The organism is Arthrobacter sp. B055-34 (assembly GCF_059090425.1).
Map to the genome: position 1 here is coordinate 171,740 of NZ_JBNHFQ010000001.1, position 115,343 is coordinate 287,082.

The window sequence follows — 115,343 nt, forward strand, 5'->3', positions numbered from 1 at the left end:
TCGATTGCAGCATGGCACTCATCGCGTACCAGGTTTCGAACATCTCCCGCCCGTAGATGCCCTTGAGCGTGAGCATGTGCGTGACCACCTTGCCCCAGTTGATGGCGATGTCTTCGGCGGGCAGGCCCAGCAGCGCAATCCGCCCGCCGTGGGTCATGTTGTCGATCATTTCCCGCAGGGCGCTGGCCCGGCCGGACATCTCCAGCCCGATGTCGAAGCCCTCGGTCAGGCGCAGTTGCTCCTGGGCCTCGGCCATCCGTTCATGGCTGACGTCGACGGTCATGTCCGCGCCCATCCGCTTGGCCAGATCCAGCCGGGAAGCGGAGATGTCGGTAATGGCGATGTTGCGGGCACCTGCGTGGCGGGCAACGGCGATCGCCATCAGCCCGATCGGCCCGGCCCCGGTGATCAGCACGTCCTCGCCGACCAGCGGGAAGCTCAGGGCGGTGTGGACGGCGTTGCCGAACGGATCGAAGATGGCGCCGAGTTCAGGGGTGATGGACGGATCGCGGTGCACCCAGACGTTGGTTTCCGGAATCACCACGTACTCGGCGAAGGCCCCGTCCCGCTGGATCCCGACGCTGACGGTCCGGATGCACATCTGGCGCCGGCCGGCCCGGCAGTTGCGGCAGGTACCGCAGACAATGTGCCCCTCGCCGGAGACCCGGTCTGCGATCTGGACGTCCCGGACCAAGCTGCCCGTTTCGACCACCTCGCCGTAGAACTCATGCCCGGGGATCAGCGGCGTGGGAATGTTCTCCTGCGCCCACGGATCCCACGCCTGGATGTGCAGGTCAGTCCCGCAGATTCCGGTGGTCATCACTTTGATCTTGACGTCGCCCTCGCCGGTTCGCGGCTCGGGACGGTCAACGAGCTCGAAGCCGGCCTGTGGCCCGGACTTGAACAGCGCCTTCACTGATACTTCCTTCCGATTCGGATTGCCGCGGCCCGCGGGCGGACCGGGATCGCCGACCCCCTCACGTGACCGCGGTCACGCAATGAAACCACTCTACTTAAGCGGTAGGACAGTTGGGACATTGAATCCGGTCACGGTGATGATCGGCCGAAAACTAACGACGGCGGGTGGCGGCCGCCGTCGTTAGTTATCAACATGGGGCGGATGCTGCTAGTGATCGGGGCGTTTGGGCGATAACTTGTCAGCAAGACTGCAGAGAAGGTGAGGCCGCTGTGACCGAAGTGCTGGCGTATCGGGGTGTTCAGGTGCTGGGCGATGACCCGTATTCGGACGGGAATCTGGCGGATCCGTACCCGCTGTTCGAGCGGATGCGTGCGGCCGGGCCGGCGGTCTACCTGCAGAAGTACAACGTGCTTGCGTTCGCCCGCTACGAGGAATGCCGGGACATTCTGGCGGACCACCAGACGTTCATCAACGGTGCCGGGGTGGGGCCGAAGAACCTGCACAAGGAGCCGTCCTGGAAACCGCAGGGCATTCTGGATTCGGACCCGCCCGTCCACACCCAGCTGCGCAAGGCCATGGCCTCGGTCATCTCGCCCAAGGGAACACGTGCGTTGCGCGCCGGCTTCGAGGCCTTCGCCGCGCAGCTGCTGCCGCAACTGCTGGAGCGCGGGGAGATCGACGGCGTTCAGGACCTGGCGCAGGTCTACCCCCTCCGGGTTTTCGGCGACGCGGTGGGCATTCCGCGCGAGGGCCGGGCGGAGAACCTGATCAGCCAGGGCGCCATGAGTTTCAGCTACTTCGGCCCGGAGGACGAACGCCAGCAGCACTTCATCGAGCAGGGCGCCGGCACCTTCGAATGGGTCATGGAACACACCGCACGCGCCAAGCTGGCACCCGGCGGGCTCGGCGCACAGCTATGGGACCGCGCCGATGCCGGGGATATCAGTGCGGAAGCGGCGCCGCTGCTGGTCCGGGCGCTGCTCTCCGCGGGGCTGGACACCACCGTGATCGGACTCGGAAACGCGCTGAAGCTCCTTGCCGAGCATCCCCAAGAGTGGGCCAAGCTCCGGCAGAATCCGCGGCTGGTCAAGTTCGCCATCGACGAGGTGCTAAGGTTCGATTCGCCGTTCCAGTCCTTCTTCCGCACCACGGGCGCCGACACGGTGTTCCGTGGCATCCCGATTCCGGCCGGAACGAAGATTGTGCTCTTCCTCGGGTCAGCCAACCGGGATACGGCGCAGTTCGGGCCGGACGCCGGCGAGTTCCGGATCGAGCGCGACGCTGCCAGCATGATCGCTTTCGGCAATGGCATCCACCGCTGCGTCGGCCAGCCCATCACGAGGCTGGAAATGGAAGTGGTGCTCGGCTGGCTCGCCGAGCACGTCGAACGCCTGGAGCTAGCCGGCGAGCCCGTCCCCTACCTGCACAACACGCTCAAGGGTTGGGAATCCCTCCCGCTGCGGCTCATCCCGGCGTGAGTGAGCGGAGGCCCGGCGGGCTGGGTATCCCGGGCCATGGGAGACAGCGAACGACGGCGGCTCCCGGCTTGCGCTGCTGGGTAGACTGTGAGGCACGCCACTACTTCTCTTCCAGACCTGGTGGCTGATCTCAGCGAGCGGAGCAACGGTGCATTCCCACGTCCGATCGGCCTCCCGGCCTATCCAGCAGCAGGCTTACGCTGCCCACGAACTCCTTGACGACGCGGTCCGCAGGATGCCCCGCGCCGGCACAGCCACATTGTCCGGCTTACGGCAGGTAGTGCGCGAATCCTGGGAACGCTCCATGTCCTTGGTCCCGGATCCGGCCGACGCACTGGCACGCGTGGATCTGGTGGACGAGGAGCTGGAGGAGTACCGGCTGAGCCACCCGCTGGCGGCGATCATGCCCGTCATCCACCGACTCCTGGTGCTGCCCAGCCATGACACGGGAATGCTGGTGGCGGTCGGCGACGAGAACGGCCGGCTGCTCTGGGTGGACGGGGATGCCCGGCTGAAGCGCCAGGCCGAAAAAATGACCTTCATTGCCGGCGCCGACTGGTCCGAAGGAACCGTGGGGACCAGCGCCCCGGGCACCGCGCTGGCTCTGGGGCGCGGAGTGCAGATCTCCGGGGCCGAGCATTTCAGCCGCATTGTCCATCCGTGGAGCTGCACCGCCGTCCCGGTGCGCGATCCTGATTCGGGCGCCGTCCTCGGCGTCGTGGATATTACCGGCCGCGAAGAGGCGGTCGCCCCGCACACGCTCTCCCTAGTGCAGGCCACCGTGGCCGCGGCGGAGGCGCAGCTGCGCATCGAACGCCTGCAGCGGGGTCAGGCTCAGCCCGCGGCCAAACCGCTGCATAAGGCGCAGGATCCGGGCCGGACCTCGAGGCCCCGGCTCTACAGCAACACGCTGTCCATCACCGGCCGGGATCAGGGCCAGCTGAGCTTGGAGGGCCACACACTGAATTTGTCCCTGCGCCACACGGAGATCCTCACGCTGCTCGCCCTGCATCCGCGCGGCCTGACCGCGGACGCACTTGCCGACCTGCTCTATCCGGATGCCCAGAGCACCACGCTGCGGGCCGAGATGGTCCGGCTGCGCAAACTGATCGGCACGGCCAACCCGGAGGCGGTTCCACAGTCCCGGCCATACCGGCTGCCGCAGGAATTGATCCTCGACGCCAAACAGGTCCTCAATTACCTGCAGCGCGGTGCCCACCGCCTGGCCCTGAACATTTATCAGGGGGCGCTGCTGCCCAATTCGGAGGCGCCCGGCATCGTCCGCTTCCGCGAAGAGGTCAGCGCGAACCTTCGCGAGGCGGTACTCAGCGATGCCTCCGCGGAAACACTGCTGCGCTACCTGCAACTGCCGGAAGCAGAGTACGATGCCGAGGCCTGGCTCAGCGCCCTGCGCGTCCTCCCGGCGCGCTCGCCCAGGCGCACCGCCGTCGTCGCCCATCTTGAACGGCTCGAGGCTGAACTGCGCTGAGCCGTGGTAAGTTCCAGCGGTGGATAACGTCAGCCGCCCCTGGCCCGCGCTCTGGTCTCTGGTCATCGGGTTCTTCATGATCCTGGTGGATACCACGATTGTTTCGGTGGCCAACCCAGCGATCATGCGCGGCCTGCAGACCGACATCAACTCGGTCATCTGGGTAACCAGTGCCTACCTGCTGGCCTACGCCGTGCCGCTGCTGATCACGGGCCGGCTGGGCGACCGCTTCGGGCCGAAAAACCTGTACCTGACCGGGCTCGTGCTGTTCACGGCGACCTCGGCCTGGTGCGGTCTCGCCAACGACATCCAGATGCTGATCCTGGCGCGCGTCTTCCAAGGGCTGGGAGCGTCCATGATGACGCCGCAGACGATGTCCGTCATCACGCGGATCTTCCCGCCGGACCGCCGCGGGGCGGCGATGGGAATGTGGGGCGCGGTGGCCGGACTGGCCGCGCTGACCGGTCCTATCCTCGGCGGATTGCTGGTGGATTCGCTGGGCTGGGAGTGGATTTTCTTCGTCAACATCCCGGTGGGCCTGCTGGGCTTCCTAATGGCCTGGCGCTTTGTCCCTGCCCTGCCCACCCACTCGCACACCTTTGATCTCGCCGGTGTGCTGCTCAGCGCCGCCGGAATGTTCCTGCTCGTTTTCGGCATCCAGCAGGGCGAAACCTACCACTGGTCAACGATCGCCGGGCCGGTCACCGTTTGGAGCCTGATCCTCGCCGGAATTCTGGTCCTGGCCGGGTTCGTCGTGTGGCAGTCCCGCAACCGGAAGGAACCGCTGCTGCCGCTGAAGATTTTCCGGGACCGCAATTTCTCGCTGGCCAACGGCGGCATCACCACGGTCGGTTTCGCCGTCACCTGCATGTCCCTGCCATTGATCTTCTTCTTCCAGAGCGTCCGCGGCCTCACCCCCACCCAGTCGGCGCTCATGCTCGCGCCCACCGCCATCATCTCCGCTGTACTGGCACCGCTGGTCGGCCGAACCATCGACAGGGTCAATCCGAAATTCTTCGCCACGGCGGGGCTGGTGCTGATGGCCGGCGGCCTGGGCTGGTACGCCTTGCTCATGACACCGACGGCGGCGGTGGGCCTGCTCCTGCTGCCCGCCGCGGTGCTGGGGCTGGCCAATGCCTGCGTCTGGGGTCCGATGTCCACCACCGCCACGAGGAACCTGCGGCCGGCCGACGCCGGAGCCGGTTCCGGCGTTTACAACACCACCCGCCAGATCGGCGCGGTCCTGGGCAGCGCCTCCATCGCGGCCCTGATGCAGGCCCGGCTCGCCGAGGAACTGCCCCGCGGAGCGACTGTTTCCGGCGCACAGGCCGAGGCCGGCGCAGCGGTACTGCCGGACTTCCTGCATGCAGGATTTTCGACGGCGATGGCCCAGTCCCTGCTGCTGCCGGCGGCGGTGGCACTGGCCGGCGCCGTAGTGACACTCTTCTTCGCCCGGCCGCAGCCTGTCTCCGGCTGGGGAGAACCGGCGTCTGGAATGCCAGGCTCGGCGGAGGGACGCCAGGCCGGGACGCCGCGCCAGCCGCGGTAACAAACTCCGATTGCGGTAACAGGCTCCGGATGCTGTGGCCGCACCGGCCAGGCAACCGCCCCAATGCACCGTGCAACCTTGGTGCAACGTTGCGCCGCCTAGGCTGTGGTGCATGAGCGGGAGTCGACGATGACGCGCTCAAACCACGCTGAAGGAGTTAGCAATGACTGTTTACGCACAGCCGGGCCAGGATGGTTCGAAGGTCAGCTTCAAGCCGCGCTACGAGAACTGGATCGGCGGAGAATGGGTAGCCCCGGCCAAGGGCCAGTACTTCGAGAACATCTCCCCCGTGACCGGCAAACCCTTTTGTGAAATAGCCCGCGGCACCGCCGAAGACATCGAACTGGCCCTCGACGCCGCGCACAAAGCGGCCCCGGGCTGGGGCAAAGCGTCCGTGGCCGAGCGCGCCTCGGTGCTGAACCGGATTGCGGACCGGATCGAGGACAACCTGGAGATGCTCGCCGTCGCCGAGACCTGGGACAACGGCAAGGCCGTGCGCGAGACCCTCGCCGCCGACATCCCGCTGGCGGCGGACCACTTCCGCTACTTCGCCTCCGCCATCCGGGCGCAGGAAGGCCGACTCTCGCAGCTGGACGACGACACCACCGCCTACCACTACCACGAGCCGCTCGGCGTGGTCGGCCAGATCATCCCCTGGAACTTCCCGATCCTGATGGCCGTCTGGAAGCTGGCCCCCGCACTGGCGGCCGGAAACGCCGTCGTGCTTAAACCTGCGGAGCAGACCCCGGCGTCCATCCTGGTGCTGATGGAACTGATCGCCGATATCCTGCCCGCCGGCGTCGTCAACGTGGTCAACGGTTTCGGCGTCGAGGCCGGCAAGCCGCTGGCCTCCAGCCCGCGGATCCGCAAGATCGCGTTCACCGGCGAGACCACCACCGGCCGGCTGATCAGCCAGTACGCCAGCCAGAACCTGATCCCCGTGACGCTGGAGCTCGGCGGCAAGAGCCCGAACATTTTCTTCTCCGACGTCGCGGCCGAAAACGACGCGTTCTACGACAAGGCACTCGAAGGCTTCGCGCTCTTCGCCTTCAACCAGGGCGAAGTCTGCACTTGCCCCTCCCGCGCGCTGGTCCAAGGCTCCATCTACGACTCGTTCATGGCGGACGCGCTGGCCCGCACGGAGAAAATCATCCAGGGCAACCCGCTGGACACCACAACCCAGATCGGCGCACAGGCCTCCAACGACCAGCTGGAAAAGATCCTCTCCTACATGGACATCGGCAAGCAGGAAGGCGCCAAGATCCTCACCGGCGGCGAGCGGAACATCCTCGACGGCGACCTGGCCGAGGGCTACTACGTCAAGCCGACCATCTTCGAGGGCACCAACGACATGCGCGTCTTCCAGGAGGAGATCTTCGGTCCGGTAGTCTCCGTGACCCGGTTCAACGACTACTCCGAAGCGCTTCAGATCGCCAACGACACGCTCTACGGACTGGGCGCCGGCGTCTGGTCCCGCAACGGCAACGTGGCCTACCGCGCCGGCCGCGAGATCCAGGCCGGCCGGGTGTGGGTCAACAACTACCACGCCTACCCGGCCGGGGCAGCGTTCGGCGGCTACAAGTCCTCCGGCATCGGCCGCGAGAACCATGCCATGATGCTCGACCACTACCAGCAGACCAAGAACCTCCTGGTCAGCTACAACGAGAACAAGCTCGGTTTCTTCTAAACATGGCCGACCTCGTCAATCTCGACGCCGCGGTAGCGATACCCGGGGAAGACTTCTCCCGGGTAGCGCTGACACCGGCCGCGGTGGAACTGTTGCAGAAGTTGTGGGGGATCCACGGACCGCTGATGTTCCACCAGTCCGGCGGCTGCTGCGACGGCTCCTCGCCCATGTGCTATCCGGACGGCGAGTTCATCACCGCCGAAGCGGATGTGCTTATGGGGGTCTTCGAATTGCCCGAGTGCGGTTCGATTGACTTCTGGATGTCGCGGGAGCAGTTCGCCTACTGGCGGCACACCCACCTCACCGTTGATGTAGTCGACGGCCGCGGCAGCGGGTTCTCGGTGGAGGCTCCGGAAGGCAAACGGTTCCTGATCCGGTCTACCCTGATCGACGTCGCGAACTGAACCTTTTCCGACCCGGACGGCGGCTGTGCCTTGCGGCGCGGCCGCCGTCTGTGCGATTGGTGAAGGAGAGGTGCGGACTTTCGACGGGGGTCTTTCCACCGGTCGTTTTTGGTGCTTCCATGTTAGTTGGGGGTAGAGGAAACCTACCTGACGGAGCATGCTGTGGACGGCAAGTTGCGCGTGATTGTTCATTCAGCTGGCATGGTCCGGAAGGCAGTGGATAGACGTTTCACAGTCCGGGCATCCGGAACGGCCGCATCATGACCGGGTGGAGCGACGAAAACACCGCCGGTTCCGCCGGCGAGGGCGCTGTGACCCTCCTGCAGGGAACGTCCTTCTGCATTTCCTTTGCCAATGGGGACATGAACCCGGAACGGCCGCACGGATTCTTCTATCGCGACACGCGGTTCATTTCGGACTGGGCTTTGTCCGTCAACGGCCGGCCGGTCGAGCCGCTGGAAGCCATTCTTTACGACCCGTACCGCGCCGTTTTCATCGGCCGGGCAGAACGCACGGACGGGCTCGCCGACAGCAATCTACTGGTCGAGCGCCGTCGGAGCCTGAACCACGGGGTCCACGAGGAAGTGACAGTTTCCAACCACTCCCGGGAACCCGCGGCCTGCCAGGTCCAACTGACCGTAGGAGCGGATTTCGCCGACCTGTTCGAGGTGAAAGCGGGCTTGAAGGAGGTTGCCCACGCACAGCCGGCCGAGCGGCACACGGATAACCTGATCATCGAGTCCGAGGGTCTGCCGATCACCGCCAGGATCGTCGTGGCCGCGGAGGGCGCCGAGATCGCCGGGAACCGTATCAGTTACAGCGTCGTGATCCCCCCGCAGCAGAAATGGACTGGATCGTTCACGGCCCTGCCGGATATGGACCGGAGCCGTTCCCTGGAGGACCTCAATCCGCGCGTGCAGGTGCATTCGACCCTGCCCGAGGAACGGCTGATGGAATGGCGCAGAAACGTTCCGCTGGCCCGGATGGAAAACAAGGACTTCGAAAAGGTACTCGAACAGAGCCAGGCTGACCTTGGTTCGCTGCGCATTTTCGACCCAGATCATCCCGGCCGCGTGGTGGTGGCGGCTGGATCGCCGTGGTTCATGGCGCTCTTCGGGCGGGATTCGCTGCTGACATCCTTCATGACCCTGCCCCTTGATCCGTCACTGGCCCTCGGCACACTGCAGACCCTGGCCGAGCGGCAAGGCACTGAGGTGGACCCGCGCAGCGAGGAGCAGCCCGGAAAGATCCTCCACGAAGTCCGATTCGGAGCCAGCGCCGGACAGCTGCTCGGCGGCGACAACGCCTATTACGGATCTGTCGACGCGACGCCGCTGTTCGTCACGCTGGCCGGCGAGCTGACCCGCTGGGGCTTCTGGCCCGAAGTCGAAGGGTCCCTCCTGCCCGCGGTCGACAAGGCCCTGGATTGGATCACGCAGTACGGCGACATCGACGGCGACGGGTTCGTAGAGTACGCGAGGGCCACCGACAAGGGCCTGCTGAACCAGGGTTGGAAAGACTCCTGGGACGGGGTCAATTTCGCCGATGGAAGACTGGCCTCGCCCCCGATCGCTTTGTGCGAAGTTCAGGGCTACGTTTATGCGGCCTACATCAGCCGGGCACTGATGGCGCAGAGTGCCGGTGACGATGAGCTGGCGGCCCACTGGGGATCCCGGGCGGCCGACCTGAAAAGGGCATTCAACGAGCGGTACTGGCTTGAGGACCGCGGCTACTTCGCCATCGCCCTGGACCACGACAAGCGCCCGGTGGACTCCTGCGCTTCCAACATGGGGCACTGCTTGTGGAGCGGAATCGTGGATAACGACAAGGCGCCGCTGGTGGCGCGGCGCCTGATGTCCCCCGATATGTTCTGCGGCTGGGGTGTGCGAACGTTGGCCTCGGATATGGGTGCCTACAACCCGGCCAGCTACCATAACGGGTCAGTCTGGCCGCATGACAACGCCCTCATCGCCGGCGGACTGATGCGCTACGGCTTCATTGACGAGGCCAAGCGGATTGCCCTGGCCTTGTTTAACGCGGCGACACAGTTCGGCGGGCGGCTGCCGGAACTGTTCTGCGGGCTGGACCGGGAATCGTATCCGGTGCCTGTTGCCTATCCAACATCCTGTTCACCGCAGGCCTGGGCCGCGGCAGCGCCAGTACATCTCATGCGGATGCTGCTGAGGTTCGATCCGTGCATGACGCACAACGGACTTTGGCTGGCACCGCAGATTCCGGCCGAGCTGGGAGCACTCCGCGTCACCAATCTGCCGCTGGCAGGCGCACGCATTTCCGTAACCGTGGCGGACGGACAGACCCAGGTGGACGGCATTCCGGAATCCATCGAGCTGCACCGGAAACCGCGCAAGCCGCTGGCAGATCTGCTGGAAGTCTACGCAAGCAACACCGGAAACTAGCGCAGGAGCACCATATGCGCATCGGAATTGTCGCCCCACCTTGGATCGCTGTCCCGCCATGCGGCTACGGGGGCATCGAGGCCGTCATCGATTCCTTGGCCCGGGAGTTCATGACCGCCGGCCACGAGGTCAGGCTGGTGGCCGCCGAAGACAGCGACTGCCCGGTACCGAAAGTGTGCGGACTGCCCTCGCGGCAGATCAGCACTTTAGGGGCCGCCGTGGACGAACTGACCCATGTGGTCCTGGCCCATGAGGCGTTGGACGGCGTCGACATCATCCATGACCATACGCTCGCCGGACCTTTGTCGCGCCACCGGCCGCCGGGTGTCCCGCTGGTCACCACCGCCCACGGCCCCCTGACGGGAGCGTTCCGCACTGTCTACCGCGCCATCGGGGTCCATACCCCGCTGATCGCTATCTCCCGGCATCAGGCGGTCTCTGCTCCTGAGGTTTCGGTCCGCCAGGTCATCCACCATGGCATCGACGCGTCAACGGTTCCGCTGGGCGACGGCGACGGCGGCTATGCCTGTTTCCTGGGAAGGATGCATCCGGACAAAGGTCCTCTGCAGGCGATCGAGATAGCCCGCGAAGCCGGTGTCCCGCTGCGCATTGCCGCACGGGTGATGGAAAACGAAGAGCGCGACTTTTTCGACGCCGCCATCAGGCCCCAGCTAAAGCCGCCCATCGAATTCCTGGGCGAGCTGACGGCTCCGGAGAAGTATGAACTGCTGGGTGGTTCGATCGCCCTGCTGAACCCCATCCAATGGCCCGAGCCCTTCGGCATGGTCATGATCGAAGCCATGGCCACGGGTACGCCGGTCATCGCCACGCTGCGCGGCTCTGCCCCGGAAATCATCGAGGACGGAGTGACCGGCTTCCTGCGCCGCGGAAACCACCAGCTCGCCGTCGCACTTCAGCAGGCAGGCACCTTGGACAGGAACCGGTGCCGCCGGGTCACCGAGACTTACTTCAGCGCCGCGCGCATGGCCGAGGAACATCTGCGGTTCTTCACCGACATCGTCGCCCAAGGCGCCCGCCGCCGCGCCGGCAGTCCGATTGTAGTCGCCTGAGGCTGCCTCGTGCGGGATCAGCCGTCGAGCACCTGTGCCAGCACGTCGTGACCCAGCTGCCGGAAGGCCTGGTTGTCATCGGAATGCGCCAGCAGCGCCGTCGCCATGACCAGCGCCCAGCCGCGGCCCCGCTCCCAAGTCGCGGTGCCGATCTCGCGGCGGGCGTCAAGGTGCTCCCTGAAGATCCGCCGGCCCTCCGTGTCGAAGACCAGCCAGGCCGCGGCCAGATCCGTGGCGGGATCCCCGGCGGTCAGATCGCTGAAGTCGATCACCGCTGCCAGCATCCCGCCCTGCGTGACGAGGTTGGCCGGATGCAGGTCCCCGTGCAGCCACAGTGCGGGACCTTGCCAGGGTGGCAGCGCGGCGAGGGTGCTCCAGAGCCTCTCCGCCTCGCGTGCCCGCGGAACCAGACCGCTGGCCAGCCGCCGCCGGACATGTTCGTCCCGCATGCGCAGGGGCACCCCGCGGACGGGGTTGACGGGGGCGTCACCGAGAGCGGGCTGCTGGAAGCCGTCCACGAACCCAGCCAGTTCGGCCGCCCAGGCCCGCCGGGCGGAAAAGGGGCGCGCGGCCGCCGTCGTACCGTGAATCCACGGGGTGACGGACCAAGGCCAGGGGAACAACGACGACGGCGTTCCGCAGCGCACCGGGGTCGGTGTGAGCATGGCCACGCCGCGGGTCAGCTGGGGCAGCCACCGCTGTTCGTGCTCGATCAGGTGCGCGGCCGCCTCGCGCCGGGGCAGTCTCACCGCCAGCGTGCCGCCGAGGCGGAAGATGGTGTTGTCCCAGCCGTTGGCGGCCAGGCGCAGGGGCAGCCCGGCCAGGTCGGGGAACTGCTCGGTGAGCAGGCGCCGGACCAGCGGCTCGGTCACGTCGATGTCCGCGGCGGGCATGAGGGCCATTGGACCATTTTCCATCCAATGAGCAGATAACGCCCTTTCCGGGGTGTCGGAAGGGCGTTATCTGCTCACCCGATCGGGTGAGGGAAAAGGGGAAGGGGAAGCGGGTCGGCTAGCCTTGGACGCCGAGGCGTTCGAAGATCAGCTCGCGCACGCGGCCGGCGTCGGCCTGGCCGCGGGTGGCCTTCATGACGCCGCCAACAATCGCGCCGGCTGCCTGCACCTTACCGCCGCGGATCTTCTCCGCGACATCCGGCTGGGCGGCCAGGGCGGCGTCGATCGCCTCGAGCAGCGGGCCGTCGTCGGACACCACGGCCAGGCCGCGCTTCTCGATGACCTCGTCCGGGGTGCCCTCGCCGGCGAGGACGCCATCGAGCACCTGGCGGGAAAGCTTGTCGTTGATCTTGCCGGCCTGGACCAGCTTGTCCAGTTCCACGATCAGCTCGGGCGTGACGCCGACGTCCACCGGATCCACTTCGGCTTCCTTGGCGCGGCGCGAGACCTCGCCCATCCACCACTTGCGGGCGACGGCGGCGGAGGCACCGGCGGCGATGGTCTCTTCGATGGCATCCATGACGCCGGCGTTGACCACGTCGCGGAACTCCGCGTCCGAGTAGCCCCAGTCCGTCTTCAGGCGCTTGCGGCGCTCGGCCGGCGGCTCGGGCAGCTGGGCGCGCAGTTCCTCGATCCACTCCTCGGTGGTCACCACCGGCAGCAGATCCGGCTCCGGGAAGTACCGGTAGTCATCGGCGTCCGATTTGGGCCGGCCCGAAGTGGTGGAGCGGGTGTCCTCGTGCCAGTGGCGGGTCTCCTGGACAACCTTCTCACCGGAGTCCAGCACCGCAGCGTGGCGCTGGATCTCGAAGCGAACGGCACGTTCGACGGCGCGCAGCGAGTTCACGTTCTTGGTCTCCGAACGCGTGCCGAACTTTTCCTGCCCATACGGGCGGAGGGAGACGTTGGCGTCGCAGCGCACATTGCCGCGTTCCATCTTGGCGTCGGAAACGCCCAGGTTCTTGACAATCTCGCGGATGGCGGCCACGTAGGCCTTGGCCAGTTCGGGGGCCCGGGAACCGGCACCCTCGATCGGCTTGGTCACGATTTCCACCAGCGGCACGCCAGCGCGGTTGTAGTCCACCAGGGAGAAGTCCGCACCCTGGATGCGTCCGGTGGCGCCGCCCATGTGGGTCAGCTTGCCAGCGTCCTCCTCCATGTGGGCGCGCTCGATCTCCACGGTGAAGACGGTGCCGTCTTCGAGTTCGATGTCGATGGAACCGTCGAAGGCGATCGGGTCCTCGTACTGCGAGGTCTGGAAGTTCTTGGGCGTGTCCGGGTAGAAGTACTGCTTCCGGGCAAAGGTGCAGGACGGGGCGATCTTGCAGCCCAAGGCCAGGCCGATCTTGATGGAGGACTCCACGGCAGCCTTGTTGACCGCGGGCAGCACGCCGGGCAGGCCCAGGTCCACCGGGGTGACGGCAGTGTTGGGCTCATCGCCGAACACGTTGGGCGCCGAGGAGAACATCTTGGTCTTGGTGTTGAGCTCCACGTGGACCTCGAAACCGAGCACCGGATCGTACTTCTCCATGGCCTCTTCGAAGGACAGGATCTCTTCCGTGACAGCAGACATTATTTGGCTCCTGAAGTGGTTTCGGCGCCGCTGAACTGGCGAAGGTCGGGGGCCTGGGACAGCAGCGGGCCGCCCCACTTTTCCTCAAGCAAGGTTTCCAGCACGTGGCCGGCGCGGTACAGGCGGGCGTCCTCGCGGGCGGGGGCCAGGAACTGGATGCCCGCCGGCAGGCCGTCGGCCAGGCCGCCCGGAATGGAGATGCCCGGGATGCCGGCCAGGTTGGCCGGAATGGTGGCAACGTCGTTCAGGTACATGGCCAGCGGATCGTTCAGCTTCTCCCCCAGCTTGAACGCCGGGACCGGGGAGGTCGGAGAGATCAGCACGTCGGCCTGCGCGAACGCTGCGTCGAAGTCCCGCTGGATCAAGGTGCGGACCTTCTGCGCCGAACCGTAGTAGGCATCGTAATAGCCCGCGGACAGCGCGTAGGTGCCCAGGATGATGCGGCGCTTGACCTCGTCGCCGAAGCCAGCGGCACGCGTGGCGCCCATGACGCGCTCGATGGTGAGCGGGCTCTCCGCCGGCAGTACCCGGTGGCCGAACCGGACGCCGTCGTACTTTGCCAGGTTGGAGGAAGCCTCCGAGGGCATGATCAGGTAGTACGCGCCCAGGGCGTACTTGAAGTTGGGGCAGGAGACCTCGACGATCTCGGCGCCGGCTTCGCGCAGCAGCTCCAGCGACTCGTGGAAGCGTGCCAGCACGCCCTCGTCGTAGCCTTCGCCTTGCAGTTCCTTGATGACGCCGATCTTCATGCCGGCAACGTTTCCGGTCTTCGCGGCCTCGACCAGCGAGCCCACCGGATCGGTCAGCGAGGTGGAGTCATGCGGGTCGTGGCCGCCGATGACCTCGTGCAGCAGCGCTGAGTCCAGCACCGTGCGCGAGACCGGGCCGATCTGGTCCAGCGAGGAGGCCATGGCGATGGCACCGTAGCGGGAAACCCCACCGTAGGTCGGCTTCACGCCCACCGAACCGGTGACCGCGGCCGGCTGGCGAATGGAGCCGCCCGTGTCCGTGCCCAGCGCCAGCGGGGCCTCGAACGCGGCGACGGCGGCAGCGGAGCCACCGCCGGAACCGCCGGGAATGCGGCTCAGGTCCCACGGGTTGCGCGTGGGGCCGTAGGCGGAGTGCTCGGTGGAGGAGCCCATCGCGAACTCGTCCAGGTTGGTCTTGCCCAGCATTGGCATCCGGGCCGCGCGGATCTTCTTGATGACCGTGGCATCGTACGGGCTCATCCAGCCCTCGAGCATCTTTGAGCCGGCCGTGGTGGGCTGGCCGACGGTGACGATCAGGTCCTTGATGGCAATGGGCACACCGGCCAGCGCCGGCAGGTCCTCGCCGGCGGCACGGGCCTTGTCCACGTCCGCGGCAACGGCCAGCGCTTCCTCGGTGTTCACGTGCAGGAAGGCGTTGATGTTGCCGTCAACCTCGGCGATGCGGTCCAGATGCGCCTGGGTGACCTCCACGGAGGTAACTTCCTTGGCGGCCAGCATTTCCGCCAGCCGGGCAGCGCTGTGTCGGGTCAGTTCACTCATGTCTTTACTCCTCGTCCAGAATGGCGGGGACCTTGAAGCGGCCGTCGGCCGAATCCGGTGCACCGGAGAGCGCTTGCTCCTGGGTCAGGGTCTCGCCGACAACGTCCTCGCGGAACACATTGGCCAGCGGGATGGGGTGCGAAGTGGCGGGCACATCGGGCCCAGCCGCTTCCTGGACGGATTTGATCGAGTCAACGATGACGTCGAGTTCGCCGGCCATCTTGTCCAGCTCTCCTGCGGTCATCTCAATGTGGGCCAGCCGCGCCAGATGCGCCACGGCCTCACGATTGATCTCAGACATGAGTCTCCTACGCGAATGGATTGGGTTTTCTAGAACAGTCTACTTCTTGGCCCGGCGCTCAGGATTCCAGTGTCTTGACGAACACGAACAGCCCGATATCCTCATGCTTCCAGTCCCGCTCGCGGATCCGCTCGAAGCCCAGCGATTCGTACAGCCGGTGCGCGTTCGTCATATTTTCGATACTGGTGAGGCTGACCGAGTGGATGCCCTCCACCGTGCGGGCGTAATTGACAATGGCCTCCACCATGGCCCGGCCGATCCCGGCGCGCTGGATCGCCGGATCCACCGCCAGCATGCGGAACTCCAGCTCCCCGGCACGCGCAATATCGGAGTACTCCTGCCCCTCGAAGCTCAGCGCCACCGAGCCGGCGACCTTGCCGTCCAGCTCGGCGACCCAGACGACGGCGTGCCGGGCGCGGTGGGCAACATCACCGAGCATCTCCAGGTAGCCGTCGCCCTCGGCAATGTGCCCGCCGTGGACGTAGGCCTCCCGCGTGATCCGGGCAACGTCGTCGTAATCGGCTTCGGTGGCCGGGCGGATGGTAATGCTCATCAGGTAATGCAGTCCTCAGGGGTCAATTGGAAGTACGACGGCGGCGGCCGCCTATCAATTCTGCCTCACCACTGGCGGTGGCCGGCTACCGGCGTGGTTCAGGCCACTGTGCCCGCGGGGCCAGCTGCGGCGCAATGCGTTGTTCGAGCGCGGCGATGGCTTCCTCCGGCAGTGCGAGCAGGCCGTCCAGCTCCTTGCGCGCCCGCAGGTAGGCCAGCTGGCGCTCGGCTCCCGTGGCCGCCTCGTCGACGGCGAGCGTCAGCAGCCTTCTGGCGGTATTGAGCCGCTGGCGTTCGGGGCCGCTGAAGTGCTGGTCCTTGATCCGCCGGGCCTCGCGTTCGGCGATCTCGAAAGCCAGCTCGAAGGCGCGGACGGCGTCGCGGTATTCCAGCAGCCGCGCGTCGGTGGTAATTTCGGCGGCGCTGCCGGGCCGCAACGCGTCGGCCACGCGTTTGGCGCGCAGGAAGTCCACGGTCAGGGGTTCGCGTACGTCGGACATCATCGGGTAGTCGATCAGTTTGGCGACATCCAGCTCGTACTCCAGCCAGCGGGCGTTGACCCGGTCATGGTCTGCCATCAGGGCTTCGATGTCGCTGACGCGCTGCGCCTCCCAAGCCTTGGCCTGCCGGCGCCGCTCCATTTCCGCACGCGCTTCCGCCTGCCGGCGTTCGGCTTTCCTGCGGTGGCGCTTCCTGCTGTGGGAAAACTTTTGGCCGGCGCCGGAAAAGACGGCGAATCCAACCCAGATCAGCCACCAGGGGAAGCCATCGGCGAAGAGCTCATTCACGGTCGCTCACCCTTCCATCGTGCCATCCGGCTTCCGCGCGCTCAATGGCCGGGCGGCTGCGATGTGTTCGCGGCCGGACAGTGGCCGCCCGCTGCGACCGTCCTATCAGCGGGCGCGGCGGTAGGCGCTGCCGTCCCGCTCCCGGTCCAGGTAGCCGTAGTCCACCAGGGCACGCCGGAGCAGAGGCACGTCATCGGTAAAAGCCGCGAGCTTCGCATTCAGCTGCTTCTCCGTCAGCGTCGCATCGGGGCCGATGATCTGCGGGATCAGGAACTCGAACAGCTTCAGGCGGTCCGTCGCCCGCTTGGGCAGCCCCTCGATCCGGCCCGCGAGGAGGAAGCGTTCCGCGCCTTCGGGCTCGGCACGGCGGGCACCGGCAAGCGCTGCCTTGAAGGCCTGCTCGTTCACCACGAGCCGTCCGTCGTCGTCGTTCAGCAACGAGGAATCCAGCAGCTTTTTCCGTTCCTTGGCCGATAGCTCAGGCTGCTGGCCCAGGACGAAGGCGGCATAGAGCTCGCGCAGCCTGGAACTGGCCAGCGCCGCCAAGATGGCCTGCCAGCTCACTGGCTGATCCTGCTGCCTCTCGCCCTCCATGCGGCTCCTCCTTACGGCTCAGTCCGCGTGTTGCTTCAGTCTGCGCCGGCACCTTCCGGACCGGATTCGGCTGCGCCGGTTTCTGCCGTGCCGACCATAGCCTTATCCGGCCCGTTTTCCAGCAGTTTGACGAAGCCTTCCTCGTCCAGCACGTGCAGGCCCAGCTGCTCGGCCTTGTCCAGCTTGGACCCGGCGCTCTCCCCCGCGACTACGTAGTCCGTCTTCTTCGACACGGAGCCGGAGGCCTTGCCGCCGCGGCTGATGATGGCTTCCTTGGCTTCGTCCCGGCTGAAGTTTTCCAGCGAGCCGGTCACCACGATGGTCAGCCCCTCCAGCGTGCGGGGCTTACTCTCGTCCACCTCGTCTGCCATCCGCACGCCCGCCGCGGCCCAGGTGTCCACGATTTCGCGGTGCCAGTCGACCTCGAACCACTCGATGAGGGCGCGGGCGATGATCGGTCCCACGCCGTCAACGTCTGCGAGCTGCTCTTCCGATGCCGCACGGATAGCCTCCATGGACCCGAACGCCGACGCCAGCGCGCGCGAGGCAGTGGGCCCGACGTGCCGGATGGACAAGGCCACGAGGACCCGCCACAGCGGCTGGCCCTTGGCCTTTTCCAGCTCGGTGAAAAGCTTGCGCGTATTGGCGCTCGGCTCCGAGGGTTTCTTGGGGGTCCCCTTCGTGTAGAAGTAGGGCACCAGTTCGATCTCGCCGGTGGCCACGCCCTTGGACTTCTTCTCGCGGGCAATCTTCACGTCCGCGAGCATCTCCGGGGTGAGGTCGAAGACGTTGGCCTCGGTGGTCAGCGGCGGCTGCGCCGGTTCGGCCGGCTGGGTGAGGGCGATCGCGGCTTCCCAGCCGAGCGCCTCGATATCGAACGCGCCGCGCCCGGCCAAATGGAACACCCGTTCACGCAGCTGTGAGGGGCAGGACCGCGCGTTGGGGCAGCGGATGTCGACGTCGCCTTCTTTGGCCGGCGCCAGTGGAGTGCCGCAGGACGGGCATTCGGTGGGCATCACGAATTCGCGTTCGGAGCCGTCCCGCAGCGCCACCACGGGTCCGACGATTTCCGGAATCACGTCCCCGGCCTTGCGCAGCACCACGGTGTCCCCGATCAGCACGCCCTTGGCCTTCACCACGTCCTGGTTGTGCAGGGTGGCCATCTCGACGGTGGAGCCGGCCACCTTCACCGGCTCCATCACACCGTACGGCGTGACCCGGCCGGTGCGGCCCACGTTGACCTGGATGTCCAGCAGCTTGGTGTGCACTTCCTCCGGCGGGTACTTGTAGGCCACCGCCCAGCGCGGCACCCGCGAGGTGTGGCCAAGGCCGCGCTGCAGCCCGAAATCGTCGACCTTGATGACAATGCCGTCGATCTCGTGCAGCAGGTCATGCCGATGGTCGCCGAAGTGCTGGATGAACTCCAGCACCTCCTCGTAGCTGTCCAGCACCTTGAAGTAGGGGCTGGTGGGCAGGCCCCACTCCTTCAGCAGCGCGTAGGTCTCCGACTGGCTGCCCGCGGACAGGCCCTCTCGGGCGCCGATGCCGTGGACAAACATGCTCAGCGGCCGTTGCGCGGTCAGGGCTGGATCCTTCTGCCGCAGGGATCCCGCGGCGGCATTGCGAGGATTGGCGAAGGGTGCCTTGCCGGTCTCCACCATCTTCTCGTTCAGCTCCAGGAACGCCTTGGAGGGGATGAAGACCTCGCCCCGGATCTCCACTTCGGCCGGCAGGTTCTTGCCCTTGAGCCGGCGCGGGATGTCCTTGAGGGTCAGCGCGTTGTGGGTGATGTCCTCACCGGTGTGGCCATCGCCGCGGGTGGCGGCCCGGACCAGTTCGCCGTCGCGGTAGAGCAGGTTGACGGCCAGGCCGTCGATCTTGACTTCGGTCAACCACTTCAGGTCCTGCGCGCGGCCGAGTTTTTCCACCGACGAGGACGCCCGACTGACCCACACCTGAAGCTCATCGAGGGAGAACACGTCCTCCAGCGAGTACATCCGCTGCAGGTGCTGCACCGGAGTGAAGGCCGCGGACACTTCACCGCCGACTTCCTGCGTGGGCGAATCGTTGGCCACCATCTCCGGGTGCAGCGCTTCGATTTCCTCCAGCCGCCGGTAGAGCCGATCGAACTCGGCGTCGGAGACCAGCGGGGCGTCCTCGTTGTAGTACGCGTAGCGGTAGCGCCGGACGTCCTCGGTCAGCTGCTCGTACTCGTCCCGGAGGGCGTCACTGGGGATTTCATTGGCCTGCACTTCCACTTTGCTCACGGAACTATCTTGCCCTAAAGCACGGCCCGTGGCCGGGATCCGCCACGACAAGCGGGTCAGTCTTCGGGATCCCGCTGGGTCTCCAGCAGCGGCAGGTCCGCCGCGGTCACCAGATGCGAGGTGACCGCGTGTTCCACCAGCCGTGCGCGCCGGTTGGTGGCCAGCTTTCCGCCGCCGCCCCGGAGCCCGGCCACGCCCACCCGGTCCAGCTTGTCGCACACGTTGTCCAGCTTGCGGTTGAACTTGGTCATCGGCCAGCCCAGCCGTGCGGCAGCCTGCGAGGAGGAGGGGATGGAGCTCAGGCCGGTGCCGTCGCGCTTAAGCATGGGCTCGGCCAGGGCCAGGATGAGTGCCTTCTGCGAATCCGTGAAGATCACCGGACCGATGGTCGTCTCCCCCACCGCGTCGTGGTCCCGGGCTTCCTGCCGGAAGGACGGTGTTTTGACGTGCACCGAGAGCTCATAGGTGGTCGGTCCGGCCGTAAAGACCACGTTGGTCTGGCTGAAGACCATGGGAATCCGCGCCCCGGGCGCCAGCCAGGCCTGCATGCCCCCGCTGGTGTCCGCGATCGTCGCCGAGATCATCGAGCCGACATTGGCCAGCCACCAGATGTTCTCGTAGCGGCAGATCTCCAGGAACTTCCGGTGCAGGTACGGATTGTCGTCGATTTCCAGGTCGCCTTCGCGGCCGATCCTGAATACGTCGTCGTCCCCGGCGTCGTACCATTCACCGCAGAACTCGATGCTGACTTCGGCCACTGCTGGTCCCCCTTTTGGTCGCTCGTGTTTGATCGTGCAACGTTTAACAGCCGCTGAGCCGGCAGTGGGCACGATGTTGTTTGCTTCTAGGTTAGTCGGCGCAGCCTCGGACCGGGTCCGATGACTTTCCGTTGGCCCGCAGCACCACCACCTCGATGCACGTCCGGTCCTTCTCGGCCAGCGGGATGCTCACGCCGGAATCCGGCGTCCGCTGCGGCTCACCCTTGCCCAGCGCGGTCACCGGCGTCCAGATGAACAGGTCGCCGTCGCGCTTGTCGGGATTGGTCCAGGAGAAGACAGCCTCGTCCCCGTCCACTTTGCCCGCCAGTTCTTCCGGCGGCACCACATTGCCGGACAGGCCCTCAATGGCGTTGGCCGGCGGCTGGCTGACCGGCGGCTGCGATTCGGCCGCTTCCGGTTCCGGCGCAGTGACCACCAGCACGGCTGCCACGGCCAGGACAACCACCGCGGCGGCTCCGCCGATAATTCCGACCAGATTCTTCCGGCGCCGAGGTACGACGGCGGTGTCCCCGCCTTCGTCGTGAGCGTCACCAAAGCCGACGGTGGGCTGGGTGGCGGCTCCGCCGTCGTACGTAGTATTTTCCACGCCCGCCGGCGGCGATGGAACCCAGCCTCCGGCCTGGCCGCCGTGGCTCATACCGCCGGTCTTCTCGGTTTCGCGGCGAGATGGCCGCAGAACCGTACGGTCATCCGGGTTGTTGGTGCGCTCGGGGAAGCGTGGGCGGAAAACCGTGGGCGAGTTGGTCGTCGCGTCCGGATCGATCGAGACCACCTGGCGCACCCGGGTGGCTTCCCCGCCGTCGTCCTGCGACAGTTCGTCCCCCGGGTGGGTTTCCTCCAGCACTTCGAAGGGTGTGACCGAAAGGTTCAGCTCCGCCTGGATCCGCTGCAGCGCCAGCGCGAAGGCGTGGGCCGTCGGGAACCTTGAGGACGGAGGCTTGGCCATCGCCGTGGCGAGAGCCTGCTCAAGGGATTCGGGCACGTCGGCACGGCGCAACGGCGGGACCGGTGACGTGGCGATCCGGTTCATCAGTTCGCGCTGCGAGTTGTCCCCGCCAGGCCGGACGAAGGGCGAGCGGCCGGCCAACAGGGTGTAGAGCGTGGCGCCGAGAGCCCAGATATCGGTCTTGACGCCGTCGGCACCCTCGCCCTGGAACGCTTCGGGCGGGGACCACGGGATGGACATGCCGGCGTCGTCGTCAATGCTGTCCGTGGTGCCGGAGATGCCGAAGTCGGTCAGCGCGGGCCGGTTGTAGTCCGTGACCAGGATGTTGGCCGGCTTGATGTCCCGGTGCACAATCCCGGCGCGGTGCGCGGTTTCCACCGCTGAGGCCACCTGGATGCCGAGCGAGAGCACTTCATCTACACCGAGCGGGCTGCTGCGGTAGCGCACTTCCAGGCTCGGGCGCGAGCAGTACTCCATGGCCAGGTAGGAATGGCCGTCCCCCGTGATGTCCGCCTCGTAAATGGTCACGATGAACGGATGGGTGGACAGCTGCGCCATCAGGTTCGCCTCGGACTCGAAGCGGCGGCGCGCGCCTTGGGTCTTCAAGTCAGCAACGAGGACCTTGACGGCGACCTTGCGCTTGGGCCGGTCCTGTTCGTACAAATAGACGTCGGAGAAGCCACCGGACCCGAGCAAGCTGACGTACCGGTAGCCCTCGATCGCGGGCGGCGGTGCGGGCGGACGCTTGGAACTCACGGCAGGTCCTCGAACCGCAGCGAGATGCCGTCGCCCAGGTCCGCGATGTCGCCGTCGAGCAGGATCATCGATTCGCCATGTCCCAGCCGTCGCGGCGGCTGGCCTTCGCGGATCAGCATGGTGCCGTTGGTCGCTTTCAGATCGCACAGCATGACGTGCCAGCCTTCCAGCCGCACCTCCAGATGTGAACGCGAAATGTCACCGCTGACGCTGCGCACCTGAACCAGGCGCGGCATGCCGTTGCCCTGCACGCGCGAGGCGGACGGCTGGCGTCCGACGATCACCGGGCGATCAAGCTCGATGACTTCCCCGGTGGAGAGCCGCATCCTGCCCAGGTTGGGGCGCTGCACCTGGCTGGCATCGTCGGCCAGTCCGGCCGCGCAGATACTGCAGTTGGAACTCGTGGGCGGGTTGGCATGCCCCTGCGGGCAGACGCGGGCCAGCACCATCGGGCCGGTGGCCGGCCGCTGTGCCGGATCCGGAACGGGAGCGGTTTTGGGCGCCCTCGGGAGGTCGCGGCGCAGCAGGGTCTGCCCGTCATGGTCGCCCTCGGGCGCTTCGGCTGTTCGGTCCACCGGCTGCACCGGGCGCAGATCCCGGGCAGCCTCAGCTGCAGCCGATTCCGCCGCCCGTGCCCGCGCGGAAGCCGACGGCGTCAGCCACGGCACGGAATCGATCAGGCTTGCCGGCGCGGACCGCTGGGCCGGGGCAGGCTGCTGTGCCGGGGCGGCCGGAGACGGGGCCGGACTCGCAGGCACCTTGTTCTCTGGGGACGGGATGGCCATCGACGGCGGCAGGTTGGCGCGCTGGGCCTTGGTATGGACGACCGTGTCATCGAGGTCTTCCGCCTCGTCCAGGGCATCAGGATCGTAGATCCCGGTGACTTCGATGCCCTCCGGGACATTGAGTTCCTCGTGCATCGACGCGCGTTCGGCAGGTCCAGCCGTTTCGGACCGGTCAGAGGCAGGTGGGTCAGCAGGTCCAAGCTGCCCTACAAGTTCCGGCTTGAGCTCTCCAACAGCAGCGCCCATAGGCTCCGGCCCGGGTTGCTGCACAGGCTCCGGCTCGGCCTTGGGCTCGGGCGCTTCATCCGTGCCTGGCGCAGCGGCAACTGGGCCTGCCGCTGGTTCAGCCGGGCTAGCTGTTGTGTCCTCGCCGACGCGGATGCCGCCCAGTTGGACGATGCCTTCGGCCAGCGGAAGCCAGCGGCCCCCGCCGTCGCGCCCGTCATTGATCACCAGGTCAAACAGCTCCTGGGCAGGAAGCAGCCGCTCGGTCCAGGTGGTCACGCCCGCGCCGGAGAGTTCGGCCGATGTCCCCACGCCGTCGCTGTTCAGGATCACGTCGCCGCGCAGGATCGCGTGCAGCTTGTCCTGGAAGGACACGATGGCGAACTGCGGTATCGAAGCCAAGTCCATGCCATAACCGCTCACCACGGAGCCGAGCACGGACTCCGGTGCGGGCTGCGTGCCGAGTACGTCCCACACGGCCATGACTACATCTTCGCGGGCGCTCTGTTCCAGCAGCACGATGGTGCCACCGCGGACCAGCCCGAGCCAGGGGCCCGGGCAATAGGTAATTGCTGCCATCAGATCTGCCCCTGCTGTCCCGCCGGCCCGGATCCGCCGGGCTCCAGCCGCGGCAACGTATCGGTCTCTTCGTCCTCGGTACGCGGCGCAGTAGCTGCCTGCGCGGCGTCCTGCGCCACGTCGGCCGCATCGACGACGATCGCGGTGATGTTGTCGCGGCCGCCCGAGCACAGCGCGGCTTGGATCAGCGCCTGGACAGCATCCTGCGGACGGACCGTGGAGCTGAGGATGGCGTGGATGTGCTCGTCGCTGACTTCTGAGGTGAGGCCGTCGGAACAAATCAGCATGCGGTCTCCGGCCTCGACCGGAAGCATCCAGAAGTCCGGTTCGGAATCGTCGCCGGTGCCCAGGGCGCGTGTCACCACGTGCCGGCGCGGATGGACCAGCGCTTCCTGCGCGGTGATCCGGCCGGCCTCCAGCAGTTCCTGGACTTCCGAGTGGTCAACGCTGATCTGCTCCAACATGCCCTGGTTCAGCCGGTAGGTCCGCGAATCGCCCACGTTGAACACCAGCCAGTACGGCACGCCGCGTTCCTCAACCAGCGCCGCGCCGGTGACCGTGGTGCCGGCGCGCGAGCCAGCAGCGGCCCGGATCCGCCGGTCGGCATCCGCAATGAGCTGCTGCAACTCGGCAGCACCCAGCTCGTGGCTGCGGACGTACTCCGTCATCGTCTCCACACAGATCCGGCTAGCCACTTCGCCGGCCTCGTGGCCGCCCATGCCGTCGGCCACGGCAAACAGCGGCGATGCGGTGGTGAAGGAGTCCTCGTTCAGCTCACGCCGCAATCCGCGGTCCGTGCCCGATCCGACTGTGAGCCTGATGTTCTCGATATGGCTCGGTTTGTCCTGGGTCATGCGTGACCAATGACGAAGCTTCGGTCGCCGAATTCCACGGTTGCTCCTGACTTGGCCGCTACCGGAGCACCGGGGACAAGCTGCTGGCGCACGCCGTCCGATCCGGTCACGGCGGTGCCATTGGTTGAATTGCGGTCATTGACCCAGACGGCGCCGCCCTCGATGCGCAGTTCCAGATGGGTCTTGGAAACGGAGCGGTCCAGATCGGCGAAGTCGATAAGCTGCTCCACTTCTTCGCCTGCCGCGGCGGCCGGGTTCCGGCCGATCAGCGCGCTGGATCCGAGGGCGACCTCGCGGCCGTCGTCGAAGCGGATCTTGATGCCAGCCGGTTCCTGCCCGGCACCGGCTGCGTCCGCGGGGGCTGGTGCGGCGTCGCGGACGCGGGTGTAGGCGAACTCGTCATCGACGTGCGACGGCGTTGCTTGAGTGGGTGCGGAGCGTCCAGATACGTCCGGGGCGGCTGGTGCCGGGGTGTCGGGCGCGGCCGAAGTATGAGCCGGCGCGGCCAGCCCATCTGCGGTGGCGCGGGCGGGTGCGTTACCGGCGGGCGTGTTGCCAGCGGGGGTGCTGACTGCGGGAGTGCCGCTGAAGCCCGGGATGCCGGAGATGATGCCGCCCGAACGGGCAGCATTGTCGTCGAAGGGCGGCCACTGCGGGCTCGGCTCGGAACCGGGACCGCCGGCGGGTGCACCGCCGTTGCCGGACGGCTCTCCCATCAGGCCGCCGCTGTGAGCGCCGGTCGAGGCGCCGGCGCTGGCTGCCCCGGCATAACTTGCCTGCGGAACGCCCGCCGGCCCGCCGTTCGGCGTGAAGGTGCTGTGGCCGTAAAGACCCCCGGTGGTCAGCGGGTCGCGGCCGGCGTTCACATCCAGGGCCAGGGTCTTGGCGACTTTGTCGTGCCAGCCCTGCCGCTGGTGGTTCGCGTCCCAGAGGTTGGAAATGACCACGATGACCGCACCGACAACCGGGACCAGTCCGCCGACGGCGATGATCAGGCCGCGGATGAAGATGGCCGCCCAGCCGGGGGCGTTGCCGTCCTCATTAGAGGTCCGCAGCCCGAGCAAAACGTTGCCCGGGGTCTTTCCCGTCCGCGCTTCCCAGCCCCACTTCCAGATGCCGTAGGCCAGGGCCAGCAGCGAGGTGATGCCCAGCCAGAGGAACAGGCCGGCGGCGGCGGAGGCCGCGGCCTCTTCAGTGCCGGCACCGGCTGCACCCAGCAGCCCGACTATGCCCACGCCGTAGCCGATGCCCACCAGCACGGCGGGAGGGAGTTTGTCGATCAGCCACGCGCCGACCCGCTTGCCAGCTGAAGCGCTGACGAGGTTCAGTCTTGCTGCCACGTATGGCTCACTCCCTTGTGTTGTTCCTCGGTCGGTGACTCTACTTTACGGTTTGTGCTCTCGGCGGTGCCAAAGGACCGGCCGGACACGCCCTTGCCGAGCTTTTGTGACAGCCGGAAGCGTGCCTCGGCCACCAGCGAGCGGGGCGAGAACCGCGCCCGCTGGCGCTTCCAGAAGCCCACCGACGAGCCGATTTCGTCCAGCGATTTCTCCACCATGTCCCAGTACTCGCGCACCTGCACCTCGGTGGGCTCGACGCCGCCGAACACGGCAGCGTCCGCCCGGTGCGCCAACGCCGTCGTCGTGCCGGAGGCCGCGGGGAAAGCGTCCGCCAGCTCGCTGGCATGCTCGCGCCGGGTGGCCTTGGCATTGGCGCTGGCGCCCATGTCCGTGGCCAGCGACATGACCTCGCTCCAGCCGCCGCTGACGCGGGTGCTGGGCAGGCCTTCGGCGGCGCGGCGCTTGCGGCGGCGCAGCTTCAGCCAGGCGATCAGCAGCAGCGGGATCAGCAGGATGGCCAGCGGAATCATGGCCACGCCGATGGCAGTCACCAGCCAGCCCCACTGCTCCCAGAAGCCCTTCTCGTTCTGCTCGGCGTCCTGCGGTTCCGGCGCGGAGTCCGGCGGCAGCTCGGCCGGTTCCTGCGGTGGTGGCGGCGGCTGGAGCACCTGTGGCTTCGGTGTCGACTTCGGCTGCTGCTGCGGCGGGGTCGGCTCGTTGTCCTTGTCCGGTGTCGGGTCGAAGGCCACCCAGCCGGCGTTCGTGAACGCGATCTCCACCCAGGCGTGGACGTCCTTGCCCTTGATCTCCACCGGTTGTCCGGCGGTGCGCTCGATGCTGGGATCCGGGTAGAAACCCATCACCACGCGGGCGGGCATGCCCAGATGGCGGGCCATCAGCGCCATCGCCACCGCGTACTGCTCGTCGTCGCCAATCATCTGCTCGGCGTCCAGCAGCGCGGTCATCCGGCTGGCGCTGTGCCCGGAGAGGCTGCGCGCCTCGTCCTCCTTGCCATTGGAGAAGAAGCCGTTCTCGTGCAGGCTCCGCTCCAGCTGGCGGACCTGCTCGATCGGCACGGTTTCATCCCCCACCAGTTCGTTGGCCTTGGTCCCGGTGATGTTGGGCACCTGCTCTGGTTCGGGCAGGTTCAGCGGCGCGAAATCGTACTGGGCCAGCTGCCCGTCCTCGGGCTTGGCCGGAAACGACACGTTGACCGAGTAGTTGTCGCCGGGCCGGATGTACCGGGTGGAGAGGGCGGTTTCGGAGTCTTCGTTGTAGTAGAGGGATCCGGCCACCTCGTCGGCCCGCGGCCCGTCCATCGCCACGCCGTTGAGCTGTCCCCCGGCGGGCAGCCACACGCCGTTGTAGTCGGCGATGTTGAACGTCATCTGCGCAGTGTTCGAGTTCGGGTTTCCGCCGTCGCCGTCCACGTTGCCCAGCGACTGCGCGTCGCCCACGGGTGCGTAGTTGCCGCCGCTTTGCGGATTCACGTTGTAGACCACGCCGTCGTACGTATCCAGCGCGGCCAGCCGCACCCGCTCCCCCGGCGGCAGGCCCTGCACCGTGAAGAGTGTGTCCTCGGACTTGTCCTTCACAAACTGGCGGAAGTCCATCAGCGGCGACGGGTAGTCGTACAGCTCCACCGGGGGAACAACGACGTCGCGCAGCACCTTGCGCTCACCACCTGCGGTCAGCGCGGGGCCGGCCAGCGCGGTAACCGCCGTCGCCAGCGCCAGCACTCCGGCGCCCAGCCCCAGCCGCCGGAGCACGCCGGTCCGGTGGGCGGCGGCGTCGGCGGCCTGCGGATTGGCGGAGACGTGGGCGGTGCTGTCGGTGCGGGAAATGTGCCGGCGCCAGGCCAGCCATGATACGGCCCCGGCCACCAGCAGCACGCCGCGCAGCAGCGGCAGCGTGGGCGCGTTGGTGCCAAACGCGATGCCCAGGATGAACATCGCCGTCACGGGCAGAATCGTCCAGTACGGAGTCTTGACCCGCCACGCCAGCGTGCCGGCCAGCAGCGCCGCCGCCAGCGAGCCCAGGAACGGGACCACCAGCATGCCGCCGTTGACACCCACCGGCGCGGCTACGGTGAGGATGTCCTTCCAGGCGAAGATGAAGCCGGTCAGGACGGTGCGCAGGGAGTCCAGCGAAGGTACGACGCCGGCAATCGCCTGGGTGGGCGCGGCAAAGGCGCTGCCGAGCAGCACATAGGTCAGCAGGCCGGCCGTCGCGGTGGCCAGCAGGCCCAGCCGGTACCAGGAGCAGGCCAGGGCCAGGCCAAGCCCGACCAGGACGCCGCCGAACCCGGCGACCAGATAACGCGGTTCGCCCGCGAAGACGTTGTGGAAGCCAAGCACACCCATCCCCAGCAGCAGGGTGAGCACGGCGGCATCAATGCCGAGGTGCTGCCAGGAACGCGGCAGCACCAGCCCGCGCTCCTGCCCGGGCAGCCCACGGTCGTGTGATGCGGCTCGTTCCCTCGTGGCGGAGGCCTGCTCACGGGGTGCAGCGGTCCGGTTCCGGCGAGAGGCGGCCTCTTCCCGTGGTGCAGTGGCCCGGCGGCGGCTGCGCCTGGGTTCGTTCCCGGGGCTGTCGGGGGCGCTCATGCGGCAGCCTTTCGCAGAATGATGGCCAGGTCGTCCAGGTTGCCCAGCGAGAGGACGGTCAGATCGCCGATGGAGGCTTTGCCCGCGTCCAGTCCGTGGGCGCAGCGGATGGCAAAGGCGCGGATGCCGGGCGGGACGGCAGCCGCGGCGCGGCGCAGCTGGGTGGCGGTGACATGTTCGCCGACCACCAGGAAGAAGACGGAGGCGTTCGGTACCGTGTCGGCCGCGGTCCGCGCAAGGTCGACCGCCGTCGCGCGTTGCGGCCGGCCTTCGATCCGGGTCATTTCGTCCAGCAGGTTGCGCCCGGTCTCGGTCCGCATCGGCCCCTGCTGCGTGAGCACCGAGAGGTTGCGCTGTTCCCGGATGGCCTGCAGGCCGATGGAGGCGGCTACGGAGATGGCGAGCTCTAAGTCATGCTCGCTGGGGTACTCCTCGGTGTTCGTGGAAACGGCGACGGCCAGATGGGCGCGGCGGGTTTCCTCGAACTGGCGGACCATCAGCTCGTTGGTGCGGGCGGTGGTCTTCCAGTGGATGTGCCGGCGGTCATCGCCCGGAACGTAGTCGCGCAGCGCGTGGAAGGACACATCCGCGCTGGAGAGGTCCTTGGTGGGCAGCCCTTCCAGGTCACGGATGAAACCGGAGGCAGAGCCGATCAGCGCGGTGGTCTTCGGGTGCACGAACAGATCGGTCGGCTCGGTCCACATCATCTGCCGGCGCAGCAGCCCCAGCGGATCCGCCCGCACAGAGCGTACCGGTCCGACGACAATGACCGCGCGGCGCTGGGTGGGGATGGTGAAGAGGTCCTCGTGCACCTGGCCGGGCTTCATCCGCGGCAGGTGGAACACCGCGGTGGAGGCGCCCACCGGCAGTTCCAGCGCGGCCGGCAGCAGGGGCTTGGGGTCGGTATTGGTGACTTCTACGCTGCCGATGGCGTGGTCCCCCACGGCCACACGGGTGCGGGCGAGATCCAGTTGCACGCCATAGGAGGAGCGCCCGAGCACAAAGCCGACGGCGATCAGCAGCAGCAGCACCGCCATCAGCCCGCCGGCCTTGGCTTCAGCCCAGCCGTAGGCGGCGCCGAGGCCAAACAACAGCACGGCCGTGCCCAGCACAATCCAGCCCAGCGGCGAGACGATGGAAACCGTCGGCTGGACGTATTTGGCGAGTACCGCCGTCGTTCTTTGCCAATGCGGCGCCAGGAACTCGCCGGCCAACGCCGCCGTTTCCCTGGCCAGCTTCAGCAGCGACGCCGGATGCAGTTTGCTGCTGCGTTCCGGTGTTGCCTTGCGCAGCAGGCGTTTGAGCCGGACGCCGCCGGCACCCGCTTTTGTGGTGGACATTAAACCGCGACGCTGCGCTGCTGCGGTGCGGCCACCTCGGCCAGCACGCGCTTGAGCACGGCCTCGGGGGTGGCGCCAGCGAATTCGGCCTCGGGGTCCATCACGAAACGGTGCGTCCAGACCACCGGGGCAAGTTCCTTGATGTCGTCCGGCAGCACATAGTTGCGGCCATGGACGGCGGCCCAGACCTTGGCCGCCCGGACCATCGCCAGTGCGCCGCGAACGGACACGCCCAGCCGGGTCTCGTCGGCCGTGCGGGTCGCGTCGCAAAGGTGCGAGACATACTCCAGCACCGCGGTATCGGTGTGGTTGGTGGTGGCCAGATCCGCCATGTCGGTCACGGCCGCGGTTGTGATGATCGGCTTCAGCGCCAGCGAACGGTCCCGCGTGGTGCTGCCGCCGAGCAGCTCCACCATGGAGGCCAGATCCGGGTAACCGATGGAGGTCTTGATCAGGAAGCGGTCCAGCTGGGCCTCGGGCAGGCGGTAGGTGCCGGCCTGCTCGATCGGGTTCTGCGTGGCGATGACCATGAACGGCCGGCCGGCCTCGTAGGTGACGCCGTCCACCGTCACGCGGGATTCCTCCATGACCTCCAGCAGCGCGGACTGGGTCTTGGGCGAGGCGCGGTTGATCTCGTCCGCCAGCACCACGTTCGCGAAGATCGGGCCCTTGTGGAACTCGAAGTTCTGCGTCTTCTGGTCATAAATGGTGATGCCGGTGACGTCCGAGGGCAGCAGGTCGGGCGTGAACTGGATGCGGGAGTTTGTGCCCTGCACAGTGGCCGCGAGCGAGCGGGCCAGCATGGTCTTGCCCGTGCCCGGCGCATCCTCAAGCAGCACGTGGCCTTCGGCGAGCATCGCGGTCAGGATCAGCTTGACCACGTGCGGCTTGCCCAGCACGGCTTGGCCGACGTTGCCGACCAGCTTCTCGAAGGTTCCGGCGAACCAATCGGCCTGCTCTGCTGTCATCGTCATGGGGATTGTGTCTTTCTCTTGTACAGGGCGGAAATAAATCGGTTGGGGCAATATGTGCGGAGCCGGCCGTCAGCCGCTCCAGTTGGAGAACTGAAAATCTCCCATTCCTTCCACGGACATGGTGATGGCACCTGGTTCGGGGGAATCGATTTTCGCGATGCATTTGGTCTGGACCCTGCCGCTATGGGCAAATCCTATCGGTGCGCGCCCGTAGTTCGGATCCAGGTTGGTGTCATTCGCCCGGCACCAGACGTCCCGGATGCCCCGGGGGAAATTCCGGTACTCAATGATGACGTAGTGCCAGCCGGAGGTCCCGTCGACATTCACCCTATCGCCGCGGTAGATCCCCGTGATCTCGGCCGGCGGGACAATCTGGGTCCGGCTGAAGCTCCTGCTGCCGTCGGACCGGCTCACGGTCACCGTGATGGTGTAGGACTTGTTGGCTTCCTCCGGGCTGGTCCAGCTGCCGGCGCCGGCGTTCACCGCCTGGCCGTTGACGGTGACCGAGGAGCCGGTGATCTGGCGGCCGTTGCCGTAGGCCTGCCAGTTGGTGTTCCAGGTAAACGTCACTTTCGGCCCGGCAGTGGACGCGGCCAGGTTGGAGGCATCGGTGATCGGACCGTAGGCGCTGGTGGCGTTGGAGCCCGGGCTGGCCGCCCCGGGGCCGCCGGCATTCAGTGCCCGGACCTTCCAGGTGTGATTCTGCCCGTTGGTCGGCGACGAGACGGTGGAACCCGGGCCGCCGAAGGCACGCCAGCCGCCGCCGTCGATCGCGTATTCGTAGCCGGTGATTGCGCTGCCGTTGTTGTACGGCGCGGCGAAATCCAGCTTGACCTGCTCGTTGGCCCCGGTGGCCGCCGCGGTCACGCCCTGCACCTGGTGCGGAACACCGTAAGGCACGACGGCGGCAGAGCGGCCGCTGCGCTCCCCCACGCCGGCCTTGTTGTGCGCGACGACGTCGAAGGTGTAGCTGCCGGCGGTTTTCAGCCCGGTCAGCGACACACCGGTGGTGCCGGCGGAGAGCCCGTTGCGGGTATCGGCCAGCGCGCCGTTCTCGAAGATCCGCAGGTCGTACGCTTCCACCGGAGCGCCGTTGGTGTTGGCCGGCGCGGTCCAGGCCACGTCGATCGAGCCCTCGTTCACCGCGCTGGTGGTCCGCGTGGCGGTGGGCGTCGACGGGGCGCCGGGGACGCCGGCGGGAATCTCCTCGGCGGAGTACGCGCCCCAGTCGGACGGTGTAGAGGCGCGGTTGTTCGCCTGCACCCGCACCTTATAGGCGGTGCCGTTGGCCAGCCCGTTCCAGACCAGCGAGTTCCCGCTGACGCCGTTCTTCTGCAGCTCGCCCACCGGCGGGGCCGGCGAGATCTCCAGGTTGAAGGACTCCACCGGCGAACCCTGCGACGCCGGCGTCTGCCAGGTCACGGTCAGCGCGCCGTCGCCGAAGACCAGTTGCGGCGCGGCCGGAGTTTCGGGTTTCACATCCGGACGGACGACGCCGGACGCCGGCGAAGCTTCGGAGGTCCCCACCGAATTGGTGGCCGTCACGGTGAAGTTGTACTCCTGGTTGTTGGTCAGGTTCTCCAGCGTGCAGGTGTTGGCCGCGCACTCCTGGCTGAAGCCGCCGCCGGAAACGGTGTAGGAAGTGATCCGTTCACCGTTGTCCGCGGGCACTTCCCAGGTCAGTACGGCGGTCCGGTTGCCCTCGCTGACCATGCGCGGAGTGCTCGGCGCGTCCGGCTTGCCCTTCACGGTCAGCGTGACGCGGCCTTCGGTCTCGCGGTCCGGGTCCTCGGTGGCGTCCTGGATCCGGTAGATCACGCCCATGGTGCCGACGAAGTCCTCGTTCGGGGTGATCGCCAGGGTGTCGCCGTTGACCACCACGCTGCCCTGCCCGCCGTCCTGCGGCTGGGCGCTGAGGATCTTCAGCGGCGTTTCGGGGAACGGGTTCGAGTCGTTCGCCAGCACCGGTACGGTCACGGTCTCGCCCTGGTGCGCGTCCGGCACCAGGTCATCCACCGCCACGGCGGGCGGCCGGTCGGTGGCCACCACGCTGATGGTCACGGTGGAGGAGACCGGATCGTGGTTGCCGTCGGTGACGCTGACGTTGACGGTGCCCTCGGCGCCCTTGGCCGCGTTGTTCTGCGCCCGGGCGGTGAGCACGCTGCCGTCGATGGACACGTCCACACCCTCGACGGAGCCTCCGGTCACCGCAAACTCCAGCGCGTCGGCGTCCTGCGGATCGGGGTCGCTCGCCGCCTCCCGCAGGTCCAGGGTCGCTGGCTCGCCGCCCTGCGCCACCTGCAGCGAATTGGCGCTTAAGGTGGGCGGCGCGTTCTGCTCCGGCAGCGGCAGCACCGTGATCGGCACGGTCAGGGTGGCCTTCAGCCCGTCCGGGTCATCCGGCCCGGAGCCGTCGGTGACCTCGAAGCTGACGGACGCGGCACCGGCGTAACCGTCGTTGGAGGTGAAGGTCAGGCCCGTGGCGCCGTCGATCCGCGCCGAACCGGCCACGGCGGCCACCTTGTCATCCTGGGTCAGGCGCGGAGTCCTGCCCTCGCGGACCGCCACGAGCTGCCCGATGTCCAGCGCCAGCGGCTCGCCGGAGCGGACCTCCAGCGGCTGCTGTTCCTTCAGCGCCGGCCGCTGGTCCCCGTTGCCGGGCACCACCACGAACGCGGTGGAGGTCAGCGAGTCCACGTCCTCGAGGGTGTAGGCAATGATCTGCGTGTCGGCCCGCACGGGCACGGTCAGGGTCCGGTCCTCGGCCAGGGCAGCGCCGCCGGCCGGGTCGTCGATGCTGATAGCCAGCCCGCCCAGGTCGCCGTCGGGGTCCTCGTCATTGTTCAGCAGCGGAACGCTGACCTGGTCCTTGCCGGTGGTTTCGGCCACCGCCACCCGGTCATCCCGCGCCACCGGCGGCAGCAGCGGCGCGTCGGGATCCACCTTCACGGTCAGCGTCCCGGTGGAGGTGCCGCCGCGGCCGTCGGTGATGGTATAGCGAACGACGGCGGTGCCTTCCGTTTCCGGGGCAGCAATCCGGAGGCGTCCCTCCCGCAGGCTCAGCTGGAGGTCCGCGTCCGAGCCGAGGCCGTCGGCAGCAAAGGCGATACGGTCGCCGTCGGGGTCCGAATCATTCTTGAGCACGTCCACCGACAGGTTGCGGCCGGGCCGCACGCTCGCCTCGTCATCGACGGCGTTGGGCGGCTGGTTGGCGTCCGAGGACGGGGCAATGCCGATGGAAATGGTCGCGGTGGAACGCGCACCGAGCCGGTCCTGGACCACATAGCTGATGGTGTCCGTGCCGGTGGAACCGCTGCCGGCAGTGTATTCGATGGCGGCGGCCTTGATCACCGCGGTGCCCAGCGTCGGCGCGCGTTCCAGGCCGGCCAGGCTGACCGAGTCGCCGTCGGGATCAATGCCGTCCAGCGGCACCGGAATGCTCACGGTCTTGCCCGCCAGCACGCGGGCGGTCAGGTTCTTCGGCACCGGGCGGGCATTGTTTGCGGTGTCCGTTTCGGTGATGCGGATCCGCACCTGCGCGCTGGCCACCTGGCCGTCCGGTCCGCTGATCCGGTAGACGGCGGTGACTGTTTTTCCACCGTTTGCCTCCGGTCCGGCCTTGAACCGCAGCTGGTTGCCGGAGATCGCGATGGTGCCGTCCGCCGCGGCGGGGGCTTCCACCAGTTCCGTGTCCAGCGTCAGGGCGGCGCCGTTGGGATGTTCGTCGTTCTCCAGCACCGGGATGTTGACAATGTCGCCGGCCCGGACCACCGCCTCGTCATTGTTGGCCCGCGGCGGCAGCAGCTTGGCCGGCGCGGGGACCGGGAAGATCGCCACCTCGCCGGTGGCGCTGCCGGAGCCGTTGGAGACGGTGTAGGTAATGGTCAGCGGCGAAGTCAGCCCGCGGGCATCGTTGACGCGCAGGATGGAGTGGTTGAGCACTGCCACGTCCACCGGGGCCCCGCGCGGCACGGAAACGGACTGGACCACCAGCACCCCGCCGGCCGGATCCGAGTCATTCGCCAGCACGTCCACCAACGATTCGCCCCGCGAGGGCAGCAGCACCACATCGCGTACCGCCGTGGGCACGCCGCTGCCCTGCTCGGCTTCGGTGACGTCCACCCGGATCAGCCCCGGGGAACTCGTGGGGCCGGTGGTGGCCAGGTACTCAAGATAGTAGGTGCCGGCGGCAGCGGAGCTGAAGGTGACCGTGCCGACGTCGTAATTCCCCTGCACGGCGGCATTGGGCACCTCGCCGACGCTGGCCAGCCGCATGGAGCCGCCGGTGGGGTCCGCATCGTTGCGCAACGGGAAGATGGTGGCTTCCTCGCCCACCGTGGTGCGCACATGGTCCGGATTGGTCACCGGGGCCAGCTCGCCGCGCGGTTCAACCTCCACCGTCACCTCGCCGGTGGCGCTGGTGCGGCCGTCGGAGACCGTGATGGTGACCTTCTTCTCGCCGTCGGAAGTCCCCACGTCCTGGTAGGTGAGCACGCCGTCCGGCCGGGTGCGGACGATGTCCCCCGGATCCTCCGCCACCGCGCCCATCAGCAGCAGGTCATCGCCGTCCGGATCCAGCCAGTCCGTGAGCACGTTCCGGCCCAGGCTCTGCCCGGATTCGACCGCCAGGATGGTCTCGCGCTTCTGTTCCGGCGCCGCGTTGGAACCTTCGGGCACCACGCGGAGCCTGACCTGGGCGGTGTCCGTGCCGCCGCGGCCGTCATTGACCTCATAATTGAACGACGACGAACCAGTAGCGTCCTCGGGCAGCACGATCTGCAGGCCGGTCCCCTGGTAGATCCGCTGGACGGTTCCGGTGGCGGGCTGGTCGCCGTTGATGGTGACGGTGAGCAGGTCGCCGTCCGGGTCCGAGTCATTGAAGAGCACCGGCAGCACGGTGGTGCGGCCGGCGCGGACGCCGAACTCATCGGCCACGGCGACCGGCGCCTGGTTTTCCTCCTGGCGCTCCGGCAGCCGGGTGGCCGCGGTGATGTCGGCGGATTCGGTGGTGTCGTCCTCGTCGTCGCCCTTCGGCGGGATCAGATCGCCCCAGTTGTTGACCAGCTGCAGGTTCTTGTTGACCAGCCAGACGTTGCCGGCGTTGACGTCGTTGAGCACCACCACGTCCCGGTTGGTCCGGAACACCAGCTCCGACTGGGCGGACAGGGACGGAATGGGCTGCGACAGGTCGAAGGCATCATCGGCGCAGTCGCGCAGGTAGCCGGCATCCCCCGTCCACGCGGCGTGGATGCAGCCGACCACCTGCACCGGCGCGATGGGCGGCGCGGGGTTTAGGATTTCGGTCAGCTGCGCCTCGCCGCCGTCCAGCGGCTGGGCGATCAGGCCGTTCGAGGTGGCGACGGCCACTCTTTTGCTGGCGTCGCCGGGTTGCTGCAGCCTGGCGTCCTGCGCATCCCCCAGCTCCACCGCCTTGCCGGACGGCAGGTATAGCGTGCCGCCGTCCGGCTCCAGCAGCACCGGTTCATCACCCACGGTGGTCAACTGCAGCCCGTCCGCGTCCTTGATGCCCGGCAGGTCCTGGGCGGAGACTTCCTCGAACATGCCGCCGCCCTCGGGGGCACGGTAACCGGTCAGCCTGCCGGCCTCCGGATCGGCCACATAGACCGTATCGCTGTTACTGACGACGGCAATGGCGCCCGGTGCGTCTTCGGCCAGCGGCTGCGTGGCTTCAGGAGTGAAGGAGTCCAGGCCGTTCGCGGCGACGGCCCACACCTGCCCGGAGGCCGGGTCGCTGACAGCGGCCACCTCGGTGCCCAGCGACAGCTTGGCCGAGCCGGGGAGCTGGTTTTCGGCGCCGTGGATCATTTCGGCCACGCTCACGGTGCTGACGGCATTCTGGTCCAGGTTCTGCAGCAGCACCGCGGCTGCTTCCTGCTGGACGTCGAAGCTGGCGCTGGCCGGCTTGAAGCCGCCGTCGAGCAATTGGGACTGGTAGTTCAGGTGGCCCACCAGGGACTGGGACTTATTCGTCACCCAGATGCCGCCGTCGTTGAGGTCCACGTCCGCAGTGTCCGTGCCCGGGTGCAGGAAGATGCCCGCGCCGACCACGGCGAGCGCCACGGAGAAGGCGGTGGCGGGCATGCCCCTGCGGCGGAAGACAGCATTGCGCGCCTTGCCGAAACCCTTGAAATTCACCGCTGAGAGACCTTTGAGAGACTGATTTTTACCCGGAACCGGGACCCGCGGCCCCCTTGCCGCCCCAGACAGTGTAAACCGCCTTGGTTAAACGGTGCCACGGGGAGAACTACCCATGGCAGCGCGGCGGTGGCTACCCGCCGGGCGCCGGACCGGTCCTGCCATGGACAATAACGCCATCCGAACAGACGTTGGTGACATCGCACACCCGGAATTCCAAGGTTGTGGAGTTATCCCAGCTGGTCTTGATCGTCTTGCTGCCTGCTCTCGGCGCAAGGTCTCCGGCGCGGTCCGGGTTCGGGTCATCCCAAGGGTAGGTGGTTGCGATGTGGCGCCATTCGATCCGGTCCGCGTCCTTCCCGTTGGCCACCGGAGTCTCCCAGGTGAACTTGACGTCCTGCGAGCCCTTCGGCGCATCGTGGCCCTGCACCCTGGGCGGCAGCGGTTTGCCGTAGGGCACCACGGAACCGGACGTGGCGCCGGCACCGCGCACGGCGGTGCCGCTGGCACTTGAGACGGCGCGAACCGTCACCGAAGTGGACACCCCGTTGGTAAAGCCCGCCAGCACCTCGGGCTGCCCGCTGCCGGAGAACGTGCCCGACTGCCCGGTCGACGCCGTCCAGCTGTAGCTGATCTCGCTGCGACGGGCACCGTTGAGCCCGGAATCTGCCACCGGAGTAAAGCTCGCCTGGACCTGCCCGCCGTCACCGGCCGTGTTGTGAGCCACCAGTTTGACCCCGGAAACAGCGCCCGGCGCGCCCGCTGCGCGCTTGGGCGGGGAGGTCGCGCTCGGCTCGCCCTGACCCACCTTGTTCAAGGCGGCAACGGCGAACGTATAGTCCTGGTCCGCATTGGCGACCGTCACTGTCTGGCTGGTGCCTGCTGTCTCCAGCTTCTGCTGCAGAGCACCGCCGCGGAACACGGAGAGCACATAGTGCTGGATCGGTGCGCCGTTGGAATCCGGCGCCCGCCAGGTGACTGTGAGCTGGGACTCGTTCCCGTAAGAAACAACGGCGGCCGACGGCGGCGCCGGCTGCCGCGGCAGACCCGCCGGGGTCTGGGGTGCGGACGGCTCGCTGAAGTCGGACGGCTCCGGCGCCTGGTTCACGGCCTGCACGGCCACTGTGTAGGCCTGCCCGTTCTGCAGGCCTTCCCAGACCAGGCTGGTCCCGGTCACCCCGGTCTTCGTGGGATTGCCCGTTGCCGGCGCCGGCGTGATGCGCACGTTGTAGCCTTCCACCGGCGAGCCGGAACTGGTGGCCGGCGCCCAGCTGACCGCCAGGCTGCCGTCACCGCTGACCAGTGCGGGCGGCTGGGGCTTGTCCGGCCGGGTGTCGGGACGCGCATCGGCCGACGACGGCGAAACCTCGGAGGTGCCGGCGTCGTTGGTTGCTTCCACGGTGAAGTTGTACACCACGTTGTTGGTGAGTCCGGTCAGCGTGCAGGTGGTGGCAGCGCATTCCTGCGCGAAGCCCGCGGCGCGGACGGTATAGCCGGTGATGGGCAGCCCGTTGTTGTTCGGCGGCGCCCAGCTGAGCACCACGGAGCTGTCCTCCACCGATTCCACCACCGGCTGGGCAGGGGTATCCGGCCTGCCGCGGACGGTGACCCGCAGCTGCCCGTCGACCTGCCGGTCCGCCTGGCCGGTCTTGTCGCCCACGGTGTAAGTCACCTGGAGCACACCGGTGAAATCGGCGCCCGGCGTAACACGGACGGCGTCCCCGGCGACCTCGGCCCGGCCCTCCCCCGTTGTCACACTCGCGCTGACCAGCCGCAGCGGGTCTGAGTCGAACGGGTTGGTGTCATTGGCGAGGACGTCCACAGTGACCGGCTCACCCTGAACCGCGTCGTCGCGGTTGTCCGGATTGGCCACGGCGAGCGGCCTCGTGGAGGATACGACATTCAGGAAAATCTGCGCCGTGGCCTGTTCGCCATCGGGATCGGTGACCGTTACCGCCAGAACCCCGGTTGAGCCGAGGGCGGCGTCATCCGTTGCCGCCGCTTCAAGCCTGCCGTCCGCGATCGAAGCGGTGAAGCCGGCCGGGACGGCGTCCGATAACGAGAAGTCCAGCCGGTCGACGTCGTCCTGGTTGGGGTCTTCGGCCAGCTCGCGCAGGTCCAGCGTCTGCATCTCCTCCCCCTGCGCAACGTTGAGCGCGCCGTTGCGCATGGCCGGCGGCTGGTTGCGGTTGGGATCGGCGAGGACATCGATCAGCACCGTCAGGGTGGACTTGAGCCCATCCGGATCATCCGGACCTGTCCCATCGGTGACCTCGAAGGTGACGGAACCGCGGCCGACGAAGTCCTGGTGCGCTGTATAGGTCAAGGTGGTGGGATCTGCCAGCAGCGGGCTGCCGTCCGTACCGATGGCACGCAACGAGTCCTCCTGCGTGATGACCGGCGTGCGGCCGGTGCGCACCCGGACAAGGTCGGCAACTTCCAGCGTCAGGCTTTGCCCGGCGGTGACTTCAAGCGGCGCCGTCTCTGCCAGCACCGGGAATTGGTCGCCCAGCCCTGGCACCCAGATCACGGCCGTGCCGCTGAGCGAATCCGCGTCCGTCACGGTGTAGGGAACCAGCTGCGGTGCCGCCGTGAGATTAACCCGCACTACGCCGTCGTTCATCACCGTGGCCGTGGCGCCGAACGCATCGACTTCCACATCCAGTGCGTCGGCCACGCCGTCCGGGTCCTCGTCATTCTCGAGTACCGGCACGTCGACGGCGGTCCGGCCCATGGCCTCCGCCGGTTCCACCCGGTCATCGCGGGCGATCGGCGACTGCAAGGGCGCGTCCGGATCGACCGTGACCGTGGCGGTTCCCAACGCCGTGCCGCCGCGGCCGTCTGCCACGCGGTAGCGGACGTTGTGCGCCCCGGCTTCCGCCGGCGTTTGCAGCCAGATGCGCTCCTGCCGGGCTTCAGCACCGAGCTGCGCGCCGTCGACGCCGTCCGGGGCCAGGGTGAGCCGGTCGCCGTCGGGATCTGTGTCGTTGGCCAGCACATCCAAAGCGGCCGCACGGCCCGGGCGCAATTCGAAGACGTCATCCACCGGCACGGGCGCGTGGTTGGTCTCGCCGGCGGGGGCAATGCCCACCCGCACCGTTGCGGTGTTGGTGGCACCCAACCGGTCCGTGACGGAGTAAGTAAAGGTGTCGGTTCCGCGGGCAACATCGGTGGCGACGTAGTCGATATAGTTGCTGCCCGGCAGCGCTGTGCCCTGGGTGGGCGCCTTGGTGATCCCGGTAAGGCTGACCGAATCCCCGTTCGGATCGATACCGTTCAGCGGCACCGGGATGCGCACCGTGCCGCCCGAAAGGACACGGGCCGTCAGGTGCCGCGGATTGGGCCGGTCATTTTTCTCCGCGTCCAGCGCCTCGATGTGGATCAGCACCTGGGCCGAGTCCCGCTGGCCCAGCGAGTCTTCCACTTCGTAAACCAGCGAGACGGTCCGGGCTTGCGCGCTGGCGATGAAGCGCAGCGAGTTCTCGGATACGAACAGCCGTCCGGCGGACTCGTCCACCGTCTCCACCAGTTCCGGCACGAGTTTGAGCCGGTCGCCGTTGGGATGGGTGTCGTTGGCCAGCACGTCAATGGTCACGATGTCGCCGACACGCACGCGGGCGGTGTCGCGATTAGCCTTCGGCGGCTCCGCCCGTTCAGGCGCAGGAACAGGAACGACGGCGATCTCCCCCACCGCACTTTGGCTGCCGTTGGAAATGGTGTAGCTCAGGGTGGTGGGTTCTGCGAGGCCCCGCAGGTCCTGGATACGGATGACCCCGTGCTCGAGCACGGCCACGGAGATCGCGTCGTTACCGGGCGCGGAGACGCCCTGGATGACCAGCACCCCGCCGCCGGGATCCGAATCGTTGGCCAGGGCGTCCGCGAGCACTTCCCCGTTGGCGGGCAGCAGTGCCGTATCCCGGGTGGCCACGGGTGCGCCCTCGCGGGCGCTGCCGAGGACGTCCACCCGGACCAGGCCGGTTGAACTCAGCGGACCGTTAGTCACGAGGTAGGTCGCGTAGTACCGCCCAACCGGGGCGGCTTTGAAAACGAAAGTATTGGAGGCGAAGTCCGGTTCGACTTCCCCTTGGCCCTCCACATCCACGCGGGCCAGCGAAAGCGTGCCGCCGCGCGGATCCAGATCATTCTCCAGCGGGCTGATACGCAGGTCCTGCCCTGCCACCACGGAGACGTGGTCCGCGTTGGCCACCGGAGCGAGCGAACCGGTGGGGCGGACGTCGATGGTCACCACGCCGTCGGTGGTGCTGCGCCCGTCCGAGACCGAAATCCGCACTTCCTTGCGGCCCGGTTCCTCGCCGGCGTCCTGGAATGTCAGCAGGCCGTCCCTGCGCACTGCCACCTGATTGTCACCGGGTGCCGAGCCCTCGTCCAGGTACAGATCATCGCCGTCCGGGTCCGTCCAGTCATTCAGCACGTTCTGGGTAATTGACTTGCCTTGTTCCAGCTGGATGACCGTCTTGCGCTTCTGCTGCGGGGCACCGTTTTCGTCGTCGCCGCGGATCCGCAGGGTGACGTCGGCATCGGCGGTACCGCCCCGGCCGTCGTCGGCCTGGTAACTGAAGGAGCGCGTGCCGGGCTCGGTATCCTCGGCGACTCTGATTTGCAGTCCGCCGCCGTTATAGATGCGCTGGACCTGGCCGATATCCGGCTGCTCACCGCGGACGGCGGAGGTCAGGACATCGCCGTCAGGATCCGAATCGTTGTCCAGCACCGGCAGCACGGTGGTCCGGCCCGGCCTAACGCCGAATTCATCGGCTACGGCCAAGGGCGGACGGTTAGCCTCGGTGCGGTCCGGCAGAGTGTTGTTGGTCGTAGTGTCCGCCGTCTCCTCTTCCTCGTCGGTCTCGTCCGGCGGCGGCAGCAGCTCTTCCCAGTTATCCACCAGCACCAGGTCATCCTTGACCAGCCAGACATTGCCGCTGACGGCATCGTTGAGGATGACGTTGTCCCGGTTGACGCGGAACACCGGCAACGAGGATTCGCCGAGTTCGGGCAGCTCCTGGTCAAGGTTGTGGGCCGGATCCTCACAGCTGCGCAGGTACTGCGCGTTCCCGATCCAGGCTGCATGGGTACAACCATCCAACTGGACCGGCGCGGCCGGCGTCCCGCCCTTGGCGGCGAGAACCGTGGGCTCATCCCCATCCAACGGGACTTTGACCAGGGCATCCGTGGTGGCGATCGCCGCGTAAGTACTGGCCCCACCGGACTGCTGGAGCTGCGCGCCCTGAAAAGCGGCCGCCTGTTCGCCCTGGAGAGTCGATGAATTACCCGCACCGACGTCAAGCTGCCGGCCGGCTCCGTTAAAGGCCAGTCCCCGTGCGGCGTCGAGGACCACCGCTTGGTCCCCCACGGCTGCCAGCTGCAGTTCATCCGCACCACGTAGCTGGGGAACTTCCGTGCTGTTCGTCCCGGTAGGCAGGTACTGTTCGTCCAGCTCCACCGTGGTCAGGATCCCGGACTCCGGCTCGGCTAACATGATGGTCTGATCCGGACCGGCAACCGCGGTGACTCCCGGGGAAGCGGTATGCACCGGCTCCAGTCCGTCCGGGGTAAACGTCGGCAGGGCTGCCGGGTCCATGGCCCAGACAAGTCCCTTCGCCGGATCGGTAACCACCAGCAGGTCATTGCTCAGGCTGGTATCGGCGCCATCGGGAATGGGGGTGCCGCCGACAAAGGCCATGGCGGCCGTATCCACCGTGCTCAGGCTGGACTGGTCAAAGTTTTCCAGCATGACGTCGCCCTCATGCTGAAGGATGTCGTACGAGGTGCTGTTGGCCAGGAAGCCGCCGTCGAGCGTACGGGATTGGTAATTGACATGGCCGACGAGGTTGGCACTCTGGTTCGTAACCCAGATCCCGCCGTCGTGCAGGTCAACGTCCGCTGTATCCGTGCCCGGGTGCAGGAAAATCCCGGCACCGATGACAGCCACCACAACGGAAAAGGCAGTAGCAGGGACAGCCCTATGACGCATTGAGGCAGGACGTTTCCTGCCAAACCCCTTGAACTTCACCGCGAGAGACCTTTGAGAGACTGATGTTTTGCCCGAGATCGGAACCCGCGGCCCCCTTGCCGCACCAAACAGTCTAGACCGGCTACTGGTTAAACGTAGGTTCGCGGATCTACCGTCCTTAAACATCCGAAGGAAAAGCACTCGAAAAAAGAAACTTCGCAAGAAATTTCTCCAATGCCGGTACTCGAGTGGATTATGCCTCTTGATTGTCAGAGGCAGGTGATGGACTCGAGTCATGGCAGCAGAAGAACTCTCACCGGATCCTGGATCCGCGGCCGACGGACACGCCTCCGGCGGGCGGCTTTCCATGCAGGAGGATGTTCCAGCCGTGGTGTGTGACGGCCGGCGGCCCCGGGATCGAGAACGTGAGGCCGTGGTCCGCCGCGAGGATGGCTGGAGCCATTGGCAGGGAACGCAGGAGAAGCTGCGGGAGAATGTTGCGTTTTGGATAAAGCGGCGCCGGGAAGAGGCACGCGAACGTTTCGCCGCCGGGTTGCCGCCGCGGAGCCCGGCGATGGCCAGGGACATGGACGAACTGCGCGCGAAGGCCAGGGCCATGGAGGAGCTGAGTGCCAAAGCCAGATACCCGGACCCGGCGCTGTCGGAGTACGGTCCGGATCCGCTGGCCGGACAGGACATCCCGCGGCCCACGGAAGAGCCTTTACTGTACGACGCCGAGGTGGGGTTCGATGACTTCGCTCCGTGGGACCGCGAACCCGAATGGGCGTGCCCGCCGCTGTTCGGGCCGGTACCGGTCTGCTGGGGACCTGCGGAGGAACTCGGCGATGTCCCTGCCGAACTGTTCACCGAAGATCACGAGGAGTATTACGCCCACCGCCTTAGCAGGATCGCCGCCGGCGGTCCTGACGAATGGTTCCGTCTCTTCGGAACCATCAACACATCAAGCACCGCCACCGCTGCCGGCGCTGTGGACGCCGCTACAGCCAGTGACGCCGCCAGTGATGCTTCGGCCTTGGCGGGGGTGGACGCGCTGGATTACCAAGCGGCGGTCGAGCATCTGGTAGCGGGCCGGCGACTGGTCGCTTGGGTTCAGGCCAGCATGGCGCGTCTGGCCACGCGCGTCGGCGACGCGGCGCTCGCCCAACTCCCGCCGCCGCGTACAGCGGCCGGCCCGGAGGTGACCGGCCCACTGCAGGATCTGGCTGATCAGTCCGCGGCCGAGGAACTCGCCTGCTTGTACCGGAAAACCGAACGGGAGGGCAGGCAAACCCTCGAGCAGGCGCGCGAGCTGTGTACACATTACCCGGGCACGCTGGCCGCTCTGACCGCGGGGGAAATGGACCTGGACCAAGCGACCGTCATCGTACGGCAGGGCGATACCCTGCCCGACGGACAGAAACCGGGATACGAACAGGCTCTGCTCGCCAAAGCCGGGAAGCAGACCACCGGGCAACTGCGCTATGCCGCGCAGAAAGAACGCGAATCCCGCGACCCGGACTCCCTGGCCAAACGTCATGCCCGGGCACTTAAGCGCCGCAACGTGTGTTTGGAACCGGATGACGACGGCATGGTCACCCTGCGCGCCCGAGTGTCCGCAGAGACCGGGCTGACCATCCTCAACCGGCTCACCGATGCTGCCCGCAATCTGCAGACCGAGGCAGAGACCCGCACCGTGGGTCAGCTGCGCGCCGATGTGTTCGCCGACTTGCTCCTGCATGCAGGCATGGACACCGGCCCTGCCGCCGGCATCCGCCCTGAAGTCGCCCTCACGGTGCCCGTTTTCACGCTTCTGGGACTGGAGGAAGAACCCGCCACGCTGGAAGGATATGGGCCGATCCCCGCGGACGTGGCAAGGCGGTTGTGCCAGGACGCGCCCTCGTTCCACCGGATCCTGACGCACCCGGAGACCGGGGCCGTGCTTTCCTACGGCAAAACCACCTACAAACCGCCAGCGGATCTGGCCCGCGCCGTCAGACACCGCGACCCTGTCTGTGCCGGACCAGGCTGCACCGCGCCCGCGAGAGACTGCGAGTTGGACCACACAATCGAGTACCACGGAAACGGCGGCCACGGGGAAACCGACTACATCAATCTCGGCCCGCTGTGTAAATCGCTGCACCGGCTCAAGTCCCACGCCGGTTGGAAAATAATTCAAACCGGTCCCGGCGAATTCACCACCACCACGCCCGGGAACCAGAAATACACCACCAGGCCAGGCGATTTCCGCGACACCAGTCCACCGGCATACCCCCATACGGTTTTGGATAATCTGCCCGATAACCACCGCCAACGGCTCCGCCCAAAACAAGCACCGCCGTGGGACGGCACCATCAAAAACGACCCACCTCCCTTCTGATCAGTCAGAAGAAGTTGAGGCGAGGACTGTCAACGAGCTATGAAGCTCGCTGCAAACGCGTTCGATCTCTTCTACCCGTTGTACGGAGGCATACCGGAGGGGCACTACTGCCCCTCCGGCTCAACTCTCAGTGATCGGGTTAGCACTTGCCCATGCCGGCCGGGGCACCGCCGTTGAGATGACGGCTTCCGTCTGCTTCACGCACATGGTCGCCGCGGATTAGCAGCCCGTTGTTGATCTCGCGGCTTCCGGATTGCTGGTAGTACCACCTGTTGCTGCCCGAGACGATGTAGCACGTAGCCGTGATCGAATCACCAGGGTAGCTCCAATGGTTCCCCTTGCAATCGCCGGGTCCGCCGTAGTTGTCGCCAAGGCTGTTGCGGTATTCCATGCAGGAACGTGTTTCCAATGTTGTGCCGTTTCCACCGACCGCGAGCTTCCAAGACGTCGGAGGCTTCGGCTTGGGCTTGCTGCCGCTGGTGGCAGAGGCCGAGGCCGTGGACCCGACATCGCCGCGCGAGTTTAGAGCCCGCACCTTGATCGTGTGATTCGAGTCATGGGCCACGTTAAGCGTGCGACTGCCGGAACGGACCGCGACGTTCTCCCAGCCCTTGCCGTCGATGTTGATCTGCAGCTTGTCCACGTCGTGGGTGGACGTGTTTGGCGGGCTCCAGCTGAGTGTGACCTGCGGATTGGTTGTCTCCCCGCTTTGGCCCTTGCCCGAGGCGGTGGGCTTGCCCGGCGCGCCGTACGGCTCGGCCGCACCGGATTTGGCGCTGGCGGGGCTGTTGTAGCTGGCGCCGTCGCTGTTGGCCACGGCCGTAACCTGGGCGGTGACGGCGGTGCCATTGGTGAAGCCGCCGACCTTCTGGCCGTTGGTGATGGCCATGGACCGGCCGTCGCTGAAGGTGGCCCGGTAGCTGACTTCGCCGGCGCGCGCGCCGTTTCGCTGGGCAGCGGTGAGTTCGTTGAAGGAGACTGTCACCGCCCGGCCGGCACCGCCGGTGTTGGCTTCCTTCAGTGACACCCCTGTGGGAGCCGCGGGGGCGCCCACGGCCCGGCGGGCGTTGGACTGCGGGCTGGCTTCGCCGTCGCCGGCTTTGTTCCGCGCAGTCACGGTGTAGGTGTAGTCGGTCTCCGAGTTCGGCGCGGATACGGTTTGCGAGGTCGCGTTGACCGGCGGGAACGTCCGCTGCAGGTCCCCGCCCTGGTACTCACGTACGGTGTAGTCGATGATTTCGCCGCCGTTGTTGCCCGGGGCGCCCCAGCTGACCTTCAGCTGGCTCTGCTCACCCACCGACTTCACCCGTTCGGTGCTCGGTGCCGCGGCGGCGGCCGGCGGTCCGGCCGGCACTTCCTTGGCGGAGTGGGGACTGAACTCGCTGGGCTCGGGCGCCTTGTTGTGCGCCTGGACCCGTACTTCATAGGCCTGACCGTTCTCCAGCCCTTCCCAGGTGTAGGCGGTACCGGTCAGGCCGGTCTTCTGCAGCTGGCCGCTCGGCGGGGCCGGCGAGATTTCCAGCGTGTAGCTCTCGATGGCGGAGCCCTCGTTGACCGGCGGTTCCCAGCTGATGTCCAGCGACTTGTCGCCGAACTTCAGCTGCGGGGCTGCGGGCGCTTCCGGCCGCACATCGGGGCGTGCGACGGCGGACTCCGCCGAGGCGTCCGACTCGCCGACGCTGTTCTCGGCGACCACGGTAAAGGTGTATTCGACGTCGTTGGTCAGACCGGTGAGCGTACAGGTGGTGGTCGGGCAGTCCTGGCTGAAGCCGCCCGTGCCCGTCACCCGGTAGTTGGTGATCGGATCGCCGTTGTCCGCGGGTGCTCCCCAGGACAGCACTACGGTCTGGTCGCGGACGGAATCCACCAGTGGCGTGGTTGGCGCCTCGGGCCTGCCCTTGACCACCAGCGAAATGTTGGCGCTGGCCTGCCGGGCACCTTCCTTGGTCTTGTCCTCCACGGTGTATTCGACGTTCATGGTCCCGGAGAAGTCCGCCCCGGGCGTGACCACAATGTTCTCGCCCTGCACCTGCGCGGTCCCGCCGTTGCCGGCTGTCGCCTTGACAATGTTCAGCGGCGTGTCCGGGAACGGATTGACGTCGTTTTCCAGTACCGGCACCGTGACCGGCTCGCCCTGCACCGCCTCCGGGATTTCGTCGTCGTTCGCCACCGGCAGCGGCCGGGTGGTCGCCGTCGCGGTCACGGTGACCCGGCTCATGACCTTGTCGGAGCGTCCGTCCGTCACGGAGACATTGACGACGCCGGTGGCGCCGGTCTCGATGTCGGCGTCGGCGGAGACGTTGAGGATGCCGCCGTCGAGGTTCACCGCGAAGCCTTCCGGCACGCCGCCCTCGAGCGCGAACTCAAGGTTCTCCAGGTCTTCGGGGTTAGGGTCGGTGACCAGCGGGGCGAGGTTGTAGGCCACGGCGTCTTCGCCCTTGGCCACGTCCACGTTGCCGGTGGTGAACTCCGGCGGGAAGTTGCGGTTCTCGTCCGGGATGACATTGGTCATGATGGTCAGCGTGGCTTTCAGGCCCTCGGGATCGTCGGGGCCGGAGCCGTCCGTCACTTCGAAGGTGATGGAGCCGCGGCCGGCGTAGTCGATGTCCGCCTGGTAGCTCAGCGTCTGCGGGTCCTGCACCCAGTCGTCATTGCTCGTGCCGATGGCGGAAACCTTGTCCACCACGGTGATGCGCGGGGTGCGGCTTTCGCGGACCTCCACCCGGTCCGCGAGGTCCAGGACCAGTTCCTGCCCGGCGGTGACGTCGACCGGTGTAGTGTCACGCAGCGTCGGGTACTGCTCGCCCAGCGCCGGCACCCAGATCACCGCGGTGGCCTGCAGGCCGTCGACGTCGCGCACGGTGTACGGAATCAGCTGCACGTTCTCGGTCAGTTCAACATTAACCTCGCCGCCCGCAGTGACGGACGCCGTCGGGTAGTCGCCGTTGAGCAGGATGTCCATGTCCTCGGCGACGCCGTCGGGATCCTCGTCGTTTTCCAGCACCGGAACGTCGACGGCGGTCTTGCCCTTGGTATCCGGAGGTTCCACCCGGTCGTCCCGCGCCACCGGCGCCAGCAGCGGCGCGTCCCGGCGCACTTCGGCCGTCACGGTGCCCATGGCGGAGCCGCCCCGGCCGTCGGCCACGGTGTAACGCACGTTGACCGTGCCCTCTTCCTCGGGCGTGGTGAACTGCACGCGGCCCTTGTTGGCGGCGGCATTCAGCGACGCAGGTTCGCCGGCGATATTGTCCGGGTCCAGCTGGATCGGGTCGCCGTCGGGGTCGGAATCATTCGCCAGCGCGTCCACGGCCACGGACTTGCCCGGCCGGATCACAATGCCGTCGTCCAGCGCGATCGGATTCTGGTTGGTCTCCTGCGCCGGGGCGATGCCCACCAGCACCGTCGCCGTGTTGGTGGCGCCGAGCCGGTCCTTGACCAGGTAGGTGAAGGTGTCTGTGCCGGCACCCTGTTCGCTGGCGGTGTAGTCGACGTAGTTGGGACCGGCGACGGCGGCGCCCTGCTGCGGCGCGCGGTCGATTCCCTGCAGGAACACGGAGTCCCCGTCCGGGTCGATCCCGTTGAGCGGGATGGGAATGCGCACCGTGGAGCCGGCGATCACGCGGGCCTCGAGGTTCTTCGGGGCCGGCTGGGAGTTGGACTCGTCGTCGCGCGGGATGATGTTGATCCGGATCTCCGCCGAATCCTTCTGCCCGGCCGAGTCCACCACCTCGTACACCGCGTACACGGTTTTGGCCGTGTCGCCGGCGATGAAGCGCACGGAGTTCTCCGCGGTGAAGATCTCCCCGTCGGCTTTGTCCACGGTCTCGGCCAGTGCCGGCACCAGGGTCAGTCCGTCATTGTTGGGATGGCTGTCGTTATGCAGCACGTCCACGGTCACCACATCGCCGGCGCGCACAGTGGCAGTGTCATTCTCGGCCTGCGGCGGCAGCAGCTTGTCCGGGCCCTGCACCGAAATGATGCTCACCTCGCCGGTGGCGGAGGCGAACCCGTTGGAGACCGTGTACTTGATGGTCGTCTGCTGGTTCAGGCCCTTCACATCGGTGACCCGCAGGATGTTGTGGTTGAGCACCTCCACGCTGACCTCGGAGGCGCCGGACTCCACGCCCTGGACCACCAGCACCCCGCCGGCCGGGTCATTGTCATTGGCCAGCACGTCCACCAGCACCTGGCCGTTCTGCGGCAGCAGCGCCACATCGCGCACCGCTACGGGCGCGCCGTCGCCTGCGGTAGCACCGACGTCCACCCGCACCAGTCCGGTGGAGCTGGCCGGGCCGTTGGTCACCAGGTACGTCAGGTAGTAGGCGCCCGGAGTTTCGGCGCTGAACTTGATGGTGTTCGCGTCGTAGTCCGGCACCGCGGTGGCATTGCCCACGGGTTCCACCTTGGCCAGGCGCAGCTGCCCGCCGTTGGGGTCCAGGTCGTTTTTCAGCGGCGAGATCTGGATTTCCTGGCCGACCGTGGTGAAGAAGTGGTCCGCGTTCGCCACCGGCGGCAGCGCCCCGGGCGGCCGCACGTCCACGATGACCGTGCCGCTGACCGTCTCGATCCCGTCCGAGACCTGGATCTTCACTTCCTTCTTGCCGTAGGTCTTGCCCACGTCCTGGAACGTCAGCAGCCCGTCCGGCCGGGTGCGCACCAGGTCACCGTCGGCGGTGTTTTCGGCGCTGACCAGGAACAGGTCGTCGCCGTCGGGGTCCATCCAGTCCGTGAGGATGTTCTGGCTGATTTCCCGGCCCTGTTCGAGCACAATGCTGGTCTTGCGCTTGGCCTGCGGCGGCTCGTTACTGCCCTCGGCCCGGACCGTGATGTTCACGGTGGCGGTGTCCGTGCCGCCGCGGCCGTCGTTGACCTCGTACTCGAAGCTGTGCCGGCCGGGCGACGCGCCGGCGTCGATGACAATCTGCAGGCCGGTCTTCTCGTAGATGCTCTGGACCGTGCCGACCGACGGCGGATTCCCGCTCAGCGCGGCGGTGAGCACGTCCCCGTCCGGATCCGAGTCATTGTCCAGGATTGTCAGCGTGGTGGTGCGCCCGGCGCGGACCCCGAAGTCATCGTCCTGCGCCACCGGCGGCCGGTTCTCCTCGGTCCGGTCCGGCAGCGTGTTGATCGGGTTCTCGTCCGCGGAGTCCTCGTCCTCTTCGTCGCTCTCCTGCTCCGGCGGAATCAGGTCACTCCAGTTATCCACCAGCTGCATGTTTTCGAGCACCAGCCAGACGTTGCCGGCGTTGACATCATTAAGTACGACGACGTCGCGGTTCACCCGGAACACCAGCGAGGCGTTGGAGCCGATGCCCTTGATCGGCTGGACGAGGTCGTCGGTCTCGTTGCCGCAGTCGCGGATGTAGTGGTTGGCGCCGGACCACGCGGCGTGCAGGCAGCCATTAAGCTGGACCGGCGCGGCGGGCGTGCCGGTGCCCTCGATGGGGGTGCGGGTGGCCTCGGAGCCGTCCAGCGGCTGCTTGATCAGGTCGGTCTCGGTGGCGATGGCGGCGAAGTCGCTGCCATCGCTGCTCTGCTGGAGCTTGGCCCCGTCCAGTCCGGGCAGTTCCACGCTGCGTCCGCCGGGCAGGAACACGGTTCCGGATTCGGCGTCGAGCACCACCACTTTGTCGCCAACGGCGGCGATCTGTGCGTCCCCCGTCTTGTCGAGGTGCTCCGCGGATTGCGTTTCGACCCGTTCGGGCACGCCTTCGTCGTTCACACGGTAGGTGTAGATTTCGTTGGCGTCCGGGTTGGCGACGAAGACCGTGTCATCCGGGGCAACCGTGGCCACGGATCCCTTGGCATCGGCGACCACGGGTTCGGCGGTTTCCTCGCTGAAGGAAGCCAGTTCGGCCGCCGGGCTGATGAAGACCTGGCCCTTGACCTTGTCCGTGATGGCAAGCAGGTCCTCGCCGAAACTGACGTCGGCGCTGCCGGGCAGCTGCTGCTCGGCCCCGCGGGACATCTCCGCTACATCGACCGGGCTCAGCATGGCCTGGTCCTGGTTTTCCATAAACACCGTGCCGGCGTTCTGCATCACGTCGAAGCCGGTGCTGTTGGCGAGGAATCCGCCGTCGAGCGTTTTGGAGGGGTAGTTGAGGTGGCCCACCATGTTGGCGCTGTTGTTGGTGACCCAGACGCCGCCGTCGTTCAGGTCGACGTCCGCCGTGGGGAAGCCTTCGTAGTAGAGGGCACCGCCGACCACCAGCGCGGTGGCAACCGAAAAAGTGGTGGTCGAAGCGACGGCTTTCCTGCGCCGGTTACGCCCAAACAATCTGCTGCCTTCGCAAAGTAGTTTCTTCCCCGTAATTGTCCAGCTATTTGTCCTGCGCGCAGGCGGCGGTGCCCGGGCGCGCCAAGGATCCTCATCTTCGGTTTTGTCCGTGTTTGACTATGGCAGGTTAACCGATTGAGGTAAACCTGCGCCGATGGGCACAACTACCCATCCGACGCGCGTGCCGCGCAGCCCGCTGGCGCTGTCAGTCCACGATCAGGCCGGTGCCCGTGCCGTGGGCCAGGGTCACCGGGTGGATCTCGCCGAAGCCGCGGATGGTGCGGACCTTCTGCGGCATCAGCACAAAGCGTTCGTCTCCGGCCAGCGTGGCCGCGGTGGTCGAATCCAGCAGCACTGTGCCCGGTTCCGCCAACGCGGTCAGCCGGGAGGCGAGGTTCACGGTGGGTCCGTAGATGTCCCCCAGCCGGGAGACGATGCCGCCCCAGACCATGCCCACCCGGGCGGAGGGCAGCAGCTCGTCCTCCGCCATCGTCTTGGCCAGGGCCAGAGAAATCTCCGCGCCGGCGTGCGGCGTGGATGCCAGGTAGAGCACTTCGTCGCCCACCGTCTTGACCAGCCGGCCGCCGCCCACGGAAATGATTTCGGCGCACTTGTTCTCGAACCGCTGCACCAGCTGGGCCAGCGTCTTCTCGTTCATCTGGCGGGACAGGCTGGTGTAGGAGACCAGGTCCGCAAACCCGACGGCGCGCAGCAGCGGCATCGAATCGTCGTCGTGCTCGCCGGCCGCCCCCAGGCCGGCCTCGGCCCGGACGGTCAGCCGCGCGACGGCCGCGTTGAGCTGGCGCCGGTACGAATACAGCAGCACCTTCTCCAGCGATTCGATCAGGTTGGGCAGTTCGGTGACGAGGCGTTTGCGGGCCTCGGAGTCGGTGATCCGCATCTGGTGGACCATTTCTTCCACCAGGGCCTCCACCTGCCAGACCACCATGCGGTCCGTCATCTGCCCAATGGAGCGGGTGATGGAGATGGCCGCTTCTTCGGTCAGCCGCTCGTCGCGGACCATGTCGATAATGGTGGTCAGCGCCTCCAGGTCAGCCTGCGTGAACGCCACGTCCTCGTCGCCGAGGTTGGCAAAACCCAGCGCGCGCCAGATCTTGCGCGCCGAGAGCAGGGACACCCCGGCCCCGGCAGCCACCTCGCGGCGGCGCATGGTCCGTTCGGAACCGAGCAGCCGCACCTCCAGGTCCCGGACCGCTTGCCGGTTCACCTTGTTCGGCTGCGGGTCCTCGCGCACATCCGCCTGGACCGCGCGGACCTCTTCCTTGGGCACGATCCTGGGCATGGACAGCGTCAGCGGCTCCGGTTCCCGTTGCTCGCTATTGCTGGTCATCGCCTTGCCAACCTTCCTCGCCGTATTCCATCTCCTGCAATCTTTCCATGTCTACGCCATCAAACATCGCAGTCCGCGGCAGATCCTCGATGGCCTTCACCACCAGTGAACGGAACCGGACCACCTCGGGCACGTCCGGCAGCACCGAAAAACGCCCGTAGCCCACGTCCGCCCGCAGCTGCCCGCTGCGCAGCATCCGCTGCAGCAGGCTCTGCTCGGTGGCCAGCCCGAAGATCGATGCCAGCAGCAGCTGGTGTTCGCGCCGCTTGCCCCAGCCCTGCCGGACAATCAGCCGCCGGTTGGTGAGCAGGTACCTGGTGCCCAACCAGCGCAGCAGCGGCAGCACCGACATTTTGCCCGCCAGCAGCACCGCCAGCAGCAGCCCGATCAGCAGCAGGGGCATGCGCCAGTCCGCCAGCCAGGCGGGCAGGTCTTCCCGGCTCAGCCAGCCGGCACCGAAACCGCCGGCGGCAAGCACCAGCAGGAACGCCACGGCAGGCCAGAACAGGCGCCGCGCCTGGGGACGGGTGATGACAATGACCCGCTCCCCCGGGTCCAGTTTCAGCCGCACCGCAGCTCCGGGACCGGGGTGGTTGATCGGGGCAAATCATGAACCTTCGTAGGGGCGCAGATGTACGACGTCGCCGGCGGACACTACATGTTCGGTGCCGTCCGCTTCACGCACCTTGAGCGCGCCGAAGCTGTCCAGCCCGAACGCCTCGCCGATGATCTCCCCGCCGTCCGGCAGCTCCGCACGCACCTGCTGGCCGAGCGTGACCATGACCTTCTGCAGCCGGGACAGCAGGCTGCTGCCGTCCTTCCACTGCGCCTTCGGGTCCCCGTTGACGTTGCAGAACTGGCGGTAGCGCTGGGCAAAAACCCGCAGGTAGGACATCAGCAGGATGGTGCGGTCCGTCGTCGCACCCTTTTCCAGCGCCACGGAGGTGGCCGTGGGAACGGGCAGATCTTCCTTGCCCAGGGTCACGTTCACGCCGCTGCCAATAACGACGGCGGGCGGGGTGCCGTCCGGGTAGCTCACCATCTGCGCGAGGATGCCCGAGATCTTCCGGCCGCTGACCAGCACGTCATTGGGCCACTTGACCTTGGCCTCCAGCTGCGCGTACTCGCCCAGCGCCTCTGCCAGGGACATGGCCGCCAGCAGCGAGAACCAGCCGTAGCTCTGCGTGGGCACGGGGTTCCCGGCGTGGTTGAACGGGCGCAGCAGCACGCTGACAATCACGGAGGAGCGCGGCGGGGCGGTCCACTGCCGGTCCAGCCGGCCGCGGCCCTGGGTCTGCTCTTCGGCCACCAGGACGCTCAGATCGGAGAAGCCCACTTTGTCTCCGCCGGCCTTGGTGGCCAGGTCGGAGTTCGTGGAGCCGGTAGACTCCACCAGTTCCAGCTTCCGGTAGGGTCCCAGCGGAGCACAGAGCGCATCGCTGAGTCCTTCGAAATCCAGCGCCGGTCGGTCAACGTCGGAGAAACTCTGGCTCATGAATCCATCCTACGCAGAGCGGCCCGTTTAGGCACCGGACGCGCGGGCGGCAAAATGTCTGCGCGCGAAATTGTAGGATTGCTACAGCTATTGACCCACCGGCACTTACTAGACTTGGTGAAACAGTGCCGCGGTCGGCAGACTTTTTGTACGAAACCTACTTAACGCCTTCCCGCGGGCACACTGAGACCGCCACCAGCATCGCCACCAGCAACGCCAAGCGCGCAGAATCCGGAGATTTCATGAGCCTCGAAACAGATCTTGATCTGTCGACCACTGCCGGCAAGATCGCGGAATTCCGCCGCCGCCAGGCCCAGGCCATGCAGCCCTCCGGCGCCGAAGCCGTCGAGAAGCAGCATGCGCGCGGCAAGCACACCGCCCGCGAGCGCATCGAACTGCTGGTGGACGAGGGTTCCTTTGTGGAGTTCGACGCGCTGGCCACGCACCGCTCCACCGCCTTCGGGATGGAGAAGAAGAAGCCGCTCGGCGACGGCGTGGTCAGCGGCTACGGCACGGTAGACGGCCGGCTGGTGGCGCTCTACAGCCAGGACTTCACCGTTTACGGCGGTTCGCTGAGCCAGGTCAACGGCGAAAAGATCGTCAAGGTGCAGGAGTTCGCGCTGCGCAACGGCTGCCCGGTTGTCGGGATTAACGACGGCGGCGGCGCCCGCATCCAGGAAGGCGTCGCCTCGCTGGCCATGTTCGCGGACATCTTCCGCAACAACGTGGCCGCTTCCGGCGTCGTTCCCCAGATCTCGCTGATCATGGGCCCGTGCGCCGGCGGTGCCGCATATTCCCCCGCACTGACGGACTTTGTGGTCATGGTGGACAAGACCTCGCACATGTTCATCACCGGCCCGGACGTCATCAAGACGGTCACCGGCGAGGAAGTGGACATGGAGACCCTCGGCGGCGCCCGGCAGCACAACGCCACCACTGGCACCGCCACCTACCTGGGCGCCGACGAAGCCGACGCCATCGAGTTCGTCCGGGAACTGCTGGACTTCCTGCCCTCGAACAACCTCACCGAAGCCCCGCTGCTGGACTTCGACGAGGTGCTCGAGACCACCGAGGCGGACCTTGAGCTGGACACGCTCATCCCGGACTCGGCTAACCAGCCGTACGACATGCGCACGGTCATCGAGCACGTAATGGACGACGGCCACTTCCTCGAGATGCAGTCCCTCTACGCGCCCAACGTCATCATCGGCTACGGCCGGGTGGAGGGGCACACTGTCGGCGTCGTCGCCAACCAGCCCATGCAGTTCGCCGGCACGCTGGACATCAACGCCTCGGAAAAGGCCGCCCGCTTTGTCCGGCACTGCGATGCGTTCAACATTCCCATCCTGACCCTGGTGGACGTCCCCGGCTTCCTGCCCGGCAAGGACCAGGAGTTCAACGGCATCATCCGCCGCGGCGCGAAGCTGCTCTACGCCTACGCTGAAGCCACCGTGCCCAAGCTGACCGTCATCACCCGCAAGGCCTACGGCGGCGCCTACATCGTCATGGGTTCGAAGAAGCTCGGCGCTGACCTGAACATCGCCTGGCCCACCGCCCAGATCGGCGTCATGGGTGCCCAGGGCGCGGTGAACATTCTCTACCGCCGGGACCTCGCCGCCGTGCAGGCCGAAGGCGGAGACGTTGAAGCCCGCCGCCAGGAGATCGTCACCCAGTACGAGGAAGAACTGCTCAATCCGTACCAGGCGGCCGAGCTCGGCTACCTGGACGCGGTGGTGGCGCCGTCCGACACTCGGCTGCAGATTGTCCGCGGCCTGCGCGCGCTGCGCGACAAGCGGGCCACCATGCCGCACAAGAAACACGGAAACATCCCGCTGTGACCACCGGCCACGCAAGGACACACATCCGTCCGGCGGGCACAGCCGCCGGCCATACCCGCTGGTCCAGCCCCGACCAGGCCGCCACGCGCTGGTCCGGAAATGAGGAACGCATGCACGCAGAAGCCGAGGCCCAGGCCGAGCAGGCCCCGTTGTTTACTGTTGCCAAGGGAAATCCCAGCGCCGAAGAACTCGCGGCGCTGACCGCCGTCGTTCTTGCGCTGCAGTCCTCCTCCACCGAGGACGAAACAGGCGGCAAACCGCGCCGCCGCGGCTCCCGCCGTCGTGAATTGCTGCGCCCGGTGGTTCAGCACGGCCCCGGTGCCTGGCGGCACACCTTCCGGTAAGGCCACAAAAAAGGAGACCGGCGCGGGCCGGCGCAGGAAGCTGCGCTAAGCCGACCGCCATAAGACAAAAAGGAGACCGCCAGCCCCCAACGCGCTGCCGGTCTCCAGTCTTTGTGCGGGACTTGGTCCTGTGGATCAGGCGGTGTGTACCGCCCGCACCGCTTCAGCCAGCGGCGTGCTGGGACGGCCGATCAGCTTCGCCAGATCCTCGCTTTCGGTGTCGAGGTCGCCTTCGGCCGTGTTGGCCTCAAGCGCGGTGAGGAAGCCTGCCATGCCCTCATCCAGGCCGGCGGCGAGCAGGCCCTGCTGGTACTCGTCCAGGGTGACGTTGCGGTAGCCGATGTTCCGGCCGGTCACCTCGGAGACGGCGGAGGCGAATTCGACCATGGTGAAGGGCGTGCCGCCGAGTTCGTAAACGGCGTTCTCGTGGCCCTCGCCGGTCAGTACAACAGCGGCTGCCTCGGCGAAGTCGGCCCGGGTGGCGGCGGCAATCCGGGCATCGCCGGCGGCGCCGATGACCGCGCCGGCCTGCAGGTACTGGCCCAGCTGCCCGGTGTAGTTCTCGATGTACCAGCCGTTGCGCAGCAGCGTAAACGGGATGCCGGATTCGCGGATCAGGGCCTCGGTGGCCTTGTGCTCCGGGGCCAGGGCCAGGTCGCTGGTATCCGCGCGCAGCACGCTGGTGTAAGCAATCCGCTTCACCCCGGCGGCCTTGGCAGCCTCCAGGACCTTGCCATGCTGCCGGATGCGCTGGCCGACCTCGCTGCCGGAGATAAACATGAGGGTGTCCACGCCTGCCAGTGCAGAAGCCAGGGTTTCGGGCTTGTCGTAGTCGCCCTCGCGGACCGTCACCCCGCGTTCCTGCAGGCCCGCGGCTTTCGCCGTATTGCGTACGACGGCGACAATTGCTGCCGCTTCGATCTCGCGTTCCAGCAGGGCATCGATGACGAGTGCGCCCAGTTCGCCTGTTGCTCCCGTTACTGCATACGTGGTCATGTTGCTCCTCGCGTTGATTACTTGCAACAGAAACTAATGTAGGTGGAATCATTTGAAGCGTCAAGTGAATTCCCGGTAGAGTTGTTCCATGACAGAGCCGAAGTGGTTGAATCCCGAGGAACGCCGAGCATGGCTGGCCGTTGCCTCGCTGATGTTCCGGCTTCCGGCCACGCTGGAGTCCCAGCTGCAGCGCGACGAGGACCTGACCGTCGCTGGCTACATGGTGCTGGCGATGCTTTCGGAATCCGCCACCCGCGAATGCCGGATGAGCAAACTGGCGGAGCTGACCAATACCTCGCAGTCCCGGCTTTCCCGGATTGTCGCCCGGCTGGAAAAGGACGGCTATGTCACCCGGGCCATGGACGCCAATGACCGCCGGGTGGTGCTGGCCCGCATCACCGAAGCCGGTGTGGCCAAAATAGCTGCCGCCGCGCCAGGCCATGTCGCCGCGGTCCGGGCCGCCGTCTTCGACCGCCTCGACGAAGAGCAAGTCCGCCAGCTGGCCGCGATCAGCAGGACGCTGCTCGGCGCCGACTTCCCGCATTTGCCGGAGTAACCTCCGCAGGACTAACGTCGGCCGCATGCAAGCATCGCTGGCAGGAAAGGTTGCGCTCGTCGCCGGAGGGACCAGGGGCGCGGGCCGGGGCATCGCCGTTCAGCTCGGTGCGGCCGGCGCCACCGTTTACGTCACCGGGCGGACCACCCGGGACCAGCCGTCCGAGATGAACCGTCCGGAAACCATCGAGGAGACCGCGCAACTGGTCGAGGAGGCCGGCGGCCACGGGATCGCGGTCAGAGTAGACCATCTCGTCCCTGACGAGGTGCGCGATCTGGTGGCCCGCATCGACGCCGAGCAGGGCGCCCTGCACATCCTCGTCAACGACATCTGGGGCGCCACCGTCATGGAGTGGGACAAATCCGTCTGGGAGTCCTCGCTGGATATTGGCCTGCACATGCTCCGGCTTGGCGTGGACACCCACGCCATCACCAGCCACTTCGCCCTGCCGCTGCTGATCCGGCAGCCGGGCGGACTGGCTATCGAAGTCACCGACGGTACGGACGAGTACAACGCGGAGAACTACCGCGCCTCGTTCTTCTACGATCTGGCCAAATCCGCGGTGAACCGGATGGCGTTCCTGCTGGCGCACGACCTAAAGCCGTACGGCGCCACGGCGCTCTCGCTGACCCCGGGCTGGCTGCGGTCCGAAGCGATGCTGGACGAATTCGGCGTGACCGAGGCGAACTGGCGCGATGCCACCGAGCGCATTCCGCACTTCGCCATTTCCGAGACCCCGGCCTACGTGGGCCGGGCCGTCGCGGCGCTTGCCCAGGATCCCGAGGTCTCCCGCTGGAACGGGAAGTCGCTCTCCAGCGGCGAGCTGGCCAAGGTCTACGGCTTCACGGACGTCGACGGCAGCCAGCCCGACGCCTGGCGGTACATGCGCGAGGTCCAGGATCCGGACAAACCAGCGGATACCACCGGCTACCGTTGAGCTGCCGTCACGCCCACGATTAACTACGGCGGATCGCCCACTTTCCCTCCGCCCCGCCGGTCAGCGCGGATCCATGACGGTGCCCAGGAAGAGCGGCAGCCCCGTGTCCGCGTGGATGATCTGGTAAAGGAACGGGCGGTTGAAGTCCAGCCTCACGTCCGGCTGCGGCGGGAGCGAGCCAGCCATAACATCCAGCTGCGTCACGGCAGCCGCCACCGTGCCCTTCTCTCCCACCGTGATGTTGGCCTGCTGCGTCGCGCCGCTGACCCGGGCCTCCGGCTGGATGGCGTGGAGGTCCGGCGCCTCGCCGAAAGTCTCCGCCAGGCCCAGGCCGCGCAGCACCGGGATCAGGTTCTGGGTGTACTCGTGCTCCCACTTCGGCAGCCCCAGCGACACCATCGCCGGATCCGCCGCAGCCATCGCCCGGTTCACTGCTGCCAGTCCTGCTTCATCCAGCACCGGCGAACCTTCGTCCGGCAGGACCAGACGCATCAGGAAGCCTTGGTTGTAGGGCAGGTCTATCCCCTGCCAGCCCTCGCTGCGGGCGTAGTCGGCGCGCAGCAGTTTCCCCATCAGCTCCGCCTGGACCACCTCCCCGTCCAGCAAGGTGAAGTCCTCGGTGTTGGTTGACGACGGCGAGAACGGATCCGCCCAAGCCGCCGCGAAGTACACCGCGTTCAGCAGGGTCAGCGTGTTGGCCTCGTCGTACCCGCCGGGCGCTTCCGTGATCCGGCCGCCGGTGTTGTGGTCCACCCAGGCGTCCAGCTTGTCCTTGGTGGCGGGATCCGCATAGTCCACCGGATAGACGCCCGAACCGTAGTGCTCCGCCAGCCGGGCCAGGTACTCCTCGCCGGTAGGCGTGCCCGCATCAACGAACACCCCGTTGGCCAGGTGCAGCAGCGGTGTGGCTGGAGGCTCGTCCTCGTCGACCGAGCCGGGATCGCCGTCGTGCTCCTGCCATGCCTTGAGCAGTGCGTTCATCGCCTCGTCCCGGTCCTCGGCAGGCAGGCCGAGCACCGCATCCATTTCCGCCGCCGTCGTGGTGCCGGCGCCGGTGCGCAGCATGGCGAGCGCGTAGAGCAGGCTCGCCGGGCTGGTGACCTGGTTCGACTCCGGCCTGCCGGCAAGCATGGCCGCGCCGAGTTTGAGCGTGGCGTCCTGCAGCGATGCCACGGCTTCCGGGTACTCCTGCAAGGCGACAGACTGCTGCTCCACCCCGTCCGCCGCCAGCAGTTCCGGCTCCGGCGCACTGCACCCGGCCAGCGTCAAAACCGGCACCAGCCCGAGCGCGGCGAGCACCGCCGTCGTTCTTCTGCGCACATCCCTGCACCGTCCTCTTGACATGCCGGCCGCGCCGCCGCGTCCGTCACGTTTACTGTTCCGGCCGCGCCGCTCCGCCGGCCGGCCCTGTACTTTCAACCTACGTTCACCCGCCGGCAAACAACAGACCCGCGCCGGGCACAATCCGGACACGGTAAGCCTGCGAAACCCACAGGCAGTGTCCGAGGGCAACCGATGGCAGGTAGGCTCGGCTTGTGACTAACCAGACATCTGAAACCACCCTGGATAACACGGCCGTGCGGAACCCCTCGGCGATCGACGCCGTGGCGGACTCTTTCACCGAGTCGCTGCTGGAGATGAATCCCTCGCTCGCAACGTCGCTGGGCATACCCGGCCACGAGACCGAATACCCGGATTACTCCCCCGCCGGTGCCGAGGCGCTGGCCGAATGCACCCGCGAGGCGCTGCGCCGGCTGGAGGATCTGGAGCCCACGGACGATGTGGACCGGGTGACCCTGGATGCGATGCGCGAGCGGCTGGGCCTGGAGCTGGAGATCCACGAGTCCGGCCTGGACCTGGCGGACCTGAACAACATCGCCTCGCCCTCGCAGGACATCCGCGCCATCTTCGACCTGATGCCCACGGCCACGGCCCAGGACTGGAACAACATCGCCGGCCGGATGGACAACGTGCCGGACGCCATCAGCGGCTACGCCAGCTCGCTCCGCGCAGCGAAGGAACTCGGGCTGGTGGCGGCCAAGCGCCAGATCCGTACCGTGATCGAGCAGGCCAGGGCGTACGCGGCGGAGGACGGCTTTTTCCATTCACTGGCCGCTTCCGCCCGGGTTGACGACGGCGACGCCCAGCAGAGCGGCGACGGGTCCATCGCGGCCAGTGATGACGACGGCGGGCTGCCCGAGGACCTGCGCAAGCGCTTGGCTGCCGGCGCCGAAGCCGCTTCCCGCGCCTACGCCTCGCTGGCTGCGTTCCTCGAAAACGAGCTGCTGCCGGAAGCGCCCGAAAAGGACGCCGTTGGCCGGGAACACTACTCACTGATGTCCCGCCGCTTCCTCGGCGCCACGATCGACCTGGAAGAGACCTACCAGTGGGGCGTCGAGGAACTGGACCGCATCATCGCCGAGCAGGAAGCCGTGGCCCAGCAGATCAAGCCCGGCGCTTCCATCGAAGAGGCGATGGCCGCGCTGGATGCGGACGAGTCCCGGCAACTGCGCGGCACGGACGCGCTGCAGGCCTGGATGCAGCAGCTCTCGGACCGTGCGGTGGCGGAACTGTCCGGGACGCACTTCGACATCTACGAACCGATGCGCCGGCTCGAATGCCGCATCGCGCCCACACAGGAAGGCGGCATCTACTACACCGGGCCGTCCGACGACTTCTCCCGCCCGGGCCGCATGTGGTGGTCCGTGCCCGAGGGCGAGGATTCGTTCACCACGTGGAAGGAAACGACCACCGTCTACCACGAGGGCGTGCCCGGCCACCACCTCCAAATTGCGACGGCGACCTACCGCCGCGAGCATCTGAACAACTGGCGCCGGAACATCTGCTGGGTGTCCGGCCACGGCGAAGGCTGGGCGCTCTACGCCGAGCGGCTGATGGAAGACCTGGGCTACCTGTCCGATCCGGGCGACAAGATGGGCATGCTGGACGCCCAGCGCATGCGCGCCGCCCGCGTGGTCTTCGACATCGGCGTCCACCTGGAACTAGAGGTGCCCGCGCGCTGGGGTTCGGGGACGTGGACGCCGGAGAAGGGCTACGAGTTCCTGAGGAAGAACATCGCCATCAGCGAGGGCCAACTCAAGTTCGAGTTCACCCGCTACCTGGGCTGGCCCGGACAAGCGCCCTCCTACAAGCTGGGCCAGCGGTTGTGGGAGCAGATCCGCGACGAGCGCCGCCGCAGCGAGGGCGCGTCCTTCGACATCAAACGGTTCCACAGCGAGGCCCTGAACCTGGGCTCGGTGGGACTGGATACCTTGCGCCGCGCACTGCTGGGCGACGGCACGGCCCCGTCCGAGGCCTAGGGCCGCATCGGTTTCAGCGAGATCGTCCTGCCGGGTACGGGCGACCTGTGCGAGGGACGATCTCGACGCTAAGGAACGATCTCGCTGTGCCCGCCGGCGATTTTCCTCACACGGGCGCCGGGAATAACTTCACAGAATCCACGCACCGGCGGGCCGTCACACCGAGGGTGACGGCCCGCCGTCGTACGTCGTTGTAATATTTCGCAACGCTGCCTTTTACTTGGTATACGCGCCATCTATGGTCTTCGAGTGACTACTGCTACCAGCCCCGAAAAACAGGCCCGGAGACTGCCCTCGTGGGCCACAGCCTTCGGCCCGCAGATCATCGCCGCGCTGATTGCCGGCCTCATCCTTGGTCTCGTTGCCAAGAACATGGGCGAGTCGGCCGCCGGCGAACCGAACTGGCTGACCGAGACGCTGACAACCATCGGCTCCAGCTACATCTCGCTGCTGAAGGCCGCCGTGGTGCCGCTGATTTTCACCGCCGTGGTCAGCTCCATCGCCAATCTTCGTGCGGTCTCCAATGCCGCCAAGCTGGCTTGGAACACGCTGCTCTGGTTCGCCATCACCGCGTTCATCGCCGTGGTGATCGGCATGGTCCTGGGCACCGTCATGCAACCCGGTGCCAGCGCTGCCGGCGAAGTGCCCGGCGAGTACACCGGGCGCACCGGTGACTGGTGGGCGTTCCTGACCGGCCTGTTCCCGGGCAACTTCCTGGGGCTGGAAGCCAGCACCAAGGTGGCCGAATCCGGCGAGATGACCACGAGCGTCAGCTTCAACGTGCTGCAGATCCTGGTCATCTCCATCGCCGTCGGCATCGCTGCCCTGAAGGTGGGCGCGCCCGCCGAGCCTTTCCTGAAGCTCAATGCCTCCGCGCTGGCCGTGATCCAGAAGGTGCTGTGGTGGATCATCCGCGTGGCCCCGATCGGCACCGTCGGCCTGATCGGCAAGGCCGTTGCCACGTACGGCTGGGACACCATGGGCTCGCTGGCCATGTTCACGCTGTCCATCTACGTGGGCCTGGCCCTGGTGGTCTTTGTGGTCTACCCGGTGCTGATCCGCGCCCATGGGTTGTCCGTCAAGCAGTGGTTCTCCGGCGCGTGGCCCGCCATCCAGCTGGCCTTCGTGTCGCGTTCCTCGATGGGCACTATGCCGCTGACCCAGCGCGTGACCGAGCGGAACCTCGGCGTGCCGCGGGCCTACGCGTCCTTCGCCGTGCCGCTGGGCTCGACGACCAAGATGGACGGCTGCGCCTCGATCTACCCGGCGATCGCCGCGATCTTCGTTGCCCAGTTCTTCGGCGTGCAGCTGGACTTCACGCACTACCTGCTGATCGCTTTGGTGGCCGTGCTCGGCTCGGCCGCGACCGCCGGGACCACCGGCGCCACCGTTATGCTGACCCTGACGCTGTCCACGCTGGGGCTGCCACTGGAAGGCATCGGCCTGCTGCTGGCCATCGACCCGATCCTGGACATGGGCCGCACCGCGGTCAACGTGGCCGGCCAGACCGTGGTCCCGACAATCGTCTCCAAGCGTCAGGGCATTCTGGACATGGACCTCTACAACGCGAAGCGCACCGGCGATCCGTTTACCGACGACGCCGCCGTGGACGCGGACGGGGTAGACCGGATTGAAACCGGCGCTGAGTCTGCCGGGGTTCCCGCCGGACGTCGTGAGGAAGATCTAGTCGACTCGAATCGCTGACCTGTTGCTCTAGGGACAGCAGTACAAGAAAACGCTCGGCCGGGAAGTGCCTCCGGCCGAGCGTTTTGCTGTTCAGGAACGGTGTATCCCCCAACGATCCACAGGTCCCGGAACGGTCCAGCCCCAACGGTGCACCGTTCCATTCCGCTGCCTTCGCCACTCTGCTGTGCCAGAGGTAGCCGGAAGAATCCCCGCGGAGATCATACGGTGAAGAGCGGCACGTTGATAAATCAACATTGGATATGTCGGTTTGTGTGCTACTTGCCGGGCGGCGGCCGAAGCTGCGGCGTTCTTCGCTGGCTGATGCCGGCCTTGCTGAAGCGGGCATTACGCTTAGGGACGTGACTGATTTGCGCCTGATTCTCGCCTCCGCCTCCCCCGCCCGCACCAAACTCCTCACCGACGCCGGCATCTCCCACAGCATTCTCGTGTCCGACGTGGACGAGGATGCTGTCACAGCGCACTACGGGCTGACAGACCCGCATGACACCGCCTTGCTGCTCGCCCGGGCCAAGGCTGAAGCTGTCGCCGGCCTGCCCGAGGCGGAGGGCGCGCTGGTCCTGGGCTGCGACTCCGTCTTCGAGCTCGACGGCGAACCACACGGCAAGCCGTACGAACCCGAGATTGCCCGCGAGCGCTGGCACCGGATGAGCGGCCGCCACGGTGTGCTGCACACCGGGCACTGGCTGGTGGACTGCAGGGATGTGCCCGCCGATGTCGACGAGGGCGGCTCCGGCACAGACAACGACGACGATGCAGGCAGCACCGTTGGATCAGGCGCCACCATTGGTGCGGTTGCCTCGGCCGGCGTATACTTCGCCCAGCTCAGCGATGCAGAGATCGATGCCTACATCGCCACCGGCGAGCCGCTTCAGGTCGCCGGTTCCTTCACCATCGACTCGCTGGGCGGGGCTTTCATCGAGCGCGTCGACGGCGACCCGCACGCCGTCGTCGGTCTTTCGGTTTCCACCCTCCGCCACCTGCTGGCAAGCGCCAACGTGCAGATCACGGACCTCTGGGGGCAATAAGGGCCGGCTGCCAACGGCACGACTCAGGCCCTGCGGCGTCCCCGCGGGAATCAGCTATCGTCCCGGCCGGCATCGTCCCGGCCCGCATCGTCCCGGCCGGGATTGTCCCGGCCGGGATCGTCCTCGCCCTGGCCGGAACCGGGACCTGTCCCAGACCCGCCGTTGTTCCCATCACCTTCGGATCCGCCGCGGTCAGCCGCATCGTCCCGGCCGGCCCCGTTGTCCTTTTGGTTGTCGCTGTGGTCCCCGTCTGGAAGCGCTTCGTCCGGCTGGCTGTCGCCGTCTCCCTGACCGCTGTCCGGCTCAGCCGGCACCGGCGAATTTTCAGAAGGCTCCGGAGCATCGACAGTGGGAGGTGGTACGGGCACCGGAGCTGGCGGAAGAGGACCCTGTTGCCCCTGGGTTGATTCCGTAGTCGCAACAGTGTTCGGCGCCTCCGGCGCAGCCGCTTCTGTTTCTGGTTTCGGCGGTTCCAAAGGAGGCGATGCAGCAGCCAGTTCCGCTGCGAGGTCCGCGCTGAGTTGCTCGATGGCAGCTTCGATACTCTGGTAGCGGGCAAAAGAGACATCGCCGGTCCCGGCTGCCTGCCTCAATTCCTCCGTCAGCTCGCCCAGGCCCTCAATCGCTTTCTCGTAATCCCCAGCTGCCGCGGCCGTCCGGACCTCGGCTGCGTGGATCTGCATTCTTTCGGCGGCTCCGGCAGCCAGCTGTGGCGGCGCAGTGCAGGCGCTGGTGAGCAGTATGACAGCAACTGCCGCAGCAGCTGGCATACGGCGAATACGTTGCGGCTTCTTCATGGGACAAGGTTCCGTTCGAGGTTGCGCATGTGCTCTTCGAGCTCTCCGGTCAGGGTCGGCGATGGTGTCGGGACAGACGTCTCGGCCTCTTGCGGACTGGAGGTCAGCGAAAGCGCAAAGACCGCAATGCCAGCTAGCACGAGGACTACCGCGATAGCCCAGGCGGGAAACTTGCGGGTGGGCCGTGACCGCAGAGGTCTTGCTGCCGGGGCAACCGGCATGGCTGCCGTACTGCTCCCCGGCTTCTCCGGCGCCTCCAGGCCGGGCTCCGGCTCCCACGCTGTGTTATCCAGGTTCGCCAGCGCGTCAGCTACTTCGGCGGCATCCGGCCGTGCTGCTGGATCCATCGCGGTCATCCTCGAGAGCAGGCGAACCCATCCGGGGCCGATCTCCGCTGGGATAACCGGTCCGCGCTGCAGGCGGGCCACGGCTGATTCCACCGGACTGCCGGGGAACTCGACGTAACCGGTCAGGCACTCCAACAGGACCAGTCCGAGGGAATAGATGTCGCTGGATGTTCCCAGTGCCCCGCCCTGGGCTTGCTCCGGGCTCAAGTAGGTAGCGGTTCCGACAGTCTGCCCGGTGGCCGTCAGCCGTGTTCCTTCAATGACACGGGCAATACCGAAATCCATGAGCTTGGCCCGGGCTTCGCCGGTGTCTTCATCGAACCCCAGCATGATGTTCGCCGGTTTGAGGTCGCGGTGGATCACTCCCCGAGCGTGGACATAGTCAAGTGCTGCCGCCAGTTGGTGGCCGATCTTTGCTACATCCCTGGACTCCAGCCTCCCCAGCCGAAGCCGGTTTCGCAGGTCCTTGCCTTGCGCAAGCTCCATCACCACAAAGGAGCGGGTCCCGTCCGAGGATGAATCTTCCCTCCCCGCATCGTAAACAGTCACCAGGCCCGGGTGGTTGAAGGTGGACAGCAGCTGTACCTCTGCCTCCTGCCGCCGCAGCTCCCCATCGTCGCTCACATCGGGGCGGAAAACCTTGACCGCAACGCATCGGCCCAGCACGTCATCCATGGCCTTATAGACCGCCGCGGATCCGCCCCGCCCGATCAGTTCCTGAAGCTTGTAACGGCCACCCAGGCTCACTGGCAGAGACTGCCCCAAATACACGTCCCCCAACTGACTTCCTTTGCTCCCAAGGGCACCGCTTTGGCGCGCTAGATTCTCCCTACGGGTTACCGACAGGTATACAGGAGGGGAACGGCCGGCGGTACCTAAAACAGCAAATAGGCTTTAAAGGATTATCGTCACAGTGGAATCGCGGCGTCGGGAGGGGAAGAAGCACCAGACCCTGCTCCTAGCATCGCCGTTTTGTAGAACACCTACAAAGAACCGCGCCCGCACACGCACATTTGACATGGTTATTGGGTGATACCCGCAAAACCGCGCTAGGCTCCTCAAGGATAGAAGGAGCTTTGAATGACCCAGCGCATCACCAAGGTACTGATCGCCAACCGTGGTGAAATTGCCGTCCGCGTAATCCGAGCCGCACGGGATGAAGGCCTCGCCTCCGTCGCCGTTTACGCAGAGCCTGACCGGGATGCGCTGCATGTCCGTCTGGCCGACGAGGCATACTCCCTGGGCGGCAGCACCGCCGCGGAGTCCTATCTGGCCATGGACAAACTGCTTGAAGTGGCCGCAGCCTCCGGTGCCGACGCCGTCCACCCCGGCTACGGCTTCCTCGCCGAAAACGCGGACTTCGCCCAGCGGGTCATCGATGCCGGGCTGATCTGGATTGGTCCCTCCCCCGATGCCATCGCCAAACTCGGCGACAAAGTCCAGGCCCGGCACATCGCCGAAAAGGTCGGCGCTCCCCTGGTTCCCGGCACTGCAGATCCCGTGCAGGGTGTGAACGAGGTCCTCGCCTTCGCGGACGCCTACGGTCTCCCGCTGGCCATCAAGGCTGCCTACGGCGGCGGCGGCCGCGGCATCAAAGTGGTCCGCGACCGGGACGAGATCCCCGAGGCCTTCGACTCCGCGGTCCGCGAGGCCACCGCCGCCTTCGGCCGCGGCGAGTGCTTCGTCGAACGCTTCCTGGATGCACCCCGGCATGTGGAAACCCAGTGCCTCGCGGATGCGCACGGCAACGTCGTCGTTATTTCCACCCGCGACTGCTCGCTGCAGCGCCGCAATCAGAAGCTCGTCGAGGAAGCCCCCGCTCCGTTCCTGAGCGCGGACCAGAACTACCGGCTTTACGAAGCGTCCAAGGCCATCATGCTCGAGGCCAAATACCAGGGCGCCGGAACCTGCGAATTCCTGGTCGGCCAGGACGGCACCATCTCCTTCCTGGAGGTCAACACGCGCCTGCAGGTGGAGCACCCCATTTCCGAGGAGGTCGCCGGCGTGGACCTGGTCCGCGAGCAATTCCGGCTGGCCAACGGGGAGGAACTGGGCTACGGCGATCCCGAAATCCGCGGGCACTCCTTCGAGTTCCGCATCAACGGCGAGGATGCCGGCCGCAACTTCATGCCCGCCCCGGGCACAGTGGAATCAATAAAGCTGCCCACCGGCCCTGGCGTCCGCGTGGACTCCGGCGTCGAAGCCGGCGAGGTGGTCGGCGGCAACTTCGACTCCCTCCTCGCGAAGCTCGTTGTCACCGGCGCCAGCCGCAACCAAGCCCTGCAGCGCGCCCGCCGCGCCCTGGCGGAGATGGAGATCGCCGGCATGCCGACGGTCCTGCCCTTCCACCGCGCCGTGACGGCGGATCCGGACTTCGCTCCGGCTAATCCGTTGGAGCCTTTCAAGGTCCACACCCGCTGGATCGAGACCGAGTTCGTGAACGAGATTCCCGCCTTCGATGCGGCGCCAACAACCACCGACGACGACGGCGAACGCCAGCGCGTAACCGTTGAGGTGGGCGGCAAACGGCTGGAAGTTGTGCTGCCCGCGGGCCTGAATACCTCCGGCGGCGGCGCCACCAAGTCCAACGGCAAGCCCAAGCGCGGCCGCGGGCGTTCCAGCGGCTCGGCCGGCGCGGCGGCCAGCGGGGATGACCTGTCCTCACCCATGCAAGGCACCATCGTGAAGGTGGCCGTCAGCGAAGGTGACACGGTCGCGGAAGGCGATCTCGTCGTCGTGCTTGAGGCCATGAAGATGGAGCAACCGCTGACAGCCCACAAGGCCGGCACCATCGCAAAACTGACGGCGAAGCCGGGCGCCACGGTCTCTGCCGGCGCCGTGCTGGCCGCCATCATCGACTAGGAGCGGCGCCGCTCCTCCCCAGCAGCTCCTGCCCAAGGTGCCCGGTTCCGTTGACGGACCGGGCACAGCTGGTTAAAGCACGCGCCCGACCACGCCCCATTCCCGACCAGCGGCGGCGATGGCAGACCCTAGCCGCGCAAAATTCCTTTGGCAAAAAGACAATACAATAAGCATGCTTTGTTGTACCGTGGGAATTGGTAAGGGACACTCCCCGGCAATCCCGTCGGGGGACCATTGATCACCGTAAGGAGAGAGCATCATGGGTTTTCTTGCTTTTCTTATTCTCGGACTAATTGCGGGCGCTATCGCCAAGCTGATCCTGCCGGGTGACCAAGGCGGCGGCTGGATCGCAACCCTAGTACTCGGCGTCGTCGGCGCCTTGCTGGGCGGCTGGATCGGCAGTGCCATCTTCGGTGTAGGGCTGGAAGAATTCTGGAGCATCCAGACCTGGCTCGTTGCCATCGCAGGCGCCCTCGTTGTACTGCTGATTTGGGGCTTCATCACCAAACGGAAGGCAGTCCACTAACGGACAACCGAATTCCTTACTGAAAAAAGGCCCGCGGTTCCTGCTGGAACCGCGGGCCTTTATGACGGGATCAGCTGCTCAGTCCCTCGTAATCCATGTCCTTGGTTTCCTTGGTCAGGAACAGGGAAATCAGCGTGACCACGGCCGCCCCACTGAGGTACATGCCCACCAGGAAGGTGCTGCCGTCGGCCGCCTGCCACAGCGCCACCGCGATGAACGGTGCCACGGAGGCGCCCAGGATCGAGGAGAAGTTGTAGGCCACGGCCGAGCCGGTGTACCGCACGTTGGTCGGGAACAGCTCCGGCAGCATAGCTCCCATGGGGCCGAAGGTCAGGCCCATCAGGGTGAAGCCGATGATCAGGTGCAGCATGGTGCCGGCGAAGCCGCCTCCGAAGAGCGGAACCCAGAGGAAGCCGAAGGCCACGATGCCGAGGGAGACCCAGATCAGCGTCTTCCGCCGGCCGAACTTTTCTGCCAGCGGCCCGGACACCATCGTGAAGATCCCGAAGAAGACGACGCCGATGATCAGCATCAGCAGGAAGTCGTTGCGGGCGTAACCCAGGCCGGCGGTGAACGCCGAGGGGTCGAAGTCCTTGCCGGCCGCGGCAGCGGCCGCGGCAGCGTCGTCCACCGACTTGGCCGCAGTGCCGTAGGACAGCGTGAAGGTGGTCATCAGGTAGAACAGCACGTAGGTGGCCAGCATGATGAAGGTACCCAGGATCAGCTGGCGCCAGCTGGACTTGAAGACGCGGCCGAGCGGCAGCTTGGTGACCTCGCCCTTGTCCACAACCTTCTGGAAGGCCGGAGTTTCCACCAGCTTCAGGCGGACGTAGAGGCCGATAATGACCATGACGGCGCTGCCCAGGAACGGAATGCGCCAGCCCCAGGACATGAACGCCTCATTGCTCAGGTTCAGGCTGAGGATCAGGAAGAGCGAGTTGGCAATGATGAAGCCGATCGGGGCACCCAGCTGCGGGAACGTGCCGTAGATGGCCCGCTTGTTCGCCGGGGCGTTCTCGGTGGCCAGCAGTGCGGCCCCGCTCCATTCGCCGCCAAGGGCCAGGCCCTGGGCAAAGCGCAGGACCACCAGCAGGGCCGGAGCCCAGAACGACCAGCCGGTGACCTGCGCGGTGGGCAGGCAGCCGATCAGGAAGGTCGCGATGCCCATGGTGAGCAGCGAGGCGACCAGCGTGCCCTTGCGGCCGAACTTGTCGCCGAAGTGCCCGAAAACAATGGACCCGAGCGGCCGCGCGATGAAGGCGACGCCGAAGACGGCGAACGAACTCAGCAGAGCGGTGGCGGCATCGGCGCCGGGGAAGAACAAGGCCGGGAAAACGAGCACGGCGGCCGTGGCGTAGACGTAGAAGTCGTAGAACTCAACGGACGTGCCAATGAGGCTGGCAACGATCACGCGGCCGCGGGAGTTGACCGGGGCCTTGGAGGCACCTGTTGAGGCTGGTGCTGCAGAAGACATGGTGTCGGCTTTCGATGAAAACGAATGATTACCGCCCGAAATTCTACGCCCCTTCGTCCAGCATCCGGACATCGTTCCAATATACGGACACCGCTGGACAGCCGGCACCAAATAACTTCGGTTTCCTGAGTCCAGCTGCGCGTCATACAGCCATGACTTGCTGCCGGAGCGTGTTTGGATATGGCCATGACTGCACAACGTACGACGCCGGCCATGTCGGGACCGCTGTTGGCTGTCCTTGCGCTGTTGGCCGCCGCCGCGCCGTTGTCCTCCGACATGTATCTGGCGTCGCTGCCCATGATCGCCAGCGATCTTGGCGTGCGTGCCTCGGGCGCCCAGCTCACGCTGACGGCCTTGCTGCTCGGCATCGCGCTCGGGCAGCTGGCGTTCGGCCCACTTTCGGACAGGTACGGGCGCATCCGGCCGCTCATGGTGGGCGTCGCCATCGCCGTCGTCGCTTGTATTGCCGCTGCGCTGGCCCAGGATATCTGGTTCCTGGTCGGGGCCCGCTTTGTCCAGGGTTTTGCCGCGGCGGCCGGAATCGTCATTGGTCGTGCCATCATTTCGGACCTCAACGCCGGTACCGGCGCGGCGCGGGCTTTCACCCTGCTGCTGACCATTTCCAGCCTGGCTCCGGTGCTGGCTCCCCTGCTGGGCAGCGTCCTGCTTGCCGCCGGCAGCTGGCGCAGCATCTTCTGGGTATTGGCAGGGATCTTCGCGGTGATGCTCGGCGGTGTCCTGCTGCTGGTCCGTGAAACCCATCCCCCGCATGCCCGTGACAAGGCCGCCCTGCTTGCCGCCGGGGACGTGGTCCGGCGGGCCTTCAAGGGAGGCTTGTTTCCGGCCTACGTACTCCAGTTCGCTTTCACCTTCGGCGTGATCATTTCCTATATTTCGGCCTCGTCCTTTGTCTACCAGAATCTGATGGGCTTCAGCCCCATCGGCTACGGCGCCGCCGCGGCCGTCAACGCGCTGGGGATGATGGCGAGCGGGCTGGCCTCGGTCCGGCTGATCCGCCGCTTCGCTGTGCGGCGCATTATCGCAGCGGCCCTGACGGCACAGCTGACCATGACCGCAGCTATCTTTGTCCTGGTCATGTCCGGCGCCGCAGTCATCTGGGCGGCTATTCCCATCTTCTTTGCCATCAGCTGCTCAGGTTTCCTGATGGGCAACACGACCAGCCTGGCCATCGGCACGGTCCGGCAGGCGGCGGGCCAAGGCTCAGCCGTGCTGGGCGCCTCCCAGTTCGTGCTGGGCGCATTGGTCACACCGCTGGCCGGCATCGGCGGAGGCTTCACAGCCGTTCCCATGGCCATGTTGATGCTCGGCTGCTGCCTCTGTGCCGGCGCACTGTTCCTCGTCTCCGGCCGGATCGAAGCTCGCCGGGCCGCGTGAGTACCGAGCCGGACCAGCGGCCTCCAGGCCCCGCCCGAGCCGGGAGTCAGGCGCCGCCCGGACCGGCGGCCCCTACGCCAGCATGGCGTAGGCAACCGCCGCCAGCACCAGCACGGCCAGCACCGCCACCACGGTATTGGCGATGTTCCTCTTCTTGGCGTCGCTCAAGCGGCGCCATTTCCTTCGTAGTCCCATTGGATCCCCACACCCGATGATTGGCAGTTGGCCCCATGCTAGTGCCTCGCCCTGGGAATAACAGGGGTCCGCTGGCGCCGACGGTCGGGACCGAATATTGTCCGAGCCGGCTGCCATGCTCGCGTTCGTGAATAAAGTGGATGTTGTGACAGCCAGGGAATACGCGAGGAACGACGGCGGACGCCCGGTTAAGCGCGGAACAGTCACCCGGGCGCCCTACCGCCGTGAGCCCTATGTGCGCGCACGCATTGGCGCCGGCGCCGATGACACCGTGGATGCGAAGGCCATTTCCTGGGACCGCAACACGGTGCAGCTCAAGTGGGTGGACGAAAACGGTTCCATGCGCACTCAGTGGGTTCCGGCGTCGGACGTTAGACGCATTACCCGGGACGAATCCGCATGGCGGGACCCGTATGACGACTACGGCTTTTACTACCCGGACGAGCAGTGACGCTCCACGCGCAGGCACCGTTTCCCACGCTGCGGTCCGGATACGGCAAAATGGATCGGGTGACGCAAACGCCCAGCTCCGCAGTGCCCGCCGCCAGCCCCGCTCTGAAGCCGGTTGATCCGGACCAGCTCAACGCCCGGATCCACGCCCAGATTGCCGAAGAACTCGGCGTCAAGCCCTGGCAGGTCAAGGCCGCCGTGGAGCTGCTCGACGGCGGCTCCACCGTGCCGTTCATCGCCCGGTACCGCAAGGAAGTCACCGGCACGCTCGATGATGCCCAGCTGCGTGACCTGGAAGAACGGCTGCGCTACCTCCGCGAACTCGAGGACCGCCGTCGTTCCGTGCTGGAAAGCATTGCGCAGCAGGGCAAACTGACCGCCGAGCTGGAGGCGAGCATCAAGGCCGCGGACACGAAGGCCCGGCTCGAAGACATCTACCTGCCGTTCAAGTCCAAGCGGCGGACCAAGGCGCAGATCGCCCGCGAGGCCGGGCTCGAGCCGCTGGCGGACGCCCTGCTGGCCAACCCTGGCCTTGAGCCTGAGGCTGAAGCAGCCGGTTACCTGAACTCCGAGCATGCCATCAACGACGCGGCCGAAGCGTTGGCAGGAGCGCGGTCCATCCTGGTGGAGCGGATCAGCCAGGACGCGGATCTGGTCACCGAACTGCGCGAGCGTCTCTGGAAGCAGGGGCTGGTCCGTGCGCAGGTGCGCGAAGGCATGGAGTCCGAGGGGCAGAAGTTCGCCGACTACTTCGACTTCGCGCAGGTCCCTTCGGGCCTGCCCTCGCACCGGGTCCTGGCGCTGCTGCGCGGCGAGAAGGAAGGCGTGCTGGACCTGAACATTGTCGAAGGCGACGCCTCGGACAAGGAAGAATTCGCTGCTGCGCGCGGCCGCTACGAAAACGCCGTGGCCTACAAACTCGGCGTCGCTGACCAAGGCCGGCCGGCCGATAAGTGGCTGATGCAGACGGCGCAGCTGGGCTGGCGCCGCATTCTGGTCAAACTCGCGATCGACTTGCGCGTGCGACTCTTTACCGACGCCGAGGACGAAGCCGTCCGGATCTTCGCGGCCAACCTGCGCGACGTGCTCCTGGCCGCCCCCGCCGGGAACCGCGCCACGCTCGGACTGGATCCGGGCCTGCGGACCGGCGTGAAGGTCGCCGTGGTTGATGGCACCGGCAAGGTGGTCGCCACGGACACCATCTACCCGCACGCGCCGGCCAAGAAGTGGGACGATGCGCTGGTCACCCTGGCCCGCTTGTCCGAAAAGCACAACGTGGACCTGGTGGCGATCGGCAACGGCACCGCCTCCCGCGAGACGGACAAGCTGGCCACCGAGCTGATCAAGCTGCTGGCACCGAAGCAGAAGATCCAGAAACTGGTGGTCTCCGAGGCAGGCGCCTCCATCTACTCGGCGTCCGCCCTGGCCTCGGCCGAGCTGCCGGAGCTGGATGTCTCGATCCGCGGTGCCGTGTCCATTGCCCGCCGGCTGCAGGATCCGCTGGCCGAACTGGTGAAGATCGATCCGAAGTCCATCGGCGTCGGCCAGTACCAACACGACATCACGGCCACCAAGCTGGAGCGTTCGCTGGATGCCGTGGTGGAGGACTGCGTGAACGCCGTCGGTGTGGACGTGAACACCGCTTCGCCGTCGCTGCTGGCCAGGGTGGCCGGCGTGGGCCCGCTGCTGAGCGAGAACATCGTGTCCTTCCGGAACGAGAACGGCCCGTTTGCCAAGCGCTCGGATCTGAAGAAGGTGCCGCGGCTGGGCGCCAAGGCGTTTGAGCAGTGCGCGGGCTTCCTGCGGATCACCGGCGGCGCCGAGCCGCTGGATTCCTCCAGCGTGCACCCCGAGGCCTACGGCGTTGCCCGCAAGATCCTTTCGGCCGCCGGCGCCGCAGCCGCCGATGTGCCGCGCGGCGTGGGTTCGCTGGCAACGCTGGACCCGCAGACCTTCGTGGACGACTCCTTCGGCCTGCCCACGGTGCGGGACATCATCGCCGAACTCGAGAAGCCCGGCCGTGACCCGCGGCCCACGTTCACCACGGCGTCCTTCTCCGAGGGCGTGGAGAAGATCTCCGATCTGGTACCGGGCATGATCCTGGAAGGTACCGTCACCAACGTGGCTGCCTTCGGCGCTTTCGTCGACGTCGGAGTGCACCAGGACGGGCTGGTCCACATTTCGGCCATGTCCAACAAGTTCATTTCGGACCCGCACGAAGTGGTCAAGTCCGGCCAGGTAGTCAAGGTCAAGGTGCTCGAGGCCGATCCGGACCGCAAGCGCATTTCGCTCACCCTGCGGCTGGACGATGAAGCGGGAGCCAAGCAGGGCGGACGCGCAGCGGCAGGCCGGGACGGCTCCGCGGACAAGGGTTCGCCGGGGAACGGCGGCCCAGGCAAGGGTGGCCGGCCCGTCCCGTCCCGTGACCGCGGGGAATCCAAGGGCAACCCTCGCTCCAGCGGCCGCCCCAACCCGCCGCGTGGCCGGGACAACCGCAAAGAACCGGCTCCGGGAAACACCGCGATGGCGGAAGCGCTGCGCCGTGCCGGTCTGGGCAAATAACGACGGCGGATTGCCTGGTCGACGGGTGGCCCGGTCGACGTCGGAGTTGCTAAGTATCGGCGGCAGGTTGGGCCGTTGCAGTCATTTTCCAACCTGCATGGGCTAGCCTCTGGGTAGGGCGATGGCTCCGCCGGCCTCAGCGGACGGGTGTCCATCGCGCACGCTGATCGAGGGAGTATCCGATGAAGCACCAGCCGGCCCTGCGCATCGTGGTGGGTCTTGCCGCCGTCGTACTCCTGATGTCCGGCTGCACGGCGAACGCCACCACGGACACCGCCACCCCGATCGGCAGCGCTGTGCACGGGTCTGCGCCCGCACCGAAGGCACCTGCGCCCGCCCAGGCCCCCGCCGCGGCTGAGACTCCCGCCGCGGTTGAGGCCCCCGCCCCGCCGTCGGCAAGCAGCACCGCATTGGCGCAGCCGATCCTCTCGCTTGGCCGGGAACGCAAGCTCACGCTGGCCGACGCGGATGTGGAACTGGCCTGTGACGGCGGCGGGAAAATCGAAGTGCTGGCCAACGGCATTACGCTGACGGTCACGGGCCATTGCCAGGAGATTGACATCCTGTCTTCCGGCACCACGGTGCGGGCCGAATCGGTCAATGAAATCGATGTCGACGGGCCGCGGAACAATGTCATGGTGGAGAAAGCTGCCGGGCTTCGGGCCGCGGGCAGCAACAACACACTGCACGCCGATGAGGTGGGCAAGATCGCCCTCGAGGGACAGGGCAATCAGGTCACGTTCGGCGCCGGCAATCCCCGGATCGACGACGAGGGCTCCGGCAACAGCGTCTCGGCGAAGTGAGTGCGTGCCCGGCGAGGTGACCGGAACCACCCGCGCCGCTCCCCCGATCCGCTCCCGGAACAGGCTAATCTGTCCCTGTGGTCAAGGTAAAAGGAAAGATTCAACCGGTGGAAATCAAGGAAATTGAAGCCGAAGGAGTTGACTATGCCGAGGCCAAAATCGCCCTGGAACACCAGGTTCCTGAAGGCTGGCGGCTGATCCAGGTCCTGACCGTCTAAGTTTCGGCCCGGCTCTTCTACTCCACCGCGTTGATGACGCGTTCGGCGATCGCCGCGTGGCCGGCGTCGTCCACGTGGACTCCGTCCGGCTGGATCATGTCGAGCGTGAACGCATCGGGATCCAGCAGGCTCACATACGTGGCATCAACATTCTCCGCCGCTTCCTGCACGGCCGCGTCGAGCGCAAAGACGGTCTGGTCCACGGCGCTTGGCGTGGACGGGCCGACGGCGATAATTTCGGCGTCGGGCAGATCCGCGCGCAGTTCCTCGTAGACGCTGGAAATCGCCTGGAGCGTGCCCTGCGGGTCGAACTGATAAGTGCTGAAATCGTTCTGCCCGCCGGAGACCACCACTACATCAGGATTGTCGGCGATAACGTCATCCAGCCGGCCCACGTAGCCCGGACCTTGGGCATTCGTGGCGTAGCCGGTGCCCGAAATCCCGTGGTTCATCTCTTCCCAGCCCAGCTCCAGTGCCACCAGCGTGCTCCAGCGGTTCCCCTGGCTGGAAGCGCCGATGCCCTCGGTATAGGAATCGCCCAGGAAGGCCGCGACGGGCGGCTCGGCTTCCTCGGTCTCCGTGGCTGTGGCGGACGGCGTGGGGCTGGCAGTGGTGGTTTCCGTTGGTGCTGACGACGGCGTGGCTTTCGCCGGCTGCGTTGTCCCGCCCACCGGTGTTGCGGGCGGCTTGGGCAGGAAGGCGTAGACAAATGCCGCCAGCGTGGCCAGCAGCAGGACCGCCAGTCCCACATTCTGCAACGTCTTGTTTTTGAGAATTGTGTTCCGCCCGTGCACCCGCCCCGCCCCTCTTCAGATGAATCACGCTTGCCGTCCGGACACAACCTTATCGGGAAGATCCGCGGCCGCTTGAACAGATGTCGGCGGGCCCGTCCGCGGCGGGTGCAGTTCCGGGACTACAGCCCCGAAACGGCAAGTTCCGCGTCTACAGGTGGACGTGCAGCCGGCGTGCGGCCTCGGAGATGGAGCCGGTCAGGGACGGGTAGACGGTAAACGTGTTGGCCACGTCATCCACATGCAGCTTCTGCGTCACGGCCAGCGCGATCGGGAAGATCAGCTCGGAGGCGCGCGGGGCCACCACAACGCCGCCGATCACGGTGCCCGAACCGCGGCGGGCAATGATCTTCACGAAGCCTTCCGTCACGTTCATCATCTTGGCCCGCGGGTTGGTGTTCAGCGACAGCTTGATCACATCCCCCTGGTACTTCCCGGCCGCGATGTCCTCTTCGGTCACGCCCACGGTGGCGATCTCCGGACTGGTGAAGATGTTGGAGGCAACCCGCTTGAGTTTCAGCGGCGTCACCGAATCGCCCAGCAGGTGCGCCACGGCGATGCGGCCCTGCATCGCCGCCACGGAAGCGAGGGCAAAGACGCCCGTGCAGTCACCGGCAGCGTAGATGTGCGAGGCCGTGGTGCGCGAGACGCCGTCGACCTTGATGTGGCCGCTTTCAGACAGCGCCACGCCGGCCTCTTCCAGACCGATGCCCGCGGTGTTCGGAATGCCGCCAACCGCCAGCAGGCAGTGCGACCCGTCCACGATCCGTCCGTCGTTCAGCGTGACCCGGACGCCGTCGTCGGTCCTTTCCACGGCGTTGGCACGGGATTTCGAGAGCACGGTCATCCCGCTGCGGGCGAAGACCTCTTCCAGCACCTCGGCGGCGTCCGCGTCCTCGCCGGGGAGCACACGGTCGCGCGAGGAGACCAACGTGACCTTGGTGCCGAGCATGCGGTAGGCGGAGGCGAACTCAGCGCCCGTGACGCCGGAGCCGACGACGATCAGGTGCTCCGGGATTTCGGTCAGGTTGTAGACCTGGGTCCAGTTGAAGATGCGTTCCCCGTCCGGCTTGGCCGAGGGCAGCTCGCGCGGAGTGGCACCGGTGGCGATCAGCACGGCATCCGCATCGATGGTCTCGGTACCGGTCTCGGTCTCGACCGTGATGGTGTTCGAATCGGCCAGTCGGCCGCTGCCGATGATGACCCTGACGCCGGCGCGTTCGAGCCCGCGGTGGATGTCCGAAGACTGGGTTTCGGCAAGCTTGAGCAGGCGCGAGTTGACGGTCTGCAGGTCGGCATAGGCGGCGCGGGAGCCCTCGTCGAAACGCACGCCCAGATCGTGGGCGCCGGCCACGCGGCGCATGGCATCCGCCGTCGCAATGAGGGTTTTGGAGGGCACAACGTCGGTGAGCACGGCCGAGCCGCCCATGCCCTTGCGCTCAATGACGGTCACCTTCGCCCCGAGTGAGTTGGCCACCATGGCGGCTTCGTATCCGCCCGGGCCGCCGCCCAGGATCACCAGACGGGGGGCGCTGAAATCAATTTGGTTCGTCACACTCGCCATTCTGTCGCACCTGCCCAAGCCACTCAACCTGATCGGGCCAGACGACGGCGGCATCGGGCGTGAGCTATGGAGCCTGCGGCGGGCAACGGGTAGGTTATCTGTGTGACTACTGATCCGTTTGAACTTGCCTCCGCGGCCGCCTCGTACATTGCCAAACAGACCGGCGTGCAGAATCACGACGTCGCGCTGGTGCTCGGTTCCGGCTGGGGTGGGGCCGCCGAACTGATCGGCGAGACCACCCACACGCTGGACGCCTGGTCGATTCCCGGCTTCTCCGCCCCGACCGTGGAGGGCCATGTGGGCACCATCCGGTCCGTGCTGACTCCGGACGGCAAGCGGGCCCTCGTGCTCGGCGCCCGGACCCATTTCTACGAGGGCAAAGGCGTGCGCGCGGTGGTCCACGGCGTGCGCACTGCAGCGGCAGCCGGCGCGAAAACACTGGTGTTGACCAACGGCTGCGGTGGCCTCAACTCGGATTGGAAGCCCGGTACCCCGGTCCTGATCAGCGACCACATCAACCTCACGGCCCGGTCGCCGCTTGAAGGTGCGACGTTCGTGGATCTGACGGATCTTTACTCTTCCCGCATCCGCGCGCTGGCCAAAGAGGTGGACCCGAGCCTGGACGAGGGCGTCTACGCGCAGTTCACCGGACCGCACTACGAGACGCCGGCGGAGGTACAGTACGCCAAACGGATCGGCGCGGACCTGGTAGGCATGTCCACGGCGCTGGAGGCCATCGCGGCCCGCCATGCCGGGATGGAGGTTTTCGGCATTTCCCTGGTCACCAACCTGGCCGCCGGCATCAGCCCGGTTCCGCTCAGCCACCAGGAAGTGATCGAAGCCGGGCAAGCCGCCGGAGCGCGTATCTCGCGCTTGCTGGCCGACATCATCGCCAAGCTCTAAGAGGACTAGGTAACTCCATTGACTGACTCCGAACAGGATCCGTTGGCTTCCCTCACCGCCGCCGCCGAAGCCTGGATGGCGCAGGATCCGGACCCGCAGACCGTGCAGGAACTCCGCGAACTCTTGGAGCGCACCCGCGAGGAAGGCCAGGCCGGATCCGCGGCCCGGCAGGAGCTGGCGGATAGTTTCAGCGGTCGGCTCGAATTCGGCACCGCCGGCCTGCGGGCGGCCCTTGGTCCCGGGCCGAACCGGATGAACCGGGTAGTGGTGCGGCATGCGGCCGCGGGGCTGGCGAGATTCCTGGTAGCCAAGGTGGGCACCCATGGCCGCCCACGCGCCGTCGTTGGTTATGACGCCCGGCGCAACTCGGACATTTTCGCGCAGGAGACCGCGGCCATCTTCACCGAGTCCGGCATCGAAACGTTCTTGCTGCCGTCGGCGCTTCCGACGCCGGTTCTCGCCTATGCCGTGCGTGCCCTCGAGTGCGACGGCGGGGTGATGGTTACCGCGAGCCACAATCCGCCGCAGGACAACGGCTACAAGGTGTACCTGGGCGGACGGGCGGTGGAGGAAAACGGCCGGGGCGCACAGATTGTGGCGCCGGCAGATGGGCAGATTGCTGCCGAGATTGCTGCGTTCGACGGGCTGGAGGGGATCGCACTGGCCGAAGGCGGCTGGACCGTGCTGCCGGCGTCGGGCGAACCCGATTCCATCGAGGACGCCTACGTGGACGCCATTACCGCACTGGCGGATCCGCGGCATTTCCCGTCGCGCCGGCTGAAGATCGTGCTGACGCCCATGCACGGCGTCGGCGGGAAGACCGCGCTGAATGTACTGCAGCGGGCCGGCTTTGAAGACGTCGCCCTGGTGGAGGCGCAGGCTGAGCCGGATCCGTTGTTCCCCACCGTGGCCTTTCCGAACCCGGAGGAACCCGGTGCGCTGGACCTGGCACTCGAACTCGCCGAGCGGATCGATGCGGACATCGTGCTGGCCAATGACCCGGATGCGGACCGCGCCGCCGTCGCTGTGAAGTGGCCCGAAACCGGCAAGTGGGGCATGCTCCGCGGCGACGATGTGGGCGCGCTCTTGGGCACGCACATGGCGGGCCGGCTCAGGGCGCAGGCCGACATGGATTCAGCCAACGACGCCGTTGACGCGGTCGCGGGGGGCGCTGGTTTCGCGGGCGACGTTACCCGTGGGGATGGTTCCGCAGGCACGCAGTCCGGACAGCCCGGAGCGACGGGCGGCGCTCTACCGGTGTTCGCCAACTCCATCGTGTCCTCGCGGCTGCTGGGCAAGATCGCCGAGCGGCACGGCATTGCGCACGTGCAGACGCTGACCGGCTTCAAGTGGATCTCGCGCGTGCCCGGCCTGTCTTACGGCTACGAGGAGGCGCTCGGTTACTGCGTGGCCCCGGAGCTGGTCAAGGACAAGGACGGCATATCCGCCGCCCTGCTGATTGCCGAGTATGCGGCCGATTCCATTGCCAAGGGCCGGGACGTCCGCGACGAACTCGACGAGCTCCATCTGGTGCATGGCATCCACGCGACCGACCAGCTCTCCGTCCGGGTGGGCAGCCTGGATCTGCTGGGCGCCATGATGCACCGGCTCCGCGAGAACCCGCCGTCGTCGTTCGGCGGTTCTCCGGTGGACTCAACGCTGGATCTTGCGGAAGGCAGCGCCGACCTGCCGCCGACCGATGGGCTGCAGTACCTGACCCGGGATGGTTCGCGGGTCATCATCCGGCCCAGCGGCACCGAACCGAAGCTCAAGTGCTACATCGAGGTGGTCCAGCCCGTGGACGGTGCCGATGAGCTGCCCGCGATGCACGATAAGGTCCGCGGCACGCTCGAGACGATCAAGGAAGACATCAGCGACGCCCTGGGGCTGTAGGCGTAGCTGCCCTTGAGGTGCCGGTCGCGAGATCGTTCCTCCCGGCGTCCACGTCTTCGTGCGAGGAACGATCTCGTGGCTAAGAGACGTTCTCGCGTTGACGTGGCCGGCCTCTGGACGAACTCAGCCGCGGGCAAACCTGTCCAGCACCAGGTTGACCAGCTCGGCGGGCGGCTCCCGATCCGCCACCAGCAGCGGTTCCGTGACGATGTCGGCTCCGCAGCCGGGGGCCAGCGAGGCGAAATACCCCGGGGCCAGCAGGTAGGTTGCCACCACCACGCGGGCGTTCCTGCCCGCGAAGCGCCGCTGGGCGATCCCTGCCCTGCCGGCGGAGACGGCTGCCTTGAGTTCGGGCTGTGCGGCGGAGATGTAGCCGGTGGCCACCTTCATGCCGAGGTACTTCCCCAGCATGCGTGCCATGGTTTCGCAATCGGCCACGGCCCGGGCATCGGTGGAGCCGGCCGCACCGAGGATGACGACGTCGCCGCGGCGCAGACCGGCTTCCTGCAACCGGCGGGCCAAGACCTTGACCAGCCGCTGGTCCGGGCCGAGGGCACGGGCCACCGAAGCGCCGTCGTGCTCCGCGGCGGCCTCGGCCAGGTCAACATGGACGTGGTAGCCAGCGGAAAGCAGCAGCGGCACGATCCGTGTTTGTCCACCAGATACGGCGCGCTCCGCCGCTCCGGCCTCCCGACGCAGCTCCTTCAGCCGGCCCAAAACGGTGGGGACGTTGGGCTGCTGCACGTCCACGAACGCCTCCGCCACGTTCAGGTCCGGCCGGCGCCTGGCCACGGCGCGGACCAGGTTGCCGATGGCTGTTTGCCCCGCGGGCGAACTGGTGCCGTGGGACGCCGCCACCAGCGAAGTCGCGGCGTGAACATTCACCATGCCGCCCCACGGTTCACAGATCAGATCGTCGGGCATCTTGGAATAATCGGGCGCCGGCAGCGGAATCCGCCTCGGCCGCCTGGGCATGAGTCGCGCGTTCAGCGTCGGTTCGGTCGCGGAGCCTCCAAAGCGCGTGCTGGTACGTGCGGCGGTGGCACTCATGCGGCGATTCCGACGGTGGTGCCGGCCGGCAGTCCAACGGTGACCATGCCATCGCACAGCCGGACGGGGTAGATGTGCAGGGACAAGACCGGATCGGTGAAGCACTCCCCCGTCGCCAAGTCGTACACCTCTTTATGCAGGGGTGACGCGAGCGTCCGGTGCCAGCCCTTGTTGCCGACGATGCCCCGGGCCATGACCTGGGCGCCCGTGGTCGGGTCGCGGTGGGAAACCGCGTAGACCTCGCTGGGGGAGACCTTGATCAGGGCCACCTGTTCGCCGTCGATCAGCGCAGCCTCGCCCCAGGCAACTTCCAGATCGGCAACCCGGCAAACGGTGTGCCAGTCGAGGGCGTCGGCGGCAGGGGCATCAAGGCGCATGTCGGAAGCAGGAACCATCTCGGGAGCAGTAAGTACGGTCATCATGAACCCCGTTCGGTGTTGGATCGGTTGTCGATGGCTACTACGCTACGAAGCCCGTGTTTCATTCGGCCCTCGGCCCTGTTTCGGCTTCGTAAAACGCTTCTCACGGCACCGGCACCCCACCTGTGATGCGCCGGCCCAGCCCGGCCGAACGGTCAATCCGAGCGCAACGCAACGCCCCTCCGTCGTATGTTTCGGGCAGATTTCAGATTCTTCACGCCCAACCCCGGAAATGGCCAGGGAAAAGTCAACTGCGGGAAACAGTAGGGAAATTAGGGCGCAACGGCGGGCTCCTAGGCTGGAACGCAACGCTCCGGGACCTGCGGTTCGCAACACTCAAGTAATCCGCGACTCTCAGGCCGGCGCCAGGAAACTGCACCCTAACCAGAGGTAGGCCCATGAACCAGTTGGAATCCACTGCATCGCGCCGGATTGTGGTCATCGGCGGCGGCCCCGCTGCGCACCGCTTCGTCGAGGCCATGTGCGCCCGGAACGCCGTAGCCGCCGGACGAACGGCCATCACCGTGCTGACCGAGGAAGTCTATCTGCCGTACGACCGCGTGGCGCTGAGTAAGGCGCTGACTGAGACGGACGTGAACCTCACACTGGGCGAAAAAGGACTCTGGGAGAACGACGGCGTCACCTTGGTTACCGGGGCACGTGCAGTGGATCTGGACCTCGCCGCCAAAGACGTCATCACGGAGGGCGGCGGCCGCTACCCGTACGACGAGCTGGTGCTGGCCACCGGATCCAACGCCGCCACCCTGCCCATCCCGGGCAGCGAGCACACCAGTGTCTACCGCACACTCGAGGATGTCCGGGGCATCAATCAACAGGTCGCCGAACTGACCGCGAAGCACGGCCGCACCATCAACGCGGTGACGATCGGCGGCGGGCTGCTGGGGCTGGAGGCCGCGGCCGGGCTGCAGAGCCTCGGCGCCCATCCGGTTATTATCGACGGCGGCAAGTGGCTGATGGGCACCCAGCTGGACGAGGGCGCGGGCCAGGCCATGGGCCGGCTCGTCGCCGAAAAGGGCCTGGAGGTTCACGGCGGCGTCTTCCCCAAAGCCGTCCTGGCCGAGCCGGACCCGGATGGCGAACCGGTAGTCACCGGCGTCGAAATGGCCGACGGACGGATCATCCCGGCGGACATGGTGGTGGTGTCCATCGGCGTCCGGCCACGCGACGAACTGGCGCGCACCATCAACAACCGTGCCAAGGCCGAAGCCGAGGCGGCTGCCAGCCGGGCCGCCGGCATGCCGGTGGAGCTGGGCGATGAGGACTTCGTCCCCGTCTTCCGAATGGGCGCCCGCGGCGGCATCGTGATCGACGAAACCTGCGCCACCGACGTCGAGAATATCTGGGCCGTGGGCGAGGTCGCCAACTTCGGCGGCCTGTGTGTAGGACTGGTGGCGCCGGCGAACTCCATGGCGGAGATCGTCGCGGACCGGCTGTCCGGCGGGCAGGCTACCTTCACGGGCTTCGATACGGCCACCAAGCTCAAGCTTTCCGGCGTGGATGTGGCCAGCTTCGGCGACGCGTTCGCCAAAACAGAGCACTCGCTGGAAATCGTCTATGCGGATCCGGCCCGTGGTGTCTATCAGAAGATCGTCACCACGGACGATGCCAAGACCCTGCTCGGCGGCATCTTCGTCGGCGACGCCGCCCCGTACCAGAGCCTGCGCCCGTTGCTCGGCCGTGAGCTGCCAGCCGAACCCGGGGCGTACCTCTCCGCTGCCGGCGGCGGGGACGCCCCGGACACCGATCTGCCGGACGATGCGATCCTGTGCTCGTGCAACAACGTGGCGGCCGGCTCCATCCGGGACGCGGTCAGCGGCTGCGGCGCCTGCGAGGGCCAGGATCCGGTGCAGGACCTCGGCGGGCTGAAGGCCTGCACCCGCGCCGGCACCCAATGCGGCTCGTGCGTCCCGATGCTCAAGAAGTTGCTCGAAACCGAACTGACCAAGAGCGGCATCACCGTTTCCAAGGCCCTGTGCGAGCACTTCTCCCTCTCCCGCGCGGAGCTCTTCGAAGCCGTACGCGCCTTAGAGCTGACCAGTGCCGAGGAGATCTTCCTACGCTTCGGCATCCCGGTGGAGCTGGAGCTCGAAGACGGCACCACGGCGGCCCGTACCCCGCTGGGCTGCGACATCTGCAAGCCGGCCATCGGCTCTATCCTCGCATCGCAGTTGACCGAGTACCCGCTCGACGACGGCCGCGGCACGCTGCAGGACACCAACGACCGCGCGCTGGCCAACATGCAGAAGAACGGCACCTACTCCGTGGTCCCGCGCATCCCGGGCGGCGAAATCACCCCCGAGAAGCTCGGCGTGATTGCCCGCGTGGCGGAGAAGTACGGACTCTACACCAAGATCACCGGTGCCCTGCGGATCGATATGTTCGGCGCCCGACTGGAGCAGCTGCCGGAGATCTGGAAGGAACTGGTGGAGGCCGGTTTCGAATCGGGCCAGGCGTACGGCAAAGCATTGCGCAATGTGAAGAGTTGTGTCGGCTCCACCTGGTGCCGTTTCGGGGTCCAGGACTCGGTGGCGATGGGCATCCGGATGGAGCTGCGCTACCGCGGGCTGCGTGCCCCGCACAAGTTCAAGATGGGTGTTTCCGGCTGCGCCCGGGAGTGCGCCGAGGCCCGGGGCAAGGACGTCGGCGTGATCGCCACGGCGGACGGTTGGAACCTGTATGTAGGCGGAAACGGCGGGGCCAACCCGGCCCACGCCCAGCTGCTGGCCAAGGATCTGGACGACGAAACCCTGGTCAAGTACATCGACCGCTACCTGATGTACTACATCCGCACGGCGGACCGGCTGCAGCGCACGGCCCGCTGGGTCGAAGACTTGGACGGCGGGATCGAACATGTCAAGGACGTCGTCATCAATGACGTCCTTGAGATCGCCGATGACCTCGAGGCAGCAATGGCACGTCACGTTGATAACTACGAGGATGAGTGGGCCGCTACGCTGAAAAACCCGGACCGGCTGCGGCGTTTTCGCTCGTTTGTGAACGCGCCGGATCAGCAGGATAACTCGATCGCCAACGTCAGCGAGCGCGGCATGATCCGCCCCGCAACGGAGGACGAACGTGCCGCTGCAGCCGCCGGCGAGGGCCCGGTGTTGCTCGGCTCCTCGATCCCTGTCCGCACCGCCCAGTAACCCTGTCCACGCCCGCCCCTGAAGGAGAAGCCTTATGTTCACGAATACGGATCTGACCGGCTACACGGTCCTCGTCACCGGCGCTCCCGAGGCTGCGCGGCGTGCCGTCCGCCGGTACCGTGCTGCCGGCGCGACCGTCCGCACCCTGTCCTCCCCTGCTGCGTACAAGCCGGAAATGCTCGACGGCGTAGCCCTGGTGGTGGCGATTGACGACGGCGACCCCCGCTGGTCGGCGTTGCCGGAAACCTGCCGCAGGCGGGGACTGCTGGTATCCCGGGAGGAACCCGCAGCACCCGGCGGCCAGGTCACCCTGGTCGGCGGCGGTCCCGGTGCCGAGGACCTGCTGACGGTGCGGGCACGGCAGGTACTGCAGGAGGCCGACGTCGTCTTCTTTGACCGGCTGGCCCCGCACCGGAACCTGGCCGAGTACGCACCGGGTGCCGAGCTGATCGACGTCGGCAAGCGCCCCGGGCACCACAAAGTCACGCAGGCCGAGATCGAACGGCTGATGATCCAGTCCGCGCAGGAGGGCAACAATGTGGTCCGGCTCAAGGGCGGGGACCCGTATGTCTTTGGCCGCGGCGGCGAGGAAGTCATCAGCTGCGCCAAGGCCGGCGTCCCGGTCAGCGTGGTCCCCGGTATCACCAGCGCCATCTCGGTCCCGGCCGCCGCCGGCATCCCGGTGACACACCGCGAAGTCAGCCACCTGTTCACCGTGGTTTCCGGGCACGCCCCGCTGACCAATGCCGAATACGAACACCTCGCCGGTCTCGGCGGGACCGTTGTGGTCCTGATGGGTGTCGGCACGCTCCCCCAGCTCACTGCCGGGCTGCGCCGCGCCGGGATGAAGGCGGACATGCCGGTGGCAATCGTCGAGAGAGGCTACAGCGACTCGCAGCGGACCACCGTCTCCACGCTGACCGGCGTCGTCACCGCCGCCGGTGCAGCCGGAGTGAAACCGCCCGCCATCCTGGTCATCGGCGAGGTAGTCCGGCTGGCCAACGGCTGCGAAAAGACCGCCGGCAAACTGGCCGAGCTCGCCGGCACACTGGGAGCATGATGAGCACCCCCGCCGCTGTCCCCGCTCCCGCTCCCGCTCCCGCTCCCGCTCCCGCTCCCGGCCAGGACCTCACCCGTGCCCCGCACCAGGAACTCCGAAACCTGGCCGAGCTCCCGAACGCGGACGCCCTGGCCGGCTTCCGCGTCGGCGTCACCTCGGACCGCCGTGCCGAGGACCTCATCTCGGCGCTGGAACGCCGCGGCGCCCAGGTCCTGCATGCTCCCGCACTGCGGATCGCCCCGGTGGAGGAAGACCACCTGCTGATGCAGGACACCGCCGCCATCCTCGGCGCCCGCCCGGACATCACCCTGATTACCACTGCCTATGGCATGCGCCGCTGGTGCGAGGCCGCGGACGCCCACGGTCTGGGCGAAGACCTGATGGACATCCTCGCGGCGTCGCGGATCTTCGTCCGTGGTCCCAAAGCGCGCGGCGCGGTCCGGGCCGCAGGACTGGACGACGCCGGCATCAGCCACGACGAGCGCACCGCCACGATGGTGGACATGCTCCTGGCAGAAGGGGTGGAAGGGCTGACCGTCGCTATCCAGCTGCACGGTTACACGGATGCCGAGCAGCTTGCCCGGCTGCGCGGCGCCGGCGCCACCGTCCTGACTGTGACCCCCTACCGCTGGATCAAGCCGGAGGGTGCAGAGGGCAAGGTGGGACGGCTGATCGAGGCGGTCATCACCCGGCAACTGGACGTGGTCACCTTTACCAGCGCGCCGGCGGTGGACGCCCTATGGAGCACCGCGCACGAGCTGGGTCTCTTCGACGCGCTCGTCACTGCTTTCAAGTACGACGTCGTTGGCGCCGCGGTGGGGCCGGTCACCGCCAAACCGCTGGAGGATGCCGGTGTCCGGCCCATCATGCCGGAGCGGTACCGCATGGGCGCGCTCATCCGGCTGGTGGTGGAGCACCTGTCCGGGAACCAGATCCAGCGCTTCAACACCGCCCTTGGCGAGCTGGAGATCCGCGGCCGCTCGGTCATTCTGCGTGGCGAACGGGTGGACCTGTCCCCCACACCCCTGGCGATCTTCCGCGCGCTGGCCACCGCCGGGGGAGCAGTCCTGCCCCGCGAGGCCTTGCTGGAGTGCCTGCCTGACGCCCCCGGCGAACACGCACTCGACATGGCAGTCAGCAGACTCCGCCAGGCACTGCCCGACGCGTCGCTGGTGGCCACAGTCATCAAGCGCGGCTACCGCCTGAACGTCTAGCCCGTGCCCCCAGCGACCTCGGTTGAACCACTGCGTCGGGCCTCACGGCCGCCGTTACAGGCACGGGGCCTCGTATGACGCACCGAAATGCGCTGTGTACCGTCCTCGTTTGTGCGCGCTCTGCCAGATCGTCCCTCCCGGCCAGGCAGCCCTCGTTGGAAGCCACGATCTCGCGGCTAAGGAACGATCTCGTGCATACAAGTTCCCATTCAAGGGACCCCGACGGAATTAGCACACGCATCGGACCGGCGGTGCGCGTCACCGGGGCCTGCACCTGGCCTCCACAAAGGCACAAGCGCTTCTCCACTTCCACATTTGGTCCCTGCATGCGTAGCCTCGGTGCCCGTGCTTCCCAGACTGGAGGAATGGACCGTGACTTGCTCAAGATGAAAGCACTCGATGTCTGGCCTTCTTCTCTCGTGGCCACTACCGCCCAATTGGCGGAGCTGGGTCTCAGCACCGCCTTCCTGGCCGCGGCCGTTCGGCATAACGTGCTCGTGCGGATACGCAGAGGCGCCTACATTCCGCTGGACGTCTGGAGGGACAGCCTGCCGGACCAGCGGGACTTATTCCGGATCCAAGCACATTTGCTGGCAGCTCGGCATGGCGGCATCTACAGCCATGTGACAGCTGCCCGGCTCCACGGCCTCCACACCTGGGGCGTCTCCTCGGAGGTGCACATAACTCTCGACTTTTCCTGGACGAGGTCATCACAGAGCAGGGATACTCTGGCCCATACATTGAAGCTAGACGCCGACGAGGTGACATGGATCGAAGGCCCCGGTGGGAATCTGTTTCCGGTGACCACGCTGGAACGAACAGTAGTTGACTGTGCCCGCACACTGAACCTTCATCAGGCTGCGGTCATCGGTGATAATGCGCTCCACCGCGGAGCATCCCTAACCCGGATGCGCGAGCTTGTGCAAGCGAACGCAGGTAAGCGCGGCATCAAAAAGGCGGGTCGAGTCCTCAGCCTCCTGGATGGCCGCTCCGAATCACCAGGCGAAACGCGCACTCGTCTGCTTCTAGGTACTTTCGGCATTCCGATGCCTGAACCGCAGGTACGGGTTTCAACAAGACACGGTGATCATAGGCTGGACTTCGCATGGAAGGACATCATGCTCGCTCTTGAATTCGATGGCCGAATCAAGTACTTCGATTACGCCCCGACCGACCAAGTACTTCTTGAAGAGCGGAAACGCGAGAACGCTTTAACCGAGATTCATTGGAACTTCTGCCGCGTGTATTGGCCGGACTTTTCAGATCCCGAAGGGCTGAAAGCCCGGCTCATAAAAGCGATGAAACTCGCTTCGGCCCGCACTGCAGCGCTCCAGCAGGCTCGCTAGCCGCAGCTGGAGAGCTTGCCGGTAGTTTCTATGCCCGGACCGTTCTGGGAACTCAGAGCGATGCCGACCACCGTGGCGGTGATGTCTTCCAACGCCGTCTGCATAAAAGCCAGGGAGCGCATGTTCTCGGCCCGCTGCTCCTTCGGCGCGTCCTGGGAAGACTTCAGCCAGGTGTACCGGGTGACCTTGCCGTCGAGCTCTGCCAGCAGGGTTTGGATTTCCTGCAGGAGGCATTCGCCGTGCGCGCCCAGAAATTCGCCAAGCTCCAACGTGCTGTCGGAGGGCCTCGTGGCCACCGACGCGTCGGTACGTAGCATCGCCACCTCATGCGGCATTTTGTCCCCTTTCCAGGGAGTCTCGGTTCACTATCCTCATAGTGACAACAGACACATACGATACCTTGTCGGACAGGTTGATGGAAGGATTTACCGATCATTCGTTTCACTTGTTATCTAACCGCAAGAAGACGTATCTGCCGCTAGAACGGGTACTGCGCGTGGCCGTACTGCTGGATGGTCACCCAGCGCAGCTCGCTGAACGAATCGATCCCGGCCTGCCCGCCGAACTTGCCGTAGCCGGAGTTCTGCACCCCGCCGAACGGCGCCATCGGCTCGTCCGCCACCGGCTGGTCATTCACATGGACAATCCCGGTACGCAGCCGCTGCGCCACCTTCAGTCCCTCGTGGATGTTCTCGGTGATCACGCCCGCGGTCAGGCCGTACTTGGTGTCATTGGACAGCTCGACTGCATGCTCCGGGCCGTCGGCCTCCAGCACGGTAGTCGCCGAGCCGAAGATCTCGTCGTGGTAGATCTTCATATCCGGCGTCGTCCCGGTCAGCACGGTCGCGGGAACCAACGAGTTTTCCAGCTTGTGGCCGCCGGCCACCGCGGTAGCACCCTTGGCCAGCGCGTCGTCGATCAGGCTGTACTGGCGCTGCGCGGACTTCGCGTTGACCGCCGGCCCGATCACCGTTTCCGGGTCGGTCGGATCACCGGTCGGCAGCCCGGACACCTTCGCCGCGAAGCGTTCGGTGAACTCGGCTGCCAGACTCTTGTCCACCACCACCCGGTCCACCGACATGCAGATCTGCCCGGCATTCATGAAGGACCCGAAGGCCGCCGCGTTCACCGCATAGTCCAGGTCGGCGTCCTTGAGCACCACCAGGCTGTTCTTCCCGCCGAGCTCCAGGACGGCCGGCTTCAGGTGCTCGGCCGCCTGCATGCCGATCTTCCGGCCCACGGCAGTGGAACCGGTGAAGTTCACACAGCGGACGCGCTCGTCGGCGATCATGGTGCTCACGACGTCGGCCGCATCCTCGGGCGCATTGGTCACCACATTCAGCACACCGTCCGGGATCCCGGCGTCAAGCAGCGCGTCGGCCAGGAACAGACCGCAGGACAGCGGGGCGTCCTCGCTTGGTTTCAGGACGGCTGTGTTTCCCACCGCCAGCGGAACCGCGATCGCCCGGATGCCCAGGATGAACGGCGCGTTCCACGGCGACATGGCGCCAACCACGCCGAACGGTTGCCGGACCGCCAAGGAGTACACGCCGGGCATATCCGTGGCGAGAACATCGCCCTGCGGTGCCGTGGTTGCCGCCGCCGCTTCACGCAGGATGTTCGCGGCCAGGCCAATGTTGAACAGGGCCCAGCTCCGCACGCCGCCCACTTCGCCAGCCATCAGGGAGACGCCGTCTTCGGCCCGTTCCTCGAGGATGTCGGCCGCCCGCAGGAAGATTTTCCGCCGTGCGCTGGGCGCCATGCCCGCCCATTGATCGAAGGCGCCGGCGGCCGCGTCGACAGCACGGGTCATGTCCTCGGCACCGGCGGCAGCGACCGTGGCATAGGGCTGGCCGGTGTAGGGGTTGATGTCCTCGGTGGTCTTGCCGGATGCTGCGGCAACGTGCTTTCCGCCGATAATCAGGTCACGCTGAATTGCCATGATGTGCCTCCCTGTCCGGCAGGCGCCCGCTCTTCGCGCCCACGCACTGCGACACGCACAGCCGCGCCTGCATTGAAAAATAAGGTTACTTCCCTTGCTACCACGCACGACGGCGGAAAGATAGGTGCGCGTCTACCCCGCCTTTTACGCTTCCCGGGCAAGCGGCAGACGGTGTCCTCCTCCGGCCCATCCTGTCCGTGCGCGAGGTTAGACTGGCCGGGAACTGCAACATCAGCCGCCCGAACACAGGAGCAGCCATGAGCACAGTCGAAAAGTTTCCGCAGGGCGCCCCGGCCTGGGTCGACCTGCAGTCGCCGGATCCGGAGGCGTCCAAGGCGTTCTACGCTGGCCTGTTCGGCTGGCAGTACACGGACAGCACCAGTTCAGCCCAGGGCAGTTACGCCACGGCCACGATCGGCGGCGTTCCCGTCGCCGCGATCGCCGGGCAGACCACGGAGGCGGTGGAAGCGGGGGTGCCCACCGCCTGGAACACCTACTTTGCCGTCGATGACCTTGATGCCACGCTGGAGAAAGTGATCCCGGCCGGCGGCCTGGTCGTCATGCCCGCCACGGACGTGTCCGGGTCCGGCCGCATGGCCGCCATCGAGGACGGGGTCGGGACGCCGCTACTGCTGTGGGAGTCCGGGCAGCACACCGGCGCCGGACTGATCAACGAGCCAGGCACCATCGTCTGGCATGAACTGGCAGCGGACAACTGGGACCACGCCGTGCCGTTCTACCTCGCCGTGCTCGGCGGCGAGGCACACGAGGAGCAGGTTGACGGCGGCACTTTCACCATGCTCAAGGCCGCAGGGATGTACGTGGCAGGCTTCAAGGAGCCCGAGACCGAGGACAGGTCGCCGCGCTGGGAGGTCTACTTCGGCACCGAAGACGCGGACGCCGCCGTCGTTATTACGCAGAAGGGCGGCGGGACGGTCCTGCGAGAACCGGTAGATATTCCGGGCGTGGGGCGGATAGCCATGTTGCAGGATCCGCACGGTGCCATTTTCTGGGTGCTGCAGGAGCCGGCAGTGGAGGGCTGACCCGGAATACTCAATACCGGGCCCCCATAATTGGGGCGTTGACCCGGGTACGCGGTGCATCGATTATGGAGTCCCATCCATAATCATTCGCGGGCAGTTCCTCCAGCGGGGCAGTAGGGCCTTGCCCGTCACTCGAGAAGGACCTCGATGTGAAGCGCCTAACTACTGCCCTGCTTTGCAGTGCCCTCACAGCCTCAGTGATGCTTCCCGCGGCGCCGGCTACAGCCGCCCTGCCCGCCACGTCGGTGGTGGCCGTCGGAAGTTCGAATTCGAAGGCCTTGTTCAGCAACGCGGGCGGTTACGTCGCATCCTATAAACGCTTCTCGCAGCGGTACATCCTGAGGAACATCAAGACCAACCGGACGGGCGTGCTGCAGGAATCGCGCAATGGCAAGTGGATCACGTTGCAGAAGCTGACGTGGAAGAAGCAGGCCGGGAAGGCCACCTCCACCGCAGTCACGGTCCGGACCACCCACACCGCGGCCACCGTGAAGAAGAAGTACCGACTGGTGGTCAACGCCAGCGGCAAGGAAGCCCGGTGGGAATCCAAGCACGTCACGCTGCGGCACGAGAACCCCAGGTCGTACAAGGGCTATAAGAAGACCGTCTACAACCAGGTCAAAAAATACTGCCCCAACGTGATCATCCTGGAAGAGGACCGGCTGCGCAGCTACACCTACAGCACCTCGCTGCGGATGAATGTCGCCCGCCGGCCCGCGGGGAACCTGCTGAAATATGCGGCCCTGCATGAATGCGCGCACATCCGCGAGTTCAGCCTCTACCCGCCGTCGCAGCAGGGAACGCTGCGGGCCAAACTGAACAAGATCTACAAAACCACCGGTACCGGCGGGATAGAACAGGCAGCGGACTGCATGGCTTTCCGGATGGGCGTGAACAGCAAACTCATCTTCGGCACCTACACCAAGAACTGCGCCGGTGCGCGGGGAACAGCGGCGGCCAAGCTCCTGGCCGGCAAAAAGCTCTGACTCCGGGTGCGCCGGGCCGACACCGCGTGGAGCCCCGGGAGCACCCGGCCGCGAACGGCCCGGAGTCAGAGACCACTTCTCCTTCAATGCACACGCCCTTTTGCCGGCGTAACGAATGTGGAACTATGCGCACATGAACGAAAACGAACCGAAACCCTCCGGCCACGGCAGGCATGACCAGAGCGCTTCTGCCGGGCCGGCCCAACCGGGCGCCGCCTTGCCCGTTGATGACCCAAGGGCCGTGGCGAAGCGGCGGCGCGAGGCCGAGGAAAAGCTCGAACAGCACCAACAAGAAGCCAAGGAAGAGGCGCGGGAAGCCGGGCACAATGCCGGGCACGACGATCGTCCGGGTTAGCGCAGCCGCGTCAGCGTTGGGCCGGCGCGGCCTGGGCGGACGCCACTGTCTCCAGTTCGTGTTCCAGTTGCAGTTGCAGTTGCTCCGCCAGTTCGTTCCCCCACTCCTCATGCTGCTCCGGCCACGGCCCCGCAGCAGGGGTTTTCAGGTGTGCGAGGTAGAGCGCGAACCCGGTCAGCAGCACGCCGCCGACGAAATTGCCCAGCAGCACAGGCCCCTGGTTCCACAGCCACCAGTCCCCCAGGCCCACATCGGCGCCCAGCATCATGCCCGCCGGGATCGCGAACATATTGACCACCGCGTGCTCAAAGCCCTGGGCGAAGAAGCACGTTATCGGCAGCCACATCGCCAGGATCTTGCCGCCGGTGGAGGTGGAGGTCAGCGCCAGCACCACCCCCAGCGTGACCATCCAGTTGCACAGGACGGCCTTGATGAACACGAGCGCAAACCCCGCTCCGCCCAGCTCGGCATACGCCAGCGTTTTCGCCTCCGCGAGATTAACCAGCGTGGCAACCATCGGATCGGCGTCGGAAGTCCCCATCCGGGTAATCACCGCGACGTAGGCCGCCGCATAACCCAGGCACCCGACCAGATGCCCAAGGATGACCACGGCGTAATTGCGCAGCATATCCGCCAGGCAAGCCTGCTTCCGGTAAACGGCCAGCGGGATGAGCGCGAAGGCGCCGGTAACCAGTTCCAGGCCGAGAACCACGATGATCACAAAGCCCAGCGGGAAGATGATCGCGCCGACAATTCCGGTGGTCTGTCCGGCCGCAGCAAGGGCCATCGTGGTGGCGCAAGCCAGGATCGCCCCGCCAAGAATGCCGCGCATCAGCAACTGCAAATTGCCCGCTTCCGCCTTGGCCTTGCCCGCCGCGACGGCTGCCTCGACCACCTGTTCCGGTTTAACGTAGGACATGTTTCCTCCGGCTGCTCGTTGATTCGAAGCAACGCTACGGAAACCGTGTCCCGGCCGGATTGCGCCTCGATGTCGGCTCTGTAAATTGAGCCTCACCCGCATCGGCGGCGGCAGTGAGATCCAGGGCTCAGTTGGTCTGCAGGACGGCGAAATAGCCGGGAATCTGCTCTGTCACCGAGTCCTCCTTCATCGGCACCGCCTCGATGATGGCCGGACCGTCAACCAGCAGCTGCCACCTTGAGGCCGGAAACACTCCGGTCAGCTCCCTCTGGCCGAAGTGTCCGGGCATGGGCAGGCCCTCGATGGCGCGCCGCAGCGGATGCGGGATGCCGCGGCGGGTGGCACCGAGATGCCCCACGTACTGGAACCGGTTGCCTTGGAAGTTGGTTTCGGCGAGGAACACGCGGCCTTGCTCCCCCACCAGCGTGTGCAGGTTCGCCGCCAACCGCGCCTGTTCCTCCGGCTTGAGCACATGCAGCACGCCGCGGAGGAACACGTTCGCGGAACCGCCAAGCCGCTCGCGCAGCAGATGCCCGGCACCGTCGGCCACCGCGTCCATCGCCGCGAACTCCACATCGCGGATGCCTTCCGCTTCGGCCTCGGACTGGGCACGGCGGACGGCGCTGGCGGAAACGTCCACGCCCAGCACCTGCGGGAACAGGGTGGCCAGCCACCGCGTGTAGGTTCCGTTGCCGCAACCTACGTCGACCACCGGCAGCGCCGGATCAAAGTGCTCCTTGATCGGCGCGAGGTAGCTCAGGCGCTCGGACTCGGCGGCGGCGTCCCACAGGACCTCGCCGTCTTTGCCGGTGCGGGTGATGCCGGCCCAGTAGTTTTCCCACGCATGGTGCGGATTTTTGGGTACGCGGGAAGCCAGGCGGGCGAGCTTGGGGAGCAGCAGTACCGAGTCCCAGATTTTTGGCATGAAATTACCTTACGCAGACGGCAGGGGTGAATTGAGTAAAGCCACGGTTTCTTCCGCCGGGACAGGCCTGCCGAAGTAATAGCCCTGGCCAAAGCGGCAGCCCAGCCGGCGCAGCTGGGCAACCTGCTCCGCGGTCTCAATGCCCTCGACAATGGCCTGCAGCCCGGCCGACTCGATCAGTTGCAGGACGGCTGCCACGAAGGTCTGTTGGCCGGCGTCGTTGTCCATCCCCTCGATCAGGGACTGGTCCACTTTCACCGTGTCGGCGGGCAGTGACCGTAGGTAGCTGATGGAGGAATAGCCCGTGCCGAAGTCGTCGATCTGCAGTCCGACGCCGAGTCCGCGGATTTTTCCCAGCACCTGCGCCTCTTCGGTTTCCCGGGTCATCAGCACGGTCTCGGTGATCTCGAAAACCAGCCGCCCCGGGTCGATGCTATACCGCGCCAGCGACCCTGCGATGTCCTCCAGCAGGTCGTTCCGCAACAGCTCCGCTGCCGAGAGATTCAGGTGGAGCTTGAGCGGGGCAGGCAAGGGTTCGACGTCGTTCCAAGCCTTAAGCTGTTGCAGTGCCTCCTGCAGTACCCACCGGCCCAGATCCACGATGAGCCCGGTTTCCTCGGCCACCGGGATGAAGCTCTCCGGCATGATCATGCCGCGGGTCGGGTGCACCCAGCGGACCAGCGCCTCGATCCCGATGATCCTTCCGGTCGCCAGCTCCACCACCGGCTGGTAATACAGCGACAGTTCGCCGTTCTCGATGGCGTTGCGCAACTCGGCGGCTGTGCGCGAGCGCTGCTGGGTGGCATGGAGCATGGACGGGTGAAAGACCTGGACGTTGTTCCGGCCGCGCGATTTGGCCTCGTACATGGCGACGTCGGCATCGCGGAGCAAGGACGCGGCCGATGTCCCCTCGTCGCCGATGCTCACGCCGATGCTGGCCATCGCCCAGACAGAGACGGTGCCCACGGTGATGCTGCTTTGCAGCGCCCGCAGCGCACGGTCCGCAATTGCCCGGGCGTCCGACTCAGTGGCCTCGGGGATGAGGATGGCAAACTCGTCCCCGCCCAGCCGGGCCACTGTGTCTGTGTCCCGTACAGCCGAGCACAGCCGGCGGCCCACTTCCACCAGGACCTCGTCCCCGGCGCTGTGGCCGAGGCTGTCATTGATCGGCTTGAACGAGTCCAGGTCCAGCATCAGCACGGCCGGCGCACGCTTCCCGCCCTCGGCACCAGCCAACGCTTCCTGCGTCCGCTCACGCAGAGTTGCCCGGTTGGCCAAGCCGGTGAGCGCATCCGTCATCGCCATCCGCTGCAGCTCGTACTGCGCCTCGATCAGGGCCGCCGTCCGCTCCTCCACCCGCTGTTCCAGGTCGGAGTAGATGTAGTGGAGCTCCTCGGCCAGCAGGTTAACGCCGGTGATGACGGCGTCGATATCATCCCGTTTCTCGGACGGCTCGATCCTGGCGCTGAGATCGCCCGCGGCCAGCTTGACGACCCCCTCGACCAGCTGTTGCAGCCGCGGGTCCTCAGCGGGTGCGGAGTCCATGGGTTCCCTTCAAAATGGCAACGTTCATCACCAGTTTATGTGAAACCTTTACCTCCAGCTGCTATCTCAAGCGGTCGGCCATCAACGGCGCGCGGGCAGCTGGACGGAGACCGTGGTTCCTTCATGCAGCCGGGACGAAATGTGCAGTTCGCCGCCGTGCTGGTGCACCAGGTCCTGCACAATGGACAGCCCGAGTCCCGTGCCCTGGATGGCGGCGGCGGTGGCATTGGACGCACGGAAGAACCGGCCGTACAGTTTGGGCACCTCGTCGGCCGGGATGCCAATACCGGTGTCACGTACCTTGACGCAAGCCCGCGGGACCCCAGCGTCACTCCTGCTGCTGCTGATATCGACGGCGACGCTGCCGCCGGCGGGTGTGAACTTCACGGCATTCGAGATGATGTTCACAAACACCTGCTCCAGCTGTTCCTGGTCCGCGTCCACCTGGACGTCCGAAGCCGACTCCCGCAGGCTTAGATCAATTCGACCAGACGCTGCCGCAGGCGCCAGCGTGCTAATGACGGACTGCAGCAAAGAGGAAAGCTTAACCGGCTGGATGGACTGCTGGATGTTTCCGGCGTCACTTCTGGAGAGCGTGAGCACATCCTCGACGAGGTTGTTCAGCCGATGGGCATTACGATCCACGATCTCAAGCATTCTGGCAGTTTCGTGCGGAAGCTGGCCCACTTCGTCGTCCATGATCATGTCCAGGTAGCCGATGATCGAACTCAGCGGGGTCCGCAGTTCGTGGTTGACCGTGGCCACGAATTCGCTCTTGGCCTGGTCCAGTTCACGCACCCGGTCCAGCACCTGCCGCTGGGCGGTGATCAGCTGGCCCTGCACCAGGCCGTGGGCCAGGTTGCCGGCAACGTGCTGGATCAGCGACAGCTCGATCGGCGCCCATTCACGGGCGCTGGCTATCCCGGCGAGCCAGACCAGCCCGAAGGCTTTGCCGCCGTGGCCCAGCGGCACTAATACAGAGGTCTTGAGCCCGTCATTGCCGGCCGCTTTGCTCAAGGATCCACAATCGGGCAGCTCCGTGCCTTCGTGGTCCGGCACCGCCAGGACCGTCTCGTCCTCCCACAACATTGCTGCCATCCGCTCTGCCTCCTCCGTGGGCAGGGCCGGTGCTGAGGCGTTGATGCCGTCGCTGTCCCAGCCCATTTCCAGGGCCGGGACGCGTTCGTCGCCGAACGTACGAATCCAGCTGCGGTCAGCTCCGAAAGTCTCGCTCAGACCGGCGATCACCTGTTCGGCCATGAACTGCGGGTCGTTTGATGAACGAATCGCCGCCGAAATCGCCCGGGTGCGCTGGCGCAACTGTGCTGTGGACTCACGCCGGCGCTGCTGCCGCTTTGTCCGTCGCAGCAAACTGCGGATCCGCAGCACCAGTTCATGTTCCGGCGCAGGCCCTATCAGGAAATCGGCGACGTCCAGGGCCGCAATTTCCTCCGCGGACATACCCTCGCTGGCCAGCAGGATGACCGGCAGGTTTCCACCGGTTCCTTCCACAGCTTCGGACGACAGTCCGGCCAGCACGTCGGCACCGTTTCCGTCCGGGCCCACGGCAACGACGGCGACATCCGGTGCCGCTCCTGCCGCCCCGGTTCCATCCACCACCGAGATGCCCGCTGCACGCAGGGCCGCCGGGATGCCCGTCAGCGCGTCCGGACATCCCGCGACCAGTGCCAAAGGGGCAGGCTCGCCGCCGCCCGGTGAGTCCGCGGTAGATGTCATTCCAATATCTCACCACGTCTTTGGCGCTTGAACCTACCGGCACGCCCTTTTTCGGCCTGCCGGCGGACCCATTCACCGCCATCGCGGACGACTCGCCGTGACCCATGCGGGGGCAGTGCTTCTATGCAAAGATGGGAACTCCAGAACAAGCCGTCGAAAGGGTGACTATGTCCGGGATCGCCTCCTACATTGACCACACGCTGCTCAAGCCGGACGCTTCCCGCGATGACATCCTTGCCGTGTGCAAGGAGGCCGTGGAGCACAAGTTCGCCTCGGTCTGCACCAACCCGCTCTGGACTGCCCTGGTGCACAACACGCTCAAGGGTTCCGGCGTAAAGACCTGTTCCGTTATCGGATTTCCGTTCGGAGCCACTCCCACAGATGTGAAGGTCTACGAGGCCCGCGGTGCCAACTTGGACGGCGCGGACGAAATCGACATGGTCATCAACATCGCCGCAGCCCGCGCCAATGACCGCAACTCGCTATACACGGACATCGCTGCCGTGGCCGATGCCGTTCACGCCGGCGGGGCGGCGCTGAAGGTCATTCTGGAAACACATTTCCTCACCGACGAACAAAAGACCCTGGTCTGCGAGGTCGCGGCCGAAGCGGGCGCGGATTTCGTGAAAACCTCCACCGGTTTCAGCGGCGGCGGGGCAACCGTTGAAGACATTGCCCTGATGCGCAAGGCGGTCGGTCCGAAGCTCGGGGTCAAGGCGTCCGGGGGCATCCGTTCGCTCGAGAACGCGCGTGCGATGCTCGAAGCGGGCGCCACGAGAATTGGAGCGAGCTCATCAGTGGCTATTGTTAACGGTGAGCAAGCTACTTCCGCATACTAATCCGCTCAATTTTGGGCACTTCTTTTAGCACGGCATTTACGAGGAGAATCAGTTCCATGGCAACCCCCAAGCAGCGTTCCCATTCCGGCGAAGGCCACCTGGTCAGCAACATCATCACCTTCGTCATCATGATGGTTCTCTTCGCCGGCGCCCTCCTCGCCTTTGGCTTGGAGCCGCAGATCGGCGCCATTCCCGCTTTCGGCATCGGGCTGCTGCTCTTTGCCCTCGCATTCTTCATCCCCAAGGAGATCCTTGGGCGCTCGGACTCGCACGAGGAACTCAACACTTCCCGCTAAGTCCAGGCTTCACAGCCCCACACACCTGGGCGCATAGCCTTTAGTTGCAGGAGAACTCCGGTGCTCGGCTCTGGCCGAAAACCCGGTGGCACCTGCAGCTAGGCTGTGCGCTCAGCTAGTTAACGCAAGTGAATTTACCCCGAAGCTCTGCCCTCTTCGGCTCCGTCGCGCGGTGTCCGGCTAAGGCAGTAACAGACGACGCACCTCACGCGCTGAGATGTAAACTTGCTCACGGTGTGACGGGAAGTCTGGTCGTCGAGTACGTCCGTGATGTCAAAAACCGTCTGGAGAACCAGTGACCAACTCCGCCCCCGGAAACGGCAAGAAGACCATTCTTAGCCGCGGCAGCTATCCGGAATACGTCCGGCTCAGTGATCTGATGCGCAAGGAAACCGTCGGCGGCATCATGCTGCTGATCGCCGCGGTAGCTGCCCTGATCTGGGCCAACTCCCCCGCCGCGGACAGCTACTTCGCCATCCGTGACTTCAAGATCGGCTACGAGCCCTGGCACCTGGACCTCAGCATCGGGAAGTGGGCCTCCGACGGCCTGCTGGCGATCTTCTTCTTCCTCACCGGCCTGGAGCTCAAGCGGGAGTTCGTTGCCGGCGACCTGCGCTCCCCCAGCCGGGCGGTCGTACCCATCGCCGCGGCATTCGGCGGCGTGGCAGTTCCGGCTCTCATCTACGTGATCATCAACCTCGCAGCCGGCCCCGAGGCACTGCGAGGCTGGGCTATTCCCACCGCTACCGATATCGCCTTCGCCGTCGCTGTCCTTGCGGTCATCAGCTCGCACCTGCCCAGCGCCCTGCGCATCTTTATCCTGACTCTCGCCGTCGTGGATGACCTGATTGCCATCGCGATCATCGCCTTCTTCTACACCGCCGAAGTCCACGTCCCGTTCCTGCTCCTGATGTTTGTCCCGCTGGCGCTGTTCGCATTCCTGACCCAGAAGTACGCAAAGTTCTTCGCCAAGAACCACATCGCCGCGTGGGTCATCCTGCTGCCGCTGGGCGTCATCACGTGGGCTCTGATGCACTCCTCCGGTGTTCACGCCACCGTCGCCGGCGTGCTGCTGGGCTTCATGGTGCCGGTGCTGCGCAGCAAAAAGGAGGGCGGCCCGGATGCCGGCCCCGGTCTGGCCGAGCAGCTGGAGCACCGCTTCCGCCCGCTCTCAACCGGCTTCGCGGTTCCCGTTTTTGCATTCTTCTCCGCCGGCGTCGCGTTGGGCGGCTGGGATGGGTTCGGCGCCTCCCTCACGGAGACCGTTGCCCTGGGTATCATCCTTGGCCTGTTCCTTGGCAAGCCCATCGGCATCATGATGACCACCTGGACCTTGACCAAACTCAGCAAGGCCAATCTGGACCCGACGCTTAAATGGATCGATGTTTTCGGCATCTCGATTCTCGCCGGCGTGGGCTTCACCGTCTCGCTGCTTGTCAACGACCTCAGCTTCGCCCTCGGCACGGAGCATCACGACCATGCGAAGGTTGCGGTTCTGACCGGCTCCCTGGTTTCCGCGCTGGCTGCCACCGTCATCCTGCGCGCCCGCAACAGTCACTACCGCAAGATCGAGGAAATCGAGACCGCAGACACTGACCAGGACGGCATCCCCGACGTGTTTGAGGGCGAGGGCCGCAGCTAACCCAGCGCGCTTTACTGTCGATGCCGCTGCCACCCCTGAGGATTGGGATCCGACCGTCCCTTTGTACTGGCAGCCGGGATTGTAGACCGGAAAATTTGCTCAAGATGCTGACGAACTTGCACGTCAGGCAATCTTGAGCCGATCTTGAGTCTTTTTTGCCCTGCATCCTGAGCATCGCAAGGCACGATGAATGTCGTAGCGAAGTTGAGGTCCAGGGATCAAGTGCGAGCGGTCAATTGACTGGCAGAAGGGCGGTAGCAATATGCCGAAAGTTGCGCCGCTAGTCTCTCTGGAAACGCTACGTCAGCTGGCGGCTGAGCTTGAGGATGAAGAGGCCTGCCGGGCATTCGTCCGGAGCTTCATCGGTATCTGGGACGAGCGACAAGTCCGTTTGTGCCAGGCTATCCGGGCTTCCGATGCGAAGGCTGCCATGGACGTTGTCCTGAGCGTGAAGGTTACCAGCGCGATGGCCGGCGCTGGCAGACTGTCCCAGTTGGCAGCGAACCTGCAGGCAATGCTCCTTCGTCTGGGCGAAGACATTATGACTTCCTGCACTTTGGACCTGTTGGAAGAAATCACGGCATGCGGTCGCGCCACCATGGCCCAGTTAGAACTGGACTACCTGGAACCACAGGCAGGTTGTCGGAGCAACGGCGGCAACTAATACTAATCCGGCAGATGGGCGGGCGATGCCAGACGCCCGAACACGGCGGGGTCGGTTAGCGGAGAGTCTTGGGGGCTAGCCGGTAACCGACTCCGCGAACGGTTTCCAACCAGCGCGGTTCGCGCGAATTATCGCCCAGCTTCCTGCGCAGATTACCGATATGGACTTCGATAGCGCGCATATCGGCGTCGCTGATAAACGAGCCAGTGTCATAGTCCTCGTAGCGGAGCCGACGGACAAGGTCCGTCTTCGTACGCACCACGCGCCCGCTTTCCATCAACGCGTGGAGCAGGTCGAACTCCGTGCGGGTCAGCTCAATCTCCTGGCCGTTGACCTCTGTGGTCCGCGTATGGTGGTTCAGCAGAAGCCCGTTGTGCAAGTATGTGCCGGGTTGGTTTCCATTGGCCGCCGATTCAGCCACGTGAGCCTGGCCGTTGCCTTCCGGCTGCCCTGATCCATTGGCCGGAGCGACTGGCACGGGGGCCTGCCCCACAGAAAGCGCACCCGTGTCGCCCATCCGCGGCCGCCGGAGCATGGCTGCGACGCGGGCCCGCAGTTCGCGCGGGCGGAACGGTTTGGTGATGTAGTCATCTGCGCCGGATTCCAGCCCCAGCAAAGTGTCCAGCTCTTCGGCGCGGGCGGTGAGCATGATGATGTAGCTATCGCTGAAGAGACGGATGCGGCGGGCTACTTCGAACCCGTCCATGTCCGGCAGGCCAAGATCCAGGGTGACGATGGACGGATCGTGTTTTTCGACGGCTTGTACGCCTTCTTCCCCGCTGGACGCAGCATAGACCTCGAAGCCCGACTGAACCAGAACAGCTTCGATGAGGTCCCGTATGTCGCGGTCATCTTCGACGATGACTGCTACCCGTGATGCTTCCAAAATCCCCCCGAACTTCTTGCCGGCACATCCATGATGCGCCTCGATGCAACAACTGTTCGTATTATACCTTTCACCTCGGACACTTTTTCCGGCGTAGCCGGGCTACCATGGCCGGAACGGGACAGGCCCACCTTTATACTGAATTTCCGGCGGGTAGAACAAGCTGTGCCGGGTATCAGTCTCATCTGCTGCAGGAACAGGAAACCGGGGAACATGTCCGCAGTCGTCAAAAACGCGCTGGCCATGATCGGCGTGCGGAAGCAGTTTCATGAGCTGAATCTGCGGCACCGGGTCTTCCTGAGCCAAATGCCGCTGGTGATTTCCGTGACCCTGGTGGCGCTGGTGGCGGCAATCTTCTTCCCGGCAACCCTTGACAACCTTGCTTTCCAAGCGGGGCTCATCATGCTGGCGGTTCTGACAGCGGCCAGCTTTCTGGTCCCCTGGGACCGACTGCCGTACCCCACCTACTGGGTCATCCCGCTACTGGATTTCGTTGTCGTAGCGGCGCTGAGGACAGGCGGGGCCGAGTCCCTGAGCGGGCTGAGCATGCTGGCGGTCTTCCCGGTGTTCTGGCTGGCATGGTCCGGCATAGCGCCAGTCGCCGCCAGAATCATCAGCTTCTTCGTACCCTTGCTGCTGGTCTGGATTCCCGTTCTGACCTCCGGTGAGCCGGTTACCGCAGCCGGGCTGGCCGATCCTTTCCTGATTCCCATCATCATGCTCGCCATCTGCGTCACGGCGTCGATATTCAGCCTGAGCGAGACGGACAAACAGTCAGTCCTTGAAGCCAAAGACCGCGAACTTCAGTCTGTCCTAGAAGAAACCAGGGACCGCTCCAGGCTCATGCAGACGATGATGGACACGGTCGGCGTCGGTCTGGTTGCCGTGGACAAGGACGGGCACGACATCCTGATGAACCGGCGCCAAGTGCAGAACCACATGCTGGCGGCTCCCTCAGGAAATACTGATCCCAATGAAGGCCAGCTGCATGTGTACAAACCGGACCGCACCTCACCGATCCCGCCGGATGAGCGGCCGGTTCTGCGGGCCGTGCGCGGGGAGACCTTCTCCGACGAATTGGTCTGGATCGGCGAGGGCAAGCAGCAACGGGCCATGTCCATCTCCGCCAGATCCATGCGGGACGACGACGGCGCCTTCGCCGGTTCTGTAGTTGCCTTCAGCGATGTCACGGATCTGGTGAACGCCCTGGCTGCCAAAGACGATTTCGTGGCCAGCGTGTCGCACGAGCTGCGCACACCGCTGACCTCAATCATCGGCTACCTCGATCTGGCACTGGAGGAGACCCAGCTGAAGGATCCGGACGGCTCCATGGCCGTATCCCTGCGCGTGGCGCTGCGCAATGCCGAGCGGCTGCTCCAGCTGGTCTCGGACCTGCTCACCACCGCCTCCGGCCCGGCCAAGATCGAGCAACGCAACGCCGATCTGGCCGACGTCATCGCATCCTGCCTGGCTTCGGCAACACCTCGGGCGGAGGAATCCGGCGTCGTGCTGGTCAATGAGAGCCCCGGCGATCTTGAGGCGTTCATTGACCATGACCGAATGTGCCAGGTGATGGACAATCTGCTCTCCAATGCCATCAAGTACTCCCCCGCTGGCGGCCGCGTTACCGTCCGGGCATGGCAGGCAGCGGACAGTGTCGGCTTCGAGGTGGAGGACCACGGCATGGGCATCGCGGAAGAAGACCTGGGCGGGGTCTTCACCAAATTCTTCCGCACCCCCACGGTCCGCCGCGCGGCCATCCCCGGAGTTGGCCTTGGCCTGGTGATCACCAAGGCAATCGTGGAAGCGCACGGCGGCGCAATCAACTTCACGAGCGAGCTTGGCAAGGGCACCACCTTCAGGGTCCTGCTTCCGGCCGACGGCCGGAACCGGATCCGTCCCACGGAGGCGACGTCGGCGGACAGGGTTTGATGCGGCACACGTTAGGGACCAAACTGGGGACGTGGGCAGCGAAGTTGGGCATGCAGGGTAAGGAGTTCGGGACGAAACTGGCACCGCTGGCGGCACGATTGAAGTCCGCAGTGCAGGCGATGCGCCGGTCGCGGCCCCGGGCCAGGCTAGAGTCCTGGTTCCGGCGAACGCACGATGCCAAAAACGGTGCCCGGCTGCTGACCGTACCTGCCGGTGGGCGGCGCGGGCATCTGCCCGGCTTCCTGCTGATCGGCTACCTGTTGACGGTGGCCTTGGTAGTCCTGTGGCCAACGCCGGTGGACCGCGATGCGAGCGGCACGATCCTGCAGGTGCTGGCGAAGCTGCATGCCTTCGGTGCGCCGGACTGGATCGATTACAACTTCGTCGAGACCAGCGCCAACATTGTGATGTTCGTGCCGATCGGCCTGCTCGGCGGGACCCTCCTGCGCGCGGGCTACCGCTGGATCGCCGTGCCCGCTGCCTTCGCCGTCTCCTTCCTGATCGAACTGGTCCAGGACACGTTCCTGCCCGGCCGGTTCGGGACCATGCAGGATGTGCTGGCCAACACCCATGGCTCGGCGCTGGGCCTCGTGGTCCTGTATGCGTTCCTGGAATACCGCCGTGTGGCCAAAGAGGGCGCCGCCGCCGAACATCCGGAACAGATGAACGACGGCGGCGCTAACCGGTAGCTGTAACGCCGGTTTGTATTGGGCTACTTCTGTGCGGAGTGGCCCTTGAACTTCATGTCAGCAACACCGCTGTTGGAGCCGCCCTTGGCCGTGCCGTTGACTGCGGACGTGGTCTCGGCAAAGGTGAGCGAGGCATGCGCGACGGCGTCGGACATCTGATCGAGCGCCTCCATGCTCACATTTTCGATATCGTCGCAGGCCTGGTGGTAGCAGGGGTCATAGGCTTCCCCCTCCGTACCGCCAAAGACAGCAGCCTCTTCTTTTGTTTTGACTCCTTCGGCTCCAGTGAACAAGCCACCTGCCGGAATGCCGTTTGCGATGAAGGCAGCATAATCGGAGCGGCCGCTGAAGGCCGTCGGTGCTGAGGCCAGCCCCTGAGAGGCGAAGTAGTCGTTAAAGACATGTTCAATGTGGGCCGATCCGTTCGGGCCGACCTGGCCGAAAGCATCGCCGTCGCCGTCGTATACAAAACGCACGAAGTTTGGCGAGCCAACCATGTCGAAGTTCAGGTTGAGGGCGTGCTGCTTGATCTCCTCCTTGCTCAACTGTGAGACGTAGTGGGTGGAGCCGATCAGCCCGCTTTCCTCTGCTCCCCAGAACGCAAAGCGCACGCGGTTGCGCGGCCCGTCATCGTCCAGCTCAGCCATCTGGATGGCTGTCTCCAGGATGGCGGCGCTGCCGGAGCCGTTGTCGTTGATGCCGGGGCCTTCGGCCACGCTGTCCAGATGGGCGCCGACCACCACGGTGCGGTCCGCCCGACCGGCGGTATCCGCCAGGATATTGAACGTGGTGGACTGCTTGACTTCGGCATCCACCTTGACGCGTGCCGTTGTCACCGGATCCGCGGCCAGAGCCTGGCCCACAGCGTAAGTGGCACCGACCGTCGGGATCGTAACGGCTTCTCCCAAGGTTCCGTTCAGAAGCCCTGTCCGGTCGTCCCCATTGCCCTGGTTGAAGATTATGGCTGCCGAAGCACCTGCATCCGCAGCGAGCTGCGCCTTTACCCCGAAGGTGCAAGTGCCCCGCTGGATCAGTGCGATATTCCCGGCGGTGAAGCCTTCGAAGTCTGCGGCTTCGCAACCGCTGGTCGAGGCCGCCGGATCGGTGAAGTTAACATCCACCGCTGTTACCGCGGCCTCAATTTCGCCGGCACCCGAGTACTCCATGGTCGTAAAGTCGGTTCCGTTGACGTAGGTCTTCTCCGTCGGCGAGACCTGGGCCAGCTCCGAGGGCGTGTGTTCGATGAACTGCTGGTAGTCGAAGTACTGGCGCTGCGGATCGTAGCCGGCATCCTCCAGTTGGGACTCGATGTACTCCGCCGTTGCCTCGTAGCCCTCCGTTCCGGCCGCACGGTTCCCGCCGTTGTTGGTGGCCACTTTCTGGAGTTGTTCAAGGTGGTTCAAGATGCTCTCAGCAGTAACGGCTTCACGCAGCTTTTCCGTGTCCGTTCCGTTGTCCGCGTTGGCGGGCAGTCCGGCGCTGAGTGCCAAAGCGACGACGGCGGTTATCGCCCCGGCACGCTTATTGCGACGATGATTCATTTTCGTCATTCCCCTGATTTCGGTTGAATGTCGCCCGGCATGGCCCCCAACACCGGTCGTGTGGCTGACGTTAGTCGAGGGATTCTCGGGCCGGAAGAGCGCACAACCAGTTAGCCCTTCGCGGAGGCAAAATTGCCATCAGGGGTTGACAAAACCTCTTGTCAGATTCGGGAATTGAGGCCGCTAAGGAGGGTGCCGCCCAGGCTCAGCCCGCTCAATCCTCCACAGGCGTGGCCGTGGCGAAGGCTATGGTGGCGTGTGCCAGGGCGTCAGCCATTTCCTCCAGCAGGTCCGTGTCCACGTTCTCGATCGTGTCGCAGGACTGGTGGTAGCAGCTGTCGTAATCCACTCCCGCCTCGCCGCCGAAGTCCTGGGCTTCGGACCGGCTCTTGGTGCCCGCGTCGCCGGTGAAGAGCCCCCCGGAGGGAATCCCGGCTTTGAGGAAGGCCGCGTAGTCGGAGTCGTCGTCCAGGAACGGAGTGGGCAGCACCTCCAGCCCGCGGTCGGCAAAATAGTCGACGAAAACGTCCTCGATCTCATCCGAACCATTGGGGGCGTTGTCGCCGAAAGTTGAGCCGTCGCCGTCGTGCACAAGTCGTACGCCGTTGGGCGAGGCCACCATGTCCAGGTTCAGGTAGACCGCATGCTGCCCGGTCTCGCTGCCGCTGAGTTCGTCCACGTAATGCTGCGATCCGTACAGCCCCTCCTCCTCGCCGCCCCAGAACGCGAATCGCACCTTGTTGGTCGGCTCGATCCCGAAATCCGCCATCCGCAGTGCCGTTTCGAGGATGGCGCCCACCCCGCTGGCGTTGTCGTTGATGCCGGGCCCGCGGCGCACCGAATCCAGATGCCCGCCCACCACAATGATGTGCTCGTCGCTGCCGCTGGTTTCCGCGAGGACGTTGAAGGTCTCGACCTTCTCGCCGCCACCGCCGCCGTCGTCGTGGTCGTCGTGGTCGTTCTCGTAAGTGAAATGCTGGCGCACAGGGTTGTAACCGGCCGCGCGCAGCTGCTCCTCGACATATCGGGCGGATTCCTCGTAGCCGGAACTGCCGGCGGCCCGGTGGCCGCCGTTGGCATTGGCTACGTCCTGCAGCGCCTCGAGGTGGTCCATGATGTCCCGGGCGTTGACGGCCTCGCGCAGCGCCGGTGTCGGCGCTGTGCGTGGGAACCAACGGCGGCGGAGAGGCGGAACAACCTGCAAGAACAACGACGGCGGCGGCGGCCACCGCGGCAAGACTTGCCCGGGCACCTCTATGCATTTTCATGGATGTTCCCCCTTGCGTTGAAACTTAGCGCATCTCCACGACCGGTGGAAGTACTTTCCGCGTCACGCTTAGGCACAGCCAGAAGCAGACCGCGTAAGCGACCAGAACCGACGCGGAGACAAGCGACGGCAGCGAGAAATCGGCCCCGACCGAGGCCTCCAGCAGCACCCCGCCGAGCAGCAGGAACAACCCGCCGGCCGCCGTCAGCGCTCCGGGCGCCAGCACGCTGGCAATCAGGACCACGGCAACGCCGGCGATCGCCCAAATCCAGCGGTCCCCGGGCAGCCCCAGCGTCCCCAAGCCAGTGGGCCCGAGGCAGAAGGTCAGCAACACCAGGGCGGCATACGTGCACATGCCCACGTCCAGGATGGAACCGTGGCTGCCCATCTTGTGCAGCGTATTGGGCAGCACCGCGATGAACGCAGCGGCCAGCAGCGCAATGTAGGCCGCGGTCCAGAACGGGCGCGGCAACCCGGCTGCGGAGGACTGCGCCGCCAGCTCAAAGTAGGCGGTGGTCGCGTAGAACACCGCCGCCGCCGCGATGATGAACTCGATGAAAGACCGGACAAGGTGCAGGCTGCCCGACCGCGCGGGCCGCTGCCGGACAAAGCTGCAGAACAGGCCGTAGGCAGCGCCCGCCGCCAGGCCTGCCCCGATCAGCTCTGGAGTCCCGCCGCTGGTAAGCCCGGCGAACAGGGCCGCTGCCATGACGCCGGTGAAAAAAGTGGACCGCAGCATCGCGGGATCAGTCTTCAGCAACCGCGGCGGTTTGCGCTGCAGCGCGAAAAACAGGAACACCAAGGCAAGACAGAGCACGCCGACCAGGACCGTTCCATTGTCCGCAGCGGCTTGAACGCGTGCGCTCATGAATCCGGTCATGGCAGCACCTGCTGTTCTGCACGGCTGGTTGTTCGGTAGTTCTGTCCAGATTGATGGATGGCGTTTCGGACGCGAAAAAGTACAGACATATGAGTTCCCCAACTCCCCAATAATCGCCCATCGCGTGCCCGTCCCCAGATGGCACAAGCGTTTAGGCTTGTGCACACCCTAATGTATGAACCTCAAGGTCCCCTCAAGTTCAGTGGCGTTTTAATCTTCTCTTCATGTTTGCGGGATACTGTCAATAGGGTTTTCCAAGAAAGTCTCGTTCAAAGGATCTGTATGCGTATCTCCGTCATTGGCTGTGGTTACTTAGGCGCCGTCCACGCAGCTTCCATGGCCAAGCTCGGTCATGAAGTTGTTGGCATCGATGTGGACCAGCGCAAGATCACCGAGCTCCAGGCCGGCCGCGCACCCTTCTTCGAGCCCGGCCTGCCGGAACTGCTGACCGAGGTCCAGGAGACCGGCCGGCTGAAGTTCAGCACCTCCATGGCCGACGCCGAAGGCGCCCAGGTCCACTTCGTCTGCGTCGGCACCCCGCAGCGCAAAGGCGAATACGCCGCGGACCTGACCTACGTCGACTCCGCGTTCTACGAACTCATCCCCTACCTGCACGACGGCGACATCGCCGTCGGCAAATCCACCGTCCCCGTCGGCACCGCCGCCCGCCTGGCCGACATGGTCGCCGCCAAGGCCCCCGGCGCCGTCCTCGCCTGGAACCCCGAGTTCCTGCGCGAAGGCCACGCCGTGAAAGACACCCTCACCCCGGACCGCTTCGTCTACGGCGTCCCCGCCGGCGAACGGGGTGCCCGCGCCACCGCCGCCCTGGACGAGGTCTACGCCACCCCGCTGTCCAACGACACCCCGCGCCTCGTGGTCGACTACGCCACCGCCGAACTGGTCAAGACCGCCGCGAACTCCTTCCTGGCCACGAAGATCTCCTTCATCAACGCCATGGCCGAGGTCTGCGAAGCCGCCGGCGCCGACGTCACCGCCCTCGCCGACGCGATCGGCATGGACGACCGGATCGGCCGCAAGTTCCTCAACGCCGGCGTCGGCTTCGGCGGCGGCTGCCTGCCCAAGGACATCCGCGCCTTCATGGCCCGCGCCGGCGAACTCGGCGCCGACCAGGCCCTGACCTTCCTGCGCGAAGTGGACGCGATCAACATGCGCCGCCGCTCCCGCGTGGTCGAGCTGACCCGCGAACTCGTAGGCGGCTCCCTGATCGGCAAACGCATCACCGTTCTGGGCGCCGCATTCAAACCCGAGTCCGACGACGTCCGCGACTCCCCCGCACTCAGCGTCGCCCAGCAACTCCAACTGCAGGGCGCCACCATCACGGTCACCGACCCCGAAGCGCTGCCCAACGCCAAGGGCCGCTTCCCCGAACTGTCCTACGAACCGGACACCAAGACCGCGCTGGCCAAGGCCCACGCCCTGGTACTCCTGACCGAATGGAAGGAATACCGCGAACTGGACCCCGCCGCCGTCGCAAATCTCGTGGACGACAAGAACATCCTCGACGGCCGCAACGTCCTCGACCCCGCCACCTGGCGCGACGCCGGCTGGACCTACAAGGGCATCGGCCGCCCCTGACCCCACGGCCGAGGAGGAACCCATGAACGCGATCGTCCTCGGCTGGGATCCTGCCGATTGGGATGCGTGGCAACCGGCCTTCCCCGAGGTGGTGGAGCTTGTCGCCGAATCCGGCGGGTTCCGGACCAGATGGATCGTCGGCTCGGCATCGGAGCTTGCCCCGGGCACCGAGGTCTGGCTGCTGCTCACGGGCGGGAAGCACCGGGGTCTGATCGGCCACGGCGCGGTGGGACCGGACAGTGTCTCCGCGCCCCGGTCCGTGGGATTGGAATCAGGCTCCGCCGTCGACGTCGTTTTCGACGCCCTCCTGCGCCAGGGTGAACATGTCCCCTACGACGAGCTGGCCAGCCGCGTTCCCGGCGTGCCGTGGGACCTGATCCGTGGCTGGGGCGAGATTATCCCGCCCGCCGAACTTCCCGCACTGCGGGACGTCTGGGCCGATTACGCCGGGCCGTCGCAGTTTGAGTTGACGCTGCCCGTGCCGGGTGCGCTTCCCGGTGAGGCCCTGCTGACGGTTTCCGCCAACCGATACGAAGTCAGCCCGCAGGCGAGAACGGCCTGCATCCGCCACCACGGATCCAGCTGCGCGGCCTGCGGTTTCAATTTCGAAGCGGCCTACGGCGGGCTCGGCAAAGACTACATCCAGGTCCACCACATCGTTCCGGCCGCCGAACAGGGTGCGGACTATCAGCTGGATCCGCTGACCGATCTGGTGCCGCTCTGCGCCAACTGCCACGCGATGGCTCACCAGCGCACGCCCGTCCCCTACTCCCCCGCAGAACTGAGGCGCTTGATGGCCGCGCCGCAGCACGTTGCCGGTTCAGTGCTGAGCCCCGAGGAAGAAGCGGCCCAGCGGGATGCCGCCCGGCTGCTGCAGATCAAGGGCACCGGGAACCGGGACTGACCGGACCTGCTACACGTTGCTGGTTTCGCCGAGGACGCGCAGCCGCTCCTGGTACTCGTCCAGCGTGATCTGGCCGTGGGCCAGCCTCTGGTCCAGGATCTGCCGTGCCACGCTTCGGGGCGGCGGTGCATGATGCGTTGTTGCCGGGGTCAGCAGGAACGGATCCTGCCCGCCGCGGGTGGCGGTCACAAAGGCCCGCACCACCATGACTGCCAGCAGTACCACGACCATCAGCAGCACCAGGCCGAACAGCCAGGCTCCTCCGACTAAGACCCATTCTGCACTCATTGCGATGCATCTCCCTCGACGCGGAAGCAACCTTGCCGTAGAGCCGCGGGCAATGTCGCCTCTGAACGGTGTTCCTTATAGCCAGATTACCCATCTCCGACGTGGAGTTACAGGGGTGCGAGTGGCACCGCAACGTAAACGTTGCAACATAACTTTTTCCCAAGCACCGGGACGAAGAATGGCACCGGAGTGCAGTAACAGCTGCACCGATCGTATTCATTGACACCACTTGCAGGAGCAGCGCAAGGTAGAGACACCGACTGCGCTGTTTCAGGGGGCAGCATGAGCAACAGATCCTGGTCAGGCACGGAACCAACCGGCCCGGCAGTATGGCGCAGGACCGGTATCGCGGTGGCCGTTGCGGCATCGTTGGCCGCGGGCCTGGCTGTCCTGCCCGGAACCGCCGCCCTTGCGGCCCCTGATCCACGGTTGTTCGAATCCCAGCCCGGCGCGGCAAGCGTGGGCGATAAGTACTTCCCGCAGGCCGGTAACGGCGGCTACGACGTCAAGCACTACCAATTGGATCTGTCCTACCATCCGCCCACGGACAAGCTCGACGGCGTTGCCACCATCAGCGCCCGTGCCGCCCAGGATCTTTCCTCCTTCAACCTGGACCTGCGTGGACTCTCGGTGGATTCCGTCGAGGTCAACGGTCTCTCTGCCTACTGGTCCGTTCCGGAGGACGGCGAGTTGAAAGTCCGGTCACCGCTAAACATCCGCGAGGGCGACAAGTTCACCGTGGTCGTCAAGTACTCGGGCGTGCCCAAGACCATCAAGGTGCCCGGCTTGGCCGGCTTCATCCACACCGCAACCGGCGCCACGGTCACCGGCCACCCGCTGACCGCGCCCACCTGGTTCCCGTCCAACAACCACCCGCGGGACAAGGCCACCTACACCTACAACATCTCCGTGCCGGACGGCTGGGAAGCCCTCGCCAACGGCGCGCTGAAGGGCAAGAAGTCCAAGAGCGGCCGGACCACGTGGACGTGGGAAGCCAAGGAACAACTGCCGGCGTACCTGGCCTCGATGAGTGTAGGCGAGTTCGAGATCGATTCCTACGCCAAGGACGGCGTCGATTACTGGGACGCGCTGGATCCGGAACTGAAATCCGTCATCACCCCGCGCAACGGCAACGGCCTGGCCTGGTCCCACACCTCGGACTCCTCCTACAAACGGCTCAGCCGCACCATCAGCATTCCCAACGACGGCGCCGAGCTGTCCTTCTGGCTCGAACGCGACACGGAACCGGGCTGGGACTTCGCGTTCGTGGAGGCCCGCACCGCCGGCGCCGAGGACTGGACCACGCTCAAGGACACCACCGGCCATGCCACCGACGACACCGGCCTGGCCTGCCCCGCCTGGCACGAGGTGCACCCGTTCCTCAAGCATTACCAAACCGACGACGGCGAGGGCGGCTGCACGGCCGAAGGCACCTCGGGCAAGTGGTGGGCTGCCAGCGGCACCAGCGATGGCTGGGAGAAATGGGAGTTCGACCTGTCCGCCTACAGGGGCACGGACGTGGAGCTCTCCATCACCTACGCCAGCGACATCAACGGCCAGCGCGACGGCGTGCTGATCGAGGACATCATTGTCTCCACCGGCGAGGGCACCACGTCGTTTGAGAACGACCGCAACCGCGACCGCCTGGAGGGCTGGACCATTCCCGGTGCGCCGGAGGGCAGCCCCGGTAACGAAGATGACTGGGAAGCCGGCGTTTCCACCCCGGTCTCCATCGGCGCCAGGGTGGAAAAGGGACTGGCGCGCCAGCCCGAAATCATCGGTTTCCTGGCCGACAATTTCGGTGACTATCCCGCAGAGGCGGCTGGCGGCGTCGTTAGTGGAATTGACGGTCTCGGTTTCGCCTTGGAGAGCCAGAGCCGGCCGACCTACTCCGAAGACTGGTTCTATGATCCGGCCAGCGCCGACTCGATGATGGTGCACGAGCTGGCGCACCAGTGGTTCGGCGGCAGCCTGTCGCTCGCCTCGTGGCGGGATGCCTGGCTGGCGGACGGTTTCGCCACCTACGCGCAGTGGCTGTGGAACGAGGAGCAGGACCTCGGCAAGGCCCAGGATGCGTTCGAATTCTACGGCGGCATTACGGCCGACGATCCCTTCTGGGACCTGCGCATTTCGGATCCGGGAGCGGAGCGGGTCTTCGACGCCTCCGTGCAGGCCCGCGGCGCGATGGTGCTGCACGCACTGCGCGAGGAGCTCGGCGATGACACGTTCTTCGGCCTGCTCAAGAGCTGGAGCACGGGGAAAGCCGGCAAGGTCGTCTCGACGAAGCAGTTCATCCAGTTTGCCGAGCAATACTCGGGGCAGGATCTGAC

General features: G+C 66.2%; 82 protein-coding genes (2 of these 82 running past the window's edge). 39 read left to right on the forward strand and 43 right to left on the reverse strand.

The genetic code is table 11. From position 1 onward, the window contains the following. Window positions 1-916, reverse strand: the 5' portion of a protein-coding gene (gene tdh / locus AC5RWO_RS00805) for an L-threonine 3-dehydrogenase (RefSeq protein ID WP_498728638.1). The gene continues 131 nt to the left of window position 1, outside the view; only the first 916 of its 1,047 coding nucleotides appear in the window; it begins with the start codon at window positions 914-916; its stop codon lies beyond the left edge, outside the window. 272 nt (window positions 917-1,188) lie between these two features. Here tdh and AC5RWO_RS00810 point away from each other — a divergent pair, with 272 nt between their 5' ends. The 7 genes from AC5RWO_RS00810 to AC5RWO_RS00840 all read left to right on the forward strand — a co-directional run bounded on the left by AC5RWO_RS00810 (window position 1,189) and on the right by AC5RWO_RS00840 (window position 11,013). Continuing rightward, window positions 1,189-2,397: a cytochrome P450 gene (locus AC5RWO_RS00810; protein ID WP_498728639.1), complete on the forward strand. Its 1,209-nt coding sequence runs from the start codon at window positions 1,189-1,191 to the stop codon at window positions 2,395-2,397. Between the two features lie 148 nt (window positions 2,398-2,545). Beyond that, window positions 2,546-3,886, forward strand: a complete 1,341-nt coding sequence (locus tag AC5RWO_RS00815; protein WP_498728640.1) for a GAF domain-containing protein — start codon at window positions 2,546-2,548, stop codon at window positions 3,884-3,886. Between the two features lie 19 nt (window positions 3,887-3,905). Continuing rightward, window positions 3,906-5,435: a DHA2 family efflux MFS transporter permease subunit gene (locus AC5RWO_RS00820; RefSeq protein ID WP_498728641.1), complete on the forward strand. Its 1,530-nt coding sequence runs from the start codon at window positions 3,906-3,908 to the stop codon at window positions 5,433-5,435. Between the two features lie 163 nt (window positions 5,436-5,598). Continuing rightward, window positions 5,599-7,122: an acetaldehyde dehydrogenase ExaC gene (gene exaC / locus AC5RWO_RS00825; protein WP_498728642.1), complete on the forward strand. Its 1,524-nt coding sequence runs from the start codon at window positions 5,599-5,601 to the stop codon at window positions 7,120-7,122. A gap of 2 nt (window positions 7,123-7,124) precedes the next feature. Further along, window positions 7,125-7,526 carry a DUF779 domain-containing protein gene (locus AC5RWO_RS00830; RefSeq protein WP_498728643.1) on the forward strand — a complete coding sequence of 134 codons (402 nt, stop codon included), beginning with the start codon at window positions 7,125-7,127 and terminating at the stop codon, window positions 7,524-7,526. 260 nt (window positions 7,527-7,786) lie between these two features. Continuing rightward, entirely contained in the window at window positions 7,787-9,943 is a 2,157-nt protein-coding gene (locus AC5RWO_RS00835) for an amylo-alpha-1,6-glucosidase (RefSeq protein ID WP_498728644.1), read from the forward strand. A gap of 14 nt (window positions 9,944-9,957) precedes the next feature. Beyond that, window positions 9,958-11,013, forward strand: a complete 1,056-nt coding sequence (locus AC5RWO_RS00840) for a glycosyltransferase family 4 protein (protein ID WP_498728645.1) — start codon at window positions 9,958-9,960, stop codon at window positions 11,011-11,013. Window positions 11,014-11,030: 17 nt separating this feature from the next. Here AC5RWO_RS00840 and AC5RWO_RS00845 read toward each other — a convergent pair whose 3' ends face one another. From AC5RWO_RS00845 to AC5RWO_RS00930, 18 genes are all read right to left on the reverse strand, one after another. After that, window positions 11,031-11,915: an aminoglycoside phosphotransferase family protein gene (locus AC5RWO_RS00845; RefSeq protein WP_498728646.1), complete on the reverse strand. Its 885-nt coding sequence runs from the start codon at window positions 11,913-11,915 to the stop codon at window positions 11,031-11,033. A 109-nt stretch (window positions 11,916-12,024) separates the two neighbouring features. Further along, window positions 12,025-13,539 (reverse strand): Asp-tRNA(Asn)/Glu-tRNA(Gln) amidotransferase subunit GatB, encoded by a 1,515-nt coding sequence (gene gatB, locus AC5RWO_RS00850; RefSeq protein ID WP_498728647.1) that lies wholly within the window; start codon window positions 13,537-13,539, stop codon window positions 12,025-12,027. Next, window positions 13,539-15,068 (reverse strand): Asp-tRNA(Asn)/Glu-tRNA(Gln) amidotransferase subunit GatA, encoded by a 1,530-nt coding sequence (gene gatA, locus AC5RWO_RS00855; RefSeq protein ID WP_498728648.1) that lies wholly within the window; start codon window positions 15,066-15,068, stop codon window positions 13,539-13,541. Before gatA ends, gatB begins: the two co-directional genes overlap by 1 nt. Window positions 15,069-15,072: 4 nt before the next feature. Next, on the reverse strand, window positions 15,073-15,369 hold the full coding sequence (gatC, locus tag AC5RWO_RS00860; RefSeq protein WP_074698618.1) for an Asp-tRNA(Asn)/Glu-tRNA(Gln) amidotransferase subunit GatC: 297 nt from the start codon (window positions 15,367-15,369) through the stop codon (window positions 15,073-15,075). Window positions 15,370-15,427: 58 nt separating this feature from the next. Continuing rightward, on the reverse strand, window positions 15,428-15,922 hold the full coding sequence (locus AC5RWO_RS00865) for a GNAT family N-acetyltransferase (RefSeq protein ID WP_498728649.1): 495 nt from the start codon (window positions 15,920-15,922) through the stop codon (window positions 15,428-15,430). An 85-nt stretch (window positions 15,923-16,007) separates the two neighbouring features. Beyond that, entirely contained in the window at window positions 16,008-16,709 is a 702-nt protein-coding gene (locus tag AC5RWO_RS00870; protein ID WP_498728650.1) for a hypothetical protein, read from the reverse strand. 105 nt (window positions 16,710-16,814) lie between these two features. After that, the gene (locus tag AC5RWO_RS00875; protein ID WP_498728651.1) at window positions 16,815-17,303 is read right to left on the reverse strand and encodes a DUF2087 domain-containing protein; all 489 of its coding nucleotides are present in this window, start codon (window positions 17,301-17,303) and stop codon (window positions 16,815-16,817) included. A gap of 35 nt (window positions 17,304-17,338) precedes the next feature. Continuing rightward, entirely contained in the window at window positions 17,339-19,570 is a 2,232-nt protein-coding gene (gene ligA / locus AC5RWO_RS00880; protein WP_498728652.1) for an NAD-dependent DNA ligase LigA, read from the reverse strand. 56 nt (window positions 19,571-19,626) lie between these two features. Continuing rightward, complete coding sequence (locus AC5RWO_RS00885; protein ID WP_498728653.1) at window positions 19,627-20,328, reverse strand: hypothetical protein; 702 nt, start codon at window positions 20,326-20,328, stop codon at window positions 19,627-19,629. A 91-nt stretch (window positions 20,329-20,419) separates the two neighbouring features. Next, window positions 20,420-22,051 carry a serine/threonine-protein kinase gene (locus AC5RWO_RS00890; protein ID WP_498728655.1) on the reverse strand — a complete coding sequence of 544 codons (1,632 nt, stop codon included), beginning with the start codon at window positions 22,049-22,051 and terminating at the stop codon, window positions 20,420-20,422. Then, on the reverse strand, window positions 22,048-23,640 hold the full coding sequence (locus AC5RWO_RS00895; RefSeq protein WP_498728657.1) for an FHA domain-containing protein: 1,593 nt from the start codon (window positions 23,638-23,640) through the stop codon (window positions 22,048-22,050). The genes AC5RWO_RS00890 and AC5RWO_RS00895 overlap by 4 nt, the downstream gene beginning before the upstream one ends. Further along, entirely contained in the window at window positions 23,640-24,494 is an 855-nt protein-coding gene (locus AC5RWO_RS00900) for a PP2C family protein-serine/threonine phosphatase (protein ID WP_498728659.1), read from the reverse strand. Before AC5RWO_RS00900 ends, AC5RWO_RS00895 begins: the two co-directional genes overlap by 1 nt. Next, window positions 24,491-25,834 carry an RDD family protein gene (locus AC5RWO_RS00905; RefSeq protein WP_498728661.1) on the reverse strand — a complete coding sequence of 448 codons (1,344 nt, stop codon included), beginning with the start codon at window positions 25,832-25,834 and terminating at the stop codon, window positions 24,491-24,493. Before AC5RWO_RS00905 ends, AC5RWO_RS00900 begins: the two co-directional genes overlap by 4 nt. Then, entirely contained in the window at window positions 25,819-28,440 is a 2,622-nt protein-coding gene (locus AC5RWO_RS00910) for a transglutaminase-like domain-containing protein (protein ID WP_498728663.1), read from the reverse strand. Before AC5RWO_RS00910 ends, AC5RWO_RS00905 begins: the two co-directional genes overlap by 16 nt. Next, a complete protein-coding gene (locus AC5RWO_RS00915) occupies window positions 28,437-29,780 on the reverse strand; it encodes a DUF58 domain-containing protein (protein WP_498728664.1) in 1,344 nt (447 codons plus the stop codon). The genes AC5RWO_RS00910 and AC5RWO_RS00915 overlap by 4 nt, the downstream gene beginning before the upstream one ends. After that, window positions 29,780-30,754 carry an AAA family ATPase gene (locus AC5RWO_RS00920; RefSeq protein ID WP_498728666.1) on the reverse strand — a complete coding sequence of 325 codons (975 nt, stop codon included), beginning with the start codon at window positions 30,752-30,754 and terminating at the stop codon, window positions 29,780-29,782. Before AC5RWO_RS00920 ends, AC5RWO_RS00915 begins: the two co-directional genes overlap by 1 nt. A 69-nt stretch (window positions 30,755-30,823) precedes the next feature. Next, window positions 30,824-36,910, reverse strand: coding sequence for an Ig-like domain-containing protein (locus AC5RWO_RS00925; RefSeq protein WP_498728668.1), 6,087 nt, complete (start codon window positions 36,908-36,910; stop codon window positions 30,824-30,826). 133 nt (window positions 36,911-37,043) lie between these two features. Continuing rightward, a complete protein-coding gene (locus AC5RWO_RS00930) occupies window positions 37,044-42,899 on the reverse strand; it encodes an Ig-like domain-containing protein (protein ID WP_498728669.1) in 5,856 nt (1,951 codons plus the stop codon). A 274-nt stretch (window positions 42,900-43,173) separates the two neighbouring features. On the opposite strand from AC5RWO_RS00930, the gene AC5RWO_RS00935 reads away from it, so the two are divergent. Then, window positions 43,174-45,255 carry an HNH endonuclease signature motif containing protein gene (locus tag AC5RWO_RS00935; protein ID WP_498728671.1) on the forward strand — a complete coding sequence of 694 codons (2,082 nt, stop codon included), beginning with the start codon at window positions 43,174-43,176 and terminating at the stop codon, window positions 45,253-45,255. Window positions 45,256-45,394: 139 nt separating this feature from the next. Here the strand turns inward: AC5RWO_RS00935 and AC5RWO_RS00940 are convergent, their stop codons facing one another. The 4 genes from AC5RWO_RS00940 to AC5RWO_RS00955 form a co-directional block, all read right to left on the reverse strand. Further along, on the reverse strand, window positions 45,395-51,532 hold the full coding sequence (locus tag AC5RWO_RS00940) for an Ig-like domain-containing protein (protein WP_498728672.1): 6,138 nt from the start codon (window positions 51,530-51,532) through the stop codon (window positions 45,395-45,397). Between the two features lie 205 nt (window positions 51,533-51,737). Beyond that, window positions 51,738-52,883, reverse strand: coding sequence for an adenylate/guanylate cyclase domain-containing protein (locus AC5RWO_RS00945; protein WP_498728674.1), 1,146 nt, complete (start codon window positions 52,881-52,883; stop codon window positions 51,738-51,740). Continuing rightward, window positions 52,870-53,454, reverse strand: coding sequence for a PH domain-containing protein (locus tag AC5RWO_RS00950; protein WP_498728675.1), 585 nt, complete (start codon window positions 53,452-53,454; stop codon window positions 52,870-52,872). The genes AC5RWO_RS00945 and AC5RWO_RS00950 overlap by 14 nt, the downstream gene beginning before the upstream one ends. Before the next feature lie 36 nt (window positions 53,455-53,490). Further along, window positions 53,491-54,378: a biotin--[acetyl-CoA-carboxylase] ligase gene (locus AC5RWO_RS00955; protein ID WP_498728676.1), complete on the reverse strand. Its 888-nt coding sequence runs from the start codon at window positions 54,376-54,378 to the stop codon at window positions 53,491-53,493. Window positions 54,379-54,620: 242 nt separating this feature from the next. On the opposite strand from AC5RWO_RS00955, the gene AC5RWO_RS00960 reads away from it, so the two are divergent. Further along, on the forward strand, window positions 54,621-56,216 hold the full coding sequence (locus tag AC5RWO_RS00960) for an acyl-CoA carboxylase subunit beta (protein ID WP_498728678.1): 1,596 nt from the start codon (window positions 54,621-54,623) through the stop codon (window positions 56,214-56,216). Then, on the forward strand, window positions 56,213-56,560 hold the full coding sequence (locus AC5RWO_RS00965) for an acyl-CoA carboxylase subunit epsilon (protein WP_498728679.1): 348 nt from the start codon (window positions 56,213-56,215) through the stop codon (window positions 56,558-56,560). Before AC5RWO_RS00960 ends, AC5RWO_RS00965 begins: the two co-directional genes overlap by 4 nt. Before the next feature lie 135 nt (window positions 56,561-56,695). On the opposite strand, the gene AC5RWO_RS00970 is transcribed toward AC5RWO_RS00965, so the two are convergent. After that, on the reverse strand, window positions 56,696-57,556 hold the full coding sequence (locus AC5RWO_RS00970; RefSeq protein WP_498728680.1) for an SDR family oxidoreductase: 861 nt from the start codon (window positions 57,554-57,556) through the stop codon (window positions 56,696-56,698). An 88-nt stretch (window positions 57,557-57,644) separates the two neighbouring features. Between AC5RWO_RS00970 and AC5RWO_RS00975 the strand changes: the two genes are divergently transcribed. After that, window positions 57,645-58,112: a MarR family winged helix-turn-helix transcriptional regulator gene (locus tag AC5RWO_RS00975; protein WP_498728681.1), complete on the forward strand. Its 468-nt coding sequence runs from the start codon at window positions 57,645-57,647 to the stop codon at window positions 58,110-58,112. Between the two features lie 25 nt (window positions 58,113-58,137). Then, complete coding sequence (locus AC5RWO_RS00980; protein WP_498728683.1) at window positions 58,138-59,049, forward strand: SDR family oxidoreductase; 912 nt, start codon at window positions 58,138-58,140, stop codon at window positions 59,047-59,049. 60 nt (window positions 59,050-59,109) lie between these two features. Here the strand turns inward: AC5RWO_RS00980 and AC5RWO_RS00985 are convergent, their stop codons facing one another. After that, the gene (locus AC5RWO_RS00985) at window positions 59,110-60,369 is read right to left on the reverse strand and encodes a serpin family protein (protein WP_498728685.1); all 1,260 of its coding nucleotides are present in this window, start codon (window positions 60,367-60,369) and stop codon (window positions 59,110-59,112) included. Window positions 60,370-60,584: 215 nt separating this feature from the next. Here AC5RWO_RS00985 and AC5RWO_RS00990 point away from each other — a divergent pair, with 215 nt between their 5' ends. The 3 genes from AC5RWO_RS00990 to AC5RWO_RS01000 all read left to right on the forward strand — a co-directional run bounded on the left by AC5RWO_RS00990 (window position 60,585) and on the right by AC5RWO_RS01000 (window position 65,101). Beyond that, a complete protein-coding gene (locus tag AC5RWO_RS00990) occupies window positions 60,585-62,369 on the forward strand; it encodes a DUF885 domain-containing protein (RefSeq protein ID WP_498728687.1) in 1,785 nt (594 codons plus the stop codon). Between the two features lie 249 nt (window positions 62,370-62,618). Further along, window positions 62,619-64,073, forward strand: a complete 1,455-nt coding sequence (locus AC5RWO_RS00995; protein ID WP_498728689.1) for a dicarboxylate/amino acid:cation symporter — start codon at window positions 62,619-62,621, stop codon at window positions 64,071-64,073. A gap of 341 nt (window positions 64,074-64,414) precedes the next feature. After that, window positions 64,415-65,101 carry a Maf family protein gene (locus AC5RWO_RS01000; RefSeq protein ID WP_498728691.1) on the forward strand — a complete coding sequence of 229 codons (687 nt, stop codon included), beginning with the start codon at window positions 64,415-64,417 and terminating at the stop codon, window positions 65,099-65,101. A gap of 50 nt (window positions 65,102-65,151) precedes the next feature. Here the strand turns inward: AC5RWO_RS01000 and AC5RWO_RS01005 are convergent, their stop codons facing one another. Together AC5RWO_RS01005 and AC5RWO_RS01010 are read right to left on the reverse strand one after the other, a co-directional pair. Beyond that, complete coding sequence (locus AC5RWO_RS01005; protein WP_498728693.1) at window positions 65,152-65,898, reverse strand: hypothetical protein; 747 nt, start codon at window positions 65,896-65,898, stop codon at window positions 65,152-65,154. After that, window positions 65,895-67,016, reverse strand: a complete 1,122-nt coding sequence (locus AC5RWO_RS01010; protein ID WP_498729306.1) for a serine/threonine-protein kinase — start codon at window positions 67,014-67,016, stop codon at window positions 65,895-65,897. The genes AC5RWO_RS01005 and AC5RWO_RS01010 overlap by 4 nt, the downstream gene beginning before the upstream one ends. 309 nt (window positions 67,017-67,325) lie before the next feature. Between AC5RWO_RS01010 and AC5RWO_RS01015 the strand changes: the two genes are divergently transcribed. Both AC5RWO_RS01015 and AC5RWO_RS01020 read left to right on the forward strand, forming a co-directional pair. Beyond that, the gene (locus tag AC5RWO_RS01015; RefSeq protein ID WP_498728694.1) at window positions 67,326-69,107 is read left to right on the forward strand and encodes an acetyl/propionyl/methylcrotonyl-CoA carboxylase subunit alpha; all 1,782 of its coding nucleotides are present in this window, start codon (window positions 67,326-67,328) and stop codon (window positions 69,105-69,107) included. A 259-nt stretch (window positions 69,108-69,366) separates the two neighbouring features. Then, window positions 69,367-69,633, forward strand: coding sequence for a GlsB/YeaQ/YmgE family stress response membrane protein (locus AC5RWO_RS01020; RefSeq protein ID WP_498728696.1), 267 nt, complete (start codon window positions 69,367-69,369; stop codon window positions 69,631-69,633). 70 nt (window positions 69,634-69,703) lie between these two features. Here the strand turns inward: AC5RWO_RS01020 and AC5RWO_RS01025 are convergent, their stop codons facing one another. Next, window positions 69,704-71,107, reverse strand: a complete 1,404-nt coding sequence (locus tag AC5RWO_RS01025; RefSeq protein ID WP_498728697.1) for an MFS transporter — start codon at window positions 71,105-71,107, stop codon at window positions 69,704-69,706. 186 nt (window positions 71,108-71,293) lie between these two features. On the opposite strand from AC5RWO_RS01025, the gene AC5RWO_RS01030 reads away from it, so the two are divergent. The 4 genes from AC5RWO_RS01030 (at window position 71,294) to AC5RWO_RS01045 (ending at window position 76,512) form a co-directional block, all read left to right on the forward strand. Beyond that, window positions 71,294-72,502 carry a Bcr/CflA family efflux MFS transporter gene (locus AC5RWO_RS01030; protein WP_498728698.1) on the forward strand — a complete coding sequence of 403 codons (1,209 nt, stop codon included), beginning with the start codon at window positions 71,294-71,296 and terminating at the stop codon, window positions 72,500-72,502. Window positions 72,503-72,842: 340 nt separating this feature from the next. After that, window positions 72,843-73,148: a hypothetical protein gene (locus AC5RWO_RS01035; protein ID WP_498634844.1), complete on the forward strand. Its 306-nt coding sequence runs from the start codon at window positions 72,843-72,845 to the stop codon at window positions 73,146-73,148. Between the two features lie 59 nt (window positions 73,149-73,207). Then, window positions 73,208-75,709: a Tex family protein gene (locus tag AC5RWO_RS01040; protein ID WP_498728700.1), complete on the forward strand. Its 2,502-nt coding sequence runs from the start codon at window positions 73,208-73,210 to the stop codon at window positions 75,707-75,709. Window positions 75,710-75,891: 182 nt separating this feature from the next. Then, window positions 75,892-76,512: a DUF3060 domain-containing protein gene (locus AC5RWO_RS01045; protein ID WP_498728701.1), complete on the forward strand. Its 621-nt coding sequence runs from the start codon at window positions 75,892-75,894 to the stop codon at window positions 76,510-76,512. 235 nt (window positions 76,513-76,747) lie between these two features. Here the strand turns inward: AC5RWO_RS01045 and AC5RWO_RS01050 are convergent, their stop codons facing one another. Both AC5RWO_RS01050 and AC5RWO_RS01055 read right to left on the reverse strand, forming a co-directional pair. Further along, a complete protein-coding gene (locus AC5RWO_RS01050; RefSeq protein WP_498728703.1) occupies window positions 76,748-77,479 on the reverse strand; it encodes an SGNH/GDSL hydrolase family protein in 732 nt (243 codons plus the stop codon). A 193-nt stretch (window positions 77,480-77,672) separates the two neighbouring features. Next, a complete protein-coding gene (locus AC5RWO_RS01055; RefSeq protein WP_498728704.1) occupies window positions 77,673-79,076 on the reverse strand; it encodes an NAD(P)H-quinone dehydrogenase in 1,404 nt (467 codons plus the stop codon). Window positions 79,077-79,187: 111 nt separating this feature from the next. Here AC5RWO_RS01055 and AC5RWO_RS01060 point away from each other — a divergent pair, with 111 nt between their 5' ends. Continuing rightward, on the forward strand, window positions 79,188-79,988 hold the full coding sequence (locus tag AC5RWO_RS01060) for a purine-nucleoside phosphorylase (RefSeq protein ID WP_498728706.1): 801 nt from the start codon (window positions 79,188-79,190) through the stop codon (window positions 79,986-79,988). 75 nt (window positions 79,989-80,063) lie between these two features. Continuing rightward, window positions 80,064-81,881, forward strand: coding sequence for a phospho-sugar mutase (locus AC5RWO_RS01065; RefSeq protein ID WP_498729309.1), 1,818 nt, complete (start codon window positions 80,064-80,066; stop codon window positions 81,879-81,881). Window positions 81,882-82,004: 123 nt separating this feature from the next. On the opposite strand, the gene AC5RWO_RS01070 is transcribed toward AC5RWO_RS01065, so the two are convergent. Together AC5RWO_RS01070 and nirD are read right to left on the reverse strand one after the other, a co-directional pair. Then, window positions 82,005-82,931 (reverse strand): sirohydrochlorin chelatase, encoded by a 927-nt coding sequence (locus AC5RWO_RS01070; protein ID WP_498728707.1) that lies wholly within the window; start codon window positions 82,929-82,931, stop codon window positions 82,005-82,007. Then, entirely contained in the window at window positions 82,928-83,350 is a 423-nt protein-coding gene (gene nirD / locus AC5RWO_RS01075; RefSeq protein ID WP_498728708.1) for a nitrite reductase small subunit NirD, read from the reverse strand. The genes AC5RWO_RS01070 and nirD overlap by 4 nt, the downstream gene beginning before the upstream one ends. 398 nt (window positions 83,351-83,748) lie before the next feature. On the opposite strand from nirD, the gene nirB reads away from it, so the two are divergent. The 4 genes from nirB to AC5RWO_RS01095 all read left to right on the forward strand — a co-directional run bounded on the left by nirB (window position 83,749) and on the right by AC5RWO_RS01095 (window position 90,137). Continuing rightward, window positions 83,749-86,517 carry a nitrite reductase large subunit NirB gene (gene nirB, locus AC5RWO_RS01080; RefSeq protein ID WP_498728710.1) on the forward strand — a complete coding sequence of 923 codons (2,769 nt, stop codon included), beginning with the start codon at window positions 83,749-83,751 and terminating at the stop codon, window positions 86,515-86,517. Between the two features lie 34 nt (window positions 86,518-86,551). Next, a complete protein-coding gene (gene cobA / locus AC5RWO_RS01085) occupies window positions 86,552-87,577 on the forward strand; it encodes a uroporphyrinogen-III C-methyltransferase (protein WP_498728711.1) in 1,026 nt (341 codons plus the stop codon). Further along, the gene (locus AC5RWO_RS01090; protein WP_498728713.1) at window positions 87,577-88,791 is read left to right on the forward strand and encodes a uroporphyrinogen-III synthase; all 1,215 of its coding nucleotides are present in this window, start codon (window positions 87,577-87,579) and stop codon (window positions 88,789-88,791) included. Before cobA ends, AC5RWO_RS01090 begins: the two co-directional genes overlap by 1 nt. Window positions 88,792-89,156: 365 nt before the next feature. Continuing rightward, window positions 89,157-90,137, forward strand: a complete 981-nt coding sequence (locus AC5RWO_RS01095) for a type IV toxin-antitoxin system AbiEi family antitoxin domain-containing protein (RefSeq protein WP_498728714.1) — start codon at window positions 89,157-89,159, stop codon at window positions 90,135-90,137. Here AC5RWO_RS01095 and AC5RWO_RS01100 read toward each other — a convergent pair. Next, a complete protein-coding gene (locus tag AC5RWO_RS01100; RefSeq protein ID WP_498728715.1) occupies window positions 90,134-90,472 on the reverse strand; it encodes a hypothetical protein in 339 nt (112 codons plus the stop codon). The genes AC5RWO_RS01095 and AC5RWO_RS01100 overlap by 4 nt on opposite strands. Before the next feature lie 143 nt (window positions 90,473-90,615). Continuing rightward, a complete protein-coding gene (locus tag AC5RWO_RS01105; RefSeq protein ID WP_498728716.1) occupies window positions 90,616-92,079 on the reverse strand; it encodes an aldehyde dehydrogenase family protein in 1,464 nt (487 codons plus the stop codon). A 257-nt stretch (window positions 92,080-92,336) separates the two neighbouring features. Between AC5RWO_RS01105 and AC5RWO_RS01110 the strand changes: the two genes are divergently transcribed. The 3 genes from AC5RWO_RS01110 to AC5RWO_RS01120 all read left to right on the forward strand — a co-directional run bounded on the left by AC5RWO_RS01110 (window position 92,337) and on the right by AC5RWO_RS01120 (window position 94,463). After that, window positions 92,337-93,122: a VOC family protein gene (locus AC5RWO_RS01110; protein WP_498728718.1), complete on the forward strand. Its 786-nt coding sequence runs from the start codon at window positions 92,337-92,339 to the stop codon at window positions 93,120-93,122. 149 nt (window positions 93,123-93,271) lie between these two features. Beyond that, entirely contained in the window at window positions 93,272-94,108 is an 837-nt protein-coding gene (locus AC5RWO_RS01115; RefSeq protein ID WP_498728720.1) for a hypothetical protein, read from the forward strand. A 133-nt stretch (window positions 94,109-94,241) separates the two neighbouring features. Beyond that, on the forward strand, window positions 94,242-94,463 hold the full coding sequence (locus AC5RWO_RS01120; RefSeq protein ID WP_498728721.1) for a hypothetical protein: 222 nt from the start codon (window positions 94,242-94,244) through the stop codon (window positions 94,461-94,463). A 10-nt stretch (window positions 94,464-94,473) separates the two neighbouring features. Here the strand turns inward: AC5RWO_RS01120 and AC5RWO_RS01125 are convergent, their stop codons facing one another. The 4 genes from AC5RWO_RS01125 to AC5RWO_RS01140 form a co-directional block, all read right to left on the reverse strand. Next, on the reverse strand, window positions 94,474-95,382 hold the full coding sequence (locus AC5RWO_RS01125) for a formate/nitrite transporter family protein (RefSeq protein ID WP_498728723.1): 909 nt from the start codon (window positions 95,380-95,382) through the stop codon (window positions 94,474-94,476). A 127-nt stretch (window positions 95,383-95,509) separates the two neighbouring features. Then, window positions 95,510-96,307, reverse strand: a complete 798-nt coding sequence (locus AC5RWO_RS01130; protein ID WP_498728725.1) for a class I SAM-dependent methyltransferase — start codon at window positions 96,305-96,307, stop codon at window positions 95,510-95,512. Between the two features lie 9 nt (window positions 96,308-96,316). Further along, on the reverse strand, window positions 96,317-97,852 hold the full coding sequence (locus tag AC5RWO_RS01135) for a putative bifunctional diguanylate cyclase/phosphodiesterase (RefSeq protein ID WP_498728727.1): 1,536 nt from the start codon (window positions 97,850-97,852) through the stop codon (window positions 96,317-96,319). Between the two features lie 81 nt (window positions 97,853-97,933). Then, on the reverse strand, window positions 97,934-99,589 hold the full coding sequence (locus tag AC5RWO_RS01140; protein WP_498728729.1) for an ATP-binding protein: 1,656 nt from the start codon (window positions 99,587-99,589) through the stop codon (window positions 97,934-97,936). Between the two features lie 167 nt (window positions 99,590-99,756). Here AC5RWO_RS01140 and deoC point away from each other — a divergent pair, with 167 nt between their 5' ends. From deoC to AC5RWO_RS01160, 4 genes are all read left to right on the forward strand, one after another. Beyond that, entirely contained in the window at window positions 99,757-100,428 is a 672-nt protein-coding gene (deoC, locus tag AC5RWO_RS01145) for a deoxyribose-phosphate aldolase (RefSeq protein ID WP_498728730.1), read from the forward strand. Between the two features lie 56 nt (window positions 100,429-100,484). Next, the gene (locus tag AC5RWO_RS01150) at window positions 100,485-100,724 is read left to right on the forward strand and encodes a hypothetical protein (RefSeq protein WP_498728732.1); all 240 of its coding nucleotides are present in this window, start codon (window positions 100,485-100,487) and stop codon (window positions 100,722-100,724) included. A 295-nt stretch (window positions 100,725-101,019) separates the two neighbouring features. Then, entirely contained in the window at window positions 101,020-102,366 is a 1,347-nt protein-coding gene (gene nhaA, locus AC5RWO_RS01155) for a Na+/H+ antiporter NhaA (protein ID WP_498728733.1), read from the forward strand. A gap of 262 nt (window positions 102,367-102,628) precedes the next feature. Beyond that, a complete protein-coding gene (locus AC5RWO_RS01160) occupies window positions 102,629-103,030 on the forward strand; it encodes a hypothetical protein (RefSeq protein WP_498728734.1) in 402 nt (133 codons plus the stop codon). 55 nt (window positions 103,031-103,085) lie between these two features. Here AC5RWO_RS01160 and AC5RWO_RS01165 read toward each other — a convergent pair whose 3' ends face one another. Further along, window positions 103,086-103,916: a response regulator transcription factor gene (locus AC5RWO_RS01165; RefSeq protein ID WP_498728735.1), complete on the reverse strand. Its 831-nt coding sequence runs from the start codon at window positions 103,914-103,916 to the stop codon at window positions 103,086-103,088. Window positions 103,917-104,129: 213 nt separating this feature from the next. On the opposite strand from AC5RWO_RS01165, the gene AC5RWO_RS01170 reads away from it, so the two are divergent. Both AC5RWO_RS01170 and AC5RWO_RS01175 read left to right on the forward strand, forming a co-directional pair. Then, a complete protein-coding gene (locus AC5RWO_RS01170) occupies window positions 104,130-105,848 on the forward strand; it encodes a sensor histidine kinase (RefSeq protein WP_498728737.1) in 1,719 nt (572 codons plus the stop codon). A gap of 50 nt (window positions 105,849-105,898) precedes the next feature. Then, window positions 105,899-106,537, forward strand: coding sequence for a VanZ family protein (locus tag AC5RWO_RS01175; RefSeq protein ID WP_498728739.1), 639 nt, complete (start codon window positions 105,899-105,901; stop codon window positions 106,535-106,537). A 23-nt stretch (window positions 106,538-106,560) separates the two neighbouring features. Here AC5RWO_RS01175 and AC5RWO_RS01180 read toward each other — a convergent pair whose 3' ends face one another. From AC5RWO_RS01180 to AC5RWO_RS01190, 3 genes are all read right to left on the reverse strand, one after another. Continuing rightward, window positions 106,561-108,087, reverse strand: a complete 1,527-nt coding sequence (locus AC5RWO_RS01180) for a M28 family peptidase (RefSeq protein WP_498728741.1) — start codon at window positions 108,085-108,087, stop codon at window positions 106,561-106,563. Between the two features lie 205 nt (window positions 108,088-108,292). Next, entirely contained in the window at window positions 108,293-109,330 is a 1,038-nt protein-coding gene (locus AC5RWO_RS01185; RefSeq protein ID WP_498728743.1) for a M20/M25/M40 family metallo-hydrolase, read from the reverse strand. A 40-nt stretch (window positions 109,331-109,370) separates the two neighbouring features. Further along, window positions 109,371-110,225 (reverse strand): hypothetical protein, encoded by an 855-nt coding sequence (locus tag AC5RWO_RS01190; protein WP_498728744.1) that lies wholly within the window; start codon window positions 110,223-110,225, stop codon window positions 109,371-109,373. Between the two features lie 282 nt (window positions 110,226-110,507). Here AC5RWO_RS01190 and AC5RWO_RS01195 point away from each other — a divergent pair, with 282 nt between their 5' ends. Together AC5RWO_RS01195 and AC5RWO_RS01200 are read left to right on the forward strand one after the other, a co-directional pair. Beyond that, the gene (locus AC5RWO_RS01195) at window positions 110,508-111,821 is read left to right on the forward strand and encodes a UDP-glucose dehydrogenase family protein (protein WP_498728745.1); all 1,314 of its coding nucleotides are present in this window, start codon (window positions 110,508-110,510) and stop codon (window positions 111,819-111,821) included. Between the two features lie 22 nt (window positions 111,822-111,843). Continuing rightward, a complete protein-coding gene (locus tag AC5RWO_RS01200) occupies window positions 111,844-112,725 on the forward strand; it encodes an HNH endonuclease (protein WP_498728747.1) in 882 nt (293 codons plus the stop codon). 9 nt (window positions 112,726-112,734) lie between these two features. On the opposite strand, the gene AC5RWO_RS01205 is transcribed toward AC5RWO_RS01200, so the two are convergent. Beyond that, window positions 112,735-113,013: a DUF1707 domain-containing protein gene (locus tag AC5RWO_RS01205; protein ID WP_498728748.1), complete on the reverse strand. Its 279-nt coding sequence runs from the start codon at window positions 113,011-113,013 to the stop codon at window positions 112,735-112,737. Between the two features lie 282 nt (window positions 113,014-113,295). On the opposite strand from AC5RWO_RS01205, the gene AC5RWO_RS01210 reads away from it, so the two are divergent. Then, window positions 113,296-115,343, forward strand: the 5' portion of a protein-coding gene (locus AC5RWO_RS01210) for a M1 family aminopeptidase (RefSeq protein ID WP_498728750.1). The gene runs 52 nt beyond the window's last position; only the first 2,048 of its 2,100 coding nucleotides appear in the window; its start codon is at window positions 113,296-113,298; its stop codon lies off the right edge, out of view.

Coding starts and splice junctions, on each gene's coding strand:
- exaC (WP_498728642.1), top strand. CDS start 5,599: ATGACTGTTTACGCACAGCCGGGCCAGGATGGTTCGAAGGTCAGCTTC.
- AC5RWO_RS00830 (WP_498728643.1), top strand. CDS start 7,125: ATGGCCGACCTCGTCAATCTCGACGCCGCGGTAGCGATACCCGGGGAA.
- AC5RWO_RS00835 (WP_498728644.1), top strand. CDS start 7,787: ATGACCGGGTGGAGCGACGAAAACACCGCCGGTTCCGCCGGCGAGGGC.
- AC5RWO_RS00840 (WP_498728645.1), top strand. CDS start 9,958: ATGCGCATCGGAATTGTCGCCCCACCTTGGATCGCTGTCCCGCCATGC.
- AC5RWO_RS00845 (WP_498728646.1), bottom strand. CDS start 11,915: ATGGCCCTCATGCCCGCCGCGGACATCGACGTGACCGAGCCGCTGGTC.
- gatB (WP_498728647.1), bottom strand. CDS start 13,539: ATGTCTGCTGTCACGGAAGAGATCCTGTCCTTCGAAGAGGCCATGGAG.
- gatA (WP_498728648.1), bottom strand. CDS start 15,068: ATGAGTGAACTGACCCGACACAGCGCTGCCCGGCTGGCGGAAATGCTG.
- gatC (WP_074698618.1), bottom strand. CDS start 15,369: ATGTCTGAGATCAATCGTGAGGCCGTGGCGCATCTGGCGCGGCTGGCC.
- AC5RWO_RS00865 (WP_498728649.1), bottom strand. CDS start 15,922: ATGAGCATTACCATCCGCCCGGCCACCGAAGCCGATTACGACGACGTT.
- AC5RWO_RS00875 (WP_498728651.1), bottom strand. CDS start 17,303: ATGGAGGGCGAGAGGCAGCAGGATCAGCCAGTGAGCTGGCAGGCCATC.
- AC5RWO_RS00895 (WP_498728657.1), bottom strand. CDS start 23,640: ATGGCAGCAATTACCTATTGCCCGGGCCCCTGGCTCGGGCTGGTCCGC.
- AC5RWO_RS00900 (WP_498728659.1), bottom strand. CDS start 24,494: ATGACCCAGGACAAACCGAGCCATATCGAGAACATCAGGCTCACAGTC.
- AC5RWO_RS00910 (WP_498728663.1), bottom strand. CDS start 28,440: ATGAGCGCCCCCGACAGCCCCGGGAACGAACCCAGGCGCAGCCGCCGC.
- AC5RWO_RS00915 (WP_498728664.1), bottom strand. CDS start 29,780: ATGTCCACCACAAAAGCGGGTGCCGGCGGCGTCCGGCTCAAACGCCTG.
- AC5RWO_RS00920 (WP_498728666.1), bottom strand. CDS start 30,754: ATGACGATGACAGCAGAGCAGGCCGATTGGTTCGCCGGAACCTTCGAG.
- AC5RWO_RS00930 (WP_498728669.1), bottom strand. CDS start 42,899: ATGCGTCATAGGGCTGTCCCTGCTACTGCCTTTTCCGTTGTGGTGGCT.
- AC5RWO_RS00935 (WP_498728671.1), top strand. CDS start 43,174: ATGGCAGCAGAAGAACTCTCACCGGATCCTGGATCCGCGGCCGACGGA.
- AC5RWO_RS00945 (WP_498728674.1), bottom strand. CDS start 52,883: ATGACCAGCAATAGCGAGCAACGGGAACCGGAGCCGCTGACGCTGTCC.
- AC5RWO_RS00955 (WP_498728676.1), bottom strand. CDS start 54,378: ATGAGCCAGAGTTTCTCCGACGTTGACCGACCGGCGCTGGATTTCGAA.
- AC5RWO_RS00960 (WP_498728678.1), top strand. CDS start 54,621: ATGAGCCTCGAAACAGATCTTGATCTGTCGACCACTGCCGGCAAGATC.
- AC5RWO_RS00970 (WP_498728680.1), bottom strand. CDS start 57,556: ATGACCACGTATGCAGTAACGGGAGCAACAGGCGAACTGGGCGCACTC.
- AC5RWO_RS00975 (WP_498728681.1), top strand. CDS start 57,645: ATGACAGAGCCGAAGTGGTTGAATCCCGAGGAACGCCGAGCATGGCTG.
- AC5RWO_RS00980 (WP_498728683.1), top strand. CDS start 58,138: ATGCAAGCATCGCTGGCAGGAAAGGTTGCGCTCGTCGCCGGAGGGACC.
- AC5RWO_RS01005 (WP_498728693.1), bottom strand. CDS start 65,898: ATGAAGAAGCCGCAACGTATTCGCCGTATGCCAGCTGCTGCGGCAGTT.
- AC5RWO_RS01015 (WP_498728694.1), top strand. CDS start 67,326: ATGACCCAGCGCATCACCAAGGTACTGATCGCCAACCGTGGTGAAATT.
- AC5RWO_RS01020 (WP_498728696.1), top strand. CDS start 69,367: ATGGGTTTTCTTGCTTTTCTTATTCTCGGACTAATTGCGGGCGCTATC.
- AC5RWO_RS01025 (WP_498728697.1), bottom strand. CDS start 71,107: ATGTCTTCTGCAGCACCAGCCTCAACAGGTGCCTCCAAGGCCCCGGTC.
- AC5RWO_RS01030 (WP_498728698.1), top strand. CDS start 71,294: ATGACTGCACAACGTACGACGCCGGCCATGTCGGGACCGCTGTTGGCT.
- AC5RWO_RS01045 (WP_498728701.1), top strand. CDS start 75,892: ATGAAGCACCAGCCGGCCCTGCGCATCGTGGTGGGTCTTGCCGCCGTC.
- AC5RWO_RS01065 (WP_498729309.1), top strand. CDS start 80,064: ATGGCGCAGGATCCGGACCCGCAGACCGTGCAGGAACTCCGCGAACTC.
- AC5RWO_RS01070 (WP_498728707.1), bottom strand. CDS start 82,931: ATGAGTGCCACCGCCGCACGTACCAGCACGCGCTTTGGAGGCTCCGCG.
- nirD (WP_498728708.1), bottom strand. CDS start 83,350: ATGACCGTACTTACTGCTCCCGAGATGGTTCCTGCTTCCGACATGCGC.
- nirB (WP_498728710.1), top strand. CDS start 83,749: ATGAACCAGTTGGAATCCACTGCATCGCGCCGGATTGTGGTCATCGGC.
- cobA (WP_498728711.1), top strand. CDS start 86,552: ATGTTCACGAATACGGATCTGACCGGCTACACGGTCCTCGTCACCGGC.
- AC5RWO_RS01090 (WP_498728713.1), top strand. CDS start 87,577: ATGAGCACCCCCGCCGCTGTCCCCGCTCCCGCTCCCGCTCCCGCTCCC.
- AC5RWO_RS01095 (WP_498728714.1), top strand. CDS start 89,157: ATGGACCGTGACTTGCTCAAGATGAAAGCACTCGATGTCTGGCCTTCT.
- AC5RWO_RS01100 (WP_498728715.1), bottom strand. CDS start 90,472: ATGCCGCATGAGGTGGCGATGCTACGTACCGACGCGTCGGTGGCCACG.
- AC5RWO_RS01105 (WP_498728716.1), bottom strand. CDS start 92,079: ATGGCAATTCAGCGTGACCTGATTATCGGCGGAAAGCACGTTGCCGCA.
- AC5RWO_RS01110 (WP_498728718.1), top strand. CDS start 92,337: ATGAGCACAGTCGAAAAGTTTCCGCAGGGCGCCCCGGCCTGGGTCGAC.
- AC5RWO_RS01120 (WP_498728721.1), top strand. CDS start 94,242: ATGAACGAAAACGAACCGAAACCCTCCGGCCACGGCAGGCATGACCAG.
- AC5RWO_RS01125 (WP_498728723.1), bottom strand. CDS start 95,382: ATGTCCTACGTTAAACCGGAACAGGTGGTCGAGGCAGCCGTCGCGGCG.
- AC5RWO_RS01130 (WP_498728725.1), bottom strand. CDS start 96,307: ATGCCAAAAATCTGGGACTCGGTACTGCTGCTCCCCAAGCTCGCCCGC.
- AC5RWO_RS01135 (WP_498728727.1), bottom strand. CDS start 97,852: ATGGACTCCGCACCCGCTGAGGACCCGCGGCTGCAACAGCTGGTCGAG.
- AC5RWO_RS01140 (WP_498728729.1), bottom strand. CDS start 99,589: ATGACATCTACCGCGGACTCACCGGGCGGCGGCGAGCCTGCCCCTTTG.
- deoC (WP_498728730.1), top strand. CDS start 99,757: ATGTCCGGGATCGCCTCCTACATTGACCACACGCTGCTCAAGCCGGAC.
- AC5RWO_RS01150 (WP_498728732.1), top strand. CDS start 100,485: ATGGCAACCCCCAAGCAGCGTTCCCATTCCGGCGAAGGCCACCTGGTC.
- AC5RWO_RS01160 (WP_498728734.1), top strand. CDS start 102,629: ATGCCGAAAGTTGCGCCGCTAGTCTCTCTGGAAACGCTACGTCAGCTG.
- AC5RWO_RS01170 (WP_498728737.1), top strand. CDS start 104,130: ATGTCCGCAGTCGTCAAAAACGCGCTGGCCATGATCGGCGTGCGGAAG.
- AC5RWO_RS01175 (WP_498728739.1), top strand. CDS start 105,899: ATGCAGGGTAAGGAGTTCGGGACGAAACTGGCACCGCTGGCGGCACGA.
- AC5RWO_RS01180 (WP_498728741.1), bottom strand. CDS start 108,087: ATGACGAAAATGAATCATCGTCGCAATAAGCGTGCCGGGGCGATAACC.
- AC5RWO_RS01190 (WP_498728744.1), bottom strand. CDS start 110,225: ATGACCGGATTCATGAGCGCACGCGTTCAAGCCGCTGCGGACAATGGA.
- AC5RWO_RS01195 (WP_498728745.1), top strand. CDS start 110,508: ATGCGTATCTCCGTCATTGGCTGTGGTTACTTAGGCGCCGTCCACGCA.
- AC5RWO_RS01200 (WP_498728747.1), top strand. CDS start 111,844: ATGAACGCGATCGTCCTCGGCTGGGATCCTGCCGATTGGGATGCGTGG.
- AC5RWO_RS01205 (WP_498728748.1), bottom strand. CDS start 113,013: ATGAGTGCAGAATGGGTCTTAGTCGGAGGAGCCTGGCTGTTCGGCCTG.